This is a genomic window from Streptomyces sp. NPDC031049 (assembly GCF_055571015.1).
This window is the reverse complement of sequence record NZ_JBVIGC010000002.1, coordinates 1-115,343: the sequence shown is the minus strand read 5'-3', so window position 1 is coordinate 115,343 and position 115,343 is coordinate 1. Positions and strand designations below refer to the sequence as shown.

The 115,343-nt window shown below is 73.3% G+C and carries 83 protein-coding genes, 1 rRNA gene and 1 other RNA gene (1 of these 85 running past the window's edge); 34 read left to right on the top strand and 51 right to left on the bottom strand.

Translation table 11 applies throughout. The annotated features are described in order from the left end of the window. Positions 1-1,175 carry the 3' portion of a tetratricopeptide repeat protein gene (locus ACZ45Q_RS03960; RefSeq protein WP_468254511.1) on the top strand. The gene continues 241 nt to the left of window position 1, outside the view, so only the last 1,175 of its 1,416 coding nucleotides appear in the window; its start codon lies off the left edge, out of view; it ends in the stop codon at positions 1,173-1,175. 14 nt (positions 1,176-1,189) lie between these two features. On the opposite strand, the gene hppD is transcribed toward ACZ45Q_RS03960, so the two are convergent. Continuing rightward, on the bottom strand, positions 1,190-2,335 hold the full coding sequence (hppD, locus tag ACZ45Q_RS03955; RefSeq protein WP_468254508.1) for a 4-hydroxyphenylpyruvate dioxygenase: 1,146 nt from the start codon (positions 2,333-2,335) through the stop codon (positions 1,190-1,192). 125 nt (positions 2,336-2,460) lie between these two features. On the opposite strand from hppD, the gene ACZ45Q_RS03950 reads away from it, so the two are divergent. The 5 genes from ACZ45Q_RS03950 to ACZ45Q_RS03930 all read left to right on the top strand — a co-directional run bounded on the left by ACZ45Q_RS03950 (position 2,461) and on the right by ACZ45Q_RS03930 (position 6,862). Then, positions 2,461-2,937 carry an Lrp/AsnC family transcriptional regulator gene (locus ACZ45Q_RS03950; protein WP_468254506.1) on the top strand — a complete coding sequence of 159 codons (477 nt, stop codon included), beginning with the start codon at positions 2,461-2,463 and terminating at the stop codon, positions 2,935-2,937. Positions 2,938-2,963: 26 nt separating this feature from the next. Continuing rightward, positions 2,964-3,611: an ABC transporter permease gene (locus ACZ45Q_RS03945; RefSeq protein WP_468254503.1), complete on the top strand. Its 648-nt coding sequence runs from the start codon at positions 2,964-2,966 to the stop codon at positions 3,609-3,611. Between the two features lie 37 nt (positions 3,612-3,648). Continuing rightward, positions 3,649-4,899 (top strand): betaine/proline/choline family ABC transporter ATP-binding protein, encoded by a 1,251-nt coding sequence (locus ACZ45Q_RS03940; protein WP_468255302.1) that lies wholly within the window; start codon positions 3,649-3,651, stop codon positions 4,897-4,899. A gap of 164 nt (positions 4,900-5,063) precedes the next feature. Next, entirely contained in the window at positions 5,064-5,900 is an 837-nt protein-coding gene (locus tag ACZ45Q_RS03935) for an ABC transporter permease (RefSeq protein WP_468255299.1), read from the top strand. After that, a complete protein-coding gene (locus tag ACZ45Q_RS03930; RefSeq protein WP_468254501.1) occupies positions 5,897-6,862 on the top strand; it encodes a glycine betaine ABC transporter substrate-binding protein in 966 nt (321 codons plus the stop codon). Before ACZ45Q_RS03935 ends, ACZ45Q_RS03930 begins: the two co-directional genes overlap by 4 nt. A 21-nt stretch (positions 6,863-6,883) precedes the next feature. Here the strand turns inward: ACZ45Q_RS03930 and ACZ45Q_RS03925 are convergent, their stop codons facing one another. The 14 genes from ACZ45Q_RS03925 to ACZ45Q_RS03860 form a co-directional block, all read right to left on the bottom strand. Beyond that, the gene (locus tag ACZ45Q_RS03925; protein WP_468254500.1) at positions 6,884-7,663 is read right to left on the bottom strand and encodes a S16 family serine protease; all 780 of its coding nucleotides are present in this window, start codon (positions 7,661-7,663) and stop codon (positions 6,884-6,886) included. Between the two features lie 304 nt (positions 7,664-7,967). Next, the gene (locus tag ACZ45Q_RS03920; protein WP_468254498.1) at positions 7,968-8,609 is read right to left on the bottom strand and encodes an IclR family transcriptional regulator; all 642 of its coding nucleotides are present in this window, start codon (positions 8,607-8,609) and stop codon (positions 7,968-7,970) included. 364 nt (positions 8,610-8,973) lie between these two features. After that, positions 8,974-10,767, bottom strand: a complete 1,794-nt coding sequence (locus ACZ45Q_RS03915) for a DEAD/DEAH box helicase (protein WP_468254496.1) — start codon at positions 10,765-10,767, stop codon at positions 8,974-8,976. 144 nt (positions 10,768-10,911) lie between these two features. After that, positions 10,912-12,447, bottom strand: a complete 1,536-nt coding sequence (locus ACZ45Q_RS03910; RefSeq protein WP_468254493.1) for an MFS transporter — start codon at positions 12,445-12,447, stop codon at positions 10,912-10,914. Between the two features lie 72 nt (positions 12,448-12,519). Continuing rightward, positions 12,520-13,146, bottom strand: coding sequence for an SUKH-4 family immunity protein (locus ACZ45Q_RS03905; protein WP_468254491.1), 627 nt, complete (start codon positions 13,144-13,146; stop codon positions 12,520-12,522). Between the two features lie 133 nt (positions 13,147-13,279). Continuing rightward, positions 13,280-15,586, bottom strand: a complete 2,307-nt coding sequence (locus ACZ45Q_RS03900; protein ID WP_468254490.1) for a xanthine dehydrogenase family protein molybdopterin-binding subunit — start codon at positions 15,584-15,586, stop codon at positions 13,280-13,282. Then, the gene (locus tag ACZ45Q_RS03895; RefSeq protein WP_468254488.1) at positions 15,583-18,114 is read right to left on the bottom strand and encodes a 2Fe-2S iron-sulfur cluster-binding protein; all 2,532 of its coding nucleotides are present in this window, start codon (positions 18,112-18,114) and stop codon (positions 15,583-15,585) included. Before ACZ45Q_RS03895 ends, ACZ45Q_RS03900 begins: the two co-directional genes overlap by 4 nt. Further along, positions 18,111-19,004: an FAD binding domain-containing protein gene (locus ACZ45Q_RS03890; protein ID WP_468254485.1), complete on the bottom strand. Its 894-nt coding sequence runs from the start codon at positions 19,002-19,004 to the stop codon at positions 18,111-18,113. Before ACZ45Q_RS03890 ends, ACZ45Q_RS03895 begins: the two co-directional genes overlap by 4 nt. 288 nt (positions 19,005-19,292) lie before the next feature. Next, positions 19,293-20,921: a beta-N-acetylhexosaminidase gene (locus ACZ45Q_RS03885; protein WP_468254484.1), complete on the bottom strand. Its 1,629-nt coding sequence runs from the start codon at positions 20,919-20,921 to the stop codon at positions 19,293-19,295. A gap of 7 nt (positions 20,922-20,928) precedes the next feature. Beyond that, positions 20,929-21,774: a carbohydrate ABC transporter permease gene (locus ACZ45Q_RS03880; protein ID WP_468254483.1), complete on the bottom strand. Its 846-nt coding sequence runs from the start codon at positions 21,772-21,774 to the stop codon at positions 20,929-20,931. Further along, positions 21,771-22,781 (bottom strand): carbohydrate ABC transporter permease, encoded by a 1,011-nt coding sequence (locus ACZ45Q_RS03875; RefSeq protein ID WP_468254481.1) that lies wholly within the window; start codon positions 22,779-22,781, stop codon positions 21,771-21,773. The genes ACZ45Q_RS03880 and ACZ45Q_RS03875 overlap by 4 nt, the downstream gene beginning before the upstream one ends. Then, positions 22,778-24,073, bottom strand: coding sequence for an extracellular solute-binding protein (locus tag ACZ45Q_RS03870; protein ID WP_468254479.1), 1,296 nt, complete (start codon positions 24,071-24,073; stop codon positions 22,778-22,780). The genes ACZ45Q_RS03875 and ACZ45Q_RS03870 overlap by 4 nt, the downstream gene beginning before the upstream one ends. Positions 24,074-24,259: 186 nt before the next feature. Continuing rightward, a complete protein-coding gene (locus ACZ45Q_RS03865) occupies positions 24,260-24,544 on the bottom strand; it encodes a DUF3039 domain-containing protein (RefSeq protein WP_359202821.1) in 285 nt (94 codons plus the stop codon). 30 nt (positions 24,545-24,574) lie between these two features. Beyond that, the gene (locus ACZ45Q_RS03860; protein WP_468254475.1) at positions 24,575-25,147 is read right to left on the bottom strand and encodes a YqgE/AlgH family protein; all 573 of its coding nucleotides are present in this window, start codon (positions 25,145-25,147) and stop codon (positions 24,575-24,577) included. Positions 25,148-25,400: 253 nt separating this feature from the next. Here ACZ45Q_RS03860 and murA point away from each other — a divergent pair, with 253 nt between their 5' ends. Then, a complete protein-coding gene (murA, locus tag ACZ45Q_RS03855; RefSeq protein ID WP_468254474.1) occupies positions 25,401-26,747 on the top strand; it encodes a UDP-N-acetylglucosamine 1-carboxyvinyltransferase in 1,347 nt (448 codons plus the stop codon). A gap of 181 nt (positions 26,748-26,928) precedes the next feature. Here the strand turns inward: murA and ACZ45Q_RS03850 are convergent, their stop codons facing one another. The 12 genes from ACZ45Q_RS03850 to ACZ45Q_RS03795 all read right to left on the bottom strand — a co-directional run bounded on the left by ACZ45Q_RS03850 (position 26,929) and on the right by ACZ45Q_RS03795 (position 43,613). Further along, on the bottom strand, positions 26,929-27,210 hold the full coding sequence (locus tag ACZ45Q_RS03850) for an HU family DNA-binding protein (RefSeq protein WP_003990598.1): 282 nt from the start codon (positions 27,208-27,210) through the stop codon (positions 26,929-26,931). 332 nt (positions 27,211-27,542) lie between these two features. Then, positions 27,543-28,958: an NAD-dependent malic enzyme gene (locus ACZ45Q_RS03845; protein WP_468254472.1), complete on the bottom strand. Its 1,416-nt coding sequence runs from the start codon at positions 28,956-28,958 to the stop codon at positions 27,543-27,545. 438 nt (positions 28,959-29,396) lie between these two features. Next, the gene (locus ACZ45Q_RS03840) at positions 29,397-31,694 is read right to left on the bottom strand and encodes a HelD family protein (RefSeq protein WP_468254470.1); all 2,298 of its coding nucleotides are present in this window, start codon (positions 31,692-31,694) and stop codon (positions 29,397-29,399) included. A gap of 209 nt (positions 31,695-31,903) precedes the next feature. Further along, positions 31,904-32,695 (bottom strand): anti-sigma factor family protein, encoded by a 792-nt coding sequence (locus tag ACZ45Q_RS03835; RefSeq protein ID WP_468254469.1) that lies wholly within the window; start codon positions 32,693-32,695, stop codon positions 31,904-31,906. Positions 32,696-32,754: 59 nt separating this feature from the next. Next, a complete protein-coding gene (locus tag ACZ45Q_RS03830; RefSeq protein ID WP_468254466.1) occupies positions 32,755-33,339 on the bottom strand; it encodes a sigma-70 family RNA polymerase sigma factor in 585 nt (194 codons plus the stop codon). A gap of 197 nt (positions 33,340-33,536) precedes the next feature. Further along, positions 33,537-34,190: a CGNR zinc finger domain-containing protein gene (locus tag ACZ45Q_RS03825; RefSeq protein WP_468254464.1), complete on the bottom strand. Its 654-nt coding sequence runs from the start codon at positions 34,188-34,190 to the stop codon at positions 33,537-33,539. 103 nt (positions 34,191-34,293) lie between these two features. Beyond that, positions 34,294-35,448: a uroporphyrinogen-III synthase gene (locus ACZ45Q_RS03820; RefSeq protein ID WP_468254462.1), complete on the bottom strand. Its 1,155-nt coding sequence runs from the start codon at positions 35,446-35,448 to the stop codon at positions 34,294-34,296. Positions 35,449-35,569: 121 nt separating this feature from the next. Next, on the bottom strand, positions 35,570-36,955 hold the full coding sequence (locus tag ACZ45Q_RS03815; RefSeq protein WP_468254460.1) for a nitrate/nitrite transporter: 1,386 nt from the start codon (positions 36,953-36,955) through the stop codon (positions 35,570-35,572). Positions 36,956-37,098: 143 nt separating this feature from the next. Next, positions 37,099-38,511, bottom strand: a complete 1,413-nt coding sequence (locus ACZ45Q_RS03810) for an acyltransferase family protein (protein ID WP_468254458.1) — start codon at positions 38,509-38,511, stop codon at positions 37,099-37,101. Then, positions 38,508-40,712 (bottom strand): polysaccharide deacetylase family protein, encoded by a 2,205-nt coding sequence (locus ACZ45Q_RS03805; protein WP_468254455.1) that lies wholly within the window; start codon positions 40,710-40,712, stop codon positions 38,508-38,510. The genes ACZ45Q_RS03810 and ACZ45Q_RS03805 overlap by 4 nt, the downstream gene beginning before the upstream one ends. Then, positions 40,712-42,286 (bottom strand): DNA polymerase III subunit gamma/tau domain-containing protein, encoded by a 1,575-nt coding sequence (locus tag ACZ45Q_RS03800; protein ID WP_468254453.1) that lies wholly within the window; start codon positions 42,284-42,286, stop codon positions 40,712-40,714. Before ACZ45Q_RS03800 ends, ACZ45Q_RS03805 begins: the two co-directional genes overlap by 1 nt. A gap of 349 nt (positions 42,287-42,635) precedes the next feature. Next, on the bottom strand, positions 42,636-43,613 hold the full coding sequence (locus tag ACZ45Q_RS03795) for a LysR family transcriptional regulator (RefSeq protein ID WP_468254452.1): 978 nt from the start codon (positions 43,611-43,613) through the stop codon (positions 42,636-42,638). Positions 43,614-43,697: 84 nt separating this feature from the next. On the opposite strand from ACZ45Q_RS03795, the gene ACZ45Q_RS03790 reads away from it, so the two are divergent. Next, positions 43,698-45,038 (top strand): MFS transporter, encoded by a 1,341-nt coding sequence (locus ACZ45Q_RS03790; RefSeq protein ID WP_468254450.1) that lies wholly within the window; start codon positions 43,698-43,700, stop codon positions 45,036-45,038. A gap of 74 nt (positions 45,039-45,112) precedes the next feature. Further along, positions 45,113-46,105 carry a LacI family DNA-binding transcriptional regulator gene (locus ACZ45Q_RS03785; RefSeq protein WP_468254448.1) on the top strand — a complete coding sequence of 331 codons (993 nt, stop codon included), beginning with the start codon at positions 45,113-45,115 and terminating at the stop codon, positions 46,103-46,105. A 71-nt stretch (positions 46,106-46,176) separates the two neighbouring features. Here the strand turns inward: ACZ45Q_RS03785 and ssrA are convergent. The 5 genes from ssrA to ftsE form a co-directional block, all read right to left on the bottom strand. Then, positions 46,177-46,576, bottom strand: a transfer-messenger RNA (tmRNA) gene (gene ssrA, locus ACZ45Q_RS03780). A gap of 177 nt (positions 46,577-46,753) precedes the next feature. Next, on the bottom strand, positions 46,754-47,233 hold the full coding sequence (gene smpB, locus ACZ45Q_RS03775) for an SsrA-binding protein SmpB (protein ID WP_468254447.1): 480 nt from the start codon (positions 47,231-47,233) through the stop codon (positions 46,754-46,756). Positions 47,234-47,295: 62 nt separating this feature from the next. Further along, positions 47,296-48,468 carry a S41 family peptidase gene (locus tag ACZ45Q_RS03770; RefSeq protein WP_468254444.1) on the bottom strand — a complete coding sequence of 391 codons (1,173 nt, stop codon included), beginning with the start codon at positions 48,466-48,468 and terminating at the stop codon, positions 47,296-47,298. Between the two features lie 68 nt (positions 48,469-48,536). Next, entirely contained in the window at positions 48,537-49,454 is a 918-nt protein-coding gene (gene ftsX, locus ACZ45Q_RS03765) for a permease-like cell division protein FtsX (RefSeq protein WP_468254443.1), read from the bottom strand. 38 nt (positions 49,455-49,492) lie between these two features. Further along, the gene (gene ftsE, locus ACZ45Q_RS03760; RefSeq protein WP_468254440.1) at positions 49,493-50,182 is read right to left on the bottom strand and encodes a cell division ATP-binding protein FtsE; all 690 of its coding nucleotides are present in this window, start codon (positions 50,180-50,182) and stop codon (positions 49,493-49,495) included. Positions 50,183-50,435: 253 nt separating this feature from the next. On the opposite strand from ftsE, the gene ACZ45Q_RS03755 reads away from it, so the two are divergent. Beyond that, positions 50,436-50,630, top strand: coding sequence for a hypothetical protein (locus ACZ45Q_RS03755; RefSeq protein ID WP_468254438.1), 195 nt, complete (start codon positions 50,436-50,438; stop codon positions 50,628-50,630). A 74-nt stretch (positions 50,631-50,704) separates the two neighbouring features. On the opposite strand, the gene ACZ45Q_RS03750 is transcribed toward ACZ45Q_RS03755, so the two are convergent. The 4 genes from ACZ45Q_RS03750 to ACZ45Q_RS03735 all read right to left on the bottom strand — a co-directional run bounded on the left by ACZ45Q_RS03750 (position 50,705) and on the right by ACZ45Q_RS03735 (position 56,219). Then, positions 50,705-51,643, bottom strand: coding sequence for a hypothetical protein (locus ACZ45Q_RS03750; protein ID WP_468254436.1), 939 nt, complete (start codon positions 51,641-51,643; stop codon positions 50,705-50,707). 316 nt (positions 51,644-51,959) lie between these two features. After that, a complete protein-coding gene (prfB, locus tag ACZ45Q_RS03745) occupies positions 51,960-53,066 on the bottom strand; it encodes a peptide chain release factor 2 (protein WP_468254434.1) in 1,107 nt (368 codons plus the stop codon). A gap of 67 nt (positions 53,067-53,133) precedes the next feature. Then, positions 53,134-54,378, bottom strand: a complete 1,245-nt coding sequence (locus tag ACZ45Q_RS03740) for a serine/threonine-protein kinase (RefSeq protein WP_468254432.1) — start codon at positions 54,376-54,378, stop codon at positions 53,134-53,136. Between the two features lie 137 nt (positions 54,379-54,515). After that, positions 54,516-56,219 carry a serine/threonine-protein kinase gene (locus tag ACZ45Q_RS03735; RefSeq protein WP_468254430.1) on the bottom strand — a complete coding sequence of 568 codons (1,704 nt, stop codon included), beginning with the start codon at positions 56,217-56,219 and terminating at the stop codon, positions 54,516-54,518. A 394-nt stretch (positions 56,220-56,613) separates the two neighbouring features. Here ACZ45Q_RS03735 and ACZ45Q_RS03730 point away from each other — a divergent pair, with 394 nt between their 5' ends. The 9 genes from ACZ45Q_RS03730 to ACZ45Q_RS03690 all read left to right on the top strand — a co-directional run bounded on the left by ACZ45Q_RS03730 (position 56,614) and on the right by ACZ45Q_RS03690 (position 74,674). Further along, complete coding sequence (locus ACZ45Q_RS03730; RefSeq protein ID WP_468254428.1) at positions 56,614-60,849, top strand: FHA domain-containing protein; 4,236 nt, start codon at positions 56,614-56,616, stop codon at positions 60,847-60,849. Between the two features lie 186 nt (positions 60,850-61,035). Then, positions 61,036-62,430 carry an ABC transporter substrate-binding protein gene (locus ACZ45Q_RS03725; protein WP_468254426.1) on the top strand — a complete coding sequence of 465 codons (1,395 nt, stop codon included), beginning with the start codon at positions 61,036-61,038 and terminating at the stop codon, positions 62,428-62,430. 4 nt (positions 62,431-62,434) lie between these two features. Further along, complete coding sequence (locus ACZ45Q_RS03720; RefSeq protein ID WP_468254423.1) at positions 62,435-63,790, top strand: carbohydrate ABC transporter permease; 1,356 nt, start codon at positions 62,435-62,437, stop codon at positions 63,788-63,790. After that, positions 63,787-64,704 (top strand): carbohydrate ABC transporter permease, encoded by a 918-nt coding sequence (locus ACZ45Q_RS03715; RefSeq protein ID WP_468254421.1) that lies wholly within the window; start codon positions 63,787-63,789, stop codon positions 64,702-64,704. Before ACZ45Q_RS03720 ends, ACZ45Q_RS03715 begins: the two co-directional genes overlap by 4 nt. Positions 64,705-64,858: 154 nt before the next feature. Continuing rightward, complete coding sequence (locus ACZ45Q_RS03710) at positions 64,859-67,111, top strand: bifunctional glycosyltransferase/CDP-glycerol:glycerophosphate glycerophosphotransferase (RefSeq protein WP_468254419.1); 2,253 nt, start codon at positions 64,859-64,861, stop codon at positions 67,109-67,111. 204 nt (positions 67,112-67,315) lie between these two features. Continuing rightward, positions 67,316-69,523 carry a bifunctional glycosyltransferase/CDP-glycerol:glycerophosphate glycerophosphotransferase gene (locus ACZ45Q_RS03705; protein ID WP_468254418.1) on the top strand — a complete coding sequence of 736 codons (2,208 nt, stop codon included), beginning with the start codon at positions 67,316-67,318 and terminating at the stop codon, positions 69,521-69,523. Between the two features lie 6 nt (positions 69,524-69,529). Further along, positions 69,530-71,755, top strand: a complete 2,226-nt coding sequence (locus ACZ45Q_RS03700; protein WP_468254415.1) for a bifunctional glycosyltransferase/CDP-glycerol:glycerophosphate glycerophosphotransferase — start codon at positions 69,530-69,532, stop codon at positions 71,753-71,755. Further along, complete coding sequence (locus tag ACZ45Q_RS03695; RefSeq protein ID WP_468254413.1) at positions 71,752-73,026, top strand: hypothetical protein; 1,275 nt, start codon at positions 71,752-71,754, stop codon at positions 73,024-73,026. The genes ACZ45Q_RS03700 and ACZ45Q_RS03695 overlap by 4 nt, the downstream gene beginning before the upstream one ends. Before the next feature lie 73 nt (positions 73,027-73,099). Continuing rightward, positions 73,100-74,674, top strand: a complete 1,575-nt coding sequence (locus ACZ45Q_RS03690) for a hypothetical protein (protein ID WP_468254411.1) — start codon at positions 73,100-73,102, stop codon at positions 74,672-74,674. A gap of 47 nt (positions 74,675-74,721) precedes the next feature. Here ACZ45Q_RS03690 and ACZ45Q_RS03685 read toward each other — a convergent pair whose 3' ends face one another. Further along, positions 74,722-75,135 (bottom strand): organic hydroperoxide resistance protein, encoded by a 414-nt coding sequence (locus tag ACZ45Q_RS03685; RefSeq protein ID WP_468254408.1) that lies wholly within the window; start codon positions 75,133-75,135, stop codon positions 74,722-74,724. 131 nt (positions 75,136-75,266) lie between these two features. Between ACZ45Q_RS03685 and ACZ45Q_RS03680 the strand changes: the two genes are divergently transcribed. From ACZ45Q_RS03680 to galE, 3 genes are all read left to right on the top strand, one after another. Continuing rightward, complete coding sequence (locus ACZ45Q_RS03680; RefSeq protein WP_468254406.1) at positions 75,267-75,779, top strand: MarR family winged helix-turn-helix transcriptional regulator; 513 nt, start codon at positions 75,267-75,269, stop codon at positions 75,777-75,779. A gap of 140 nt (positions 75,780-75,919) precedes the next feature. After that, positions 75,920-77,533 (top strand): glycosyltransferase family 2 protein, encoded by a 1,614-nt coding sequence (locus tag ACZ45Q_RS03675; protein WP_468254404.1) that lies wholly within the window; start codon positions 75,920-75,922, stop codon positions 77,531-77,533. A gap of 43 nt (positions 77,534-77,576) precedes the next feature. Continuing rightward, complete coding sequence (galE, locus tag ACZ45Q_RS03670; RefSeq protein ID WP_468254402.1) at positions 77,577-78,557, top strand: UDP-glucose 4-epimerase GalE; 981 nt, start codon at positions 77,577-77,579, stop codon at positions 78,555-78,557. Positions 78,558-78,671: 114 nt separating this feature from the next. On the opposite strand, the gene ACZ45Q_RS03665 is transcribed toward galE, so the two are convergent. Next, on the bottom strand, positions 78,672-79,298 hold the full coding sequence (locus tag ACZ45Q_RS03665; RefSeq protein ID WP_468254399.1) for a TetR/AcrR family transcriptional regulator: 627 nt from the start codon (positions 79,296-79,298) through the stop codon (positions 78,672-78,674). Between the two features lie 274 nt (positions 79,299-79,572). Here ACZ45Q_RS03665 and ACZ45Q_RS03660 point away from each other — a divergent pair, with 274 nt between their 5' ends. The 4 genes from ACZ45Q_RS03660 (at position 79,573) to ACZ45Q_RS03645 (ending at position 85,408) form a co-directional block, all read left to right on the top strand. Then, positions 79,573-80,508, top strand: coding sequence for an ABC transporter permease (locus ACZ45Q_RS03660; RefSeq protein ID WP_468254397.1), 936 nt, complete (start codon positions 79,573-79,575; stop codon positions 80,506-80,508). Continuing rightward, positions 80,501-81,442 carry an ABC transporter ATP-binding protein gene (locus tag ACZ45Q_RS03655; RefSeq protein WP_468254396.1) on the top strand — a complete coding sequence of 314 codons (942 nt, stop codon included), beginning with the start codon at positions 80,501-80,503 and terminating at the stop codon, positions 81,440-81,442. Before ACZ45Q_RS03660 ends, ACZ45Q_RS03655 begins: the two co-directional genes overlap by 8 nt. Before the next feature lie 91 nt (positions 81,443-81,533). Continuing rightward, a complete protein-coding gene (locus ACZ45Q_RS03650) occupies positions 81,534-83,738 on the top strand; it encodes a CDP-glycerol glycerophosphotransferase family protein (protein ID WP_468254394.1) in 2,205 nt (734 codons plus the stop codon). Beyond that, positions 83,735-85,408 carry a glycosyltransferase family 2 protein gene (locus ACZ45Q_RS03645; RefSeq protein WP_468254391.1) on the top strand — a complete coding sequence of 558 codons (1,674 nt, stop codon included), beginning with the start codon at positions 83,735-83,737 and terminating at the stop codon, positions 85,406-85,408. The genes ACZ45Q_RS03650 and ACZ45Q_RS03645 overlap by 4 nt, the downstream gene beginning before the upstream one ends. On the opposite strand, the gene ACZ45Q_RS03640 is transcribed toward ACZ45Q_RS03645, so the two are convergent. The 4 genes from ACZ45Q_RS03640 to ACZ45Q_RS03625 all read right to left on the bottom strand — a co-directional run bounded on the left by ACZ45Q_RS03640 (position 85,405) and on the right by ACZ45Q_RS03625 (position 93,899). Next, the gene (locus ACZ45Q_RS03640) at positions 85,405-86,886 is read right to left on the bottom strand and encodes a hypothetical protein (RefSeq protein ID WP_468254390.1); all 1,482 of its coding nucleotides are present in this window, start codon (positions 86,884-86,886) and stop codon (positions 85,405-85,407) included. The genes ACZ45Q_RS03645 and ACZ45Q_RS03640 overlap by 4 nt on opposite strands. A 122-nt stretch (positions 86,887-87,008) precedes the next feature. Further along, the gene (locus ACZ45Q_RS03635) at positions 87,009-91,949 is read right to left on the bottom strand and encodes an NAD-glutamate dehydrogenase (protein ID WP_468254388.1); all 4,941 of its coding nucleotides are present in this window, start codon (positions 91,947-91,949) and stop codon (positions 87,009-87,011) included. 698 nt (positions 91,950-92,647) lie between these two features. Beyond that, positions 92,648-93,322: an HAD family hydrolase gene (locus ACZ45Q_RS03630; protein WP_468254385.1), complete on the bottom strand. Its 675-nt coding sequence runs from the start codon at positions 93,320-93,322 to the stop codon at positions 92,648-92,650. A 61-nt stretch (positions 93,323-93,383) separates the two neighbouring features. Next, positions 93,384-93,899, bottom strand: a complete 516-nt coding sequence (locus ACZ45Q_RS03625) for a DUF6912 family protein (RefSeq protein ID WP_468254383.1) — start codon at positions 93,897-93,899, stop codon at positions 93,384-93,386. Between the two features lie 294 nt (positions 93,900-94,193). Between ACZ45Q_RS03625 and ACZ45Q_RS03620 the strand changes: the two genes are divergently transcribed. Further along, positions 94,194-94,916: an Rv3235 family protein gene (locus ACZ45Q_RS03620; RefSeq protein ID WP_468254381.1), complete on the top strand. Its 723-nt coding sequence runs from the start codon at positions 94,194-94,196 to the stop codon at positions 94,914-94,916. A 183-nt stretch (positions 94,917-95,099) separates the two neighbouring features. Here ACZ45Q_RS03620 and secA read toward each other — a convergent pair whose 3' ends face one another. Further along, complete coding sequence (secA, locus tag ACZ45Q_RS03615) at positions 95,100-97,925, bottom strand: preprotein translocase subunit SecA (protein WP_468254378.1); 2,826 nt, start codon at positions 97,923-97,925, stop codon at positions 95,100-95,102. Between the two features lie 296 nt (positions 97,926-98,221). On the opposite strand from secA, the gene ACZ45Q_RS03610 reads away from it, so the two are divergent. Both ACZ45Q_RS03610 and ACZ45Q_RS03605 read left to right on the top strand, forming a co-directional pair. Continuing rightward, complete coding sequence (locus ACZ45Q_RS03610; protein WP_468254376.1) at positions 98,222-98,791, top strand: GNAT family N-acetyltransferase; 570 nt, start codon at positions 98,222-98,224, stop codon at positions 98,789-98,791. A gap of 66 nt (positions 98,792-98,857) precedes the next feature. Beyond that, the gene (locus tag ACZ45Q_RS03605; RefSeq protein ID WP_468254374.1) at positions 98,858-100,036 is read left to right on the top strand and encodes a winged helix-turn-helix domain-containing protein; all 1,179 of its coding nucleotides are present in this window, start codon (positions 98,858-98,860) and stop codon (positions 100,034-100,036) included. Positions 100,037-100,082: 46 nt separating this feature from the next. On the opposite strand, the gene ACZ45Q_RS03600 is transcribed toward ACZ45Q_RS03605, so the two are convergent. The 7 genes from ACZ45Q_RS03600 to mtnA all read right to left on the bottom strand — a co-directional run bounded on the left by ACZ45Q_RS03600 (position 100,083) and on the right by mtnA (position 109,185). Further along, complete coding sequence (locus tag ACZ45Q_RS03600; RefSeq protein WP_468254371.1) at positions 100,083-100,829, bottom strand: response regulator; 747 nt, start codon at positions 100,827-100,829, stop codon at positions 100,083-100,085. A gap of 219 nt (positions 100,830-101,048) precedes the next feature. Continuing rightward, positions 101,049-101,741, bottom strand: coding sequence for a ribosome hibernation-promoting factor, HPF/YfiA family (gene hpf / locus ACZ45Q_RS03595; protein WP_468254369.1), 693 nt, complete (start codon positions 101,739-101,741; stop codon positions 101,049-101,051). Between the two features lie 311 nt (positions 101,742-102,052). Continuing rightward, complete coding sequence (locus ACZ45Q_RS03590) at positions 102,053-103,039, bottom strand: ComF family protein (RefSeq protein ID WP_468254366.1); 987 nt, start codon at positions 103,037-103,039, stop codon at positions 102,053-102,055. 168 nt (positions 103,040-103,207) lie between these two features. Then, positions 103,208-105,058, bottom strand: coding sequence for an LpqB family beta-propeller domain-containing protein (locus tag ACZ45Q_RS03585; RefSeq protein ID WP_468254364.1), 1,851 nt, complete (start codon positions 105,056-105,058; stop codon positions 103,208-103,210). Next, positions 105,048-107,225, bottom strand: a complete 2,178-nt coding sequence (mtrB, locus tag ACZ45Q_RS03580; protein ID WP_468254361.1) for an MtrAB system histidine kinase MtrB — start codon at positions 107,223-107,225, stop codon at positions 105,048-105,050. Before mtrB ends, ACZ45Q_RS03585 begins: the two co-directional genes overlap by 11 nt. A gap of 1 nt (position 107,226) precedes the next feature. Further along, a complete protein-coding gene (gene mtrA, locus ACZ45Q_RS03575) occupies positions 107,227-107,916 on the bottom strand; it encodes a two-component system response regulator MtrA (protein WP_003975799.1) in 690 nt (229 codons plus the stop codon). Between the two features lie 126 nt (positions 107,917-108,042). Beyond that, a complete protein-coding gene (mtnA, locus tag ACZ45Q_RS03570; protein ID WP_468254359.1) occupies positions 108,043-109,185 on the bottom strand; it encodes an S-methyl-5-thioribose-1-phosphate isomerase in 1,143 nt (380 codons plus the stop codon). 140 nt (positions 109,186-109,325) lie between these two features. Between mtnA and ACZ45Q_RS03565 the strand changes: the two genes are divergently transcribed. Genes ACZ45Q_RS03565 through ACZ45Q_RS03545 form a run of 5 tightly spaced genes read left to right on the top strand, consistent with a single transcriptional unit; the run spans position 109,326 to position 114,984 of the window. Continuing rightward, a complete protein-coding gene (locus ACZ45Q_RS03565; protein WP_468254357.1) occupies positions 109,326-110,678 on the top strand; it encodes a DUF7847 domain-containing protein in 1,353 nt (450 codons plus the stop codon). 4 nt (positions 110,679-110,682) lie between these two features. Beyond that, positions 110,683-111,453, top strand: a complete 771-nt coding sequence (locus tag ACZ45Q_RS03560; RefSeq protein ID WP_468254354.1) for a DUF4129 domain-containing protein — start codon at positions 110,683-110,685, stop codon at positions 111,451-111,453. Further along, positions 111,450-112,685 carry a DUF4350 domain-containing protein gene (locus ACZ45Q_RS03555; protein WP_468254352.1) on the top strand — a complete coding sequence of 412 codons (1,236 nt, stop codon included), beginning with the start codon at positions 111,450-111,452 and terminating at the stop codon, positions 112,683-112,685. Before ACZ45Q_RS03560 ends, ACZ45Q_RS03555 begins: the two co-directional genes overlap by 4 nt. Then, positions 112,685-113,674, top strand: coding sequence for an AAA family ATPase (locus ACZ45Q_RS03550; RefSeq protein ID WP_468254351.1), 990 nt, complete (start codon positions 112,685-112,687; stop codon positions 113,672-113,674). Before ACZ45Q_RS03555 ends, ACZ45Q_RS03550 begins: the two co-directional genes overlap by 1 nt. After that, the gene (locus ACZ45Q_RS03545; RefSeq protein ID WP_468254348.1) at positions 113,674-114,984 is read left to right on the top strand and encodes a DUF58 domain-containing protein; all 1,311 of its coding nucleotides are present in this window, start codon (positions 113,674-113,676) and stop codon (positions 114,982-114,984) included. Before ACZ45Q_RS03550 ends, ACZ45Q_RS03545 begins: the two co-directional genes overlap by 1 nt. 90 nt (positions 114,985-115,074) lie before the next feature. Here ACZ45Q_RS03545 and rrf read toward each other — a convergent pair. Further along, positions 115,075-115,191: ribosomal RNA gene (gene rrf, locus ACZ45Q_RS03540) — 5S ribosomal RNA — on the bottom strand. Positions 115,192-115,343: the final 152 nt, after the last annotated feature.

Below are 115,343 nucleotides of genomic sequence, written 5' to 3'. Positions count from 1 at the left end.
AGGCGCGGGTGCGGCAGCGGCCCGCGGACGCGGCGTCGTGGGCGGTGCTCGGGGCCGCGTATCTGGAACAGGGGCGGCGCACGGCGGACGCGGGGCGCTATCCCCGGGCCGAGCGGGCGCTGCGCAAGGCGCTGAAGCTCCGGCCGCACGACGCCCGCGCGCTGGAGGGCCTGGCGGCGCTGGCGGTGGCGCGGCGGGACTTCCCCGCGGCGGAGAAGTGGGCTCGGGCCGCGCGCGAGGCGGCGCCGAAGCGGTGGACGGCGCAGGCGGTGCTGATCGACGCCCACACCGGGCTCGGGGACCACGAGGCCGTGGCGAAGGCGCTTCAGAGGATGACGGAGCTGGGCTCGGCACCGGCCGTCCGGGCGCGGGCGGCGGCCGTCTACCGGGACAAGGGCTGGCGGGAGGACGCGGCGGCGCAGATCTCCGACGCTGTCGCGGCGGCCCGGACGCCGGCCGAGCGGGCGGCGTATCTGGAGCAGGCCGGGCGGCTGGCGTTCGAACGGGGGGACCGGGAGGCGGCGCTGCGGCACTTCGAGGAGGCGCTGCGCACCGATCCCGACCTGCGGGCGGGGCAGGCCGGGCAGGCGCGGGCGCTGGCGGCGCTGGGCCGGACCTCGCAGGCGCTGGCGGCGTACCGGGCGGCGCTGGCCGAGCAGCCGCGCGCCGAGTGGGCGCTGGAGCTGGGCGAGCTGTACGAGTCGCTGGGGCTCGGGCAGGCCGCTCGGGTCCAGTACGACGTGGTGCGCGACCGGGTGCGCAGGGCGGCGGCGGCCGGGGTGGACGAGGATCTGGTGCTGGGGCGGTTCGAGGCCGACCACGGGGACGCCGGGGCGGCGGTGCGGCGGCTGCGGGCCGAGTGGGAGCGGCAGCCGGGGACCGAGGTGGCCGACGCCCTGGGGTGGGCGCTGTACCGGGCCGGGCGGTACGAGGAGGCGCTGCCCTACGCGACGCGGGCGACCGAGGGCGAGCAGGGCGGCGGGGTGCGCAGCGCGCTGTACGTGTTCCACCGGGGCATGATCGAGCGGAAGCTGGAGCGGTGGGGGCAGTCACGGCGGCATCTGAAGGAGGCGATGCGGATCAACCCGTACTTCTCGCCGCTGTGGGTGCCGGAGGCGGAGCGGGCGCTGAAGGCGCTGGGCGAGCCCCCCATGGGGGACCCGCCCACCTCGTAGCCGATCCCGGGCGATCAGAGGTTGCCGCGCTTCTCCTGTTCGCGCTCGATGGCCTCGAACAGGGCCTTGAAGTTGCCCTTGCCGAAGCCCATGGAGCCGTGCCGCTCGATGATCTCGAAGAAGACGGTCGGGCGGTCCTGGACCGGCTTGGTGAAGATCTGGAGCAGGTAGCCGTCCTCGTCGCGGTCGGCGAGGATCTTCAGCTCGCGCAGCGTCTCGACCGGCACCCGGGTGTCGCCGACCCACTCGCCGAGGGTGTCGTAGTAGGAGTCGGGCGTGTCCAGGAACTGCACGCCGGCTGCCCGCATCGTGCGGACGGTCTGCACGATGTCGTTGGTGTTCAGCGCGATGTGCTGGACGCCGGCGCCGCCGTAGAACTCCAGGTACTCGTCGATCTGGGACTTCTTCTTGGCGATGGCGGGCTCGTTGATCGGGAACTTGACCTTGAGCGTGCCGTCGGCGACGACCTTGGACATCAGCGCGCTGTACTCGGTGGCGATGTCGTCGCCCACGAACTCCTTCATGTTCGTGAAGCCCATGACCTTGTTGTAGAAGCCGACCCACTCGTTCATGCGGCCGAGTTCGACGTTGCCGACGCAGTGGTCGATGGCCTGGAAGGTGCGCTGGGCCGGCGGCTCGACCATCGGGGCGGCGGCGGTGTAGCCGGGCAGGTAGGGGCCGTCGTAGCCGGTGCGCTCCACCAGGGTGTGGCGGGTCTCGCCGTAGGTGGCGATGGCGGCGAGGACGACGGTGCCGTGCTCGTCCTTGACCTCGTACGGCTCGGCGATCGAGCGGGCGCCGTGCTCGACGGCGTAGGCGTGGGCGGCACGGGCGTCCGGGACCTCGATGGCCAGGTCGATGACGCCGTCGCCGTGCTCGGCCACGTGCCGGGCGAGGAAGCGGCCCCAGTCGGTGGCCGGCTTGATCACCGAGGTGAACACGAAACGGGCGGAGCCGTTCTCCAGCACGTAGCTCGCGGTCTCGCGGCTGCCGTTCTCCGGTCCGGAGTAGGCGACCAGCTGCATGCCGAAGGCGGTGGAGTAGTAGTGCGCCGCCTGCTTGGCGTTGCCCACGGCGAAGACGACCGCGTCCATTCCCTTGACCGGGAAGGGGTCGGCCTGCCGGGCGGTGTCGGGAGTGTGGTGTGTGGTCTGCGTCATAGCCGCAGGGTCTCCCGCCCACGCAAGGTGCGCAATAGTTTGCGTTTCCACTGGGCAATCTGCTCAGTGCGGGGCCCGTCGGGGCGGGCGTTCTGTACAGGATGACCAGCCGGAGGGGTGAGGGCGTGGGGATCGACCGACTGGACGGGCGGATCATCGGGCTGCTGGCGCGGGAACCGCGCATCGGGGTGCTGGAGATGTCCCGGCGGCTGGGCGTGGCCCGCGGCACGGTGCAGGCGCGGCTCGACCGGCTTCAGTCGAACGGAGTCATCCGCGGTTTCGGCCCGCAGGTCGATCCGGCGGCGCTCGGCTACCCGGTCACCGCGTTCGCCACGCTGGAGATCCGGCAGGGCCAAGGGGCCGACGTAAGGGCGCACTTGGCGGGTGTGCCGGAGGTGCTGGAGCTGCACACCACGACCGGCACCGGGGACATGCTGTGCCGTCTTGTGGCTCGCTCGAACGCCGATCTCCAGCGGGTGATCGACCGGGTTGTCGGTTTTGATGGCATCGTCCGGGCCGCGACGGCGATCGTGATGGAGAACCCGGTTCCGCTGCGGATCATCCCGCTGGTGGAGCAGGCGGCCGGAGACGGACGCGAGTGAGACCGGCCTCCCGGAGGTGAGCACGGGTGAACTTCTGGGAGTTCCTGGTCAGCCGCCACCAGCAGCTGCTCGCCGACGCCTACCAGCACGCCAGTGCCGTCTTCCAGTGCATGGTGGTGGCCACGGCCCTCGGGGTGCTGATCGGTGTCGTCACCTACCGCAGCGAGTGGGCCGGCAACCTGGCGACGCTCACCACGTCCACCATCCTGACCATTCCGTCGCTGGCCATGATCGGTCTGCTCATCCCGATCGTGGGCCTGGGCGTGCCGCCGACGGTGACCGCGCTGACGCTGTACGGGCTGCTGCCGATCGTGCGGAACTCCATCGTCGGGCTGCGCGGCGTCGACCCGGCGCTGGTGGACGCCGCCAAGGGCATCGGGATGTCCCGGACGGCCCGGCTGCTGCGGGTGGAGCTGCCGCTGGCCTGGCCGCCGATCCTCACCGGCATCCGGGTCTCCACACAGATGCTGATGGGCATCGCCGCGATCGCCGCGTACGCCTCCGGTCCCGGCCTCGGCAACGAGATCTTCCGCGGGATCGCCTCGCTGGGCAGCAAGAACGCGCTGAACCTGGTGCTCTCGGGGACGCTCGGGATCATCGTCCTCGCCCTGCTCTTCGACGCCGCGTACGTGCTGATCGGGCGGCTGACCATTCCGAGGGGGATCCGTGCCTGAGACGTCCGGGAACGCCGCCACCACGTCGGGTGCCGAAGTGGCCGCATCCGGTGCCCAGGTGGCCGCGTCGGGTGCCGCGATCGAGCTGCACCACCTCACCAAGCGCTACCCCGGCAATCCGCAGCCGGCCGTCGACAACGTGTCGATGGAGATCAGGGCCGGCGAGACCGTCGTCTTCGTCGGCCCGTCGGGCTGCGGGAAGTCCACCACCCTGAAGATGATCAACCGGCTGATCGAGCCGACCGGCGGGCGCATCCGCATCGGCGGCGAGGACGTCACCGACATGGACCCGGTGAAGCTGCGCCGCAAGGTCGGCTACGCCATCCAGGCCTCGGGCCTGTTCCCGCACATGACGGTCGCGCAGAACATCGCCCTGGTGCCGAAGATGATCGGCTGGTCCAAGTCGCGCGTCCGCTCCCGGGTGGAGGAGATGCTCGACCTGGTGGGTCTGGACCCGGGCGAGTTCCACGGCCGCTATCCGCGCCAGCTCTCCGGCGGCCAGCAGCAGCGGGTGGGCGTGGCACGGGCGCTGGCGGCCGATCCGCCGGTGCTGCTGATGGACGAGCCGTTCGGCGCGGTGGACCCGATCACCCGGGACCACCTCCAGGACGAGCTGATCCGGCTCCAGCACGAGCTGCACAAGACGATCGTCTTCGTCACCCACGACTTCGACGAGGCCATCAAGCTGGGCGACCGGATCGCGGTGCTGCGCGAGCGCTCCCACATCGCGCAGTTCGACACGCCCGAGGCCATCCTCACCAACCCGGCCGACGACTTCGTCTCCGGTTTCGTGGGGGCCGGGGCGGCGCTGAAGCGGCTGAACCTCACGCGGGTGCGGGAGGTGGAGATCACCGACTATCCGACGGTGACCGTCGACGACCCGCTCCAGCAGATCTTCAACCGGCTGCGGGACAGCGGCACCAACGAGATCCTGCTGCTGGACAAGCGACGGCGGCCCTACAAGTGGCTGCGGCGCGGCGACCTGATGCGGGCCAAGGGCTCGCTGGCCCGCGCGGGCACGCTGGTGCACGACACCGTGACCCGGGACGCGACGCTGCGGGACGCGCTGGAGGCGGTGCTGACCGACAACACCGGGCGGGTGGCGGTCACCGGGCGGCGCGGCGAGTACGAGGGTGTCGTCGACATGGAGACGCTGCTGAACTCGGTGCACGAGCTGCTGGAGGCGGACCGGCTGGACGCGCTGGCGCACCAGCACGACCTGGCGGAGGCCCGCGCCGATCAGACCCATGCCGAGCAGGAGGGCCACGGAGGGGAGGCGAAGGCGTGAGCGGCTTTTCCGGACGGCACCCGAAGGGCTCCGCCGGGCGCCCCTCGAAGGGCTCCCCGGGGCCCGGAGCGCCGGGCCCCGCCGGGCGCTCCCCCGGGCGTGCCTCCTGGCGCGCCTCCGGGCGCCGGGCGCGGCGGCCCGAGGACGAGCCGGAGGACGGCGAGCTGGGCCTCGGGGCGGGCGACGAGGACGCCGGGGGCACGGGAACGGACGAGGGCGAGGGCGCCCCCGCACCGGGGCCGCGGTCGCCGGCCGCGACGAAACGGCGGGTCACCTGGCAGAAGCTGACGTTCCTTCCGGCGCTGATCGTCGCGGTGCTGCTGGCCACGTGGCTGTGGTTCCGCCAGGCCGACCTGGACGCGCTCAGCCGCAACGCCCTGTCCGACGGCCGGGTCACCGAGGCGCTGTGGCAGCACGTGCAGCTGACGGTGATCTCCACGTTCTTCGTGCTGATCATCGCCATTCCGCTGGGCGTCCTGCTCACCCGCCGCATGTTCCGCAGGGCCACGCCGGTGGCGCTGGCGTTCGCCAACATGGGCCAGGCGACCCCGGCGATCGGTCTGCTGGCCCTGCTGGTGATCTGGCTGGGCATCGGCCGCCGGGCCGCCCTGATCGGCATCATCGTCTACGCCGTCCTGCCGGTGCTGTCGAACACCATCGCCGGGCTGAAGGCCAACGACCCGACGCTGCTGGAGGCGGCGCGCGGCATCGGCATGTCGCCGCTCGGCGTGCTGACCCGCGTCGAACTCCCGCTGGCCGTCCCGCTGATCCTGGCCGGTGTGCGCACCGCCCTCGTGCTCAACGTGGGCACGGCGACGCTGGCCGTCTTCGGCGGGGGCGGCGGCCTGGGCGTGCTGATCACCACCGGGATCACCAGCCAGCGGATGCCGGTGCTGATGCTGGGCTCGATCCTCACCGTCGCCCTCGCCCTGCTGGTGGACTGGCTGGCCTCGCTCGCCGAACTGCTGATGCGCCCGCGCGGGCTGGAGGTGGGGACATGAGAGCGCGTGTCTGGCTGCTGCTGGCCGCCCTGCTGGCCGCCGCCTCCGGCTGCGGTCTGACCAGCGGCTCCCCGATGGTCGACGACGTGGAGCCGGGCACCGTCGGCCGGGGCAGGCCGCTGGAGGGCGCGAAGCTCACCGTCGTCTCCAAGGAGTTCACCGAGCAGCTGATCCTGGGCGCGATCATGGGCATCGCCTTCCAGGCGGCCGGCGCCGAGGTGCTGGACCGCACCGGCATCCAGGGCTCCGTCGGCACCCGCGCGGCGGTGGAGAACGGCGACGCCGACGCCACGTACGAGTACACGGGCACCGCGTGGATCACCTACCTGGGGCACGGCAAGCCCATCCCGGGCGAGCGGGAGCAGTGGCGGGCGGTGCGCGAGGAGGACGCGGAGAACGGGCTGACCTGGCTGCCGCCGGCCCCGCTGAACAACACCTACGCGCTGGCGATGAACCAGGCCAACCACCGGCGGTACGGCACGAACACGCTGTCGGAGGTGGCCGCGCTGGCGGAGCGGGACCCGGGCGCGGTGACGCTGTGCGTCGAGGTGGAGTTCGCCAACCGGGCGGACGGGCTGCCGGGCATGGAGCGGACGTACGGGATGGACATCCCGGCGGACAACATCACGACGATGGACACCGGGATCATCTACACCCAGACCGCGAAGGGCGCCTGCACCTACGGCGAGGTGTTCACCACCGACGGGCGGATCAGGGCGATGAACCTGGTGGTGATGGAGGACGACAAGCACTTCTTCCCGAACTACAACGCGGCGCCCATGGTGCGGACCGCGACGCTGGAGAAGTGGCCCGCGATCGCGTCCGTGCTGGCGCCCGTGACGAAGGCGCTGACCAACGACGTGGCGCGGACGCTCAACGCGAAGGTGGACGTCGACGGGGAGGACGCGCACCAGGTGGCGCTGGACTGGATGATCGACAAGGGGTTCGTGAAGGAAGGCTGAGCCGGCCGCGGTGCCCGGGGTTCAGCAGGCGGGGACCTCGCCCCTGCCGCTCTCCAGGGCGCGCAGGGCGCCGACCGCGCCGTCGAGCGTCTCCACCGGGATCAGCCGCAGGCCCTTCGGCAGCTCCGCCCGGGCGTCGGCGCACTCGGCCTTCGGCACCAGGAACACCGTCGCCCCGTCCCGGCGGGCGGCCTGCGTCTTCAGCGGCACGCCGCCGACGGGGCCGACCTTGCCGCCGGGGGTGATGGTGCCGGTGCCGGCGACGATCCGGCCGCCGGTGAGGTCGCCGGTGTCCAGCTTGTCGACGATGCCGAGGGCGAACAGCAGCCCGGCGCTCGGTCCGCCGACGTCCGCGAGGCGCAGGGTGACGTCCACATCGGCGGCGTCGAGGCCGAGCTGGTCCAGGGCGGCCGTGGTCGCCGCGTCCTGGGACTCCTCCATCTGCTCCTCGTTGTACTGCTCGATCTCCCGTACGTCGTCGCCGCTCGGGTAGACCGCGTCGGTGGGCATGACCGCGCGGTCGGCGGCGAACCAGCCGTCGATCACGTCGCCCAGCCTGACGCGGGCGTCCGGGCCCGTCGCCTCGATGGTCGTCATCCGCAGCTGCCCGCTCGTCTCGTGCGTCGGCGCCCCCGAGACCGTGATCACCGGCGTGCCCCGGTTCTCGCCGAGCACGTTCGCCGTCAGCCCGGGCCGCGCCACGGAGAACGGCAGCGGCGCGAACACGGCGGTGGCGAGCAGCGCCACGACGGGGACGGCGCAGACGGCGAGGGCACGGGGGCGGGAGAGACGAGAGAGCACGGGGTCAATCTAACGTGGGGGTTTCGGCCGAGTGCCCCTGCGCCCCTCGGTGACGCACCCGACGCCGCCCCGGCAGCGAACCGGACGGCCCGGCACCGGCGCACCCGCCCCACCGCGACCACGCCGCGGCCGGCCCGTGGCGTGCCCGGGCCCGCCCGCGTCCACGCCCGAGTCCGCCCTGGCCGTGCCCGGACCCACCCGCGGCTGTGCCGGAGCCCGCCCGTGGCCGCGCCCGGCCCGCCCGCGACCGTGCCGCGCCCGTGGCCACGCCGGGCCCCGGCCGCGATGGCGGCGGGGTCCCCGGTCAGCGCAGCGCCTCGGCCACCTCGCGGGCCGCCTCGACCACGCGCGGTCCCACCCGTTCCGGCACCACGTCCGCCAGCATCACCACGCCGACGCTGCCCTCGACCCCGGACACCCCGAGCAGCGGCGCCGCCGCCCCGCAGGCCCCGGCCTCCAGCTCGCCGTGGGTCAGCGCGTAACCGGGGTCGTCGGGCTGCCGCAGCCGCGCGGACAGGATGGCCTTGCCCGCCGCCCCCCGCTCCAGCGGATGCCGGAACCCGGCCCGGTACGCCACGTGGTAGTCGGTCCAGGTCGGCTCGACCACGGCCACCGCCAGCGCCTCCGCGCCGTCCACCAGCGTCAGATGCGCCGTCGCACCGATGTCCTCGGCCAGCGACCGCAGCGCCGGCATCGCGGCCTCCCGGACCAGCGGGTGCACCTGGCGGCCCAGGCCCAGCACCCCGAGTCCGACCCGGGCACGGCCGCCCAGGTCACGGCGTACGAGCGCGTGCTGCTCCAGCGTGGCGAGCAACCGGTAGACGACGGTCCGGTTGACGCCCAGTTTGTGGGAGAGCTCGGTCACGGTGAGCCCGTGGTCGGTGTCGGCCAGCAGCTTGAGGACCCGTAGTCCTCTGTCGAGCGTCTGGGAAGTCTCCGCGGTCACGACGCCCACTCCTTCAGTGGTGAGGTCGGCGGCCCGTCGCGGCGGATGCGTCACCGAGTCCCGTCGGTGACGCGCTTCAGGCCGCCGATCGGCCGGCGGCCCGGCGGCGGACCGGACCTGAGTCGCTTCACGGCTGCGCTCCGCGGCGGCGTTGCCACGGGGCGTGTGCGTGCAGGGACAGTAGCGAGCCGGTTCGCTCAGCGGAAGGCTCCGTCCAGAATCCGGGCAGTGACCGGTAGGGACTACTGGCCTTTGTCCCGATACGTACGGCGCACGCCCGGGCCGCTCACGCCCGGAAACCGGAGCACGCCCCGGACACCGGCGCACGCCCGAGGCGGGCGCCGGCCCGTGGCGCCCGCGTGCCTCACTTCATCCGGGTCGCCCACTCCTGGACCTTGGCGATCCGCTGCCGCAGCTGCCCGGCCGTGGCCTCGGCGCTGGGCGGGCCGCCGCACACCCGGCGCAGCTCGGTGTGGATGACGCCGTGCGGCTTCCCGCTCTGGTGGACGTAGGCCCCGACCAGACTGTTCAGCTGCCGGCGCAGCTCCATCATCTCCTTGTGGGAGACGACCGGCCGCCGCTCGGCGGGCAGTTCCAGCAGGTCGGCCTCCTCGTCCGGCTTCTTCCGGCTGTGCGCGATCTGCCGTGCCTGCCGCTTCTGGAGCAGCAGCTGCACCTGGTCGGGCTCCAGGAGTCCGGGGATGCCGAGGTAGTCCTGCTCCTCCTCGCTTCCGGGGTGGGCCTGCATGCCGAACTCGGCGCCGTTGTACATGACCCGGTCGAAGACGGCGTCGGACTCCAGCGCCTCGAAGGGCAGCATGTCCTGCTCGCCGGTGTCCTCGTCCTGCTCCCGGTTGGCCTCCTCCATCTCCTTCTCGGACTCGGCGTACGGGTCCTCCTCCTCGCCGCCCTTCTTCGGCCGGTCGAGGACGTGGTCGCGCTCCTTCTCCATCTCGTTGGCGAAGGACAGCAGGTCGGGCACGGTCGGCAGGAACACCGACGCCGTCTCGCCCCGCCGCCGGGACCGTACGAAACGGCCGACGGCCTGGGCGAAGAACAGCGGCGTGGAGATCGTCGTGGCGTACACGCCGACCGCCAGCCGGGGCACGTCGACGCCCTCGGACACCATGCGCACGGCGACCATCCACCGGTCGGTGCCCGCGCTGAACTCGTCGATCCTCTTGGAGGCGCCGGCGTCGTCGGAGAGCACGACGGTGGCCTTGCTGCCGGTGATCTCGCGGATGAGCTTGGCGTAGGCGCGGGCGGAGTCCTGGTCGGAGGCGATGACGAGGGCACCGGCGTCCGGGATGGCCTTGCGGACCTCGGTGAGGCGCTGGTCGGCGGCGCGCAGCACGGCCGGCATCCACTCGCCGCGCGGGTCCAGCGCGGTGCGCCAGGCCTGGCTGATGGCGTCCTTGGTCATGGGCTCGCCGAGGCGCGCCTCGATCTCGTCGCCCGCCTTGGTGCGCCAGCGCATGTTGCCGCTGTAGGAGAGGAAGATGACCGGCCGCACGACGCCGTCGGCGAGCGCGGAGCCGTAGCCGTAGGTGTAGTCGGCCGCCGAGCGCCGGATGCCGTCGCCGCCCTCCTCGTAGGTGACGAACGGGATGGGGTTGGTGTCGGACCGGAACGGCGTACCGGTCAGCGCGAGGCGCCGGGTGGCCGGCTCGAAGGCCTCCAGGCAGGCCTCGCCCCAGGACTTGGAGTCGCCGGCGTGGTGGATCTCGTCGAGGATGACGAGGGTCTTGCGCTGCTCGGAGCGGTTGCGGTGGAGCATGGGACGCACGCCGACGCCCGCGTAGGTCACCGCGACGCCGTGGTACTCCCGGCCGAGCGGTCCGGCGCTGTACTCGGGGTCGAGCTTGATGCCTATGCGGGCCGCCGCCTCCGCCCACTGCTTCTTCAGGTGCTCGGTCGGTGCCACCACGGTCACCTGCTGCACGACGTGGTGGTGCAGCAGCCAGGACGCCAGCGTCAGCGCGAAGGTCGTCTTGCCGGCGCCGGGGGTGGCGACCGCCAGGAAGTCCCGGGGCTGCTCCTGGATGTACTTGTCCATCGCCCCTTGCTGCCAGGCCCGCAGCTTGCTGGCGGTGCCCCAGGGCGCGCGGCCGGGGAAGGCCGGGGACAGGTGGTGCGAGGAGCTGGCGGTGGTAGTCACGGTCTCCGAAGGGGGTAGAGCGGATCGGCCACGTATGACAACCGGGCCACCCTACCGGCGGCCCCGCCGGGCGGGCGCCGGTGCCGGGCCGGGTCCCCCACGGGTGGGACGGACGTCACAGCCGCCCCGCCGGCCGCGCCCGGCTCACCGGGCCCGCAGCCGGGTCGTCACCCACGCCCCCACCAGGGCCACCGCGGCCATCGGCAGGAACACCGCCAGGAAGGCCGCCGGGTGGGAGCCGGTGGCCTGCGTCGCGGCGTGGCTGACCGTGCCGCCGCCCAGGGCCGCGAAGGCGGCACCGCCGGTGGCCAGCAGGAGCACGTTGGACAGGCCGTCGGAGATCTGGAGGGCGGCGGAGTTGGTGCCGGCCTCCTCGGGGGCGGAGAGCTTCAGCAGCAGGACGCTGGTGGAGGAGATCACCAGGCCCATGCCGAAGCAGCCGAAGGCCCAGGCGACGGCCACCGTCCAGGCGGGCACCGCCGGCACCAGCACGCTCGGCGCGGTGGCGATCGCCGCCGCGACCAGGACCATGCCGAGGGTCATCAGCCGCTCCCGGTACGGCTCCACCCGCGCCCGGGACTGCACCCAGGAGCCCAGCGCCCAGGTCAGGCCGCCGGCCGCCAGGGAGAACCCGGCGAGCGTCGGGCTGAGCCCGCGCTGGGTGACGAGCATCAGCGGCACGAAGGACTCGGCGGCGATGAAGGAGCCCGCGGCGACGCCGCGCAGCAGCACGACGGAGGGCAGGCCGCGGGCGGCCCGGTAGGTGCCGCGGGGCAGCAGCCCGAGGACGGCCGGGACGAGCAGCGCCGCGCCCGCTGCGCCGGGGAGCAGGGAGAGCCAGCGCAGGTCCTGGGCGGCGTACTGGAGCAGTCCGGCGCCCAGGGAGATGCCGAGGGCGAGGCGGATGCGGCGGCGGTCGAAGGAAGCGGGCGGCTCCCCCGGGGCCGGGACCGACACCGGGCCGGCGGCGCGGCTGCGGATCTGCGGCAGGGCGAGCGCCAGCGGGAGCACCACCAGCACCGGTATGCCGAGGAAGACCCAGCGCCATCCGAGGTGTTCGGTCACCGCGCCGGAGGCCAGCGGGCCGACGATGGACGGGACGATCCAGCCGGCCGCGAACGCCGCCATGATCGCCGGGCGCAGCCGCTCCGGGTAGGCCCGCCCGACGACGACGTACAGCGCGACGATCACCAGCCCGCCGCCGAGCCCCTGCACGGCGCGGCCGAGGATGAACAGCCACATCGCGCCGGCCGTCCCCGACAGCAGCAGCCCCGCCGCGAAGCTCGCGATGCCCCACGTCAGCGGCGCCAGCGGGCCCCGCCGGTCCGACCACTGGCCGGAGAGCACCATCCCGAACAGGCTCGTCGTGAAGTACCCCGAGAACGCGAACGCGTACAGCGCCACCCCGTCCAGCTCGCGCGCCGCCACCGGCATCGCCGTACCGACCGCGGTCGCCTCGAAGGCGATCAGCACGACCACGGAGACGATGCCGATGCTCAGCGCCCGGTAGGCGCGGCTCAGCACCGTCTCGGCGGGCTCGGCGATGTCCGTACCGCCGACGGGCGCGCCGTCGAGGGCGGTGGACGGTACGGCGGATGCGGTGGCGCCGGCGGTGCCGGCGGTGCCGGCGGTGCCGGCGGTGCCGGCGGCCTCGGTGTCGCGGGGCTCAGGGGCGGTCATGGTCGCCAGAGTAAGGGGCGAACTCGCCGTTGACCCCTGTCGGGGGACGGGTCCGGGACCGGGACCTTGGTCCTACGACCGGCTCCGGGAACCGGCGCGGTGCAGGAGCCAGAGGGTGAAGGCCAGCGCGGAGACGTCCGGGGCCAGCGGGCGGCGGCCGTCGTCGGCCGGGTCACGGGTCAGGACCGCGCCGGTGGCGCCGTCGACGACCACGTCCTGGCCGTCGGCCAGCCGGCCCAGGCGTATCAGGCGGTCCGCCTGCCCGACGGCCGGGTCCCCGTAGTGCTCGGCGAGGGTGGGCAGGGCGATCTCCTCGGCGTCGAGGAGGAACGGGAAGGCGATCTCGGGCAGGCCCGTCTCGCGCAGGAAGCGACGGGTGGGTTCGTGGGTGAGACACGCGGGGAAGTCGATGTCCTCGAAGCGGATCACCCGGCCCCGGCCGAACTCCCGGTCCAGCAGCCGGGGCGGCAGCTCCAGGGCCGGTCCCGGCGGCGGGCCGCGGCCCGCCGCCAGGACCAGGCAGCCGATCAGCGCGGCCGTCCGCCAGAACAGCGGCACCTCGCAGCCCGCCGGTGTGCGCCGGGGCGCGCCGCGCGTCCAGGACGGGTCGTCCGGCGCCGACGCGGGACGGGCCGGTGTCAGCGGCGACGGCACCGGCGCCGCCGCCCGCGTCGTCGCACCGCTCGTGATCTCCCGCATGCCCCCGTGCATCGTCTCCCCCGCCTGTGTGCGTGTCCGTGCGCGGTGGGCACGGCAGCCGTCCCCACCGCTATGAACCCTACGCGCCACCACTGACAACGCCCCGCCGCCTGGGGCGGGTTCGGCGGCGGTGTCAGGCGCCGGTCACCACCGCGGCCTGCGGGCGGATCGGCAGGCGGTTCACCGGGCGTCCCGTGGCCGCGCGCACGGCGGAGGCGACGGCGGCCGGGGAGGCCACCACCGGCGCCGCGCTGACCGCCTTCGCCCCGAAGGGCGCGACCACGTCCCGCTCCTCGACGAGCCTGACGATCCGGATGTCCGGCGCGTCCAGGGCGGTCGGCAGGGCGTAGCCGGTCAGGTCCGGGTGGCGGACCAGGCCGCGCGGGCTGCGCAGGTTCTCGGTGAGCGCGATGCCCACGCCCTGGGTGACGCCGGCCTCGATCCGGGCGGTCAGCTGGGCCGGGTTCAGCACCCGCCCGACGTCCTGGGCGACGGCGAGTTCCACCACCCGCACGGACCCGATCTCGATGTCGACGTCCACGACCGCGCGGATCGCGCAGAAGGCCATGCCCACGAAGGCGTCGCCCTGCCCGGACTCGTTCAGCGGCTCGGTGGGGTGCGGGCGGCACTGCGCGGTGGCCCACAGCTCCTTGCCGTCCAGCGCCTCGGTGACCGTGGTCGACAGCACGCCGTCGTACGACGTGATCTTGCCGTCGGTGATCTGGAGCAGCTCCGTCGACATGCCGAACTTGTGGGCGAGCGGCTGGAGCAGCTGGGTGCGGACCATCTTCGCCGCGCGTTCCACCGCGCCGCCCGACACCCACGTGTGGCGGCCCCGGCAGCCGGGGCCGGCCGGGGGCTGGTCGGTGTCGACGGGCGCCACGTGCACCTCGTCCACCCCGAGCGTCTCCTGGACGATCTGCCGGGCCAGCGTGGAGAAGCCCTGGCCGGTCTCGACGGCCGCGCACAACACGGTCGCGACGCCGTTCTGCACCTTCACGGTGGCCGTGGAGACCTCGTCGGCGCCCTCCGCGCCGAGCATGTGCACCATGCCGATGCCGTAGCCCACGCCGCGGCGCACCGCGCCGGGTTCGCCCGCGCCCTCGGGTCCGCCGGGCAGCAGCCACTCCTCCTCGGGCGTGTCCTTGGGCAGCGGCGGCAGGGGGAAGTCGCGGACCGCCTGGAGGAGTTCGGCGACCGGGGCCGGGCAGGTCACCGTCTGGCCGGTGGGCAGCACGTCGCCGGTGGCCATGACGTTGCGCAGCCGCACCTCGGCCGGGTCGAGGCCCAGCTTCTTGGCGATCTTGTCCATCTGCGCCTCGTACGCGGCGCACACCTGCATGGCGCCCTCGCCGCGCACATGGCCCGAGGGCGGGTTGTTGGTGCGCACCGCCCAGCCCTCGATGAACGCGTTCGGCACGACGTAGGGGCCGCAGGCGAACGCCACGGCCGCGGCCAGGGCGTCGGAGGAGGTGTCGGCGTAGGCGCCCGCGTCGAGCAGGATCTGCGCCTCCACCTTCACCAGCCGGCCCTCGCCGTCCGCGTGGTGGCGGTAGCGCAGCAGGGTGGGGTGGCGGTGGGCGTGGCCGAGGAAGGACTCCTCGCGCGTGGCGGTCAGTTTCACCGGGCAGCCGGTCTTCAGAGCCAGCAGGCCCAGCGGCAGCTGGAAGCCCTGGTCCTCGCGGTCGGAGGTGGCTCCCGGCACCCCGGTGACCACGATCTTCACCCGTTCGGGCGACAGGCCGTAGCAGGCGGCGGCCGTGTCCCGGTCGGTGTGCGGGTCGGTGGAGGCCAGGTACAGCTCCACGCCGCCGTCGGGGCGCGGCACGGCGAGACCGGCCTCGGCGCCGATCGGTGCCGGGTCCGCGCGGCCGATGCGGTACAGGCCCTCGACGACGATCTCGCCGGCCGCCTCCGGGTCGCCGTGCCTCAGCGGGATGTGCCGGATCAGGTTGCCGTCGGGGTGCAGCGGCTCGGCCTCGAAGGCCTGCTCGGGGTCGGTGACCGGGTCCAGCACCTCGTACTCGACGATGACGGCGGCGGCGGCCATCCGCGCGGTGTCGGGGTGGTCGGCGGCGACGGCGGCGATGGGCTCGCCGTGGTGCCGTACGACCTCGGAGGCGAAGACGGGACGGTCGGCCCGCCCGCGTCCGTGCAGCGCCGCACCGGGCACGTCCTCGTGGGTGACGACCGCCCGCACGCCGGGCATCTCGCGGGCGTGGCCGGTGTCGATGGACACGATGCGCGCGTGCGGGTGCGGGGAGCGCAGCACGGCCGCCCACAGCAGGCCCTCGGCCCACAGGTCGGCGGCGTAGGGGAAGGTGCCCTCCGTCTTGGCGCGCGCGTCGGCGGGCGGCAGGGAGGCGCCGAGGCCGTGCGGGATCGGTTCGGGGGCGGGTGCTGCCTCCGCGGCCTCCGCGGTGGCTGCTTCGTTGCTCACGCGTGGCCTCCGTCCTGGCCGTACGGCGAGTCGCCGTGGGGGTGGTCGTGCGGCTGGTCGTACTGCGGGTCGTGCGGTCCCGGGGAGCCGGGAGCGTCGGACCGGTCGAACGCCGACCGGTGGACGCCGCCCGCGCCCGGACCCGCCTGGTGCGGGATGCGGGGCTCGCCGTCGCCGGCGCCGGGCGTGTCCTGGCCGTCCGCGGTGCCGGACGCGTCGGCCGCGGCGTGCGCCTCGCGCTCGGCGACGACCTCCTCGACGGCCCGCAGGACGCCACGGTAGCCCGAGCAGCGGCACAGGTTGCCGCACAGGGCCTGACGGGTCTCCAGGGAGGTCGGCGCCGGGTTGCCCTCCAGCAGGTCGTGCACGGTCATCGCCATGCCGGGCACGCAGAAGCCGCACTGCACCGCCCCGCACCGGGCCAGCGCCCGCTGCACGTCCGAGGGCTGTCCGTCGGCGGCCAGGCCCTCGACGGTACGGACCTCGCTGCCGGCCGCGGTCACCGCCGGGACCAGGCAGGAGGCGACGAGCCGTCCGTCGACCTGCACGTTGCAGGCGCCGCACTCGCCCTGTGAGCAGCCGTCCTTGGCGCCCGCGAGGCCGAGCCGCTCGCGCAGCACGTACAGCAGCGACTCCCCGATCCAGGCGTCGGTGACGGGCCGGTCCGTGCCGTTGACGCGGAGCACGTACGAGGCGAGGGGGTGCTCCTCGTGGTGCCCGGTGACGGCCGGGTCGGAGCCGTCGGGGGCGGACGCGGACACGGCGCCCTCCGGGCGGGACTCGGCGCCGGGTCCGCCCTCGGCGCCTGGCCGGGCCTCGGGGGTGAGTCCGCCCTCGGCGGCGGGCCGGGGCTCGGGGGTGGTCCGGGCGCCCGGGCCGGGCCGGGCGGCGGGGTCCGGGGTGTGCGCGGCACCGCGCGCGTGAGCGGTGCCGGGCCCGCGGTCCGCGCCGGGGCCGGAATCAGTCTCGGGGTCGGCCGCGGTCTCGGGGCCGGACCCGGCCCCGGAGCCGGACCCGGCCTCGGCACCGTGGCCGGCTTCGGCCGTCCCGTCGGTGCCGGGGGCACGGTCGGCGTCGGGGCCGTAGTCGGTGTCGGAGTCACGGCCGGCGTCGGGCTCACGGCCGGCGCCGGGGCCCTGGTCGACGTCGGCCTCACGGCCGGTGCCGTGGCCGTAGTCGGCATCGGGCCGACGGTCGGTGCCCGGGCGGTAGGCGGTGTCGGGCTCACCGCCGGGCCCGGGGCCGTAGTCGGCATCGGCCCCGCGACCGGCGTCACAGCCATGGTCCGCGTCGGCCCCACGACCGGCGTCGGGGCCGTGGTCGGTGGCGCGGCCGTGGTCGGCGTCGGAGCCATCGTCGGTGGCGGGCCGGTGGTCGGGGGCGGGGCCGGGCTCGGGCCCGGGTTCCGCCGGGGACCCGTCCTCGGGGCCGTCTCCGGAACCGCGCCCGGACACGGGCCGCGGGCCGGGTCCGTGACCGCCGTCGCCAAGGTGCCCGGCGTCGGGGCCGGGCCGAGGCGCGGGGTCGGCCCCGGAGTCCTGGGAGGCACCGGCGGCCGGCTCGGCGCCGGTCCGTCCCGCCCGCTCCTCCGGCCCGGACTCGGTCGTCTCGACCGGATGCGCCGCCTCCGCCCGTTCCCCGGTCCCGGGGCCGACGGAACCGACGGGTCCGGAACCCGGTCCGGCCGGGTCCGGGAACGACCCGGCCGACTGCCCGGCGGGGTCCTCGGCCGCCGCCTCGGCGCCCTCCCGCTCCCCCGCCGCATGCTCGGCGGGGTGCTCCGGCGCGGGCGGGGCGGAGCACGGCTGCCCCACCTCCTGGGTGGCCCAGGGCGCGGGGGCGCCGCCGGGCAGGGTGGCCGGGGCGGTGCCGCTCCACTGGTCGGCCAGCGAGGACGTGGTGAACTCGCCGGACTCGTCCGGCAGCTCGCCGCCGGCTACGGGGATGGACCACTGCCCGGTCACGTCGTGGCCGGGCGCGCCGCTCACGGCGGAGCCGTCGCCGGCCGTGTCCTCGGCGGCCGGGGCGGCCTGGGAGAAGTCCCAGTGTCCGGTGGCACCCTGCTGGTACGCGAACCCGTCGTCACCGCCGTAGTGCTGCCCGGCCGCGCCGTACGGGTCCTGCTGCCGGTAGGCGGCGCCGGCACCGTACGGGTCCTGCTCGTACGGGCCCGGCCCATACGGGCCGGGGGCCTGCGAGGCCGGCGCGTGCGGGTCCGGTGCCTGCGCGTCCGGGGCGTGCCACTGGGCGCCGTCGACCGGTGCGGACGGCATCGCCCAGGTGCCGGTGGCCGCCGGGTCGGTGCCGGTGGTGGCGGGGGTGACCGTTATCTGCGGGGGCGTGTAGCCGTGGCCGGGCGCGGCGAGCGGGCTCTCATGCGCGTCCAGCAGCGCGTCGACGCCGCCCTCGGGGAGCTGGACGAAGGCCGTGGCGCCGTCGTCGTAGTCGCCCTGGGGCAGCGGGTCCCAGCGTCCGCCGCCCTGGGCGGCGCCCTCCGGGTGCCGGTCTCCGTGCTGGTCGTCGGTCACGTCAGCGCCCTCCCCAGTGCTCGTCGGGCCAGCGCGGCGACGGTGCGCCGCAGATGCAGTACGGCGGGCGGAAGCTGTTGCGGGGAGCCGTCCTCGGCCGGGGCCGGGTCGGGGATGCAGGCCGCGGCGACGTACTCGCCGAAGGCCTGCACGGCCTCGGGCACGATCGCGCGGTTGTTGTCCCAGTCGATGAGCCCGCCGACCCACTGCTCGGCTTCCAGGGGCCGCAGCGGCATCGGCGCGATGGCGCCGACCGCGCACCGCACGCCGCGCCGGGCCGGGTCGAGCACCAGCGCCACCGAGGCGACCGCGCGGCCAGGCCCGGTCCGGCCGGTCGCCTTCAGGAAGACCTGCGGGGCGTGCAGCAGCGGCACGCGCACATAGCCGATGAGTTCGCCCGCGCGGAGCATCTCCATGCCGGCCAGCAGGTGGGACACCGGGATCTCCCGGCGGGCTCCGTCCGGGCCCGCGATGATCAGCGTCGCCTCCAGGGCGGCCAGCACCGGCAGCGCGTCACCCGTGGGGGCGGCCGAGGCGATGTTGCCGCCCAGGGTGCCCGCGTTGCGGATCTGCGGCGGTCCGGCCGCGCGGGCGGCGGCGGCGAGCGCCGGGATCAGGGCGGCGAAGTCGGGCCGGCCCATGCGCGCGTGCGTGAGGCCGGCGCCGAGCAGTGCGTGCCCGTCCTGGTACTGCCAGCCGCGGATCTCGCTGATCCGGCCGAGACCGACCAGGGCGGCGGGCCTGAGCTGACCGGAGTTGACGGCGGTCATCAGGTCGGTGCCGCCGGCCACGGGGACGGCCGCGGGCACGGCGGTGAGCGCCGCCACGGCCTCGTCCAGCGTCGTGGGCAGCGTGACGGCCTGCGCCGCCTGCGGTGCGTGCGTGCTCAAACCGGCTGCCCCTTCCCGCTGTCCCACCAGGTCCCGCCTGTGCTGCCGTACGGTACGTGCTGACAGGGCGGACGTGGCAACTCTGGCACATCTTCGCAGGGCCCGGACGCGGGGGTCCGCTAGGAGGTGTTCGCCCACCTCATCGGTGACATGGCCGGTTTTCGCACGCCATCCACACGGTTTGACGGTGCTGTGCGCATTGGCACTCTTCGGTGAAGATTGCGGCGGTCTTCGTGGAGTTGTTCGCAGGGCGGAGCCGGTCCTGCGCGTCCGGAGGCGGAGCCCGTCCTACGCGTCCGGCGGCGGGCCGTCGACCGGCCGGCCGAGCACCCCGGGGCGGCGCTGCCACGGCAGCGGCCCGGCGGGCGGCCGGTAGGCCACCCCGAGGGCGTCGAGCCGTCCGTAGTGCGCGGTCATCCGGCGTTCGAAGTCGGCGAAGTCCCGCTCCGCGGGCGGCGGCAGGGCACTCCACGCGACCTCGGCGAAGGCGGCGAGCCGGGGGAAGACCTGGTAGTCGACGCGCGAGGCGTTCTCCATCACCTCGGTCCACACGTTGGCCTGGGTGCCCAGGACGTGCCGGGCCTCCTGAGGCGTCAGCGCGGCCGGAACGGGCTCGAACCGGTAGACGTCCTCCAGGGTGCGCACGAACCCGATCGGCACCGGCTCGTCGGGACCCGCGTCCTGCCGGTGGTCGAGATACACGTGCTGCTCGGGGCACATGACGACGTCGTGCCCGGCCCGGGCCGCGGCGATCCCGCCGGCGTACCCGCGCCAGGACGACACGGCCGCCCCGTCGGCGAGGCCGCCCTCCAGGATCTCGTCCCAGCCGATGAGCCGGCGCCCGCGGTCGGCGAGCCAGCGGTCGAAGTGCCGGATGAACCAGGACTGGAGCTCGTCCTCGTCGGCCAGCCCGAGTTCCTGGATGCGCGCCTGCGCGGCGGGTGAGCGCCGCCACTGGTCCTTCGGGCATTCGTCGCCGCCGACGTGGACGAACTCCGAGGGGAAAAGGCCGAGGACTTCCTCGAACACCCCCTCGTAGAAACGCAGGGTGGTGTCGGTGGGCGCGAGGACGTTCGGCGAGACGCCCCAGGTGTCCCAGACGGACAGGGCGGCGGTGTCGACGACATCGGTGTTGCCGAGTTCCGGATAGGCGGCGATGGCGGCCTGCGAGTGTCCGGGCACGTCGATTTCGGGGACGACGGTGATGTGCCGTTCGGCGGCGTAGGCGACGATCTCCCGGATGTCGTCCTGGGTGTAGTGACCGCCGTGCGGCTTGTCCTCCCACAGCGGTGAGGCCCGGTGACCGAATTTGGTGCGGGCCCGCCAGGAACCGGTACGCGTCAGCTCCGGGTACCGCAGGATCTCGATGCGCCAGCCCTGATCGTCCGTCAGGTGGAAGTGGAGGACGTTGAGTTTGTGGGCGGCCATGAGATCCAGGTAGCGCAGGACGCCGTCCTTGGGCATGAAGTGCCGGGCGACGTCGAGCATCAGTCCGCGCCAGCGGAAGCGGGGCGTGTCCCGGATCTCGGTCGCCGCCAGCCGCCAGTGCCGGCCGGGCAGCGGAGCGCGCCGGAACGCGTCGGGGCCGAGCAGTTGCCGCAGGGTCTGGGCGCCCCAGAAGACGCCGGCCGGACCACCGCCGGCCAGGCGCACGCCGTCCGGTACGACGGTCAGGCGGTAGCCCTCGGCCTCCAGGCTCGCGTCCAGGCACAGGCGGACGGTGTCGCCCTCCCGCTCCCCGGGGGCCAGCGGCAGGCCGGTGGCCGCTCCGAGGGTGGCGCGCAGCCAGCGTTCCGTCCCCTCCGTGCCGGGCCGGGCCAGCACCCGGGTGCCGGGGCCCAGGGCGAAGAACCCGCCCTCGGGGCCGCCCCCGGGGGCCGCCGTCGACCACTTCGGCCGGGGAATCAGATGCGTCATGGCAGTCTCAGTCCTTCACCGCTCCGCCGAGGCCGGAGACGAGTCGTCGTTGCACGAGTACGAAGAAGACCAGCACCGGGATCGTCATCACCGTGGACGCCGCCATCACCCCGCCCCAGTCCGGGTCCTCCGGTTTGTAGAAGACCAGCAGCGCCATCGGCAGCGTGGACTGGGACGTGTCGCTGATGATGAAGGACTTGGCGAACAGGAAGTCGTTCCAGGCCGAGATGAAGGAGAACACACTGGTCGCCACCAGCCCCGGGAAGACGAGCGGGAAAAGGATCTGCCACAGGAATCGCGCCCGGCTCGCGCCGTCCAAGTAGGCGGCCTCCTCCAGGGCTGGTGGAACGGCTTTCACGAAGCCCCGCAGCATCCAGATCGCGAACGGCAGCGAGAAGGCGATGTGCGGCAGGATCAGTGAACCCAGCGTGTTCAGCTGGCCGAAGTCCCGCATGAGGAAGAACAGCGGGATCGTGAGCGCTTCCACGGGCACCATCTGGGCCACCAGGAACATGATCAGCAGGGTGGTCCGGAAGCGGAACCGGAAACGCGTCACGGCCGTCGCGGCGAGAAACGCGATCAGCGCGGAGGCGATCACGACGGTGCCCGCGACGAGCAGGCTGTTGAGAAAGTAGCGGCCGAATTCCTGCTGCTCGAAGACCCTTCGGAAGGAGTCGAGGGAGGGCGCCGACGTCCAGGGCCTGGGCTCGGTCGACTCGATCTCGCCGGCCGGCCGGAAGGCGCTGAGCACCATCCAGTACAGCGGGAAGGCGACCACGACGGCGGTCAGGAGCGCCACCGCCTCCGCCGCCGACCGCCACGGGCGGCGCACACGGACCCGAAGAAGATTCACCACTCCTCCCCCTGGCGGCGCAGCAGCCGCAGGTACACCAGCGTCACGGCGAGCAGGATCAGCAGCATGACGACGCCGATCGCGGAGCCGAGGCTGTACTGCGAGGACGCGAACGCCTTCTGGTAGGCGTACACGTTGAGGACGAGGTTCTGGCCGGCGATGCCGCCGCCGTTGGTCATGACGTAGATCTGGGTGAAGACCTTGAAGTCCCAGATGACCGACTGGATGGTGACGACCACCAGGATCGGCCGGAGCATGGGCGCGAGCACCGACCGCCAGATCCGCCACTGCGAGGCGCCGTCCAGCGCGGCGGCCTCCAGCACCTCCGTCGGCACGGCGCGGATGCCGGCGTAGACGGTGACCATCACGAACGGGAAGGAGCACCAGACCACTTCGAGCAGGACGAGGAGGAAGGCGCTGTAGCGCCCGTACGTCCACGAGTGGTCGCCGAGGCCCAGCAGCCGGTTCACGGGCCCGAAGTCGGGGTCGAACAGCAGCAGCCAGACCGTCGACCCGGTGACCGCCGGTGTCGCCCACGCCCCCAGCGCGGCCAGCATCAGCGCCAGCCGGGGCAGGGCGCGCACGCGGGTGAGCAGCACGGCGAGGGCGCACCCGACGGCCAGCGTCGAGACGACACAGGCGGCGGCGAAGACGACGGTGGCCAGGAGGACCTGCCAGAACTGCGGGTCGCCGAACAGCTCGGCGTAGTTGCCCAGCCCCCGGAAGCCGGTCGGCTGCCCGCCGCTGACCTGGGCCTGGGTGTACTCCAGGAGGGAGATCAGCCCCAGCTGGTAGATGGGATAGACGAGCAGCCCGCCGAGGACGACGAGCGCGGGGGCGAGATACAGCCAGGGCGTGGTGGCGCGGCGTGCGAAGGAGCGCGGGGCCGTGCGGGACGGGCGGCCGGCGCCGCGCGGGCGCGCCGGACCGCGGCTCACCCGCTTCCGCGCGCCCGCCGCGTCCACCGCGTCCACCGCGCCCGGCGAGCTGGTGGGCACCCCCGTCATCCGGCGGAACCGAAGGCGTCGTTCATCTTGCGGGCCGCGTCCGCGGAGGCCGCCGCCACGTCCTTCTTGCCGCTGACGATCTCCTGGAACATGGTCGGCAGCACCGCCGAGGAGTCGATCTGCGCCCAGGCGGGAGAGGCGGGCACGAACTTGGTGCCGGAGGCCAGCGTGTCGACGAACGGCTTCACGAACGGCTCCCGCGCCGCGGCCTGCCGCCGCACGTCGGAGAAGGTCGGCAGGAATCCCATCGCGTCGAACAGCTCCGCCTGCGTCCGCTTCGACGCCAGCCGCTTCATCAGGTCGACGGCGAGGCTGCGGTGGCCGGTGCTCTTGAGGACGCCGACGTTGTTGCCGCCGGCGAAGGCCGGGGCGGTCGAGCCGGGCTCGACGCCGGGCAGCGGGACGACGGCGTACTTCCCCTTGGCCTTCCCGGCCTCCACGGCCTGGCGGCTGAAGTCGCCGCCGATCGCCATGGCCGCCTTGCCCGAGGCGAACGCGGTGACGGTGTCGTTGCCGCCCATCCCGGCGCACTTGGCCGCGGGGCAGTTGTCGTCGCCGAAGAGGGAGGTGTACGCCTCGATGCCGGTGCGGGCGGCGGCGCCGTCGAGGGCGGAGGCGTACGAGGCGCCCTTGCCGGTGGCGAGTTCGCCGCCGTGGGCCCAGATGAAGGGCAGCGCGCCGTAGGTGTAGGCGCCGCCGACGGCGATGCCGTAGAGGCCGGGTTCGGCGGCGCGGATGCGCTTCGCCGTGGACGCCAGCTCCTGGAGGGTCCTCGGGGGCTTCAGTCCCAGCTCGTCGAAGACGTCGGTGCGGTAGTAGAGGGCGCGTACGCCGACGAAGAGCGGGGCGCCGTAGATCCGGTCGTCCACGGTGACCGACTGGCGGGCGGTCGGGTCGGTGTCCGCGGCCTCGTCCCAGGCGCCGAACTCCTCGGTGACGTCCAGGAGGCCGCCGTCGCGCACATAGCCGGCGGTGTCGGTGTTGCCGTACTCGATGACGTCGGGGGCGCTGCCGGGGTCGTTGAAGGCGGCCTTGATGCGCTGGGCGCGGGTCTCGACGGGGATGTACTCGACGGTGACCTCGGTGCCCTCGTGGGCCTTCTCGAAGCCGGCCAGGACCGCGTCGACGACCTCTTCCTTGGGCTTGTTGCTGACCTCCTGGAACAGCCAGACCCGCAGGGTGCCGGTCTTGTCGTCCTTGCCGGACGAGGTGTCGGAGGTCTGGGGCGCACAGGCGGTGACGAGGACGGTGGCGGCGGCCAGGAGCACGGCCGGCCGGAGGGAGAGCTTCATGGAGAGATCCTCCAGGCGTTGCAACATACGCAATGACGGTTTCGCTCTGCACAACTCCGAGGAGGCTAAGGACTCCATGAACATGTCCACAAGAGGTCTCCACCACTTCGTGACACACAAAGGCCCCCGGAGCGCGCGCGAACGCGCTCCGGGGGCCTCGCAGGTCTCGGCCGGGCGGGGCGGGGGCTACTTCTTGTCGCCGCCCTTGCCCTCGTCGCCGCCGGCGCTCATGGACTCGTAGATCTCCTTGCACATGGGGCACACCGGGTACTTCTTCGGGTCGCGGCCCGGCACCCAGACCTTGCCGCAGAGCGCCACGACGGGGGTGCCGTCGAGGGCGCTCGCCATGATCTTGTCCTTCTGGACGTAGTGGGCGAAGCGCTCGTGGTCGCCGTCGCCGTGGGACACCTGTGGCGTCGGCTCTACGAGGGTTCCCGTACCAGTCCCGCGCTCGGGCTCGAGAGTGCTCATAAGTGCCAAGGGTACTGAAGCTCACACACTTCAGTTGAGCGACGGGTCGTCCGGGTACGTCGCCACCATCGCCAGCTCGTTGCGCTGGCGGCGCAGCACTTCCCGCCAGAGCCGCTCGGGCGCCGGGGAGGAGACGTCACCGGGTTCGGACTCCACCACGTACCAGGCGCCGTCGGTCAGCTCGTCCTCCAGCTGGCCGGGGCCCCAGCCGGCGTACCCGGCGAAGATCCTGAGCGAGCCCACGGCGGAGGCCAGCAGCTCCGGCGGGGCCTCCAGGTCCACCAGGCCGATCGCGCCGTGCACCCGGCGCCACCCCAGCGGGGCGGTCTCACCGTCGGTGTCGCCGGGGACGACCGCGACGCCGAGGGCCGAGTCGAGGGAGACCGGGCCGCCCTGGAAGACGACGCCGGGCTCGCCGGCGAGATCCGCCCAGCCCTGGAGGATGTCGCCCACGCCGACCGGCGTCGGACGGTTGAGGACGACACCGAGGGAGCCCTCCTCGTCGTGGTCGAGGAGAAGCACCACCGCGCGGTCGAAGTTCGGGTCCGCCAGAGCGGGTGTGGCCACGAGCAGCCGCCCTGTGAGCGAGGACACCTCGGTCATGGCAGACATGATCCCGCATGTTGTCCGCCGATGGGGAGGCAATCGGGGCACGGGGGTGAGGGGCAGGTCAGGCGCACCGGTGCAGCCCACGCGCACGCGCGCCGGCCGTGACCGCACGTGCCCGCTACCCAACGGTTCGTGTTGTGACAGAGCTATGACGGACCAGCGCGGTCCGCGGGCTTACTGAAGGGGGGTGGAGGGCGATTACCCTTTCCCTCCTGGCCCCTGCCCAACCCCACGGAACGCGAGATTCATGACCGTCAACGGCGCTGATGACGTACTGCTTGTCCACGGCGGGACCCCGCTGGAGGGCGAGATCCGTGTCCGCGGTGCGAAGAACCTCGTACCGAAGGCCATGGTCGCCGCGCTGCTCGGCAGTGCACCGAGCCGGCTGCGCAACGTGCCGGACATCCGCGACGTGCGGGTCGTACGCGGACTGCTGCAACTGCACGGGGTGACGGTCCGTCCGGGTGAGGAACCGGGCGAGCTGGTGATGGACCCGACGCACGTCGAGTCCGCCAACGTGGCCGACATCGATGCCCACGCGGGTTCGAGCCGCATCCCGATCCTGTTCTGCGGGCCGCTGCTGCACCGCCTCGGGCACGCCTTCATCCCGGGCCTGGGCGGCTGCGACATCGGCGGCCGGCCCATCGACTTCCACTTCGACGTGCTGCGGCAGTTCGGCGCGACCATCGAGAAGCGGGCGGACGGGCAGTACCTGGAGGCCCCGCAGCGGCTGCGCGGCACGAAGATCCGGCTGCCGTACCCGTCCGTGGGCGCCACCGAGCAGGTGCTGCTGACGGCGGTGCTCGCGGAGGGCGTCACGGAGCTGTCCAACGCGGCCGTGGAGCCCGAGATCGAGGACCTGATCTGCGTCCTGCAGAAGATGGGCGCGATCATCGCGATGGACACCGACCGGACCATCCGCATCACGGGTGTGGACAAGCTCGGCGGCTACAACCACCGCGCCCTCCCGGACCGCCTGGAGGCCGCGTCCTGGGCGTCGGCGGCGCTGGCGACCGAGGGCAACATCTACGTCCGCGGCGCGCAGCAGCGGTCCATGATGACGTTCCTGAACACCTACCGGAAGGTGGGCGGCGCCTTCGAGATCGAGGACGAGGGCATCCGCTTCTGGCACCCGGGCGGGCAGCTGAAGTCCATCGCCCTGGAGACGGACGTCCACCCCGGTTTCCAGACCGACTGGCAGCAGCCGCTGGTGGTGGCGCTGACGCAGGCCACGGGGCTGTCCATCATCCACGAGACGGTCTACGAGTCCCGCCTCGGCTTCACCTCCGCGCTGAACCAGATGGGCGCCCACATCCAGCTCTACCGCGAGTGCCTCGGCGGCTCCCACTGCCGCTTCGGCCAGCGCAACTTCCTGCACTCCGCGGTCGTCTCCGGCCCGACCAAACTGGAGGGCGCCGACCTGGTCATCCCCGACCTGCGCGGCGGCTTCTCCTACCTCATCGCGGCCCTGGCCGCGCAGGGCACCTCCCGAGTGCACGGCATCGAGCTGATCAACCGGGGCTACGAGAACTTCATGGAGAAGCTCATGGAGCTGGGCGCGAAGGTCGAGCTGCCGGGCAAGGCACTCGGCTGACGGCGTCACGACGCCGATGGGGCGGTCACCCGAGTCCGGGTGACCGCCCCATCGGCGTTGTGACGTGCGCCCCGAAAGGGGCGCGGGGAACTGCGCGACACGCCACGGCGTCGCCGCGCCCGCCCACGGCCCGCAGGCCGCACGGCGGTCCGCGCAGTACCCGGCGCTCGACGCGGAGCGCTTACTTGCCCTTGGCGGCTTCCTTGAGCTTGCTGCCCGCGGAGACCTTCACGCTGTAGCCGGCCGGGATCTGGATCGGCTCGCCGGTCTGCGGGTTGCGGGCGGTGCGAGCGGCACGGTGGGTGCGCTCGAAGGTGAGGAAGCCGGGAATGGTGACCTTCTCGTCGCCCTTGGAGACGATGTCGCCGACGACGTCGGCGAACGCGGCCAGCACGGCGTCGGCGTCCTTGCGGGTCACCTCGGCGCGGTCGGCCAGCGCGGCCACCAGCTCACTGCGGTTCATGTTGTTACTCCCGTGTTCTTCTTGCCGTTGCGGCGTGCCACGCGGCCAAGCCGCATGATGGGCACGGCCAAGCCGATGCTGCCAGGGTCCCCGGTGAGGTCCCGGACCCGGGTCCGTCGTCAGACCCTCGCGCCCAGGGAGGCATCCTGCCTCCACCTGCGGCGGTAAAGCCAATCCGGCACCCCCAGGAGTCGTGAGAACACCCTTGGGAGTCACACGATGAGAGGGCCTGAGCCTGGCCGCCACATTAGAGGGCCGTCCGGGCCGGCCGGTTCCGCGACGCGCCGGTACGGCGGCCGTGAAGATCCTCACAGCCGCCGCGGCACCCGGTCCTAGGCCGTCGCGCCCGCCGCCTTCGCCGCCTCGCGGACCGCGCCGGCGACGGCACCGGCGACCTTGTCGTTGAAGACGCTGGGGACGATGTAGTTGGGGTTCAGCTCGTCCTCGGTCACCACGTCGGCCAGCGCCTGCGCGGCGGCCAGCATCATCTCGGTGTTGACCGTGCGGGACTGCGCGTCCAGCAGACCGCGGAAGACGCCCGGGAAGACCAGCACGTTGTTGATCTGGTTGGGGAAGTCGGAGCGGCCCGTGGCCACAACGGCCGCCGTCTGACGGGCGATTGCCGGGTCGACCTCGGGGTCGGGATTCGCGAGCGCGAAGACGATGGCGCCCTCCGCCATGGCGGCCACGTCCTCGCCGTCGAGGACGTTCGGGGCCGAGACGCCGATGAAGACGTCGGCGCCCTGCACCGCCTCCTTCAGCGTGCCGGTGAGGCCCTCGGGGTTGGTGTTGTCGGCGATCCAGCGCAGCGCCGACTCCGGGGCGGCGTCGACCAGGTCCTCGCGGCCGGCGTGCACCACGCCGTGGATGTCGGCCACCACGGCGTTCTTGACGCCGGCGGCGAGCAGCAGCTTGAGGATCGCCGTACCGGCCGCGCCGGCGCCGGACATGACGACGCGTACGTTCTCGATGCCCTTGTCGACCACGCGCAGGGCGTTGGTGAGGGCCGCGAGCACGACGATCGCGGTGCCGTGCTGGTCGTCGTGGAAGACGGGGATGTCCAGGGCCTCGCGCAGCCGGGCCTCGATCTCGAAGCAGCGGGGGGCGGAGATGTCCTCCAGGTTGATGCCGGCGAAGCCCGGGGCGATGGCCTTGACGATCTCCACGATCGCGTCGGTGTCCTGGGTGTCCAGGCAGATCGGCCAGGCGTCGATGCCGGCGAACCGCTTGAACAGGGCCGCCTTGCCCTCCATGACCGGCAGGGCGGCCTTCGGGCCGATGTTGCCCAGGCCCAGCACCGCCGAGCCGTCCGTCACGACCGCGACGGAGTTGCGCTTGATGGTCAGGCGGCGGGCGTCCTCGGGGTTCTCGGCGATGGCCATGCAGACGCGGGCCACGCCCGGGGTGTAGACCATGGAGAGGTCGTCACGGTTGCGGATGGGGTGCTTGGACGCCATCTCGATCTTGCCGCCGAGGTGCATGAGGAAGGTGCGGTCCGAGACCTTGCCCAGCGTGACGCCCTCGATGCCGCGCAGCTTCTCGACGATCTCGTCGGCGTGCGCGGTGGAGCTGGCCGCGATGGTGACGTCGATCCGGAGCCGCTCGTGGCCGGAGGCGGTGACGTCGAGGCCGGTCACCGAGCCTCCGGAGGACTCCACGGCGGTGGTGAGCTGCGAGACGGCGGTTCCGCCCGCGGGCACCTCCAGCCGGACCGTCATCGAGTAGGAGACGCTGGGCGCCGTTGCCATGGCCGACTTCCTCTGCTTTCACCGTATGGCTGTGTTGTGCCGTCCGATCGTCGCACCTACCGCCCAGTACGTGTTAGCCGCCCCGGATTGCGAACGTTTTGTTCGCGCACCGCACGGAGAGCGATGGCCGCCTTTCGGAAAACTACTTCCACCATACGAGAAGTTCCGGGTCGACGGAAGAGGGGTGGCGGAGGCGGACGGAGGGACGGCGGGCGCGGGAAAGAATGCTCCGGACAGGGGAATGGCCCTACGGCGATCGTTTGTTACCGTGGACGTGGCACCGGCCCGATCCAAGCCCCCGGGCCCAACCTTCGTCGCTTCGAGCGACCACTTGCCGCGAGGCGAGCATGGCGGGTCGGTGCCACTCGGACATCACGCGTGAGGCCCGCACCGACGACGGTGCGGGCCTCGGCGCTTCCGTGCCGGGTGATACGCGGCTCAGTCGCGCAGCAGGTCCGGCACCCCGGCCGCGTCCGGCTCGTCCCGCTCACCGGAGACCACCGTCAGCTGCTGGGTGGCCCGGGTCAGCGCCACGTACAGCACCCGCAGCCCGGCCGGCGACTCGTCCGCGATCTCGGCCGGCGAGACCACCACCGTCGCGTCGTACTCCAGCCCCTTGGCCTCCAGGCTGCCGAGCGCCACGGCCCGGTCGCCGAGCCCGTCCAGCCAGCGGCGGGCCTCCTCGCGGCGGTTCATCGCCACCACGACGCCGACCGTGCCGTCGACCCGGTCCAGCAGCCGCACGGTCTCCTCCCGGACGGTGCCGGCGAGCGACGCCCCGGCCACCGCGAAACGCGGCCGGACGCCCGTGGAGCGCACCGCCGACGGCGACTCGGAGCCCGGCATCGCCAGGGCGAGCACCTTGGCGGCCAGCTCGGCGATCTCGGCCGGGTTGCGGTAGTTCACGGTCAGCCGGAAGCGGCGCCGGGGCCGGCTGCCCAGGGCCTCGTCGCGGGCCTCGGCCGCCTCCTCGGGGTCGGACCAGGAGGACTGGGCCGGGTCGCCGACGATCGTCCAGGTGGCCTGCCGGCCGCGGCGGCCGACCATCCGCCACTGCATCGGCGTCAGGTCCTGGGCCTCGTCGACGATGACGTGGGCGTACTCGGTGCGCTCCTGCGCCAGGCGCTCGGCGCGCTCGCGCCGGCTCTCCTCGCGCTGCGGCATCAGCTCCTCCAGGCCGGTGAGCTGGTCCAGCGGGTCCAGCTCGCGCGGGCGGCGCGGGCGGGCCGGGGCGCCGAGGATGGCCTGGAGCTCGTCGAGCAGGGCGATGTCGTGCACGGAGTAGCCGTCGCGGCGCAGCGAGCGGGCGACGCGGCGCACCTCGCCGGGGTTGAGCACCCGGCGCGCGTAGCGGCCCAGCCGCCGTTCGTCGGCCATGGCCGCGAGCACCGCGGCCGGGGTCAGCTCCGGCCACCAGGCGTCCAGGAACGCGAGGAAGGAGTCCTCGGCCGAGACGTCCTCGTCGAAGGAGGCGCGCAGTTCGGCGGCCAGCTCCGGGTCGGTGTGCCGGGCCGCGGCGCCGGACCGCTCCCACAGGGCGTCCAGGAGCAGCTTGCGGGCGCGCGGGCGCAGCAGGTTGACGGGGGCGGTGCCGCCGAGGGCGGCGCGGCGGATGCCGGCCAGTTCCTCGGCCTCCAGTTCGAGCCGGCGGCCGAAGGCGACGACCCGCAGCCGCTGCGGCGAATCGTTCAGCTCCAGGGCTCCGCGGGCGGCCTTGCGCAGCACCTTGAGCATCCGGGCGGAGCCCTTGGCGCGGGCGGTGGCCGGTGAGTCGTGGAGCGTGGCTGCGGCGCCGTCGACGAGGGAGCCGATGGCCCGGATGGCGACCTGGCCCTCCTCGCCCAGCGAGGGCAGCACGCCCTCGGTGTACGCCACCAGCAGCGGGGTCGGGGAGACGATCAGGATGCCGCCCGCGTACCGGCGCCGGTCCTGGTAGAGCAGGTACGCCGCCCGGTGCAGGGCGACGGCGGTCTTGCCGGTGCCGGGGCCGCCCTCGACGTAGGTCACGGACGCGGCGGGGGCGCGGATCACCTGGTCCTGCTCGGCCTGGATGGAGGCGACGATGTCCCGCATGGTGTGGGTGCGGGCCCGGCCGAGGGCGGCCATCAGGGCGCCGTCGCCGATCACCGGCAGTTCCTCGCCGTCGAGGCGGGCCGTGATCTCGGGGCGCATCAGGTCGTCCTCGACGCCGAGCACGCGCCGCCCCTTGGAGCGGATGACCCGGCGCCGGACCACCCGGCCGGGGTCGACCGGCGTGGAGCGGTAGAAGGGCGCGGCGGCGGGCGCCCGCCAGTCGATGACCAGTGGGGCGTAGTCCGCGTCCAGGACGCCGATGCGGCCGATGTGCAGGGTCTCGGCGATGTCGGCGGTGTTGTCCGGCCGCACCGCGCCCTCGGCGGGCTCGACGGCCGTGTAGGCGCCGTCGGGGCCCTTCTTGCCGTCCTTGCCGGACAGCAGGTCGATCCGGCCGAAGAGGAAGTCCTCGAACTCGTTGTTCAGCCGGTTGAGGTGGATGCCGGCCCGGTAGACCTGGGCGTCGCGCTCGGCCAGCGCGCCGGGCGTGCCGACCTGGCCGCGCCGGACGGCGTCGTCCATGAGGAACTCGGCCTCGTGGATCTTCTCCTCCAGGCGGCGGTACACCCGGTCCAGGTGTTGCTGTTCCACGCTGATCTCTCGGTCGCGTACGGAGTCGTGAACCGAGCCGACCGCCGAGTCCTGTTGCGCCTGTGCGGCCACCGGGCCCCCTTCTGACGTGCTGGGCAGCCGTCAACCGTACGCGAAGGGGGGCACCGGAGGCTACGGCTCACCGCCCGTCGGGCGGCGGGGCGGGGCCGAACGGGCACCGGCTCCCCCGGCCGGACGCGCGGGAGCCGGCGCACCGGCGATGCTCACCGGCCGCCGCTCTGCCGAGCACCCGGCTGTGGGACCGGACCCGCCGGCCCGGCCTACGCGTCGACCTCCACCAGCTTCTGGCCGTCGAAGGTCATGACCTCGAAGTGATCGATCTGGTTGGGCTCGAAGGCGGCGCCGCCGTGCACGTAGAGCGGCTTCTTGGCCTGCTCGGTGGTGGCGTTCGGGATGCCGTAGCCCCAGTCCGGGACCGACCAGGAGGTGACCGTCTCGCGTTCGCCGTTCTTGCCCACGGCGATCAGGGAGCACTTCTCGGGGCCCTTGACGTTCTTCAGCTCCAGGACCGCGTGGGTGCCCCAGGCCTTCTTCTCCAGCGCGACGGTCGCGCTGACCTGGGTGGCCGGGTCGGTGGCGCTGACCCGGTCGGGCATCGCGGCGAAGGCGGACGCGGCGGGTCCCGCCTCCGGGGCGGCCTCGGTCGTACGCCCCGCGCCACCGCCACCGCCGCCGTCGTCGCCGGTCGTCGCCACCGCCGCGAAGGGACCGCCGATGATCAGCGCGGCGGCCGTGCCCACCAGGTAGAGGTTGCGGCGCTTCTTGCGGGCGCGGCGCTCGGCGACCTCGTCGACGAGTTTCTCCGACAGCCGCGGGCTGGGCCTGGCCGACAGCGACTCGGCGATCGCGGGCGTCCCGGCGCCCGGCAGGTCGGCGAGGGCGGCCAGCATCGGCTCCATCCCGGCCAGTTCGTCGAGTTGCTGGGCGCACCACTCGCAGCCGGCGAGATGCGCCTCGAACGCGGTCGCCTCGGCATCGTCGAGGATGCCGAGGGCGTAGGCGCCGACGGTCTCGTGTTCGTTCGGCACCGGTGCTCCCTGCGTGGGGCTCATGGGTCCAGAGTTACCCGTGTCACCCGGGCGGTATCCATCGAAGCCCCCGTATCCGCTCGTCACGCCGTCACCCCCCGCTCCTCCAGTGCCAGCTTCATCGAGCGCAGGGCGTAGAACACCCGCGAGCGCACGGTGCCGCTGGGTATGCCCAGTGTCTCGGCCGCCTCATTGACGGTACGCCCCTTGAAGTACGTCTCGACGAGGACCTCCCGGTGGGCCGGGGTCAGGTCGTCGAGCGCGTCCGACAGCGTCATCAGCCACAGCGCCTTGTCGATCTCGTCCTCCGCGGGGATGACCTCCAGCGGCGACGGATCGACCTCCTGCGGCCGGGCCTGCCGGCTGCGGTGGCCGTCGATGACGATGCGCCGGGCGACCGTCACCAGCCAGGGGCGTACCGAACCGGTCGCCCGATTGAGCTGACCGGCGTTCTTCCAGGCACGGATGAGCGTCTCCTGCACGACGTCCTCGGCGCGCTGCCGGTCCCCCGCGACCAGACGCAGCACGTACGCCAGCAGCGGGCCGGCGTGCTCCCGGTACAGCGCACGCATCAGCTCCTCGTCGGGTTCCGAGGGCTGGGAGGACATGCGATGTCGGGCCCTCGCTCCACGTTCCTTGGCCACGACGGGATCCTTGCGCACGCCCACCTCCGATGTCCGGGGGTTCCCCCGAGTCGGTCGCTCGCCCATCCGGTACGGACGCCGGGCGCCGGGTGTTCAAAGGGAGGTGACAGTTTTCTCCGGGGGGCGTGACGAGAGGGACATGGCGCCACAATCCCCCCGCATTCTCTTCACCCTTCGGCCGTCCCGCCCGACCGCCTTGCCCGCCCCCCGGGCGGGCGGCCCTAGGCGCGGGTGAGGGCGGCGCGGCGGCGGTGGCGGGCGACGCGTTCGCGGTTGCCGCAGACCTCGCTGGAGCACCAGCGCCGGCGGCGGCCGCGGGAGGTGTCCAGGTAGACGATCGGGCAGTTGTCGCCCTCGCACTGGCGCAGGGCGGCGCGTGCCACGGGGTCGGTGAGCAGTTCCACGGCGTCCCGGGCGACGGCGGCCAGCAGGGCGGCGCACTCCGGGGGACCGGTCAACTCCCGCACCAGGTCGCCGTCTTCGCCGCGCACGGCGCGCGGGGCGGGGGGCGCGGCACGGGCCAGGTCGTTGACGCGGGCGAGGGCGGGGTCGTGGGGGCGGGCGGGCGCGAGGTCGCGGGGCCCGGTGCCGGGGGCCGGACGGGCGCCGGAGGCCGGACGGGCGCCGGAGGCAGGGCGGGTGCGCACCAACGCGGCGGTGTGGGCGCGCAGTTCGCGGAAGGCGGCCAGCCAGGAGGCGTCGGCGTGGGCCAGCGGGGTGCCCGGCGGGACCAGTCCGCCGGCGGTGATCCAGGCCCGCAGCACCGCGACGGAGGTGAGCCGCTCGGCCGGGTGGCTGGTGGTGAGGAGGTCCAGGCAGATCCGCCCGGTGTCGAACCGCAGGTCGTACGGGGACGTGGCCGTACCCAGTGCCATGTGCCTGTCACCGCCTAGGGTTTCCCCAGCAGGAAGCAGAGAGCGCTGCCTTCCACAGTGCCTGTCCGCCCCGCGCTCCGGAACCCCTCACACCGGCGACGGGTCAGGCCCCGTCGGCGTACTTGGTGTCGGCGGCCGGGTCCAGGGCGAGGCGGTAGCCGCGCTTGACCACCGTCTGGATCAGCTTCGGCGTGCCCAGGGCGGTGCGCAGCCGGGCCATCGCCGTCTCCACCGCGTGCTCGTCGCGGCCGGCACCCGGCAGGGCGCGCAGCAGCTCCGCGCGGGACACCACCCAGCCGGGGCGGCGGGCCAGCGCCCGCAGCAGGGACATCCCGGCGGGCGGTACGGGCCGCAGCTCGCCGTCGACCAGCACCGCGTGCCCGCGGATCGCGACCCGGTGCCCGGCGAGCGGGAGGGTGCGCGTGCGGGCCGGGAGTTCCTGGCACAGCAGCTGCACGAGCGGGCCGAGCCGGAAGCGCTGGGGCTGGACGGTGTCGATCCCGCGCGCCTGCAACGGCAGCGCGGTGACCGGCCCGACGCAGGCCGGCAGGACGTCGTGGCCGAGGGCGGCGAGCAGCTCGGGCAGCAGTCCGCGTTCCTCGGCGCGGGTGAGCAGGGAGGCGGCGGCGGGGGCGCTGGTGAAGGTCACGGCGTCCAGGCCGCGCGAGACGGCGGCGTCCAGGAGCCGGTCGACGGGACCGAGGTCCTCCGGCGGCAGCCACCGGTAGACGGGCACGCCGACCACCTCGGCGCCGCCCGCCCGCAGTGCCTCGACGAATCCGGGCAGCGGCTCGCCGTGCAGCTGGACGGCGACCCGGCGGCCGTCGACGCCCTCGGCCAGCAGCCGGTCCAGCACCTCGGCCAGGGACTCGGAGGACGGCGACCACTGCTCGGTCAGCCCGGCGGCCCGCACCGCGCCCTTCACCTTGGGGCCGCGGGCCAGCAGTTCCACCGTGCGCAGCCGGTCGAGCAGCGCCTCGCCCAGGCCCCAGCCGTCGGCGGCCTCGACCCAGCCCCGGAAGCCGATGGCGGTGGTGGCGACCACCACGTCGGGCACCTGGTCGATGATCTCCTTGGTCGCGGCGAGCAGTTCGCCGTCGTCGGCGAGCGGCACGATCCGCAGGGCGGGGGCGTGCAGGACGGCGGCGCCGCGCCGCTGGAGCAGGGCCCCCAGTTCGTCGGCCCGGCGGGCGGCCGTCACCCCCACGGTGAAGCCGGCCAGCGGGCCGTGGTCCGGTCGCTGCTGTTCGTCGTCCATGGCACTCGCCCCTGATCGTTCACATTCACGCGTCGTTCACACCCACGTGCCGAACGAGCCTGTCAACGGCTCATGACAGGCTCGGTTCGGACACATGTCACCAGTGTTACGTCCCTCGTGGTCACACGTCGGCGTAGCTGAACTGCGGTTTCGCCTCCGCGGCGACACCCCGCTCCGGTGTTCCGGGGGCCGTGCGGCGAAGGTATACGGCCCAGGTGACGGCGAAGCAGGCGGCGTAGAAGGCGAGGAAGGCGACGAAGGCGCCGGTGCCGGAGCCGTAGGAGAGGAAGGACTGCCGGAAGGCGAGGTTGATCGCGACGCCGCCGAGTCCGCCCACGGCGCCGATGAGCCCCATGGAGGCACCGGAGAGCCGTCGCCCGTAGGAGGCGGCCTCCTCCCCGCTCAGCCCCATGGCACGGGCCTTGGCCTGGTAGATGCCGGGGATCATCTTGAACGTCGAGCCGTTTCCGAGCCCGCTGAGCACGAACAGGACGACGAAGGCGACGACGAACAGCGCGAGCGACCTCTGCATGCTGGCCACGATCAGTACGGCGGTGGCGGCGCCCATCGCGACGTAGTTCCACAGCGTGATCCGCGCCCCGCCGTACCGGTCGGCGAGCCGGCCGCCGACGGGCCGGATGAGCGAGCCGAGCAGCGGACCGATGAAGGTGACGTAGGCGGCCTGCATCGGGGTCCGCCCGAACTGGCCGGTCAGCACCTGGCCGAAGGCGAAGCTGTAGCCGATGAACGATCCGAAGGTGCCGACGTAGAGGAAGGACATGATCCAGGTGTGGCGGTCCCGGGCGGCGTCCTTGGCGGCGCCGGTGTCGTTCTTCACCGACGCGATGTTGTCCATGTACAGCGCGGAGAGCGTGGCGGCGACGACGATCAGCGGGATGTAGATGCCGAGCAGCACCCGCGGTCCGCCGCTCGCGCCGATGATGGCGAGGGCGGCCAGCTGGATGACGGGTACGCCGATGTTGCCGCCGCCCGCGTTGAGGCCGAGCGCCCAGCCCTTCTTCCGCAGCGGGAAGAAGGCGTTGATGTTGGTCATGGAGGAGGCGAAGTTGCCGCCGCCGATGCCGGCCAGCAGGCCGACGAGCAGGAAGGTCGAGTAGGAGGTCCCGGGCTCCATCACCACGAAGGCGGCGACGGTGGGGATCAGCAGCAGACTCGCCGAGATGATCGTCCAGTTGCGGCCGCCGAAGATGGCGACGGCGAAGGTGTACGGGACGCGGACGACGGCTCCGACGAGGGTGACCACGGACGTCAGCAGGAACTTGTCGGCCGGGGTGAGCCCGTACTCGGGACCCATGAAGAGGACGAGCACGGACCACATGGTCCACACCGAGAATCCGATGTGCTCGGACAGCACGGAGAAGAACAGGTTCCGGTTGGCGACCTTCTCGCCGGTCTCCCTCCAGAACGTCTCGTCCTCCGGGTCCCAGTGCTCGATCCACCGGCCACCCCGGTGGCGGGATGCGGGAGCTGTCCCAGGGCCTGTCATGACGCCTCCACGTACTCCGGAACTGGAGTTCCGAAGGTAGGGAGCACGCGTTTCCGGCCTGTGCCTGTGAGTGACCGGAAGGGAACGTTGCTCTCACCCTCCGGGGAGGCCGGGTGAGAGGTGCGCGCCGCCGGGTCAGGCGGTCACCTTCTGCGTGGCCGCTTGGTGCCCGTGCCGTTGGGCCACAGGCGGGGGCTTCGCTTGGCGGCGAGGTCCTCCAGCCAGCCGACCGCGGCGATCGCCAGGCCGATCAGGGGCCAGATCAGGAAGAACATCCACAGCGTGTAGGTGGAGCTGAGGGCGTCCACGGCGCGCTCGGTCTGCATGAAGGGCAGCTTGAAGGCCAGGTCGATGAGCGGGATCGTGGCCATGATCAGCATGTTGTGCCACAGGTAGATGGTGACCGCCCGGTTGTTGGAGAGGGTCACCAGCCGGTCCCAGCGCTTGAGCCGGCCGGGGAGTTCCTGCCAGGACGGGGAGTACTGGAGGAGGATCACGACGAAGCCGAAGGACCAGGTGGCCTGGGCCAGCGGGATGTCGTTCAGGTCCCAGCCGTCGGGGCCCAGGTGGTTCGAGGCCCACCACAGGCCGAACGCCATGATCAGTGCCGCGAGCGAGACGGAGACGTAGCGCGGGATCTGCTTGAGCAGGCCTTCCTGGTGCGCGAAGCCCAGTACCCAGCAGCCGCCGTAGACCGCGAAGTCGGTCACCGCGTTGCCGGTCTCACCGGGGATCGAGACCAGGCCCGTGCCGACGATCGCCGTCAGGCCCAGCGGGGCGAGCAGCGTCGGCCAGGGGGCCCGCCGGAACGCCCACAGGAGAAGGGGCGAGGCGATCACGAACCAGAGGTAGGCGCGGAGGTACCACAGGGGGCCCGCGGCCTGGACCGCCCAGGTGTCCTCCAGCAGGCCCGACGGGGAGCCCACGTGCCAGGGGAAGGGCGGGGCGCCGATGGGCACCAGGTAGTTGACGAGGCCGAGCAGTCCCCAGGCGTCGCCGTGGTCCGGGTCGTCGGCCGGGTTCCAGCCGCCCGCGAAGAGCAGCGTCAGCACCACGGCGCTGAAGGCCCACATCGGCGGCAGCAGGCGACGGACACGGCTCTTGATCACGCTCAGCGCGGAGCGGTTGAGCGAGCGCGCCATCAGGGAGCCCGCCAGCGCGAACATCACGCCCATGGAGGGGAACAGCACCGTCAGCCAGGCCCAGCCGAACAGGTGGTAGACGACGACGCGGACCAGCGCGAGGGAGCGCAGCAGGTCCAGGTAGCGGTCCCGGCCCGGTTTGGCGGGGGCGGGGGCGGAGGCTGAGGTGGCAGGGGCCGCGGGGGCCGCCGGTTCCGCGGTGCGCTGCTGGGGGACGCCGTACGAGGGCTCGTACAGGGATTCGTACGGGGCCTGCGGGGTTTCGTACGGGGCCTGCGGGCTCTCGTGCGGGGCCTGCGGGCTCTCGTACGTCCCGTACGGGCTCTGCGGGGTTCCGTACGAAGTCTGCGGGACGCCGTACGGAGAGTTCGGCTCCGGGTTCGTGCCCATGCCGGTCGGGTGTCCGTGGGTCATGCCACCGGCCTCCGGTCATCGCTGCCGCGCGTGCGCTGCCGCGGCATCGCGGGGGCACCGCCGGGCGCCTCGACGACGCCGGTGCGGCGCAGTTTCTGCCAGCGCAGCCGGCCGCCGGTGAGCGCGGTGATCCAGGACTGGAGCAGCACGACGTACATGAGCTGGCGGTAGAGGATCTGCTGCAACGGCAGCGAGATCAGATGGGTCATGCGTTCGCGGTCCAGACGGAAGGCGTACGCGGCGCAGACCGCCTGGATCGCCAGGACGCCCAGCCAGGCCACGATGGTCTTCTCGGTCGGGCCGAAGACGATCCCGTAGAGCAGGAAGATGTCGATCAGCGGTGCCAGCAGCGGGGCCAGGACCATGAAGAGCGAGACGAAGGGCAGGCCCACCCGGCCGAAGCGGCCCGAGGGGCCCTTCTCGATCAGCGACCGGCGGTGCTTCCAGATCGCCTGCATCGTGCCGTACGACCAGCGGTAGCGCTGGGACCACAGCTGCTGGACGGTCTCCGGCGCCTCGGTCCAGGCGCGGGCGTTCTCGGCGTAGACCACGCGCCAGCCGTCCCGGTGCAGCGCCATGGTGACGTCGGTGTCCTCGGCGAGCGTGTCGTCGCTCATGCCGCCGACCCGCTGAAGCGCCGAGCGCCGGAACGCGCCGACGGCGCCCGGGATGGTCGGCATGCAGCGCAGGACGTCGTACATCCGGCGGTCCAGGTTGAAGCCCATCACGTACTCGATGTGCTGCCAGGCGCCGATGAGGCTGTCCTTGTTGCCGACCTTGGCGTTGCCGGCCACCGCGCCGACGTTCGGGTCGCCGAAGGGCTGGACGAGTTCGCGGACGGTGGACGGCTCGAAGACCGTGTCGCCGTCCATCATGACCACGATGTCGTGGCGGGCGTTGGCCAGACCCCGGTTGAGCGCGGCCGGTTTGCCGGCGTTGAGCTGCCGGATGACGCGGACGTTGGGCAGGCCCATCGCCTCGACGATGCGGGCCGTGCCGTCGGTCGAGCCGTCGTCGACGACGAGGATCTCGATGGGATGGTCACTGGCCATCAGCGAACGGACGGTGTTCTCGATGCACTTGGCCTCGTTGTACGCCGGCACCAGCACCGACACCGGTTCGGTGACCGGCGGCCCCCAGCGGAAGCCGCGGCGGCGCACCCGGCGGGCGTGGATGCCGGAGAGGACGAGCATCAGCAGGAAACGCCCGATGACCAGGAAGCCGATGACCGCGAGGCCGGCCACCAGGCCGTCGGTGATGTGCTCGGACGCCTGGACCAGGACGATCCACGCCTTGGCCTTCCACAGGTCGGCGCCGGTGACCCGGCTGTGCGCGCTGGGCGCGTCCAGGGCCTCGGTGAGGTTGTCGAACTCGTAGCCCCGCTTCTTCAGGTCGGGCAGGAACCGGTCCAGGGCGGCGACGGTCTGGCTGCGGTCGCCGCCGGAGTCGTGCATCAGGACGATGGCGCCCTCGTCGCCCTTGGGCGTGGCCCGGCGGATGATCTCGTCGACGCCGGGGCGCTGCCAGTCCTCGCTGTCGGTGTTGTTGACGACCGTGATGTAGCCGCGGGAGCCGATGTACTCGGTGACCGGCCAGGACTTGTTGTCCATGGCGTCGGCGAAGGAGGAGTACGGCGGACGGAACAGGGAGGTGCGGATGCCGGCGGCGCCGGTGATGGCGAGCTGGTTCTGCGACAGCTCCCAGTCGATGCGCTCCTTGGACTGGTAGGAGAGGTCGGGGTGGTTGAAGGTGTGCAGGCCGATCTCGTGCCCCTCGTCCACCATCCGCTCGACCAGCTCCGGGTAGCGCGAGGCCATGGTGCCGGTGACGAAGAAGACGGCGTGGGCGTCGTGCTTCTTCAGCACGTCCAGCACCTTCGGGGTCCAGGTCGGGTCCGGGCCGTCGTCGAAGGTGAGGACGAGGCGGTGGTCCGGGACGCTCAGGCTCTCGGTGCGCCCGCCGCGGGTGTCGATGACCGGGCCGCCCTCCAGGATCTCCTTCGGGACCTGGTCGGTGGCGGCGGGGGGCTGGACGCGGTGGTCGGCGAGGATCTCGCTGTGCACGTAGCCGCGCAGCATGAGCATCGCCATCAGGGCGGCGAGGACGAGCACGGGCAGCAGCAGGCGCAGGGGCAGACGGCGCCGCGGGGAGCCGCCACGGGCTCCGGTCGCGGCCCGGTGACGGCGGGTGCGGGATGCCATCAGAGGGTGTACTCCGGGGACGGGGAGGAGGAGGTGTGTGCGCCGGGGGGCGCCGCGGCGAGCGGGGACGGGCCGGAGGCGTTGTTGACGGCCGTGCCGGTTCCGGGGTCGTCGCCGGTGCCCGCGGAGTCGCCGCCGCCGGTGGTCGGGGACGGGTCGGGCGAGGGTTCGCCGCCGCTGTCCGGGGGCGTCGGGTCGGCCGGGCCGGGGTCCGGGGGTGCCGGGGAGCCGCCCGGGTCCGGGGCGGTCGCGCCACCGCCACCGCCTGGCCTGGTCGTGCTCCGGGTCGCGGTCGGCTCGGGGTCGGCCGCGCCGGCGGACGGTCCGGGATCGGCGGAGGTGCCGGCGGCGGGCGCCTCGGCACCGGCGCCGGGAGTCGCGGTGCCGTCGGGCGACGGCGTGGTGCCGGGGGCGGTGCCGCCGGTGGAGGCGGAGGGCTCGGCGGAGTCCTTGGGCAGCGGGGTGGTGTCGACCTGGCCCGCCGGCTTGCCCTCCTGCTGGCCCGGCACGGGCAGCCAGGGCGCGTTGGAGTTGCCGGACATCAGCGTGGCGGCCATGACGATCGCGTAGACGGCGCAGGCGATGCCGACGGCGATGCCGAGGCGGCGGAACCGGCGGCTGCGGCGGCCGGAGGCGTCGACGAAGACGGGGCCCTCGGAGCCCTCGGGGGACTGGGGCGTGCCGCCCTCGGCCCGGCGCAGCAGCCCGTCCCCGAGTTGGACGGCGTCCAGTTGGACCGTCACCTCGTGCGGGTCGTGGGTGTGTCCGCCACCGGGCGGCGCCGCGGTGTCCGCGGTGTCCAGGAGGTCCGGGGTGCCGGGGGCGTCGGCCCAGGGGTCGCGGGTCTCCGCGGCGCCGGGAGCATCGGCCCACGGGTCGCGCAGGGGGGCGGTGGCGGGGCCGGGCTCGGGGAACTCGGGGAAGGCGCGGGTGGCGGCCACCGACGGGAGGACGTCCGTCACGTCGTCGGCCGGGCCGCCGGGCCGGTACCGCCGTACCGGACGCGTCGGGTCCGCGCCGGGAGTACCGGTACGGCCGGTTGCCGGCGGGGCGGTGGGCGTACGGGGGGTGGCCGCACGGCCGGTGCCCGGGCGGTGGGCGTCCATGCCGTGCGGGCTGGTGCGGTCGGCGTTCATGCCGTGCGGGCTGGTGCGGTCGGCGTTCATGCCGTGCGTGCCGGTGCGGTCGGCGTTCATGCCGTGCGTGCCGGTGCGGTCGGCGTTCATGCCGTGCGTGCCGGTGCGGTCGGCGCCTGTTCGGCCCATGCCAGGACGGCTCGGGCCTATGCGGTCGGTGCCCATGCCATCCCCGCCGGTGCGGTCGGCGTCCGATCCGCGCGGGCTGGTGCGGTCGGCGCCTGTTCGGCCCATGCCTGGGCGGCCGAGACCTATGCGGTCGTTGCCCATGCGGTCGGCGTCCATGCCGCCCGCGCCTGTACCGCTGCCGCCCGCGCCCGGGCGGCGCGTGCCGTCGGCGCCCGGAGGGGCGGTGCGGCCCGTGCCCGTGCGGTCCGCGCGGCCCGCGCCTGCGGGTTCGGCGTCCGCTCGGTGCGGGCCCATGGGGTTCTGGTCCATTCGGGAACTCGGCATCCGGTTCGGGGCGGCGTTCGGACCGGGCCCGCGGGTGCCGGTGCGGGGCTCGGGGAACGCCAGGGTCTCGGGAGAGGTGTGCGTCACGCGCCGGTCCGGCTCCGTCCCAGGAAGCTCGTGGGACGTGAAGTCGCCCTCGGACCACTCGGGTTGGGCGTCTTTTTGCCACTTCTTCACGCGTACGCACTTCCCCCCACGGGACAGTTCCGGGTGCGCATACGACTCCGAGCACCCGTCGACCGAACCGGCCCCCACCAGGTTCGAGCGCCCCCTGTACCACACCGTGCTCAGGCCAAGAATGTAGCGCACGCGGAGGACATGTGGTTGCCCGGTGTCAGTTGTGGACGCACATCACAGCCGCGTCGCTGTCCGGAATCCACCCTTCTACGGGCCGCCGGAGCCATCCGTTTTCGGCCGCGAGCTGGGCCGCTGCCCCACGGAGCGCGTCCAGGGCCGGATGCACCAGCCCTTTTCGCCACACGAGTGACACGGGCGACAGCGGCACCGGATCGACCAGGGGACGCACCACGGTGCGGGGCATGGCCGGAAAGTCCACGACGGCGAGGACCGGCACGCGCTCCCTCTCCATGATCCTCTGGAACTCCTCGTCGCCCACGGCCAGCGGAACGGGTGACGCGACCTCGATGCCGCGTCCCTCGAACAGGCGATGCGCGAGGTCGGTCCACTCCGGCGTCCGCGGATTGCCGGCCCCGGCGTACACGGTCTCCCCGGCCAGCGCGGCGAGCGGCACCTCGGGCCGCCCGGCCAGCGGGTGGTCCTCGGGCAGCACGACCGCCATGGGCTCGTACCGGACGGGCTGGTGGGCGAGCCCCGCCCGCAGCGCCGGCGCCAGCCCCGCGAACCGCCCGAACGACGCGTCGAGGCGCCCGGCGAGCACCTCGGCGGCGGCGTGCGCGAGGCCGCTCTCGTAGCGGGCCATGAGTTCCTGGTCGGGGACGAGCCGGCGGGCCCGGCGCAGGACCTCGCGCCCGGTGGCCAGGCCCGGCGAGTTGAGGTCCACCAGCAGAGGCCGGGCCTGCCCGAACGCGGCCAGCAGGTCGTCCTGCGCCTGGAGCACCCGCCGGGCGTACGGCAGCAGCCGCTCGCCGTCGGCCGTGAGCGTCACCTGCCGGGTGCTGCGGACGAACAGCTCGGCGCCCAACTCCCGCTCCAGCCGCCGTACGTCCCGGCTGAGCGCCTGCTGGGCGACGTACAGCCGGGCGGCGGCCCGGGTGAAGTGCAGGTCCTCGGCGACGGCCACGAAGGCGCGCAGCAGCCGGGGTTCCAGGTGGCCGGGGACGGAGGAGGGCATCCCGTGAATCTACAACGAGGGTGCGTCAATCGGTACGGAGAAGGTGTTGGACCCCGTGATCGGCTGCGAGAGACCGTGGTCGCCATGCCGCAACCGACCGGACATCCCCCTTCCCGCCGGCCCGTTCTGCCGGCCCTGACCGCCGACACCCTCGTCGTCGCCGACCTAGGCCCCCGCGCCCGGCCCCCGCACGGCGACCGGCCGCACCGAAGCCGCCGTCCCGCGCCGCGCCGGCCGCCGGGACCGTACCGCCGGCTCCTCGCCGTGCCCGGCGCCCGGGCGTTCACGGCCGGGAACCTCATCGCCCGGCTCCCCATGGGCATGTTCAGCGTGAGCGCCGTCGTGATGATCGCCGCCACGCGGGACTCCTACGCCCTGGCCGGCGCCGTCACCGCGACCGGGCTCGCGGCGACCGCCCTGGTCGCGCCGTGGACCGCGCGGCTCGTCGACCGCCACGGCCAGGCCCGGGTGGCCGTACCGGCCACGGTGTTCGCCGTCCTCGGCTCGCTCGCCCTGGTGCTGTGCGTGCGCCACGGCGCCCCCGACTGGACCCTGTTCGCCGCGTACGCCGCCACCGCCACCACGCCCAACACCGGCGGCATGGCCCGCGCCCGCTGGGCCCACCTGCTGAAAGGCGACGCGGACGCGCTGCACACCGCGAACTCCTTCGAGCAGGCCACCGACGAACTGTGCTTCATGCTGGGCCCGGTGCTGGCGGCCCTGCTGTGCGGGACGTTGTTCCCGGAGGCGGGCACGCTGGCCGGGGCGGCCCTGCTGCTGACGGGCATGCTGCTGTTCACCGCCCAGCGCGCCACCGAACCGCCGGCCCGGCCCCGCCCGCACGGCCGGGCCCCGCTGCGGGCGCCCGGCATCCCGCCGCTGCTCGTGGTCTGCCTGGCCCTGGGCGGGGTGTTCGGCGCGATGGAGGTCGTCACCATCGCGTTCGCGGACGCACAGGGACATCGCACCGCGGCCGGTGTGGTGCTGGCGCTCCAGGCGGCCGGTTCGTGCGCCGCGGGGCTGCTGTACGGCGCGTGGAAGCCTGCCGGGCCCCCCGAGTCCCGTCTGCCGTGGTGTGTCGCCGCGATGGCGGGGCTGCTGACCCTGCCGCTGTTCGCGGCGGTGCTCAGCGGCTCCCTGCCGCTCCTCGCGGGCACCCTGCTGCTCGCCGGGATGGCGACTGCCCCGGCGATGGTCACCACCATGACGCTGGTCCAGCGCCGGACCCCCGAGGGGCGCCTCAACGAGGGCATGACCCTGGCGGTGACGGGCCTGCTGGGGGGCATCGCCTGCGGCAGCGCGGCCGGGGGCTGGACGGTGGAGCACGTTTCGGCCACGGCCGGGTACGGGGTTCCGGTCACGGCCGCCGCCGTGGCGCTGCTGCTGGCCCTGCTGCCGTCCCCCCGGTCCCGCCGGACCCATTGACGCCCCGGCGTCGCGCCCTTACCTTCCTGCGTCGAAGCGCTTCGACGGCGTCGACACCCAGAGGGGCCGGGCGGATGGCCAGGATCACCGACGTGGCGCGGCGGGCCGGCGTCTCCCCGAGCACGGTCTCGTACGCGCTCAGCGGCAAGCGCCCGATCTCCGAGGCGACCCGGCGCCGCGTCGAGGCGGCCGTCCGCGAGCTGGGTTACCGTCCGCCCGGCGGCGGCCGGTCCAGGGTGCTGGCGCTGCTGCTGCCCCTGCGTGCCGGGATCGACGTGCCCGTGGTGACGCGGTTCGCGGTGTCCGTGGTGAGCGCGGCCCGCGCCCACGACCACGACGTCCTGCTGATCACCGGGGAGGACGGCGAGGAGGGGCTGCGCAGGCTGATGGAGCCGGGCACGGCGGACGCGGTGATCGTGATGGACGTCGAGCTGCACGACTCCCGGCTGCCGCTGCTGCGCAGGCTCGGCCGGCCGAGCGTGCTGATCGGCGTACCCGCCGAGGCGGACGGTCTGACCTGCGTCGATCTGGACTTCCGGGCCGCCGGGGAGCTGTGCGTGGACCATCTGGCCGGGCTCGGGCACCGGGTGGTGGCGCTGGTCGGCTCGCCGCCGGAGGTGTACGTGCGGCAGACCGCGTTCGCGCACCGCGTGGTCCGCGGCTTCACCGCCGCCGCCGACCGCGCCGGCCTGGTGTCGTCCGTGCACCCCTGGCCCGCCGGGCGGGACGGGGCCCGGGGGGCGGCCGAGCTGCTGCTCGCCCGGCACCCGGCGCCGACCGGCGTGGTCGTGCACAACGAGCCCCTGCTGGGACCGCTGGTCGACGCCCTGGAGCGGCTCGGGGTCCGCGTGCCCGGGGACATGTCGGTCACGGCCATCTGCCCGGACGAGGTGGCCGCCGCGGCCCGGGTCCCGGTCACCTCGGTCCGGGTGCCGGCCGCCGAGGCGGGTGCCCGTGCGGTGGCCCTGCTGATGAGCGGGCTGTCCGGCGCTCCGGCCGCGGCCACCACGCTGCTCACGCCCCGCCTGACGGTCCGCGCCAGCACGGCGCCACCGCCGGGCTCCTGAACACGGCCGCGCTCCTGAACACGACGAAGGGCCCGGCAACTGTCGCTGCCGGGCCCTTCGCCACATGGAGATCGTGGAGATGGCGGGAATCGAACCCGCGTCCAACGGTGCGGAACCAGGGCTTCTCCGTGTGCAGTCCGCTTCGCTTTTCTCGGCCCCGGAGATCACGCGGACAAGTCTCCGACGGGCTCAGTCACTGTTTGGTTTTCCTCTACACCCCGTGACCGGGTCTAGAGGTGGAGTTCCCTAGCTGATGCCAGGATCCGGGTCGGGAACAGCCCCGGGCTGACACTCCCGTATAGGAGGCTCGCTCTGCTACCTGAGATCAGGCAGCGAGGGCGAAGGCCTGCTGGGAGGAATCGCGCTTGGTGTTGGCGATTATTTTTTTCGGCCTGTGGTTTACGAGATCATGGCCGCTTCCTCGACACGCTTCCCCTGCTTCGACAGCCGCTGTCGAAACCGATCATCCCCATGTTGATTTTTCAAACCCCCTGTTGGGGGTCTCGGCGCACCGCGTGCGGTGCAGATGCCATCGTACGTGACCAACGCACGTCCGTGCCAGCGTATTCCCCGGGGTCACCCGGGCGTGGCAGCGGGTTCAACCACGTACCGCGGCCGGACATTCCCGGCCCCGGGCGGTGATCCGCCTCACGCCCGCTGCTTGCGCCGGATCGCCGAGATCGCCCGCTCCGCCTCGCGCCGGTCCTGCTTCTCGCGGAGCGTCTGCCGCTTGTCGTACTCCTTCTTGCCGCGCGCGAGCGCGATCTCGACCTTGGCCCGGCCGTCCTTGAAGTACAGGGCGAGCGGCACGATGGTGTGCCCGGTCTCCTGGGACTTCGACTCCAGCTTGTCGATCTCCGAGCGGTGCAGCAGCAGCTTCCGCTTGCGGCGGGCGCTGTGGTTGGTCCAGGTGCCCTGGCTGTACTCCGGCACGTGCACGTTGTGCAGCCAGGCCTCGTGCCCGTCCATGTGGATGAAGCCGTCGGCGAGCGAGGCCCGCCCCTGGCGCAGTGACTTCACCTCGGTCCCGGTGAGGACCAGACCGGCCTCGTAGGTGTCGAGGATGTGGTAGTCGTGCCGCGCCTTCTTGTTCTGCGCGATCAGCTTGCGCCCTTTTTCCTTAGCCATAGTGCCGCCCATTTTCGCACTAGGGAGGGGGTCCGCGGGAAGCCGATTAACGAGGCGCGGCGCTACCGGCCCAGGCCGCTGAGCACGGTCTCCGCGCGGCGCAGGCCGTCGGGGTCGGAGGCGTCGAGCTCCAGGTCGGGGGTGAGGCCCGTGCCGTCGACCCCGCGGCCGGCGGGGGTGCGGTAGTGGCCGACGGTCAGTTCGGCGACCGAGCCGTCGGGCAGCGTGCTCGGCATCTGCACCGAGCCCTTGCCGAAGGTGCGGGAGCCCACGACGACCGCACGGCCGCGGTCCTGGAGGGCGCCGGTGAGCAGCTCGGCCGCGCTCATCGTCCCGCCGTCGACGAACGCGACCAGGGGTCTGGCGGTGTCGCCGCCGGGTTCGGCGTGCAGGGAGCGCTGCTCGCCGTCCACGTCGTAGGTGGCGACGAGGCCGCCGTCGAGGAAGGCGGATGCGGCGGTGACGGCCTCGGCGACCAGTCCGCCGGAGTTGCCGCGCAGGTCCAGCACGATCCCGGCGCCGTCGGGTGCCTGCCGTACGGCGGTGCGCACCTGCTCGCCGACACCCTTGGTGAAGGAGGCGACCTTGACGACGGTCGCACCGCTGGCCAGCCTGCGCACGGTGACGGGCTGCGTGGTCAGCTCGGCGCGGCGCACGGTCTCGGTCCACGCGCGCGTGCCGCGCTCCAGGCCTAGCCGGACGGTGCTGCCGGCGGGCGCGTCGGTGGCGTCGCCGCGCAGCAGGGCGACGACCTCGGTGACGGGCCGTCCGTCGACCTTCTCGCCGTCGACGCTGCGCAGCCGGTCGCCCTCCCGGATCCCGGCGTCGGCGGCGGGCGAGCCGGGCCATACCTTCGTCACCTCGATACGGCCGCCGTGCTCGCGCCGCGCGGACAGACCGACGCCGGTGTAGCGGCCGTCGAGGGCCTCGGTCAACTCCCGGTACTCGCCGCGGGAGTAGACGGCGCCCCAGCGGTCGCCGCTGCGGCTCACGGCCCGTTCGGCCGCCTCGACCGGGGACTTGCCGTCCGCCATCGCCTCGGCCGCGGCACGGGCCACGTCCGCGTGGCGCCCGGCGGGGGCGGCCTGCCGGGACGCGTCGGAGGCCGGCTCCGCGTCGGCCGCGGGCAGTGAGCCGGTGGCCGCGCCGGCCACCAGGACACTGGCGAACACCAACGTCAGGGCGGCCCCGTGGCGCATGCGGCGGGGCTGACAGAACAGGTCACGACCTGACATGCCGGTGAGTCTAGGACAAGCGAAGAGGGCCGCACGGTCGCTTGTCCGTACGGCCCTCTTGGCATGTGTCACACCTTCAGGTACTTGCGCAGCGCGAAGAACGCGGCCAACGCGGGCATCAGGAGGCTGGTGGCGAGGATGAGCGGCAGCTTCGTCAGGACGGCGTCCCAGCCGATGAAGTTGATGAGGTTCAGTTTCTCCGACAGCGCCAGGCCGTGGTCGATGATGAAGTAGCGGGCGGTCACCAGGAATCCGCAGGCGACCAGGCCGCCGATGAGTCCGGCGACCGCCGCCTCGGCGATGAACGGCGCCTGGATGTAGAAGCCGGAGGCGCCGACCAGGCGCATGATGCCGGTCTCGCGCCGCCGGCTGAACGCCGAGACGCGCACGGTGTTGACGATCAGCATCAGCGCGACGACGAGCATCAGCGCCATGATCGCCCGCGCCGCCCAGTTCATGCCGTTGAGCAGCGCGAAGAGGTTGTCGAGGATGCCCTTCTGGTCCTGCACCGACTGCACGCCGTCCCGCCCGTCGAAGGCGGTGGCGATGACCTGGTACTTCTCCGGGTCGGTCAGCTTGATGCGGTACGACTCCTGCATCTGGTCCGGCGTGAGGGAGCTGGCCAGCGGCGAGTCGCCGAACTGCTCCTTGTAGTGCTTGTACGCCTCGTCCTGCGACTCGTACGTCACCGTGTCGACGACCGACATCTCCTTGAGGTCGGCCTGGATCTGCTTCTTCTGGTCCTCGGTGACCGCGCCCTTGGCGCAGTTCGGGTCGGACTCGGCGTCGCTCTTGTTGCAGAGGAAGATCGAGACGTTGACCTTGTCGTACCAGTAGCCCTTCATGGTGCTGACCTGGTCGCTCATCAGGAGCGACCCGCCGAACAGGGCCAGCGACAGGGCGACGGAGACGATGACGGCGAACGTCATCGTCAGGTTGCGGCGGAGACCGACGCCGATCTCCGACAGGACGAACTGGGCGCGCATGGCGTCTGGTTATGCCTTTCCGTGCATCTGGTGCGGTCTCAGTGCTGGTAGCCGTAGACGCCGCGTGCCTGGTCGCGGACGAGGCGGCCCTTCTCCAGCTCGATGACGCGCTTGCGCATCTGGTCCACGATGTTCTGGTCGTGGGTGGCCATGACCACGGTGGTGCCCGTGCGGTTGATGCGGTCCAGCAGCTTCATGATCCCGACGGAGGTCTGCGGGTCGAGGTTGCCGGTGGGCTCGTCGGCGATCAGCAGCTTGGGCCGGTTGACGAAGGCCCGCGCGATGGCGACGCGCTGCTGCTCACCGCCGGACAGCTCGCCCGGCATGCGGTCCTCCTTGCCGCCGAGTCCGACCAGGTCGAGGACCTGGGGGACGGACTTGCGGATCTCGCCGCGCGACTTGCCGATGACCTCCTGCGCGAAGGCGACGTTCTCGCCGACCGTCTTGTTCGGCAGCAGGCGGAAGTCCTGGAACACCGTCCCCAGCTGGCGCCGCATGTGCGGCACCTTCCAGTTGGACAGGCGGGCCAGGTCCTTGCCCAGGACGTGCACCTGTCCGTGGCTGGCCCGCTCCTCGCGGAGGATCAGCCGCAGGAAGGTGGACTTTCCGGAGCCGGAGGACCCCACGAGGAAGACGAACTCGCCCTTCTCGACCTCCAGGGACACGTCCCTGAGGGCTGGGCGGTTCTGCTTGGGGTAGGCCTTGGAGACGTTGTCGAATCGGATCACGGATGCACCACGGGTCGCCGGGGGTAGATGTGCGTGACCATACGCGAAGTGGGTATGGGACCGCAGTCACCGGTCGGGGTTGCGCGCTGGTTGCGCGTTTTGTCCATACCTCGGCAGCGGGGAGAAGGTGCGCAGCGACGCGCGGAACCTGGCACAGTGGAATGAGGAACGTTCGCGGCGCCGTGGGCGTTGGGTACGTGAACATGTGACGACAGGGACCAGTACACCGGTGCGGTGCAAGGAGGGCGAGCGCATGACGTACGACCGGTTGGTGTGCGCGAACTGCGCGGCGCCCGTGAGCGAGGGCCGGTGCCCGGTGTGCCGGGCCAACCGCGAGCGGTTGCAGCAGGAGAACTTCTTCGCGGGGCTGAACCCGACGGCGCTGATCGCGCTGCTGGCGGTGCTGATCGCGGCGCTGGCGCTGCTGGCGGCCCACCAGACCGCCTGACGCGGGCACGGACACACGCAGGGGCCCGGAGCGCTGTGCGCTCCGGGCCCCTCGCCGTGTTCGTGCGGCTACGCTCAGGCAGCCGCGCCGCGGCCGGCCATCACGCGCGGCAGCACGCGAAAGCCGATGCCGCCGGCGATCATCGTCGCGGCGCCGATCACCAGGAACGTCATCTCCTGGGCACCGGTCTCGGCCAGCTCCTCGCCGCTGCCCTGGGCGGAGGCGTCGGAGGCCGGGGCGTCCGTGCCGGTGTCGGTCAGGGCGGAGGAGCCCTCCTCCTGCGGGACGGTGTTGTTGCCGTCGGGGTCGGTGTTGTCCCCACCGCCGACGGAACCACCGTCACCACCGGTCACACCGCCGTTGCCGCCGGTCGCACCGTTGCCACCCGTGGCCCCGCCGTTGCCACCGGTGTTGCCACCGTTGCCGCCGCCGTTGCCGCCGGACGCACCGCCGGAGGAGTCGTCGCCACCGGACGCACCACCGGAGGAGTCGTCACCACCGGACGCACCACCGGAGGAGTCGTCACCACCGGACGCACCACCGGAGGAGTCATCGCCACCGGACGCACCACCGGAGGAGTCATCGCCACCGGACGCACCACCGGAGGAGTCGTCACCGCCGATGCCGCCACCGATCAGACCGCCGATGGAGTCGTCACCACCGGACCCACCACCGGTCGAGTCGTCGCCGCCCGAGGCTCCGCCGGAGGAGTCGTCACCACCGGACGCACCACCGGAGGAGTCATCGCCACCGGACGCACCGCCGGAGGAGTCGTCACCGCCGGACCCACCACCGGTCGTGTCGTCGTCGCAGTCCGGGCCGGTACCGATGTCACAGGGGTCGGGCTCGTCGGCCTGGATGCCCACGCCGACCTGGGCGCCCTCGTCACCGAGACTCGCGCCCGCGCCGACACCGATGGCGGACGCCGCGCCCGCGGCGGTCAGGGAGGCGCCGGCGGCGATCACCGCGCCCGCGGCTATGCGCGCGACACGGATCCGCGTCTTCTTCGTCATGTAGTTGCTACCCCCAGTAGCCGAATAGTCAGTGAGGCGGCGCTCGGGGCCGTGATCGACGGGGGCAGCTCGACATGAAGGTCAAATCCCCCGGTTCACATGCGCCCCGGAAATACGCATGCCGCGCCTCACCCTTCCGATTTTTCACAGCAACGTCAAGGTCGTTGCGTACGCGATGTCCAGGTACAGGGCGTATGCCGGAAACGTAAGGCCGTGAGTGTGCTGTAAAACCCGGACATCACCGACAGACAAAAGGCAACTGCCGCCCCGAAGGCGGCAGTTGCCTTGTCGACAAAGCGGTGTTTCCGCAGGCCGGCTACTTCTCCTGCTGCTTGCGCCAGCGAATCCCGGCCTCCAGGAAGCCGTCGATCTCACCGTTGAACACGGCCTCGGGGTTGCCGACTTCGTGCTCGGTCCGCAGGTCCTTGACCATCTGGTACGGGTGCAGCACGTAGGACCGCATCTGGTTGCCCCACGAGTTGCCGCCGTCGCCCTTGAGGGCGTCCATCTTGGCCTGCTCCTCCTGGCGGCGCCGCTCCAGCAGCTTGGCCTGGAGAACGTTCATCGCCGTGGCGCGGTTCTGGATCTGGGAGCGCTCGTTCTGGCAGGAGACGACGATGCCGGTCGGGATGTGCGTGATGCGCACCGCGGAGTCGGTGGTGTTCACGCCCTGGCCACCCGGGCCGGAGGAGCGGTAGACGTCGATGCGCAGGTCGGACTCGTCGATGTCGACGTGGTCGGACTGCTCGACGACGGGGAGCACCTCGACGCCCGCGAAGGAGGTCTGGCGGCGGCCCTGGTTGTCGAAGGGCGAGATGCGCACCAGGCGGTGCGTGCCCTGCTCGACGGAGAGGGTGCCGTAGGCGTACGGCGCCTGGACGGCGAAGGTGGTCGACTTGATGCCGGCCTCCTCCGCGTACGACGTCTCGTAGATCTCCGTCTTGTAGCCGCGCTGCTCCGCCCAGCGCAGGTACATGCGCTGGAGCTTCTCGGCGAAGTCGGCCGCGTCGACGCCGCCGGCCTCGGCGCGGATGTTGACGACCGCCTCACGGGCGTCGTACTCACCGCTGAGGAGCGTGCGGACCTCCATCTCGTCCAGCGCCTTGCGGACGGCCGTGAGCTCGGACTCGGCCTCGGCGCGGGTGTCCGGGTCGTCCTCCTCCTCGGCCATCTCGAAGAGCACGGCGAGATCGTCGATCCGGCCGCGCAGCGCCTCGGCCTTCCTGACCTCGGCCTGGAGGTGGGAGAGCCGGCTGGTGATCTTCTGCGCCTCGTCCGGGTTGTCCCACAGGGACGGCGCGGCCGCCTGCTCCTCGAGCACGGCGATGTCTGCCCTCATCTTGTCGAGGTCCAGAACGGCCTCGATCGACTCCATGGTCGAGGAGAGGGACTTGAGCTCTTCGGATACATCGACGACTGCCACGCATCCAGCGTAACGGCTCTGCCAAGCGGTCCACGCCGGGTGCGGGCGAGCGGGCGGGTGCGCCGCCTCACGGTGCCGCGGGGGCGGAGTTCTTCGTGTCCTGCGGCTGGGGGCCCGGGTCGTCACCCGACGTGGCCAGCCAGGTACCGGCGCCGACCGCGGCGACCAGGGCGAGGGCCCCGGCGCCGAGCGCCGCCCGGCGGCGGCGGGTCGCGGCCCGGTTGCGGGCCGAGCCGGGGCGCGGGGCGCCGCTCGCGCGCGGGGCGCGGGCGGTGCCGCGGGCGCCGCCCGCCAGTTCGTCGGGCGCCGGCACCCGCATGGAGGTGTGCGTGTCGCGGTTGGAGCCGGCGGGCTTGGCACCGGGCACGAGCGGCACCGCCCCGCGGCGGCGTACGGGCTCGCCGCGGCCCGCGGACGGCTCCTCCTGGGCGTCGGGGGCCTCGTCCGGCTGCTCGGCGCCCGGCTCGTCCACCTCCAGCGGCGGCATCCCGGCCAGCAGGGGCAGCAGCTCACGCAGCCGGGCGGCCAGCTCGGAGGCGCGCAGCCGGGAGGCCGGGGCCTTGGCCAGGCACTGCACGAGGAGCTGCCACAGCTCGTCCGGGATGCCCGGGAGCGGGACGACGGTCTCGGTGACGTGGCGGCGCAGGACGGCGCCGGGGTGGCCGCCGCCGAACGGGGTGAAGCCCGCCAGCAGCTCGTACAGGACGGTGGCGAGCGCGTAGATGTCGACGGACGCGCGCGGGGGCAGGCCCTCGACGATCTCCGGGGCCAGGTAGTCCGGCGTGCCGATGATCTTCGTGGCGCGGGTGCGGCGCGGCGTGTCGATGAGCTTGGCCACGCCGAAGTCGGTCAGCAGGGCGCGGTGCGAGGCGCCCGGGCCGAGCGGGCCCTGCATGTCCAGCAGCACGTTCTCCGGCTTGACGTCGCGGTGGACGACCCCGGCGGCGTGCGCGGCGGCCAGCCCGTCGGCGACGTCGGCGGTGATCGCCACCGCGGCCTCGGGCGCGAGCCGGCGCTCACGGTCGAGCCGGGTGCGCAGGTCGGTGCCCCGGACCAGGTCCATGACCAGGGCGAGGTCGTTGCCGTCGACGACCAGGTCGCGCACGGAGACGACGTTCGGGTGCTCCAGGCCGAGCAGGGCGGTGCGCTCCTGTACGAAGCGGCCGACGAGTTCCTGGTCGGACGCGAGGTCCTCGCGGAGCAGCTTGATCGCAACGGGACCCTCCGGTCCCTCGCCCAGCCACACCGTGCCGGCGCTGCCCCGCCCGAGGATCTGGTGGGCGGTGTACCGGCTGCCGATCTTCCGTGCCAAGACTGCTCCTACCGACGCGTGTTGTCGCTAAAACTACGCGCCCGAGGAGCCGGCCTTCACCGAGGCGGCGGAAATCACCCGCGGGATGTCGACAAATCCCCAACCTGGTCGCCGCCGGGCCGGGTGCCGGTACCGCCTCAGGAACCGCCGCCGCTGCCGCCCAGGTCCTGGACCCAGGAGGAGAAATCGCCGATCCAGGTGGTGATCTGGTCCCAGTAGCCCTTGCCGGTGCCGATCCAGTCCTGGAGCGGGCTCAGCTCCCAGACCAGCCAGCCGGCCACGAAGAGGACGACGAGCGTGAACAGGCAGCCCTTCAGGCAGCCCAGGCCGGGGATCCGCATGGGATTGGCGCTGCGCTGCCGCGGCGGCCGGGGCTCGCGCCGGGGGCGCTGCGGCTCGGGCGTGGGCGCCGGGGCGTACCGCTGCGGCTGGTGCTGCGGGGGCTGCTGGGGCTGTTGCTGGGGCTGGGGGGTGGCGTAGCGCTGCGGCCGGCCCTGCGGCGGGTGGCCGTATCCCTGGGGCCCGCCCTGCGGGGGCTGCTGCGGTTGCTGCGGCCGGGCGACCTGGCGCTGCGGGCGGCGGCGCAGCGGGTCCTGGGAGGGGTCGAGGTACTGGACCTGCGTCTGCTCGTTGCGGTCGCGGGCGGCGCGGAGCTGGTTCTGCCAGGGGTGCGGATCCTCGGGGCCCCCGCCCTGGCCCTGGCCGTGCTGACCGTGCTGTCCGGGCTGTCCCGGCGGGACCGGGGGCATCACGGCGGTCGGGTCGGCCGCGCCGCGGTTCGGCAGGACGGAGGTGGGGTCGGCCGCGCCGGCCGGGCCGCCGGTGTGCGGCAGGACGCTGGTCGCGGCGTTCGGGTCGTACGCCCCCGCGCCCTGGGGCAGCACCTGCGTCGGGTCGGCGGCGCCGGGCGTGCCGGGCACCTGGGCGGGCGCCGGGTCCGGTGCGAGGAGCGCGCCGACGCCCTCCGCGGCGGCGATCTGCGCGGTGGTCGCGTGCACGCCGATGCCCTCGGCGACGGTGCGCAGGCCGCGGGCGAGGTTCTCGGCGGCGGGACGCTCGTCGGGGTTCTTGCGCAGGCAGCGCTCGATGACCGTCCACAGCGGGCCGGGGACCGTGGAGGGGCGGCGCGGCTCGGAGCTGAGGTGCTGGTGGAGGACTTCCAGGGCGGAGCCGCCGGAGAACGGCGGACGGCCGGTGACCAGCTCGTACAGCAGGATGCCGGCGCCGTAGACGTCGACGGCGGAGGTCTGCGGGCGGCCCTCGGCGGACTCCGGCGCCACGTACGCGGGCGTGCCGACGAACTCGTGGGTGCGGGTCAGGCCGGGCGAGTCGGCGAGGCGCGCGATGCCGAAGTCGGTGAGCATCGGGTGCATCTCGCCGCCGTCCTGCTTCAGCAGCACGTTGGCCGGCTTCAGGTCGCGGTGCACGACGCCGTCGGCGTGGCTGGCGGCGAGCGCGTCGGCGATCTGCGCGGTCAGCAGCGCGGCGGCGACGGGCGTGAACGGCCCGTTCTCGCGGAGGTAGCGGTGCAGGTCGGGACCGTCGACGAGGTCCATGACGAGCGCCAGCAGATCGCCCTCCACGACCAGGTCGCGGACCCGGACGATGTTCGGGTGGGTCAGCCGGAGCAGCACGGACCGCTCCCGCAGGAAGCGCATCACGACGTCGGCGTCGTTCGCGAGCTCCTCCTTGAGGACCTTGATCGCGACGGTCTCGCCGGGCTGTCCGGGCACGGCCGCCTCGGCGCCCGCGGTCTCACGCTGGCGGGCTCGCCAGACGGTCCCCGTGGCGCCGCGTCCGAGCGGCTCCTCGAGGAGGTACTTGCTGCCTACCGGCCGCACGTCATGCGCTCCCTGTTGCTTGCTGGCGTTTCCGACCCACTGTAATGCCGCCGTGCGCGGCACCGGGCTGTCGTCGTGGTGTGACCCGTCCCCGGGCCCGGGGGGCGATCTTCAGGACACCCGCCGGGAGACGCGCCCCGTGCGCCGCCCGTTCCGCTTCCGGCGCGTGTTCGAAGGAAAGACGCTCGACCCGGTCCGTTGGTTGCCGGGCTCGGACGTGACCGATCTCAAGCGGCGCTCAAACGATCACCCGGGCGGCACTGGTCAGGCACTTTTACGGGCACAGCCGACCAATCAAGATCATTTGACGGCGGGCGGCGGGCGAGCTGTCAGTGGCAGGTGCGAGGATGCCTCCAGTACTGGCCGACGTGTTCGTGTGGCGGTGGGGGAAGTGATGCAGATCCGGCTGACCGTCGAGGACCCGCTGCGCCGGTCCACCGCAGCGGCCCCGGACCGTGCCGCGAGCTGCGACGTGCTGGTCACCGCGCCCGCCGGAACGGCCCTCGCGGCGGTCGCCTCGGCCCTGGCCTCGGCCCTCCCGGGCGGCGACGCCTCCGCTTCCGGTTCCGTGGTGCTCTACGCGGGCACCAGGCGGCTCGACGCCCAGCGCTGCACCCTGGGCGAGCCCCCGCTGACCGACGGTGCCGTGCTGTCGCTGGGCGCCCCGGGCGAGCCGGAGCCCCATCCGGAGGTGGACGAGGCCCCGGCCCAGCTCCATGTGGTCGCCGGCCCCGACGCGGGCGGTGTCCACCTGCTGCACGGCGGCCAGATCCGGCTCGGCCGCTCCGCCGACGCCGACGTCGCCCTCGACGACCCGGACGTCTCCCGGTTCCACTGCGCGGTGACCGTCGCCGCCGACGGCCGCGTCACCGTCGCCGACCTCGGCTCGACCAACGGCACCACGCTGGACGGCGCCCCGGTCGGCGACCGCCCCGTCGGCTTCGCGCCGGGCGCCCTGCTCCGGATCGGCGAGTCGGCGCTGCGGCTGATGCCGGGCCGGGCGGCGGAGCGGGTGGTGACGACGCCGGACGGCGAGGGCCACGTACGGGTGGCCGTGCCGGCGGAGGCGGGCGGGGTTCGCGTGACCGTCCCCGGGGACGAGGGACGCGGGGGCGTCGCGGCCGAGGGGCTGCGCGGGGGTTCGGGTTCGGCGGCACCGGGTGGTGGAGGCCCGGCGGTGCAGGGGGCTGGTGGCCCGGCGGTGCAGGGGGCTGGAGGGTCTGAGGCGGAGAGGGGTGGTGGTCCGGCGGCTGAGGGGGCCTGTGCGCACTCCTACGGCGCCGCGGGCTGGGGCGCCTCCGATGCCTCGCCCGGTGCCCGCGGCCACGGCGCTTACGGGGCGCCGACCGTGCCGGGGCAGGCCGGCGCCCCGTCGATCGAGACCCACGGCGAGCCCCACGGCGGGACCCACCCGCCGGCCTCCGCGTCGCGCGCCGGGGACCGCCCGTCCGTTCCCGGGGCCGACACCGACGCCACGCACGCCGGGCGCCGGCCCGAGGCGGACGCCCAGGAGCCGGCCGTGGGGAACCACACCAACCACACCGCCGGGCGCAAGGGCACCCCGGTGCGGGGCACCGACGCGCCTCAGGGCGTCCGCAGGCGCGGCGGCCTCACGGCGTGGGCGCGACGGCTGACCGGCGGACGCGGCGAGCCGGGCACGGCCAGGCGTCCGTCGTACGACACGGAGCCGGCCGACGGCCCGGTGACCGGGACTCCGGTGCCCGCGCCTGCGGTGCCGGAGCGGTGGCCGGACCCGGCCGCGCTGCTGCTGACGGCGCTGGGTCCCGGCTCCCGGCTGTGGGAACGCGGGCCCGGACACCCCGAGGCGCTCACGGTGCGGCTGGGCACGGCCGACCGGGTCGCGCCGGGCGGTTCGACGCCGCTGCCCGCGGTGCCGGTGACCGCCGGTCTGCGCGAGGCCGGTGCGCTCGGGCTGGCGGGCCCCCGTGAGCGTCTCTCCGGGCTGGCCCGTTCGGTGCTGGCCCAGCTCGCCGCGCTGCACTCCCCCGACGTGCTGGAGATCGTGCTGATCAGCGCGGACCGCTCCCGTCCGGTGCAGGAGCGCACCGCCGAGTGGTCGTGGTCGGGCTGGCTGCCGCATCTGCGTCCCGGGCACGGTCAGGACTGCCGGCTCCTGCTCGCCCACGACCGTGAGCAGGCCTCGGCGCGCGTCCAGGAACTCGTCCGCCGTCTGGAGGACCACCTGGCCGACGCCCGCGCGGGCAGGGCCCGTCCGACGGCACTCGTCGGCGACGGAGCGGGAGGGCCCGCCTCCGGGCAGCCGACGGCGGGAGCGCCCTCGCCCGGGGGACCGGCGTCCGCGTTCCCCGGCTCGGCGGCACCCACTGCGCCGGCCTCCGCCGACCCGTCGGCACGACCGTCGGGCGCGACCTCCGCGGCGCACGGTTCCCTGTCGCCGGCCTCGGGGGGAGAGACTCCCGGGTCCCCGGCCTCCGGGTCCCCGGCCGACGGGACGCCGGCATCCGGAGCCCTGATCTCCGGGACCCCTTCCTCCGGCACCACGGCATCCGGCGCCACGTCCGCCGGGGCCCCCGGCGCCACGGCCCCCCGCCTCCCCGGCCCCTCCGCCCCGCCCGTCGCGGAGCCCGGCTCCCCGGTTCCCGGCGCGCCCGCCCCCGCCGAGTCCTCACCGTCGGCCGCACCGGCCCCCTCCGCCGCCGGCTTCCCCGACGCCGCAGGCTCCCCCTCCCCCACCGGCGTCCCCGCGCAGCCCACGGCCGTCGCGCACGGCGTGGCCGACGCACCGGCCGGCGAGTGCCCGGCCCCGCGGACTGCGGCGGGGGACGCGGCCGCCGGCACCGTCCGGCGGCCCTCCTGGGCGAGGGAGGACGGGGAGGCCGACGAACCGGCGGGCTTCCCGGGGCCGTACACGGTGGTCGTCGTGGACGGCGACCCCGGCGGCGCCGACGTCCGCGAGGCGGTGGCCCGGCTGGCGCTGGAGGGCCCGCGGGCCGGGATCCACGTGGTGTGCCTCGCCGAGACGTCCGCCGCCTCCCCCGCCTCCCCGGTGACGGAGACGTACGAGGCGGCCTGCGCGGTCTCGCCGGTGTTCCGGGAGTGCGGTGCCGTCGCCCTGCTCAGCGGCGACGTGGCCACGGCCCTGCGGCTGCTCCGCGTCGCGCGTGCCGGCGTCCCCGGGACCGGGCCCGACGCCGCGCGGCCGGGCCCGGTGGGCCACGGCACCCTCGGCACGGTGGACGCCGTCTCCCTGCCGTGGGCCGAGCGGTTCGCGCGGGCGCTGGCCCCGCTGCGCCCCGAGGGCACCGGCGGCCGGCGGCACCCGCGCGTGTCCGCACCGCTGCCCCGGGCGGCGCGGCTCCTCGACGAACTGGGCCTCGCCCGGGCCACCCCGGCGTCCCTGATGGCGCGATGGGCGGACGCGGCGGACGACACCACCGCGCTCGGCGGCCGGGCGCAGGGCGTGCTGGGCGCCGGACCGCGCGGCCCGGTCACCGTGGACCTCGCGGCCGAGGGACCGCACCTGCTGATCGAGGGACCGCCGGGCAGCGGACGTACGGAGCTGCTGCGGGCGCTCGTCGCCTCCCTGGCCTCGGCCGAGCGGCCCGACCGGCTGGGCATCGTCCTGATCGAGGGCCGGGACGGCGTGGGCACCGGCGGCTCCGGGGGGACGTCCGGCGAGGGCCTGAGTGGTTGCACGGACGTTCCGCACGTCACGACCCACCTGACCGCCAACGACCCGGTGCGCATGCGGGAGTTCGCCCAGTCGCTGAGCGCCGAGCTGAAGCGCCGTGCCGAGCTGCTCGGCCGCTCCGCCTTCACGGAGTGGCACACCGGGCGCGAGATCTCCGGCCGGTTGATCGCCCAGCGCACGGCGGGCTCCGGCACCGGCACCGGCACCGGCACCGGCACCAGTGCAGGCACGAGTACAGGCACAGGTGCGGGCACCACCCCCCGCCCCGGACCCGGAGCGGGCGCCACCGAACCGGCCGGACCCGTCACCCCCTCCCGTCCCGCCCCGGCGACCCCGCCCTCCGGCTCCGTCCCGGCCCAGGGCGCCGCGGACGTGGAGGCTCCGCCCAGTGCGACGCTGCGGCTGCGGCCGGGCGCCTCCCGTCGGCGGACGCAGGCCGCGCCGCCGCTGCCCCGGCTCGTCGTGGTCGTCGACGACCTCGACGCCCTGGTCACGCCCGCCCTCGGTTCCCCGGGGCGGCCCGCGGCGGGTTCCGTGATGCGGGCGTTGGAGGCCGTGGCCCGCGAGGGCGAGCGGCTCGGCGTCCACCTGATCGCGGCGACCGCATCCGGCGGCCGTACGGCGCAGACGGAGCCGGCGCGCCGGGCCACGCTGCGCGTCACCCTGGACGCACCGGTGCCCGGTCCGGACGAACCGGCGCCGGGACGCGGCCGGCTCACCCTCCCGGACGGCCGGGTCGTACCGCTTCAGGCCGGGCGCGTCACCGGGCGCATCCCCCGCACGGCGACCCTGCGCCCGACGGTCGTCCCGCTGGAGTGGCAGCGCATGGGCGACCCGCCCACCCGCCGCCCCGTGCGGGAGCTGGGCAACGGCCCCACGGACCTGGCACTGCTGGCGAGCGCGCTGGAGCGCGCGGCCCGCGAGGTCTCGGCCGCCGAGGTCCCGTCCCTCCTCTGACAGCGCCCCGCACCCCCCGCCCGCCCCCTCCCTCGGCGCCCGCCCTGACCCCCGGTCACGAGGGGGTCACGATCCCCCGGTTGACAAGGGACGCGCTCTTGCCGCCCCCGACCCCCCGGGCGTACACCAGACCGCACGGGACAGCGCCGAACGTTCGACGGACGATGCACGAAGAACGGGGCAGTGATGCGCACGAGCAGCACCATCGGGACACGCAGGACCGTCAGGAAGACCACGAGAGCCGCGACAGCCCTCGCCGCCGCGCTGGCACTCTCGCTCACCGCGTGCGGCGGTGACGACGACGGCGGCGACAAGGGCGACGGCGGCCAGGGCGGCGCCGACCGGCAGACCGAGAGCGCGGTCACCCTGCCCAAGCTGGACGGCGAGACGCTCGAGGTCGCCGCCGTGTGGACCGGCGCCGAGCAGGAGAACTTCAAGAAGGTCCTCGCGGAGTTCGAGAAGCGCACCGGCGCCAAGGTGACCTTCGTTCCCGCCCAGGACCCGATCATCAACTTCCTCGGCTCGAAGATCGCGGGCGGCGCCCCGCCGGACGTGGCGATGCTGCCGCAGCCCGGCGCCATCAAGCAGGCCGTGGACAAGGGCTGGGCCAAACCGCTGGGCGCCGAGGCGCTCAAGGAGCTGGGCGAGAACTACTCACAGGGCTGGCAGGACATCGGCAAGGTCGACGGCAAGCAGTACGGCGTCTACTACAAGGCCGCCAACAAGTCGCTGATCTGGTACAACGCGCAGGTCTTCGAGAACGCGGGCGTCGGCGAGCCGACGACGTGGGACGAACTGCTCACCACCGCGCAGACGGTCTACGACTCCGGCGTCACCCCGTTCTCCGTGGGCGGCGCGGACGGCTGGACCCTGACCGACTGGTTCGAGAACGTCTATCTCTCGCAGGCGGGCCCGGAGAAGTACGACCAGCTGGCCAAGCACGAGATCAAATGGACCGACCCGTCGGTGAAGGAGGCGCTGACCACCCTCGCCGAGATCTGGGGCAAGCAGGACTACATCGCGGGCGGCGCGTCGGGAGCGTTGCAGACGGAGTTCCCCGCCTCGGTGACGCAGACCTTCACCGGCGGTGCCCAGCCGAAGGCCGGCATGGTCTTCGAGGGCGACTTCGTGCAGGTGAACATCGCCGAGACGGACGCGCAGGTCGGGCAGGACGCCAAGGCGTTCCCGTTCCCGGCGGTCGGTGACACCGCGCCGGTGGTCTCCGGCGGCGACGCGGCCGTGATCCTGGAGGACTCGAAGGCGGCGCAGGCGCTGGCCACCTGGCTGGCCTCCCCGGACGCGGCGACGATACAGGCGAAGCTGGGCGGCTACCTGTCGCCGAACAAGAACGTGGACGCCTCCGCGTACCCCAACGACGTGCAGCGCGGGATCGCCGAGGCGCTGATCGAGGCCGGCGACGACTTCCGCTTCGACATGTCCGACCAGGCCCCGCAGGCCTTCGGCGGCACGCCCGGCAAGGGCGAGTGGAAGGCGCTCCAGGACTTCCTGAAGAACCCGAAGGACGTGGCGGGCGCTCAGCGGAAGCTGGAGGCCGACGCGGCCGCCGCCTACGGGAACTGAGGCGATGGCACCGGCTGCCGCGGAGGGTGTCGCCAAGACCGTGGTGACGCCCTCCGCTCCCCGTCCGCGCAAGAGCGTGACCGGCACCCGCAAGGCCGTGGCGGCCCTGTTCCTGCTGCCCGCCCTGGTGCTGCTCGGCGCGCTCGTGGTCTACCCGATCGGGTACTCGGTCGTCCGCAGCTTCTACGACCAGTCCGGCGACTCGTTCGCCGGACTCGACAACTACCAGGCCCTGTTCACCGACGACGGCATCCGTACGGCGCTGAAGAACAACATCGTCTGGGTGGTGTTCGCGCCGACGGTGGCCACCGCGCTCGGTCTGATCTTCGCCGTCCTCACCGAACGGGTGCGCTGGGGCACGGCGTTCAAGCTGGTCGTCTTCATGCCGATGGCGATCTCGATGCTGGCGGCCGGCATCATCTTCCGGCTGGTCTACGACCAGGACCCGGACAAGGGCGTCGCCAACGCGGTGTGGGTCGGCGTGCACGACACGTTCGCGCAGTCGTCGGCGTTCCCCAAAGCCCACCCGGGCCGGGAATCGCCGCTGGAACCGGCCGGCGGCGGCGCGTTCGTCACCAGAGAGCCGGTCCGGGCCGGCGAGGCGGTGGCGCTGCCGCTGGTCGGCGTCGCCCCCGACCTGATGCCGGACGACGCGAAGACGGCCGCGGCGCCGAAGGCCGAGCCGGGCAAGGTCACCGGCACGACCTGGCAGGACTTCACCCGGGGCAAGGGCGTCGGACAGCTCAACGGTGTCGACGGCGGCGAACTGGGCTATGCCGGCATGCGGATCGAGGCGGTGAAGGACGGCCGGGTCGTGGCGTCGACGACGGCCGCCGCCGACGGCACGTTCACGCTGCCCGCCGCGGCCGACGGGGCGCTGCTGCGACTGCCCGGGGACAACTTCGAGGAACCGTACAACGGCCTGAACTGGCTCGGGCCGTCGCTGGTGACGCCCGCGATCATCGGGGCGTACGTGTGGATGTGGGCGGGCTTCGCGATGGTGCTGATCGCGGCGGGGCTGGCGGGCGTGCCCCGGGAGCTGCTGGAGGCCGCGCGGGTCGACGGGGCCAACGAGTGGCAGGTCTTCAGACGGGTCACGGTGCCGCTGCTGGCGCCGGTGCTCGCGGTGGTGGTCGTCACCCTGATGATCAACGTGCTGAAGATCTTCGACCTGGTGTTCATCATCGCGCCGGGCTCCTCGCAGGACGACGCGAACGTGCTCGCGCTGGAGCTGTACCGCAAGGGCTTCGCGGCGGACCAGCCGGGCGTCGCCAGCGCGATCGCGGTGTTCCTGCTGCTGCTGGTGATCCCGGTGATGTGGTTCAACATCCGTAGGCTGCGGCGGGAGGTCAGGCGATGACCGCGGACGCGGGTTCTCTCACCAAGGCGGAGCCGAGGCCGCCGGCCGCCCCCGCCGAGCCGAAGCGGTCGCTGGGCTCCCGGCTCGCCGAGGGGGTCAGCGGCGGCCTGGTGCGGGTGTTCCTGATCGTGGTCGGCCTGTTCTGGCTGGTCCCGACGATCGGCCTGCTGCTGTCCTCGCTGCGCACCCCGCGGGACATGGCGGGCAGCGGCTGGTGGGAGGTGCTCACCGAGCCCTCCCGGCTCACCTTCGAAAGCTACGACGAGCTGCTCGCCAACGGCGACATCACCGACTCCCTGGTCAACACCGTGCTGATCACCGTCCCGGCGACGGTCCTGGTCGTCGTCATCGGCTCGCTGGCGGGCTACGCGTTCGCCTGGATGGAGTTCCCGGGCCGCGACTGGTGGTTCCTCGGCGTGGTCGGGCTGCTGGTGGTGCCGGTGCAGGTGGCGCTCATCCCGATCGCCGAACTGTTCGGCACCGTCGGCCTGTTCGGGTCGATGCTGGGCGTGATCCTGTTCCACGTCGGCTTCGGTCTGCCGTTCGCGGTGTTCCTGCTGCGGAACTTCTTCGCGGAGATCCCGCGCGAGCTGCTGGAGGCCGCCCGCCTCGACGGCGCGGGCGAACTGCGGCTGTTCGCCCGGGTGGTGATGCCGCTGGGCGGGCCGGCCATCGCCAGCCTGGGCATCTTCCAGTTCCTGTGGGTGTGGAACGACATGCTCGTCGCGCTGATCTTCTCGGACTCCGGGAGCCAGCCGATCACGGTCGCCCTCCAGACGCAGGTACGGCAGTTCGGCAACAACATCGACGTGCTGGCGCCCGGCGCGTTCATCTCCATGGTGATCCCGCTGGCCGTGTTCTTCGCGTTCCAGCGGCAGTTCGTGTCCGGCGTGATGGCGGGCGCCGTGAAATAGCCGCGCACGCAACGGGCTTGGGGGCGGACCGGCGGCAACCGGTTCGCCCCCTTTCGTGCCCGTGCGGGTCCCCCGAATGCCGTAGGCGGCGTAACCAAGTCACTCCGCCGGCCGTTCCCGGGCCGAACGCCCGCGCCGACCCATGGATGTCCCCGTGCCCCGGTTCAGTGTCATCGTCCCCGCGTACCAGGTTCAGGCGTATCTGCACGAGTGCCTGGATTCGGTGCTGGCGCAGTCGTACACCGACTTCGAACTGATCGCGGTCGACGACTGCTCGCCGGACGCCTGCGGCGCGATCATCGACGAGTACGCGGCCCGCGACGCGCGCGTCCGTGCGGTGCACCTGCCCGAGAACGCCGGCCTGGGCGCGGCCCGCAACGCCGGGATGGAGCGGGCGAGCGGCGACTACCTGGTCTTCCTGGACGGCGACGACACCCTCACCCCCGACGCGCTGCGGGCGATCGCCGACCGGCTGAAGGAGACCGACGAGCCGGACGTGCTCGTCTACGACTACGCCCGGACGTACTGGACGGGCGAGGCGGTGCGCAACCAGGCCGCCGCCCTGCTCACCGAGGACGGCCCGGCACCGTTCCCGCTGACGGACCGGCCGGGGCTGCTGCACCTGCTGATGGTCGCCTGGAACAAGGCCTGCCGCCGGGAGTTCGTCGAGCGCGCCGGCCTCGCCTTCCCGCCGGGCTTCTACGAGGACACGCCGTGGACCTACCCGCTGCTGATGACGGCGGAGTCCATCGCCACCCTGGACCGGGTCTGCGTGCACTACCGGCAGCGCCGGCGGGGCAGCATCCTGGGCACGCCCAGCGAGCGGCACTTCGACGTCTTCGACCAGTACGACCGGGTGTTCGCGTTCCTGGAGTCGGACCCGGAGCTGGAGCGCTGGCGGCCGGTGCTCTTCCGCCGCATGGTCGACCACCTGGCGACGGTGTACTCCCGGCCCGACCGCCTGCCGCGCCGGGCCCGCGCCGCGTTCCTGCGCCGGGCCCGCGCCCACTACCGCCGCCACCGGGTCCCCGGCGCCGCCGTCACCCCCCGGACCCGCGTGCACCTGACGCTGGTCCGGCTGGGCCTGTACCGCACGTACCGGACCGTGCGGCTGGCGGCGGCCCTGGCCCGCGGCGTCCGCAAGCACCTCGCGGGGCTGCTGCGCACCGTGCGCGGCGCCGCGCTGCGCCTGCACTACCGCGTGCAGCGGCTGCTGCCGGTCCGCGCCGACCGCGCCCTCTTCGCCTCCCACGGCGGACTGGGCCACGGCTGCAACCCGGGCGCCCTGGAGCAGGCGTTCCGCACGTTCGTCCCGCACATCCGCACCGCGTGGGCCGCCGCGCCGGCGCACCAGCACACCGTGCCGCCCGGTCCGCGCCGGGTGGTTCCCGGCACCGCCGCGTACTTCACGGAGCTGGCCCGCGCCAAGTACCTGGTGCACAACACCGAGTTCGACCCGCGGCTGGTCAAGCGCCGCGGACAGGTGCTGATCCAGACCCTGCACGGCACGCCGCTGACCCGCACCGGCCTCGATCTCCAGGAGCGCCCGGCCGCGGCCCGCGGGACGGACTTCGCCCGGATGCTGCGCGGCGTCGACACCTGGGACTACGTCGTCACCGCCAACCGTCACTCCACCCTGACCTGCGAGCGGGTCTTCCCCGGCGGCTACACCACGCTGGAGGTGGGCCAGCCGCGCACCGACGCCCTGCACACGGCCACCGCGGCCGACGTGGCCCGGCTGCGCGAGCTGCTCGGCGTCCCCGACGGCGCGGTCGCGATCCTGTACGCGCCCGCGCACCGCGGCTACCGCCGCGCCCAGCGCCCCGGCCTGGACCTCGAGCGGGTGCTGCGCCGCCTCGGCCCGCGTTTCGTGGTGCTGTCCCGTGTCCCGCACGTCCGGCACGCGGGCACCTCCGGGCGGCTGATCGACGTCAGCGGCCATCCGAGCGTCCAGACGCTGTGCCTGGCCTCGGACGCGCTGGTGACCGACTACGCGCCGCTGATGTTCGACTACGCGGGTCTGGACCGGCCGATCGTGCTGCACGCCGACGAGACCGAGGCGTTCGAGGCGGTCCACGGCACCTGTCTGGACCTGCGCGCGTTCCCGCCCGGCGCCGTGGCGCGCGGCGAGGACGAGCTGATCGGCATCTTCGCCGACGGCCACTGGCGCGGCTCGCGCTCCGCGCAGCTCAGGTCGGCGTTCCGCGAGCGGTTCTGCCCGTACGACGACGGACACGCCGCCGAGCGGGTCGTGCGCCGCGTGGTGCTGAACGAGAGCGGCCGGCCGCCGGTCGTCCCGCTCGGCGAGCGCCGCCCGGCCCCCTCCGCGGCGTCGGCGCTGCCGCGCTCGCCGCTGGCGTCCGTTCCGCAACCGGGCGGCCCGCAGCCCGTCACCCCGAGCCGCTGACCGCCGTTTCCCACAGGGAGGCCACATGCTCCGCAGCTCCTCGCGGCCCACCCCGACCCGGCCGCCCGCCCGACGGCCGACGGGAGGGCCGGGTCGCCGCCTCGGCTGAGGCGCCCCGCGGCACGGGGCCCACGGCAGTCCAGCGGCACGGGGCCCACGGCAGCACCAGGTGGGCCCGCAGCAGAAGACGACAGAAAGAACAGAATGCCCCGCTTCAGCATCATCGTCCCGTCCCATGGGGTCGCGGGCCGGCTGTCCCAGGCGCTGGACTCGGTCCTCGCCCAGTCCTTCGGCGACTTCGAGCTGATCCCGGTGTGCCAGACGCCGGACTGCTCCGCGGCGGACGTCGCCGCCGTCATCGCCGAGCGGGACTCGCGGGTGGCGCCCGTGCACTCGCCGCCGTCGGACGGCCTGGCCGGGGCGCGCAACGCGGGGATGGCGGCGGCGACCGGCACCTACCTGCTGTTCCTCGACGGCGACGACGTCCTCGTACCGGGCGCCCTGGCGGCGCTGGACGCACGGCTGGCCGGGACCGGCGACGACGTCGACGTGCTGTACTTCGAGCACGAGCGCACCCCCTGGTGGGAGGGCGAGCCAGGCAACCCGGCCGCACCGCTGCTCGCGGGCGCCCCGAAGGGGTCCTTCCCGCCGGAGCGGGCCCCGCACCTGACCGGCGTACGGCTGCCGGCGTGGAGCGCCGCCTACCGCCGCGCGTTCCTCACCGAGCGGGGCCTGCGCTTCCCCGCCGGGCACTTCACCGACGTCGGCTTCGGCGGCCTGGTCGCGGTCGGCGCGGCCCGCATGGCGGTGCTGCGCGCCGTCGTCGTACGGCACCGGGCGCGACGGCAGGGCAGCCGGCTGAACCTGCCCGGCGCGCACCACGGCGACCTGCTGGACCAGGCCGAGCTGGTGCTGACGCACGCCGCCGGGGCGGACCTGCCGGACGAGCGGCGCCGGGCGCTGTTCGAGCACCTCTTCGCGGCGGTCCTGAGGACGGCCGCGCATCCGCGCCGACTGCCGCCCCGGCACCGCCGCGCCTTCTTCCGCCGGGCGAGCGCGCTGTACCGGCGCCACCGCCCCGCCGGCTTCCGGCCGCCGGGCGGCAGCCTCGGGGTGCAGCACCGGCTGCTGGCGGCCGGCTCGTACGCGGCGTTCCGGGCGCTGCGCGGCACCAACCGGGCCGCCGGCCGGGTGCTGCGGGCGCTGCCCCGCCCGGAGGGCCTGCGCACCCGGCTGCACTACCGGCGCCACCTGCGCCGCCCCCTGGACGCGCACCTCGCCGTGTACTGCGCCTACTGGGGCCGCGGCTACGCCTGCAACCCGGCCGCGATCCACGCCAAGGCCCGCGAACTCGCCCCGCACATCCGCTCGGTGTTCCTGGTCGAGGCGGACCAGGCGCACACCATGCCCGAGGGCGTCGACCACGCCGTCATCGGCAGCCGGCGCTACTGGGAGGTGCTGGCCCGCGCCAAGTACCTGATCAACAACGCCAACTTCGCGGAGGGCGTGGTCAAGCGCCCCGGCAGCGTGCACCTCCAGACGCAGCACGGCACGCCGCTGAAGACGATGGGCGTCGACCAGTCGACGTACCCGGTGGTGGCGGCGGCCACCGGCAGCTTCGCCAAGCTGCTGGGCCGGGTGGACCGCTGGGACTACAACCTCTCCTCCAACTCCCACTCCACCCGCATGTGGGAGCGCGCCTTCCCGGGCTCCTACGAGCAGCTGGAGTACGGCTATCCGCGCAATGACGTGTACTACACGGCGACCGCCGAGGACGTGGCCCGGATCCGGCGCGAGCTGGGCGTTCCGGACGGGAAGACGGCCGTGCTGTACGCGCCGACGCACCGTGACCACGAGACCGGCTTCGGCGCGGGCCCCCTCGACCTGGAGGCGTTCTGCGAGGCGGCCGGCGAGGACGTGGTGGTGCTGCTGCGCGCCCACTACTTCTACGACCGGGGCGTGGCACGGAGCGCCGGCCGGGTCATCGACGTGACCGCGCACCGCTCCGCGGAGGACGTCTGTCTGGCCGCCGACGCGCTGGTCACGGACTACTCGTCGATCATGTTCGACTACGCCAACCTGGACCGGCCCATCGTGGTGTACGCCGACGACTGGGAGGTCTACCGGGAGACCCGGGGCGTGTACTTCGACCTGATGGCGGCGCCGCCCGGCCCGGTGGCGCGCACCCCGGAGGAGCTGGCGAAGGTCTTCGCCGACGGCTCGTACGCGGGGCCGGAGTCGGCGGCGCTGCGGGCGGCGTTCCGGGAGCGGTTCTGCGAGTTCGACGACGGCCGGGCCGCCGAGCGCGTCGTGCGCCGGGTGCTGCTCGGCGAGCCGCCGGAGGAGATCCCGCCCGTGGCCCCGCTCGCGGAGCGCGTCCCGGCCCCCGCCGCCACCCTCGTTAGGAGCTGACCGGAAGTGCCCCGCTTCAGCGTCATCGTCCCCTGCTTCAAGGTGCAGGGGTTCCTCGCCGAATGCCTCGACTCGGTTCTCGGGCAGTGCTACCGCGACATCGAGGTGATCGCCGTGGACGACTGCTCGCCGGACGGCTGCGGCGCGATCCTCGACGACTACGCCGCCCGCGACGACCGGGTGCGCGTGCTGCACCTGCCGGAGAACGCCGGCCTCGGCCGCGCCCGCAACGCCGGGATGCCGCACGCCACCGGCGACTACCTGTTCTTCCTGGACAGCGACGACACCCTCACCCCGGGCGCGCTGCGGGCGATGGCCGACCGGCTGGCGGAGGCGGACGACCCGGACGTGCTGGTCTTCGACTACGCGCGGACCTACTGGTGGGGCGGCACCCGCCGCAACGTCCTGGCGCGGGTGCTCACCGAGGCCGGGGAGGGCACGTTCACCGCCGCCGAGCACCCGGAGATCCTCGATCTGCTGATGGTGGTGTGGAACAAGGTCTACCGGCGCGACTTCGTCGAGCGGGAGGGCTTCGTCTTCCCGCCCGGCTACTACGAGGACACGCCGTGGACGTTCCCGGTGCTGCTCAGCGCCGGGCGGATCGCCGTGCTGGACCGGATCTGCCTGAACTACCGGCAGCGGCGGCAGGGCAGCATCCTGTCCACCACCAGCCGCAAGCACTTCGACATCCACCGGCAGTACGAGCGGGTCTTCGCCTTCGTCGACGCCCGCCCGGAGCTGGCCGGCTGGCGCCCCTTCCTGCACGCCAAGATGGGCGAGCACTGCCTGGACATCCTCGCCAAGCCCGACCGGCTGCCCCCGTCCGACAAGGCCGAGTTCTTCCGCCGCACCGCGGAGATGTTCCGCGCGCACAAACCGCAGGGGGCGGCGGTCCCGCCGGAGCTGCGGGTGCTGGAGCGGGGCTACGCCGCCTACCAGGTCCGCCGCCAGGCGGGCCGGGCCGGGCGGGAGCTGGGGCGGCGGACCCGGCAGGCGCGCGGTGCGGCGGCCGGACGGCTGGGCCGGCTCCGGTCGGCGGTGCACGCCCGCCGACCGCTGGACCCGGGCCTCGCGGTGTACTCGGCGTTCTCGCACCGGGGCGTGCTCGGCGACCCGGCGGCGATCTACCGCAAGGCCCGGGAGATCGCCCCGGAGCTGCGCGGGGTGTGGGTGGTGCGGGACGAGGAGACGGCCCGGGCGCTGCCCCCGGACACCGAGCACGTGATCCTCGGCAGCGCCGCCTACCGCCGGGTGACGGAGCGGGCCGCGTTCTTCGTCAACAACGTCAACTGGCCCGGTGCCGTGCCCAAGCGGCCGGGCAGCGTGCACATCCACACCCACCAGGGCACCCCGCTGAAGTTCATGGGCGCCGACCTGCTCGGCAAGCCCGGCGCCCGCTTCCAGACGGACGTGCCGGCGATGCTGCGCCGCGCCGACCGCTGGGACTACAGCCTGGTCGCCAACCGGCACTCCGAGCTGGTCTGGGAGCGGGCCTACCCCTGCCACTTCGCCTCGGTGCGCAGCGGCAGCCCCCGCAACGACGCCCTGGTCACCGCGGCGGCGGACGACGGTGCCGCCTTCCGGTTCCGGTACGGCATCCCGGAGGACCACACGGTGGTGCTGTACGCGCCGACCCGCCGGGACTACCGCCGGGGCGGGCACGTCGACCGGTTCGACCCGGCGCGTCTCGCGCGGGACCTCGGCGAGGGGCACACGCTGGTGGTCCGGCTGCATCCGTCGCTGGCCGCCGGGCACGCGCGCGGGCTGGGCCTGGCGGAGCTGCACCGGCGCGGGGTGCTGGTCGACGCCACGGACGAGCCGCACGTCGAGGAGGTGATGCTCGCCGCGGACGCGCTGGTCACCGACTACTCCGCCCTGATGTTCGACTACGCCAACCTGGACCGGCCGATCGTGGTCCACGCCGACGACTGGGGCGCGTTCGCGGCCAGCCGCGGCGCCTACTTCGACATCACCGCCGAGGCGCCGGGCCATGTGGCCCGGTCCTACCGGGAGCTGGCGTGGCTGTTCACGTCGGGGGCGTGGCGGGACGAGGAGGCGGCGCGGCTGCGGGCGGCCTTCCGGGAGCGGTTCTGCGAGTTCGACGACGGGCGGGCGGCCGAGCGGGTGGTGCGCACGCTGATGCTGGGCGAGGAGATGCCCGCGCCGTCCGCGACGGTCCCGGGCGCCCGTTCCGTCGCCCCCGCCGGCCGCGACGCGCTGGCCTCGTCATGAGCCCGCGCCGCTGGGTACTGGTGCTGGCCGCGGTGTTCGCCGTGCTCCAGCTGGCGAACGTCACCGGACGGGACACCCCCGACACCAAGAACTACCTGTCGTACGCGCTGAGCCTGACCGGTGAGACCAAGCGGGAGGCCGCGGCGGCCACCATCGACCACTTCTGCCTCAGCGGCGCGTCGACGGCGCGCCGGAACCAGAGCGTGGACGTGGTGCACTTCCACCGGGCCGACCCCACCGACCGGGTGATGAGCGAGTGCCACCGGGAGCAGTGGCGGCTGGTCGACACCCGGCTCGCGGCCGGGCAGACCGCCGGGCACACGGTGCCGTTCATGCCGGAGCGCTTCCAGCGCATCTTCGAGGTGCGGCCCGGCTACCCGGTGTTCCTGGTGCCGTTCGTCACCGTGCTCGGGGTGACGTGGGGGGTGTGGGCGGCGAGCGTGGTCATCGCCGCGGCGGGCGGGGTGCTGGCCTTCCTGGTCCTGCGCACCCTGTCGGTGCCGGTGCCGCTCGCGCTGACCGGGCAGGCGCTGTACTACGTCCTGCCGTGCGGGACGACCGCCATGCGTCCGATGACCGAGGGTCTGATGATGGCGCTGACGCTGGCGGCGGTGTGGGGCTGCGCGCTGGTGCTCGAGGGTCGGCGGGTGCGGGCCGGGGTCGGGCTGGTGGCCGGTTCGCTGGTGCTGCTGTTCACGGTCAAGCACTCCCAGTCGCTGTTCCTCGGCGGCTGTATGGCGCTCGCGGGCGCGGCGCTCGCCGTGCGGCGGCGCCGACGGGGGCGGCCGGCGGGCCGGGGCGTCCTGGCGGTGGCGGGGGTGGGGCTGGCGGCGGCGGCCGGCACGCTGCTGATGGCGCGGCTGCTGCACTACCCGACGATGACGGACAGCGTGCAGGACCTGCTCACCGGCCACTTCTCCCGGCCGGACCGGGAGCGGCCGTGGCGGGAGTTCGTGCAGTTGCAGGGCAACTTCTGGCTGGAGTGGCTGCGCCGGCAGCTGTGGGAGCCGCTGTTCGTGGCCGCGCTGGCCGCCGGGGCCTGGGGCGCGCTGCGCCGCCCGGCGTTCGGCGGCTTCCTGGCCGCGGCGGCGTTCACCGGGTTCCTCACCCAGGCCGGTCACCCGGACATCAACATCTGGGGCGAGCGGCTGATCGTGCTGGCGTGGCTGCTGCCGGTGGTGGGGCTGCCGCTGCTGCTGGAGCCGGTGGTCCGCGCCGGCCGGGTGGCGCTGCCGGCGCAGGGGCACGTCGATTATCACTCGATCAGGTGATCTGACGTCATGCCGTTGATCCGCCCGGGAACATACGGCAAATGCCCCGAAAGTACTTCTTTCCGACAAATCTGTGAGCGCCGGAGTCCTCGACCGGCGGACCGTGCGCGGCGCGACGGCGCTGCGCGGCGGCCGTGGGTGGCGTCCCACGCCGTACCAGGTCGTCGGTCTGCTGTTCTGGCTGGTGATGACGCTGGCGTACTGGGCGGTGCCGCTGTGCTGCGACGCCGGGCAGCACGCGGCCGTCGTCGAGCGCCTCAAGGCCGACCTCCTCCATCCCCGCCACCCGATGGCCGACCTGCCGGGCGCGGGCAGCGCCTACTACTCGCCGTACGCGCTGGCGCAGGGCGTGTTCGCCCGGCTGACGGGACTGGGCGGCTGGGAGGTGGTGCGGCTCGCCGGGCCGCTGAACCTGCTGGTCCTGCTGACCGGCATCGGGCGCCTGGTGCGGGTGCTGACGCCCCGGCCGTGGGCGCCGGTCCTGGCGCTGGCGGCGATGACGCTGCTGTGGGGCACCGAGCGGGCGTGGTGGAGCGGCTACCTCGGGCTGATGTCGATGACCGGCAACCTCGGCTACCCGTCGGCGTTCGCGATCGGGCTGACGTTCTGGGCGTGGGCGCTGACCGCGGAGCGGGCCCGGGACGTGCGCCGGGTGCGCTACGTCGGGCCGAGCGGCCTGCGCGGCTTCGCGGGCTACGCCGGACTCGGCGTGCTGTACGGGCTGATCCTGCTGGTGCACCCCATCACGTCGGTGGCGGCGGCGCTGGGCGCGGTGGCGTTCGTCGCCGGCACGCAGCGCGGGTGGCGCGGGGCGGTCGCCGGACGCTGGGCGCTGACCGCCTCGGTGGCGGGGGTAACGGCCGCGGCCTGGCCGTACTTCGACGTGTTCGCCCTGGCCGGGGACGACAGCGTCGACGGCATGCACCGGGTGCTGTACCTGAATCTGCCGGGGCAGTTCTGGCTGGCGCTGCTCGGGCTGCCGGCGCTGTGGCTGCGCGGGCGGCGCTCGGCCCGGGACCCACTGGTGCTGCTGTTCGCCCTGGACTGCCTGGTGGTGGCGTACGGCTGGGTCAGCGGCCACTACACCTACGGCCGGATCCTCGGGCTCACCCTGGTGCCGCTTCAGTTCGCGCTGGCGGTGGAGCTGGCGGCGCCCCGCCCCTGGCGGCCGTGGCGGCGGCTGCTGGGCGGGGCGGCGGCCGCGGGCGCCTGTCTGGGCTTCCTCACCGTGCACGCGGGGGCCGTGGTGCCGCGCGCCCTGGACCCGGTCGGTTTCGAGCAGCCGCCCCACTGGCCGACGTACGCCTGGGCGGCGCGCCACATCGCCCCCGGCGAGGCGGTCATCACCGACGGGTACTACGCCGTCCACGCGATCGCCGGGTACGGCCCCGATCTGGCCGCGCCCGCCTGGCCGGACCCGTCCCTGGACGAGCGGGAGCGGCGGCGGCGCGTGGCCGACGTCGAGGCGTATCTCGCGCCCGGCTCGACCCGCGCCGAGCGCGCCGCCATCGTACGCCGCTACGACGTGCGCTGGCTGCTGCTGACGCGCTGGCAGCCGGTGCCCGAGGAGGCGGTGGTGGTGGCCTGGAGCGAGCGGACCGGCGAGGTGCTGGCCCGGGTGGGCGCACCCGGGACGCCTGCTCGATGACGAGGCCGCCCGCGGCGCCTGCTCCATGACGACGTCGCCCGGGACGCCTACTCGATGACGAGGTCGACGGGGATGTTGCCGCGGGTGGCGTTGGAGTACGGGCACACCTGGTGGGCCTGCTCGACCAGCTTGCGGCCGGTCGCCTCGTCCACACCCTCGGGCAGCTCGACCCGGAGGGTGACGGCGAGCCCGAAGCCCTCGCCCTGCTTGCCGATGCCGACCTCGGCGGTCACCGCGGCGTCGGCGACGTCGACCTTCGCCTGCCGGCCGACGAGGCCGAGGGCGCTGGCGAAACAGGCGGAGTAACCGGCGGCGAACAGCTGCTCCGGGTTGGTGCCCCGACCGTTGCCGCCCATCTCCGCCGGGATGCCGAGCTGGAGGTCGAGGGTGCCGTCGGAGCTGACGGCACGGCCCTCGCGCCCGTGGGTGGCGGTGGCGACGGCGGTGTAGAGCGCGTTCATGGAGGCCCTCCGTGAGGGAACGGGGCCGGTCCGGTCGTCCGGAGCGGCCTGGTGACTGCCTGACCCCCCTGAGTAGAGCACACAATTAAATTGCGCACAACCAAGTTGGGCGCATCGACTACCCTGGAGGCATGACCACGCCCGCAGCCGACTGGCTCCGCCTCGACCGGCAGATCTGCTTCTCCCTGAACGCCGCCTCCCGCGCCTTCGGCGGCGTCTACCGGGTACTCCTGAAGGACCTCGGGCTCACCTACCCGCAGTACTTGGTGATGCTGGTGCTGTGGGAGCACGGCGAACTGCCGGTCAAGCGGCTCGGCGAACAGCTGCGGCTCGACTCCGGCACGCTGTCGCCACTGCTCAAACGACTGGAGGCGGCGGGCCTGGTGCGCCGGGAGCGCAGCGCCCGCGACGAGCGGTCGGTGCGGGTGCGGCCCACCGAGGAGGGGGTCGCGCTGCGCGAGCGGGCACTGGAGGTGCCGCGCCGGATCGCCGCCGCGACCGGGTTCGGCCTCGACGAGATCGAGGACCTGCGCTCCCGCCTCGACCGGCTCACGACCGCCCTGGACACGGCAGTCCTGGACACGGCAATCCTGGACGCAGCGACCCCGACCGGACCGCGTCCCGCGCCGGCCGACCGGCAGTAGCCGCCGCGGGGACCCGAGCCCGAGGGCGGGACTCCGGAGACCGGGGGCGGGCCACGGGCCGGAGACCGGGGACCGGGGCCTACGCCGGATGTCCGATTACGGGCATCCATATGACTTTCGTACGGCTTACGATCCTTGCGATGAGACGTACACCCCGAGTCAATCCGCGCGCCCCGGTCGGCGTGGTCGTCATCGGGTACCAGGACGCGGCCCACGTGGCGGACGCCGTGCGCTCCGCGCTGGCGCAGGGCACCGCCGTCCGGCAGGTCGTCGCCGTGGACGACGGCTCGACCGACGGCAGCGCCGAGCTGCTCGCCCGCATGGCCGAGGCGGAACCCCGCCTGACGGTGATCCGCCGCACGGCCAACAGCGGCGGCTGCGGCACTCCGCGCAACACCGGGCTGGACGCGGTCACGACGCCGTACGTGATGTTCCTGGACAGCGACGACGTCCTGGCCCCCGGCGGGGTGGAGGCGCTGCTCACAGCGGCGACCACGGGGCGCGCGGAGGTCGCGAGCGGGCTGTGCGTGCGCCGGGAGCTGCCGTCGGGACGCGAGGTGCCGTGGCAGCCGGCGCTCTACGGGACGCGCACCGTCGTCGACCATCCCGCGCAGTGCCCCCGCCTCGTGCACGACGCCCTGTGCGTCAACAAGCTCTACCGCACCGACTTCCTGCGGGAACACGCCATCCGCTTCCCCGACGGCCGCTTCCCCTACGAGGACATCGTCTTCGCCGCGCGCGTCCTGGCCGCCGGTCCGCGCGTCGCCCTCGTCCCGGACCGGGTCTACCTGTGGCACGTGCGCCGGTCCGCCGAGCGGCTGTCCATCTCGCTGGACCGCGGCGGCCTCGGCAACTGGCGGGCACGCACGCACGCGTGCCGCACGGCCCACGACATCCTGCTCGCCGCCGGGCAGAAGGAGCTGGCGCGGGCGGCGCGCGCCCGGTTCCTCGACCACGAGCTGCGCCTGTACCTGCACGAGCTGGGTCTGCGGGACACGCGCTACCGGCGCACCTGGTGGGCACGGACCCGGGAGTGCCTCGCGGAGTACGACGCGGCGGACTGGGCGCGCTCACCGGCCGCCCCGGGCAGCCTGCTCGGGCAGGTCGTGCTGGCCTGCCCGGAGCCGCGCGACCTGCCGCGCCTGCGGGACCTGGCGGCCCGCCCGGCCCGGCTGCTCCCGCCCTACGCACGCGACGCCGACGGCACACCGGTCTGGTCGGACGACCTGCCCGAGGTGTCCCTGGAAGCCCTGCTGGCCGTTCCGGTGGGCGAGCTGCCGCTGGCCGTCGACGCGGAACTGCGCCCCCGCGCGCGCGGCACCCTGCTGCGGCTGCGCCTGCACGAGCTGTACGGGCGCGTCGCGGAGGCGGGCCCGCTGGAGGCGGAGGTGGAGTGGCGTCACCGGGACGACGGGCACACGGCCGCGTGCCGCACGGTGCCTCTCGTGCCGGCGCCGGACGGCTGGTGGGCGGCGGCGCCGGTGGACCTGGCCGCGCTGGCGGCGCCCGGCGCGAGCACCTGGGACCTGTACCTGCGCGTCCGCTTCCGGGACGGCGCGTGTTGTGAGGTGACGGCGCACGCGCGCGGCGGGCCGGGACTGCTGCGCCGTCGCGCCGTGCCGAGCGCCCGGCGCGGCCTGCTCCTGGTCCAGCCGTACGCCACGCACTCCGGCGCACTGGCCCTGCGGACGGCGTCCGGCCCACGCGGGATCGCGGGCGTGGTGCGCGGCAGGGCCCGGCGCCTGCTTCACTGAGAGGCGACCACTGAGGGGCAACGGAACGAGGGGACGGCCGCACATGACCTGGCTGATCACCGGCGGCGCCGGCTACATCGGAGCGCATGTCGTACGGGCGATGACCGAGGCGGGCGAGCGGGCGGTGGTCTACGACGACCTGTCCAGCGGGATCGCCGAGCGGGTGCCCGACGGCGTGCCGCTGGTCGTGGGCTCGATCCTGGACGGCGAGCGGGTCCGCCGGGCCCTCGCCGACCACGACGTCGTCGGCGTCGTCCACCTCGCGGCGAAGAAGCAGGTCGGCGAGTCGGTGGACCTGCCGCTGCACTACTACCGGGAGAACGTCGAAGGGCTGCGCGTGCTGCTGGAGGCGGTGACGGACGCGGAGGTGCCGTCCTTCGTCTTCTCGTCCTCGGCGGCGGTCTACGGCATGACCGACGTGGACCTGGTCACGGAGGAGACCCCCTGCGCGCCCATGTCGCCCTACGGCGAGACCAAGCTCGCGGGCGAGTGGCTGGTCCGGGCCACGGGCCGGGCGACGGGCCTGTCCACGGCGTCCCTGCGCTACTTCAACGTGGCCGGCGCGGCCGCCCCCGAGCTCGCCGACACCGGCGTCTTCAACCTGATCCCGATGGTCTTCGAGAAGCTCACCGAGGGCCAGGCCCCGCGGATCTTCGGCGACGACTACCCGACCCCGGACGGCACCTGCGTGCGGGACTACATCCACGTGGTGGACCTGGCCGAGGCCCATGTGGCGGCGGCCCGCGCGCTCCAGGCGTCCCCGGGCCGGGACCTCACCCTCAACATCGGCCGGGGCGAGGGCGTCTCCGTCCGCGAGATGATCGACCTCATCAACGCCGTCACCGGCTACGACCGCCCCCCGACGGTCACGGTGCGCCGCCCCGGCGACCCGGCCCGCGTGGTGGCCTCGTCCGACCGCGCCGCCACCGAGCTGGACTGGAAGGCCAAGTACGACGTCCAGGACATGATCACGTCGGCGTGGGCGGGCTGGGTCCGCCTGCACCCGGAGGCTCCCCGGGGCTGACCCGGCCGACCCGGCTCCGGGTGACGCCCCAGGGGCTCGGGGAACTGCGCGACCAGCCCCCGCCTGTCGCCACCCGAAGAACAACCGACTGCCTTCCTCAAGGGCGCCCCCGCGTCACAGCGCCTTCAGCGCCGCCGCCGTCGCCCGCGTCAGCAGGTCCAGATAGCCGGGCGGCAGCCCCCCGCCGCGGATCACCACCGAACGCCAGTAGAGCGGACCCGAGATCAGATCCAGGGCCAGTTCGTCGTCGAACCCGGAGCGGAGCTCCCCGCGCTGCTCCGCCGCCGCCAGGATCTTGCTGGCGACGCCCTCCTGCCCCTCCCGCAGCGCCTTCCGCAGGGCCTCGGCGATGTCCGGGTTGCGGGCCGCCTCCGCCTGGAGGTCGGGGATGATCTGCGAGGCCACCGGATGGCGCAGGGCGCGCGCCGTCACCTCGTACAGCAGCCGCAGGTCGCTCTCCAGCGCGCCCGTGTCCGGCGTGGGCAGGCCCCGCACCGCCAGCGCCGAGACGATGTCGAGCACCAGGTGCAGCTTGGAGCGCCAGCGCCGGTACACCGCCGTCTTGCCCACGCCGGCACGGCGGGCGATCCCCTCGATGGACATCCGCGCATAGCCGACGGCCGCGAGTTCCTCGAAGACGGCCGCCCGGATGGCCTCCGTCACGTCCTGCCGGAGCACGGCCGCTCCGGCGGGGGCCCGGCGCCGCGGGCGCGGCTGGGAAGCGTCGGCGTTCGTCGTCATGCGGCCCAAGCATAGGGGCGGTGGCGTTACGACGAAACGGTTGCGTCCCGACGTACATGGGATCTACGCTCACGTTGCGACGATACGGTGCCGTCCCGACGTGGGTCGGGTCTGCGCTCGCGATGCGACGATACGGTCCCGTCCCGACGCATGCCGCGAGCCCACGCCCACGTCGCGACGTCACGGTGCCGTCCCGGCGCAGGCGCCGTGCACCCCCCGCCCCGCCGCCCGTCGCCCCGCCCCTCGCCCACCCCCCGAGCCGAAAGCAGCGGATGTGAGCCAGGTACTCCACACACCGCCCCCCACTCCCGCCCCGCCGCAGCCCGCGGCACCGGCCCGCGAGGACCTCGCCGCGCTCGCCGCCCGGCACGGCCTCTCGGTCAGCGGCGCCCGCCCCTCGCTGCCCCGGTACGTCCGCCGCCTGTGGGCGCGCCGCCACTTCATCGGCGCCTTCGCCACCGCCAAGCTCACCGCCCAGTACAGCCAGGCGAAGCTGGGCCAGGTCTGGCAGGTGATGACCCCGCTGCTCAACGCGGCGGTGTACTACCTGATCTTCGGCGTGCTGATGCAGACCAGCCGGGGCGTCGCGGACTACGTCCCGTTCCTGGTCACGGGCGTGTTCGTGTGGACGTTCACGCAGAGCTCGCTCATGGCGGGCACCCGGGCCATATCCGGCAACCTCGGCCTGGTCCGCGCCCTGCACTTCCCGCGCGCCGCGCTGCCCGTCTCCTTCTGCCTCCAGCAGCTCCAGCAGCTGCTGTTCTCCATGGGCGCGCTGGTGGTCATCCTGCTCGCCTTCGGCGTGCCGCCCGCCGCGTCCTGGGTGCTGGCGATCCCGGCCCTGGTGCTCCAGTTCCTCTTCAACGCGGGCGCGTCGATGGTCCTGGCCCGCCTGGGGTCCAAGATCCCCGACCTGTCCCAGCTGATGCCGTTCCTGCTGCGCACGTGGATGTACGCCTCGGGCGTGATGTACAGCATCCCCCACATGGCGGGCGCGCACAGCGGCCTGCCGTCCTGGGTGGCCCCGGTCCTCCAGGCCAACCCCGCCGCCGTCTACATCGACCTGATGCGCTTCGCCCTGATCGACAGCTTCGACGCGAGCCGGCTCCCCGACCACGTGTGGCTGCTCGCGGGGGGCTGGGCGCTGCTCGCCGGCGTCGGCGGGTTCATCTACTTCTGGAAGGCTGAGGAGACCTACGGCCGTGGCTGACAACGGATACGGGAAGACCGGCGAGCGGCCCCCCACCGTCATCGCCGACGGTGTCGACATCGTCTACCGGGTCAACGGCACCGGCGCGGGACGCGGCTCGGCGACCGCGGCGCTCCACCGCATGCTGCGCCGCGGGAAGGCCGAGAAGGCGGCGGGCGTGCGCCGGGTGCACGCGGTGAAGAACGTGTCCTTCGTCGCGTACCGGGGGGAGGCGATCGGACTGATCGGCACCAACGGCTCCGGGAAGTCGACCCTGCTCAAGGCGGTCGCGGGACTGCTGCCGGTGGAGAACGGCCGGATCTACACCGACGGCCAGCCCTCCCTGCTCGGCGTCAACGCGGCCCTGATGAACGACCTCACCGGCGAGCGCAACGTGCACCTCGGCGGTCTGGCCATGGGCATGTCCCGGGAGCAGGTCAAGACGCGCTACCAGGAGATCGTCGACTTCTCCGGCATCAACGACAAGGGCGACTTCATCACCCTGCCGATGCGCACGTACTCCTCCGGCATGGCCGCCCGGCTGCGGTTCTCCATCGCCGCCGCCAAGGACCACGACGTCCTCCTCATCGACGAGGCGCTGGCCACCGGCGACCGGTCCTTCCAGAAGCGCTCCGAGGCCCGCATCCGCGAGCTGCGCAAGCACGCGGGCACGGTGTTCCTGGTGAGCCACAGCAACAAGTCCATCCGCGACACCTGCGACCGCGTGCTGTGGCTGGAGCGCGGCGAACTGCGCATGGACGGGCCGACGGAGGAGGTCCTCAAGGAGTACGAGGCCTTCACGGGCGGCCCCGACCGGGCACCGAAGCCCAAGCCCAAGCCCAGACCCAAGCCCGAACCGAAGCCGGCGCCCCAGCCCACGCCGAGCGCGGACCAGGAGACCACGCCCGCCTCGCCCCCGGCCGCGCCCCGCCCCGACGTCACCCTTCCCTCGTGAGGCGCAGCCGCGGTTAACCCTTTCGCCCGATCGGTGCCACTATGGCCGGACAGGCCACGGCCCGGTGCGATGAGGTGAGGAGTCCACCGCGATGTCCGAGACACCCGAACTCAGCGTCGTCGTCCACGGACCCAACGCGCAGGACCACCTCACCTCCCTCCTCGACTCCCTGGCCGCCCATCCCCTCCCCGGCACCGAGGTGATCGTCGCCGCGGTCGGCGACTGGGCCCGGGAGACGGCCGAGCGGCACGCACCGGACTTCCGGGTGCTGCCCCTGCCGGAGGGCGCCGGCGACGCGGCGGCCCGTACGGCGGGGGCGGCGCACGCCTCCGGCCGCTGGCTGCACTTCGTCCGCGCCAAGGACGGACTGCCCCCGGGCGCCCCGCACACCCTCGCCGAGCACACCGCCGCCCTCCCGGACACGGTGGACGTCCTCCTCGTCGACCACGTCCGCAGCACCTGGCGCGCCTCGGCCCTGCCCTCCCCGGACGGCCCGCTGCTCGCCCGCGCGGGCGGCGCCGACCTCGCCCTGGACGACATGGCGCGCCTGCTGCGGGTGACCCCGCTGCTCGGCAACCGCGTGATACGCGCCGGCTTCTGGCGGGCGCACGAACGCCGCCTGACCACCGACGACGAGGCCTTCGCCGCCCAGTCCGCCCTCCTGCTCGCCGACCGCCTCGCCTGCCTGCCGCACCCGGCGTACGAGGACCGCCGGCTGCGCGCCGAGAGCCTCCCGCCGACCGCCCCCGAACAGCACCACGCCCTGATCGACCGCTACGAGATGCTGCTCGGCCTGGCCCACGACCGGCCGGCCGCGCGGTCCGTCCTGTACGACCTCATGGTCCGCGACTGCCTGCGCACGTTCGTCCGCGCCCCGATGCCCGAACCCGTCGCCCGGGAGTTCTTCCGCCGTGCCTCGCTGGCCGCCGTCCGCCACCGGCCGGACGCCCACCGGCGCCCCGGCGGCCTGGAGGGCGTGCGCCGGTCGCTGCTGGAGGACGGCGCCTACACCCGGTACCGCGCCTTCCAGACGGCCAACCGCACGCGCCGCACCCTCCGCAGGACCCTGAGGCGGACCAGGCACCAGGCCGGCACCCGGCTGCGCGACCTCCAGTACCGCAGGGCGCTCGCCGGGCCGGCCGACCCGGAGCTGGCGGTCTTCTCCGCGTACTGGAACCGCGGCGTGGCGTGCAATCCGGCCGCGATCGCCGCCAAGCTCGGCGAACTCGCCCCGCACATCCGCCCGGTGTGGGTGGTGGGCGCCGAGAACGCGTCCCTGCTGCCGCCCGGCACCGACCACGTCGTCCCCGGCACCCGCCGCTACTGGGAGGTGCTGGCCCGCGCCAGGTACCTGGTCAACAACGTCAACTTCCCCAACGCCGTGGTCAAACGCCCCGGCGCCATCCACCTCCAGACCCACCACGGCACCCCGCTCAAACGCATGGGCCTGGACCAGATGCCCTACCCCGCCGCCGCCCGCGGCCTGGACTTCGCCGCGCTGCTGGAACGCGTCGACAAGTGGGACTTCAGCGTCTCCGCCAACAGCCACTCCACGCGCATGTGGCAGCGCGCGTACCCCTCCCGCTGGGTCTCCCTGGACCACGGCTATCCGCGCAACGACGTCTACTACACGGCCGGTGCGCCCGAGGTGCGCGCGGTCCGCGAGCGCCTCGGCATCGCGCCCGGCCGCCGGGCCGTGCTGTACGCGCCGACGCACCGCGACTACGAGGCCGGCTGGACGCCGCGCCTGGACCTGGCCGCGCTGGCCGACCGGCTCGGCGAGGAAACGGTCCTGCTGGTGCGCGGCCACTACTTCTACGAGGGCGCCGCCTCCCCGCTGACCGGCCTGCGCCGCACCGGCCGGATCGTGGACGTCTCCGCCTACGACCCCGTGGAGGAACTCTGCCTGGCGGCCGACGCGCTGGTCACCGACTACTCGTCGATCATGTTCGACTACGCCAACCTCGACCGCCCGATCGTGATCCACGCCGACGACTGGGAGACGTACCGCACCACCCGCGGCGTCTACTTCGACCTCATGGCCGAGGCTCCGGGCCCGGTGGCCCGCACCCAGGAGGAGCTGACGGAGATCCTCACCACGGACGCCTGGCGGGACGAGCGCGCGACGAAGGCACGGGCCGCCTTCCGGCGCCGGTTCTGCGAGTACGACGACGGACGCGCCGCCGAGCGCGTCGTACGCCGGGTCTTCCTGGGCCAGGACGAGCGGTCCCTGCCGCCGGTGCTGCCGCTGGAGGAACGCACCCCGGCCCCGAGTCCCGAGGAGGCCTGCGCATGACCACCGGCACGCCCGACGTCACCGTCACGGTCATCGTCTACAACGACGCCGAACGCCTCCCGCGCGCCGTCGACTCGGTCCGCCGCCAGACGCACGCGAACATCGAGATCATCATCAGCGACGACCACTCCACGGACGACACCCCCCGGGTGGCGCGCCGGCTGGCGGCCGAGGACCCCCGGATCGTCCACCTGCGGCTGGAGGAGAACAGCGGCGGGTGCAGCGCCCCGCGCAACCGTGCTCTGGAGATCGCCACGGCGCCGTACCTGATGTTCCTCGACAGCGACGACGAACTCCCCGAACGCGCTGTCGAGTCGCTGCTCGCCGCCCACCGCGAACGCGACCTCGACTTCGCGATGGGCGCGGTGCGGCGGATCCGGGTGGACAACGGCCGCCGCTCGACCTGGATGCCGCACCTGGTCGCGGAGCGCCGCACGCTGGACGGCGTCGAGGCCGATCCGCGGCTGTTCTTCGAGCACCTGTCGACGAGCAAGATGTACGCCCGCGCCTTCCTCGACCGGCACGACCTGCGCTTCCCCGAGGGCATCCACTACGAGGACCAGCTCTTCACGGCGCAGGCGTACTGCCTGGCCAAGACGTTCACGATCGTCCCCGACCCGGTCTACCACTGGTACGTGGCCCCCTACGCCGCGGCCGGCAGCGCCTCCATATCCAACCAGCGCGACAGGCTGTCCAACGTCCGCGACCGCGTCCACGTCCAGCGGCTCATCGACGCCTTCCTCGCCGAGAGCGGGCACGAGGGGCTGCGGGAGGACAAGGACTTCAAGTTCCTCAAGCACGACTTCCGCATGTACGCCGGTGATCTGCCCTACCGCGACGAGGAGTGGCTGGCCGGTTTCGCGGACATCGTCACCCCCTACCTCGGCACGCTCTCCCCCGGCGCCTACGCCCGGCTGCCGCGCGCCGAGCGGGTCGTCCTCCAACTGGTGCGCGACCGGCGGCTGTCCGACGCCCGGACCGCGGCCCGCGGCCTGGGCCACGGGGTCGCGCCGCGCCGGGTGACGGCCGAGGCGGAGACGGGGCGGACGTACTGGGGCGAGGAGGTCCCGGCGTCAGAGGAGGCCCGCCGCGAGCTGGACGTCACGGACCTGGGGCTGGACACCCGCCCGTTCTTCGCGGCGCAGTTCCGGCACGAGATCACCTCCGTGTCCCGGGCCCACGGTGCCTCGGTGGACCTGACCGTCCGCACCTACGACCCGGCGCTGCGGCTCCCGGTCGGCCCGCAACGCGCCACGCTGCTGCTGAGCCCCGGCCGGCACCGGATGGCGGTGCCCTTCCGCCTGTCCCCGGTCCGCCCCGGCGTCTTCGAGGGCCGCGTCCGCCTGGACCTGACGGCGGCCCGGCTGCCGTTCCACGGCTTCGACGGCGTACGCCACCCGGTGCTCCGCCTGCGCCACCAGTCCCAGTCCCACTCGGGCGTCCTGCTGGCCCCCCTGTCCTTCCCGTCCCTCACCGCCCGCGTCCCCTACCGCGCGGGCACCGCCCCCCACCAGGTGACGGTGGAACCGGAGGGCCACAACCCGGGCCGTCTCCAGATCCGCTGGCAGCCGGTGGGGACGACCGCGCGGCTGACCAGGCCGCTGGCACGACGCCTGGCCCGGCCAGGAGTGCGGCGGGCGGCCCGCCTGGCGGCCGGTGTGCTGCGCTAGCCGGCCCGCACGGCAGGCATCACCTCGTACAGCACCTGCCCGTCCGGCCCCCGCGCCACGGCCCGCACCCCCTCCGTCCCCCGCAGCCCCGGCCCCCGGTCCACCACCCACCGCACCCCGTACTCCCGGAGAACGCCCCGCCGCACGCTCTCGGCAGTCCCCTCCGCGAAGAACCGCCGCACCGCCTCCCTCCGCGCCCCCTCGTCCGCGAGGAAGAAGTCGGGATACCCCGGCGCCACGGTGTACGCCCCGTACGCCGGGATCTGCCGCGACGGCATCGGCACCCGCGCCATGACCACGTCCCCGTACCCCACCCACGGAGTGATCCAGTGGTAGCCCGCCCACGGCCGCCGGTACTTCTCCGCCACCGCCGCCGGCAGCACCCCCCGGTCGACCACGTACCCCACCGTCCCCGCCTGCGCCCACGCCCCCACGGCCAGCGCCCCGGCGAGCACAGCCGCCCACCCGGCCCGCACCGCCCGCCGCCCCGCCCCGGCCACCTCCAGCGCCGCCGCGAGCTGCGCCGGGATCAGCGCGGCGGGCAGCGCCCGGCCCCATGACCAGTGCCCGGTCACCCCGCCCGCCACGACGACCAGCGCCCCCAGCGCACAGAACAGCACCAGCACGTCCCACCGGTCCCGCCGCCACCGCGGCACCAGCGCCGCCAGCCCCACCAGCACCAGCCAGTACCGCCCGGCCAGGTCCCGGTACAGCGGCCGGTGCACCCCCTCCAGCCCGTCCCCGGCACCGAGCAGCGCGAAGAAGTCGTAGTACGGCCACGCCCACAGCACCACCACACCGAGCACCGCCCCGGCCGCGAGCCGCGCCCACACCACCCGCCGGCGTCCGCCGCGCGTCGCGAGAACCACGGCGAGGGCGCCCAGCGAGGCGACGACCCCGGAGAACTGGTGGCACAGCAGAACCACCGCCCACAGCACCCCGAGCCCCGCCCACGTCCCCCACCCGGCCGGCTCCGCCGCGCGCAGCGCCCGGGTCAGCCACGCCCAGAGGTGGAAGGCGAGCCCGAGCGCGAGCACGCTCGGGTACGCCACCGTCAGCGCAAGGGAGTTCAGGCCGAGGAAGCCGCTCCAGGCCATGGGCGTGGTCCCCCACAGCAGCAGCAGGCACAGCAGGGCCGACGGGGGCGCGGCCCGGTGGGCGCTCAGCGTGCGGACGTAGGCCCACACCCCCGTCACCAGGACACCGAGGGCGACCAGCGCGCCGATCCGCAGGACGACGAAGACCGACGGGTCGCCGATCCGCGCCAGCAGGCCCAGCAGGACCATCCACGGCGAGTAGTAGGGGCTCGGGGTGTCCGCGTCGACCAGCGGGTTGCCGGGGTCGGTGAGGCTGTGCCGCAGCCGGTCGACGGTCGCCGCGTGCAGCCCGAGGTCACCTGCCCACGGGAGCCGGACGACGACCAGGAGCAGCAGGAGGAGGACCAGTGCGGCGGCCAGTCGGGGGAGACGCTCAGTCACCCACCCAACTTATCCGCGATTGTCCGAATAGTGAGGTGCCCGAACAGTAAGGCGCCCCGGACCGTCACCGGCCGGGGCGCCCTCGCACTCACCGCGTCACCGCGGCGTCCGCGCTCACCGCGTCACGAGTGCGTCCGCAGCAGGGTGCGCATCGTCCGCATCGCCACCGACAGGTTCGCCAGGTCGAACGCCTCCGAGCCCTGGATCTCCTCCAGCGTGGTGCGGGCCCGGCCCAGGATCGCCGCGTTCTTCTGCTCCCAGACCGTGAACCGCTCCTGCGGAGTCGCCGAGCCGTTGCCCGCCGCCAGGACGTCCGCCGTGAGGGCCGCGTGCGCCGCGTACAGGTCCTCGCGGATCGCCGCGCGGGCCATCGACTTCCAGCGGTCGGTGCGGGGCAGGTCGCTGATGCGGTCCATCAGCTGGGTGATGGACAGCCGGTCGGCGAGGTCGTAGTAGACCTCGGCGACCTCCAGCGGCTCCTTGCCCATGCGGTCGGCCACCGACACGATGTCGAGCGTCGGGAAGGCGGAGGAGAACCCGGCCACCCGCGTGGCCACGTCGTCCGGTACACCGGCCGCGGACAGCTCGTCGTAGATCTTCTGGTACCACTCCGCGTCCGCGCCGCGCAGCAGCTTGGGCAGCTGGGACCAGACCTGCTCGACCCGCTCGGCGAAGAAGTCGACCGTCTCGGCGAGCTGGAGCGGCTGCGGCCGGTTGTTGAGCAGCCAGCGCGTGCCGCGCTCGACCAGTCGGCGCGAGTGCAGCCGGATCCGGGTCTGCACGGCGGCGTCGACCTTGTTGTCCAGCGCCTCCACCGCGTCCCACACCGGCGAGGACCGGAAGATGGCGCGGGCCGCGGTCTGCGCCCGCACGATCTCCTCCAGCGACGCGCCGGTCTCCTCGCGCAGCCGGTGCAGATACGTCGTACCGCCCGTGTTGACCGTGTCGTTGACCAGCACCGTCGTGGTGATCTCACGGCGCAGCGGGTGGCTCTCGATGCGGTCGAGGAACTGCTCGCGCAGCGCCGTCGGGAAGTAGGCGTGCAGCAGGCCCTTGAGGTACGGATCGTCGGGCAGCGAGGTGTGCAGCAGCTCCTCGGCGACCGTGATCTTCGTGTACGCCAGCAGCACCGCCGTCTCCGGGCCGGTCAGGCCGTGCCCGGCGGACAGCCGCTCGCGGATCTGGCGGTCGGTGGGCAGGAACTCCAGCGCCCGGTTCAGATGGCCCTCGCGCACCAGGTGCTTCATGAAGCGCTGCTGGGCGTGGAGCATGTCGCTGGACTGGGCGAGCGCGTTGGCGATGGCCGTGTTCTGCGCGTAGTTGTTGCGCAGCACCAGCCGGCCGACCTCGTCGGTCATCTCGGCGAGCAGCTTGTTGCGCTGCTTGACCGTCATGTCGCCGTCCGCGACCAGCCCGTTGAGCAGGATCTTGATGTTCACCTCGTGGTCGGAGGTGTCCACGCCCGCGCTGTTGTCGATGGCGTCGGTGTTGATCCGTCCGCCGTGCAGCGCGAACTCGATCCGGCCGAGCTGGGTCAGGCCCAGGTTGCCGCCCTCGCCGACCACCCGCACGCGCAGGTCGGCGCCGTCGACGCGGATGGCGTCGTTGGCCTTGTCGCCGACGTCGGCGTGCGACTCGGTGGAGGCCTTGACGTACGTGCCGATGCCGCCGTTCCACAGCAGGTCGACCGGCGCCTTGAGGATCGCCCGCATCAGGTCCGCGGGGGTCATCTTGGTGACCTTCTCCTCGATGCCGAGGGCCTCGCGGACGTGGGCGTTGACCGGGATCGCCTTGGCCGTGCGCGGGAAGATCCCGCCGCCGGGCGACAGCAGCCCGGTGTCGTAGTCCTCCCAGGAGCTGCGGGGCAGCTCGAACAGGCGGCGCCGCTCGGCGTAGGAGACGGCCGCGTCGGGGGTCGGGTCGAGGAAGATGTGCCGGTGGTCGAAGGCCGCGACCAGGCGGATGTGCTCGCTGAGCAGCATGCCGTTGCCGAACACGTCACCGGACATGTCGCCGATGCCGACGACCGTGAAGTCCTCGCTCTGGGTGTCCACGCCCAGTTCCCGGAAGTGCCGCTTGACGGACTCCCAGGCGCCGCGGGCGGTGATGCCCATGCCCTTGTGGTCGTAGCCGGCCGAGCCGCCGGAGGCGAAGGCGTCGCCGAGCCAGAAGTTGTAGCTCTCGGCGACCTCGTTGGCGATGTCCGAGAACGTCGCGGTGCCCTTGTCGGCGGCGACGACCAGGTAGGTGTCGTCCTCGTCGTGCCGGACCACGTCGGCCGGGGGCACGACCTCGCCGGCCACCATGTTGTCGGTGATGTCCAGCAGCGCCGAGATGAACGTCTTGTAGCTGGCGATGCCCTCGGCCATCCACGCGTCGCGGTCGACGCTCGGGTCCGGGAGCTGCTTGGCGACGAAGCCGCCCTTGGCGCCGACCGGGACGATGACGGTGTTCTTCACCATCTGCGCCTTGACCAGGCCGAGGATCTCGGTGCGGAAGTCCTCGCGCCGGTCGGACCAGCGCAGACCGCCGCGCGCGACCTTGCCGAAGCGCAGGTGCACGCCCTCCACCCGCGGGGAGTACACCCAGATCTCGAACGCCGGGCGCGGCGCGGGCAGGTCCGGGATGGCCTGCGGGTCGAACTTCATGGAGACGTACTCGTGCGGCCTGCCGCCGGCCGCCTCCTGGAAGAAGTTGGTGCGCAGGGTCGCCTTGATGACGGTGAGGAACGAGCGCAGGATGCGGTCCTCGTCGAGCGACGCCACCTGGTCGAGGGCCGCCTCGAGCTCCTCGAGGAGGGCGTCGACGATCTCGTGCCCGGCGCGCTGGCGGTCCGGGGACAGCCGCGCCTCGAACAGCGAGACCAGCAGCCGGGTGGTGTGGACGTTGTTGCGGAGGGTGTCCTCCATGTAGTCCTGGCTGAACGTGGAGCCCGCCTGCCGCAGATACTTGGCGTACGCCCGCAGCACCATCGCCTGCCGCCAGGTCAGCCCGGCGCTGAGCACGAGGGCGTTGAAGCCGTCGTTCTCCGCCTGGCCGGTCCAGGTCGCGGCGAAGGCGTCCTGGAAGCGCTCGCGGGCGTCGTCGCCGAGGTAGTCGGCGGCGCCGGCCGTGGCCTTGGGCATGCGCAGGCCGAAGTCGTAGATCCAGGCCGTGCTGCGGTCCGAGCACTTCAGCTCGTAGGGCCGCTCGTCGGTGACCTCCACGCCGAGCCGGCTGAGCACCGGCAGGACCTGCGAGAGGGAGACCGAGCCGCCCTTCTGGTAGATCTTGAAGCGGCGCTCCTCGGGCGCGGCCCCGACCGGCTCGTACAGGCTGAGCGCGAACGTCCGGTCGGCGTCGAGGCGTTCCAGGTGGCCCAGGTCGGCGACGGCGGAACGGGGGCCGTGGTCGGCCTTGTAGCCCTCGGGGAAGGCGCTGCCGTAGCGGCGCAGCAGCTCCGCGGTGTGCTCCTCGCCGAACTCGGCGTGCAGCGCCTCCGCGAACCCGTCGGCCCAGGAGCGGGCGGCCTCGACGAGACGGGCCTCGATGCGCTCCTTGTCCAGGTCGGACAGGTGCGGCAGCTCGGTGCCCGGCGGCACGCGGACGACGAAGTGCAGCCGGGAGAGGATCGACTCGGTGTTCCAGGCGGTGAAGTCGACGCTGACGCCGCCGAGTTCCTCCTTGAGGATGTCGATGATCCGCAGCCGGACACCGGTGGTGTAGCGGTCCCGGGGGAGGTAGACGAGGGCGGAGTAGTAGCGGCCGTACTCGTCCTGGCGCAGGTAGAGCCTGAGGCGGCGGCGCTCCTGGAGGTAGAGCACGGAGGTGACGATGGACTGGAGTTCACCGACCGGCGTCTGGAACAGTTCGTCGCGCGGGTAGGTCTCGAGGATCTGGAGCAGGTCCCGGCCGTCGTGGCTGTTGGGCGAGAATCCGGCCCGCTCCAGCACCTCGGCGACCTTGCGCCGGATGACGGGGACCCGGCGGACGGACTCGGTGTAGGCGGCGGAGGAGAACAGGCCGAGGAAGCGCCGCTCACCGACGACGTTGCCGTCGGCGTCGAACTTCTTCACGCCGATGTAGTCCAGGTACGACGGCCGGTGCACCGTCGCCCGGCTGTTGGCCTTGGTCAGCACCAGCAGCTTGTGCTCGCGCGCCTTGGCGCGGGCGTCGGCGGGCAGCCGCTCGAAGGACGGGCTGACCGGGTGGTCGTCGGCCGCGTGGTGCTGCGGGTCGGAGCGCAGGATGCCCAGGCCGGTGCCGGCGACGGCGGCGAGGGAGTCGTCGCCGCGCAGCTGGTACTCGCGGTAGCCGAGGAAGGTGAAGTGGTCGTCGGCCAGCCAGCGCAGCAGCTCGCGGGCCTCCTCCACTTCCTGCCCGTTCAGGTCGTCGGGGGCGGGCTCGTCGGGCAGGCCGTCGGCCAGGCGGACGGCGGCGTCCCGCATCTTGCCCCAGTCCTCGACGGCCTCGCGGACGTCGGACAGGACGCGCAGCAGATCGGCGGTGATCTGCTTGAGGTCGGCGCGGTCGGTCTCCCGGTCGATCTCGACGTGGATCCACGACTCCACGTGCGCGTCGTGCGGCAGGTCGCCGGCGGGCGGGGTGGCGAGCACCTCGATCAGCTTGCCGGTGACGTCGCGGCGCACCACGAACTGCGGGTGGATCACGACGTGGATGCCGCGTCCCTGCCGGGTCAGCTCGTTGGTCACGGAGTCGACGAGGAAGGGCATGTCGTCCGTGACCACCTCCACGACGGAGTGGCTGCACGTCCAGCCGTTCTCCTCCACCGTCGGGGTGTGCACGCGCACGTTGGCCGTGCCCTGGGGGCGGTTCTCGGCCAGTCGGTAGTGCGAGACGGCGGCCCCGAAGACGTCGACCGGGTCCCGGTCGGTGAGGTCCTCCGGAGCGGTGTGCCGGTAGTAGCGCTGGAGGAACGCGAGCACGGACTCGCGGTCCGGGGTGTCCGGAGCGGCCTCGTCCGCCGTCCCGGTCGAGAGGTGCCCCCCGACCGGGCTGTTCTCAGCTACCCGGGCAGCCCTTTCGAGCAGCTCGGCCTTTGCTTCGTCCAGCTTGGTCTGCATTGTCCTCTGGCTCCTGTCGCGCGCCGTTGCGTGACGTTGAAGGAAGTACGGTCTCCTGCCTCACGGCGTCACGCCCGGACACGGGGTTTCCGGTCCGCTCAGACGCTATGCCGCGAGGTGAGACGAGCGGGGGCACATCAGCCGTTCTCGACACGCCCGCCGGATGTGACGCCGCTCCGTGCGGCGCCGTCCGGGGGGTGCTCGGCGTCCCCGGGGTGTTCGATGCCCTCGATGCCCCGTCCCGCCCGCGAAGACCAGCGACCGCCGCCCGGTCACGGATGTGTTCCGTGCTCACCGGGCGCAGGGCGGAGGCACCGGTGCCCCCGCGAGCTATCGCGCTGATCACGCCATAAGGCTATCGCTCTTCACAGGGGGCCCGTCATGAGCCGTATGTGTACAAAACCGGGACCGGAACTTTGACGTTCTGCACAGAGACGCACCCCCGCTTGGGCTGCGTGAGGCTGCCCGCAGCTGCGGGCAGTCGTGCCTCCCCCAGTGCCCGAACGGCCTGGGAGGTGCCCCCAGGGCGATGGGGGTGCCTCCCGCTCGAGCGAAGCCGAGAGTGGGGGAGGGTGGGCGCTGGGGGTACCCCCTCTGGGGGAGGCACCCCGTCACGCCGGGCTGCGAAACACGTGGGTCACTGCAACCCCGGCCACCTCAACAACACCGGCAACACAGACGCCCCGAAACCGTTACCGTCACGCCGCCAACCGCTCCGCCACCTCCACGGCCTCCGCCAACGAATCCACCACCGGCACCCCGACCCCCTCAAGACTGGCCCGACTGTGCGACCCCCCGGTGTACAGCACAGCCCGCGCCCCCACATGCCGAGCCGCCACCGCGTCGTCCGCGGCATCCCCGATCACCACGGTCCGCGCCGGCTCCACACCCGACAACGCCGCGAGATGCCGCACCATGTGCTCGGCCTTGCTCCCCCCGGAGGGCCCGGTCCGCCCGTCGACCCGCACGAAGTGCGCGTCGATCCCGAACCCGCGGACCAACGGCACCAGCTCCTCGTGCCCGTACATGCTGAGGATCGACTGACTGCGCCCCGCCGCCCGCCACCCCGCGAGCAGTTCGGCCACACCCTCGGCGAGCCCGCACCGCACCCGGTGCTCGCTGTAGTGCCGGTGGAAGGTCTCGTCCATGAGCTCCCACTCGGCGTCCGTGGGCAGCCGCCCCAGCAGCCGCTCGTAGAACTTGGGCACCGGCACGCAGTACATCGCCCGGTACTGCTCCAGCGTCAGCGGCTCCAGCCCCAGCTCGGCGAAGGCCGCGTTCGTCGCCCCGATGATCGCGTCGTTGTCATGGAACAGCGTGCCGTTCCAGTCCCAGACGATGTGCGCCCCTGTCAGCCCTGTCTGCATCCCCATGCCCAAGAACGTACCCGCCGCCACTGACAGCCACAGCGGCGCGGGCCGCGAGGAGCCGGGCTCAGCCCTCGCCCCCGAGCAGGTTCGGGATCTCCTGCGTCGCGTACCACAGCAGCTCGTGGTCCTCGGCCCCGTCCACCACGAACTGGGCGTCGTCGTCCCCGCCGTCCGCCGCCGCGAGCGCCTCGACCGCGGCGGCGACGTCCGCCTCGGCGTCGGCGGAGTCGACGTGCACGGACGCCGCCTTGGCCAGCGGTACGTCCGCGGTGACCCGCACCTCGCCGAGCGCGGCCGGATCGAGCCCCCGGCCGGGATCGGCGCTCGCCACACCGTCGGGGACGTCGGCGGCCACCACGACCCGGCGCCGCGCGGCGCCGGCGTCCGCCGCCAGCAGCCGCAGGGAGGCCACCGCGGCCCGGTTCAACGCGGCGTACTCCAGCTCCTCGACGTCCTCCGAGAGGTACCACTCGCGCAACGCGGGCGTGACGGCGTACGCCACGAACGGCGCGGCGCCCAGCTCACCCGTCCGGTGCGCCTCGGCGAGACCGGGCAGGGTCAGGGGGACGTAGACGCGCATGCTGGCCGCTTTCGTGGTCGGGCTCGGCTGTGAACGGGCTCTCAGGATACGCGGGGGTGTCCCCTTTCGAGTTCCCGCCCGTGACGCCGAAGGCGTCCACCCGCGGCCACGCATTCACCCTCCACGGCCGCCGACTCAGGCCTCCGTCCACGACGGCTCCACCCGGATAGGTGAATCCTCCCGCCCCTCGACGCGGCAGGCCATGTCCTTGCCGCCGCCGCCCTCCTCCCCGTAACAAGATCCCCGACCACAAGTTACTGCCCGGTATCTCCCGGGCTTCCGAACGGGGACCCCATGCACAAGGTCATGTCCAGCGCCCAGCGCCGCTCCACCGCCGGTCCGGCCGCGACGAGGCCGCCCACGACGCCCGCGGCACCTCCCCGCGGCCCCGGCGCCGGCGCCCCGCGCAGCACCGCGGCAGGCGGCCGTCCGCCCGCGGGCCCGTCCGCACAGCGCTCGCGCTCCCGCACCCGCCCCGCGGACAACCGCCCGCCGACCGGCCCGACCCGCCGCCCGCCCACCACCCGCACGACCGCCCCGACCACCACACCCCGGAACGCCACCACCCCGACGACCACGGCCGCCCGGAACCCCGCCACCCCGACCACCGCGGCGGCCCGGAACCCCGCCACCCCGGTCGTCCCCACCCAGACCCCCCGGCGCCCGGTACCCCCTCCCCAGCCCCGCCCCACCGACGTCTTCGCCGAGCGGCTGCTGGCCGTGCTCTGCGGACGCCGCCCGGTGCACTCGATGCTCCGCCACACCGTCGGCCGCGCCTACGACGAGCTGGCCTGGCTCGCCGAACGCGGTGCCCTGCGCACCCACGGCCCCCAGCCCGTCGTCCACGACATCGGCTACTTCGCCCCGCGCCCCGGCGCCCTGGAGGTCTTCGCCAGGATCGGCGCGGGCGGCAGGCTGCGCGCGATGGCCTTCCGCCTGGAACGCGGCGCGGACCTGCGCTGGCGCTGCTCGGCCGTGGAACTGGGCGGCCCGCGCATGCCACGCGACGACGACTGAGCACCACCCCACCGGACGACTGGACGCCCACCGCACCGGACGCCCGCCCGAGCGAGAGGGCACCGACCCGCACAAGCAAACGGCGGGGCCGGGCCACCCATGAGGTGACCCGGCCCCACCCGGTCTCAGCCGGGCCTCAGCCCGCCCTGCCGCCGAGGTGCCGCAGACACCCGGCAGCCGCCGTCACTTCTTGCGGCGCCGCCCGCCCTTGGCCTGCTTGCGGCGCTCCGCGCGCGTGAGCCCGTCGGCCGGGGAGCGCACGGGCTCGCCGTCCTCGCTGACGTCGCGCTCGATGACACCGCCCTCGCCGTCCACGGTGGGTGCGGTCAGATGGAGGTTGCGCCGCTGCGGGGCGTCGAGGCCCTTGGCCCGGATCTCCGGGCGCGCCGTCGCCTGCGCCGGCACCGCGTCCTGGGGGGCACCCTTCTCCAGCGACGGGGCGGGCTTGGCGTCCTCGACCGGGACCTCCTCGACCTGCTGCTCGACCTGCACCTCCAGGTTGAACAGGTAGCCGACGGACTCCTCCTTGATGCCCTCCATCATCGCGGTGAACATGTCGAAGCCCTCACGCTGGTACTCGACCAGCGGGTCCTTCTGCGCCATCGCGCGCAGGCCGATGCCCTCCTGGAGGTAGTCCATCTCGTAGAGGTGCTCGCGCCACTTGCGGTCCAGCACCGACAGCACGACCCGGCGCTCCAGCTCCCGCATGATCTCGGAGCCGAGCTGCTTCTCACGCGCCTCGTACTGCTCGTGGATGTCGTCCTTGATGGACTCGGCGATGTACTCGGCGGTCAGACCGGCCCGGTCGCCGGCCGCCTCCTCCAGCTCCTCGACGGTGACCTTCACCGGGTAGAGCTGCTTGAAGGCGCCCCACAGCCGGTCCAGGTCCCAGTCCTCGGGGAAGCCCTCGGCGGTCTCGGCCTGCACATAGGCGTCGATCGTGTCGTCCATGAAGTGCTGGATCTGCTCGTGCAGGTCCTCGCCCTCCAGGACGCGGCGCCGCTCGCCGTAGATGACCTCGCGCTGCCGGTTGAGGACCTCGTCGTACTTCAAGACGTTCTTACGGGTCTCGAAGTTCTGCTGCTCGACCTGCGACTGGGCGGACGCGATCGCGCGCGTGACCATCTTGTTCTCGATCGGCACGTCGTCCGGGACGTTCGCCATCGACATCACGCGCTCGACCATCTGGGCCTTGAACAGCCGCATCAGGTCGTCGCCGAGCGAGAGGTAGAACCGGGACTCGCCGGGGTCGCCCTGACGGCCGGAACGACCGCGCAGCTGGTTGTCGATCCGGCGCGACTCGTGCCGCTCGGTGCCGAGAACGTAGAGGCCGCCGAGCTTCTCGACCTCCTCCTTCTCGGCCTTGACCGCCTCCTCGGCGCGCTTGAGCGCGTCGGGCAGCGCCGCGGCCCACTCCTCGATGTGCTCCTCCGGGTCGAGGCCGCGCTGGCGCAGCTCCGCCTCGGCGAGGTCCTCGGGGTTGCCGCCGAGCTTGATGTCCGTACCACGGCCGGCCATGTTGGTGGCCACCGTCACGGAGCCCTTGCGGCCGGCCTGCGCGACGATCGTCGCCTCCCGGTCGTGCTGCTTGGCGTTGAGCACCTCGTGCTGGATGCCGCGCTTGCTGAGCTGCTGCGAGAGGTACTCGGACTTCTCGACCGAGGTGGTGCCGACCAGGATCGGCTGGCCCTTCTCGTGCTTCTCGGCGATGTCGTCGACGACCGCCTCGAACTTGGCGACCTCGGTGCGGTAGATCAGGTCGGACTGGTCCTTGCGGACCATCGGCCGGTTGGTCGGGATCGGGACCACGCCGAGCTTGTAGATCTGGTGGAACTCGGCGGCCTCGGTCATCGCCGTACCGGTCATGCCGGAGAGCTTGTTGTAGAGGCGGAAGAAGTTCTGGAGGGTGATGGTGGCGAGCGTCTGGTTCTCGTCCTTGATGTCCACCCCTTCCTTCGCCTCGATCGCCTGGTGCATGCCCTCGTTGTAGCGGCGGCCGGCGAGGATACGGCCGGTGTGCTCGTCGACGATCATGACTTCGCCGTCGATGACGACGTAGTCCTTGTCCTTCTTGAACAGCTCCTTGGCCTTGATGGCGTTGTTCAGGTAGCCCACCAGCGGCGTGTTCACCGACTCGTAGAGGTTGTCGATGCCCAGCCAGTCCTCGACCTTGGCGACGCCGGACTCGTGGATGGCGACCGTGCGCTTCTTCTCGTCGACGTCGTAGTCGCCGGTCTCCTCGATGCCCTTCAGCGGCTGGCCGGCCTCGCCGCGCTTGAGGCGCTTGACCAGCTTGGCGAAGTCGCCGTACCACTTGGTGGCCTGGTCGGCGGGGCCGGAGATGATCAGCGGCGTACGGGCCTCGTCGATGAGGATGGAGTCGACCTCGTCGACGATGGCGAAGTTGTGGCCACGCTGGACGAGTTCGTCCTTGGACCACGCCATGTTGTCGCGCAGGTAGTCGAAGCCGAACTCGTTGTTCGTGCCGTAGGTGATGTCGCAGCCGTACATCTCGCGGCGCTGGGCCGGCGTCATGTTGGCCAGGATGCAGCCGACGTCCAGCCCCAGGAACTTGTGGACGCGGCCCATCATCTCGGAGTCGCGCTCGGCCAGGTAGTCGTTGACCGTGACGATGTGCACGCCGTCGCCCGACAGGGCGTTGAGATAGGCGGGCAGGGTGCCGACGAGCGTCTTGCCCTCACCGGTCTTCATCTCGGCCACATACCCCATGTGGAGGGCGGCGCCGCCCATCAGCTGCACGTCGTAGTGCCGCTGGCCGAGGACGCGCTTGGCGGCCTCGCGGACGGTGGCGAACGCCTCGGGCAGCAGGTCGTCCAGGCTCTCACCGTCGGCGTAGCGCTGCTTGTACTCATCGGTGAGGGCCCGCAGCTCGGCGTCGGAGAGGTCGACGAAGTCCTCTTCGATGGAGTTGACCTGGTCCGCGATGCGGTGCAGCTTGCGCAGGATCTTGCCTTCGCCTGCACGCATGATCTTCGAGAGGACGGACACGGGGGTTGGTCTCCTTGCCGGTCGGGCCTGGGACGGTCGGTTTTCCGCTTCTTGACGTGACTGAGCAACGGCCATCGTAAGCGAGGACCCGGCCGCCCCGGGAGGCCTGCTGTCGCGGCGACGGTCCGCTGCTGCTTTTTGCTTCCAGTCTGCTCCAGACTGCTGTCAATGAGGACAACGTCCACGGCCCGTGGATGGTGCCGCGTCCGGCCGCCGAATTGCGCGAAACGTGATCATGCGAGCACGTTCGGCGAAAGATTTGGCATCCGGTGCGGGCCGCCCAGCAGAATCGGCCGATGGAACCCGTCACGCTCACCACCGACCGCCTGGTCCTGCGCACGGTCGGCCCGCAGGACACCGACGCGGTGTACGCCGCCTGCCAGGACCCCGCCATCCAGCGCTGGACCACGATCCCCTCGCCCTACCACCCCGAGCACGCGCGTGGCTTCACGGAGCAGATGGTCCCCGACGGCTGGGCGAGCGGCACCATGTTCACCTTCGGTGTCTTCCTGCCCGGTGGCGATCTGGTGGGCATGCTCGGCCTGACGATGCTCTCCCTGGGCGTCGCGGAGATCGGCTTCTGGGCCGCCGCGGAGCACCGCGGCAACGGCTACGTCACCGAGGCCGCCGAGGCCGCCTGCCGCTGGGCGTTCACCGAGCTGAAGATCGACCGCGTGGAGTGGCGCGCCGAGACCGGCAACACGGCCTCCCGCGCGGTCGCGGAACGCGCCGGCTTCACCCTGGAGGGCACCCTGCGCGCGGGCATCAACAACAAGGGCACCCGCCGCGACTGCTGGATCGGCTCCCTGCTCCCCTCGGACCTCTCCCTCCCCTCGACGGCCCCCTATGTGCCGGCCCCCTCCTAGCCACGGCCGGCCGTCCCTCCCCATCGCCCACCCCGCTGTCAGTGCCACCCTCTATCGTGCGGACGTATGACGACCCTCCCGCGCCCCGCCACGGAGCTCTCGGCCGCCGACGCCCGCCGCATCGCCCTCCGCGCGCAGGGCCTCCTCGGCGCCCCCGACCGCCGTGCCGGCGTCCGCGGCATACTCCGCCACCTCGGCGCGGTCCAGCTGGACACCATCTCCGTCCTCGCCCGCTCGCACGAACTCGTCCCCTACGCCCGCCTGGGCGCGGTCGGCCGCAGAACGGTGGAGGACGCCTACTGGAAGGACACCCACGCCTTCGAGTACTGGTCCCACGCCGCCTGCATCCTCCCCATCGAGGAGTGGCCCCACTTCGCCTTCCGCCGCCGCGCCTACCGCGACCGCCCGCACTGGAACCACGAGCTGCCCGACGGCGTCTACGACCAGGTCGTCAAGCAGCTCCGCGCGGAAGGCCCCCTGACGGCCACCGAGCTGGGCGGGGCGAAGCGGACCAGCGAGTGGTGGGACTGGTCCGGCACGAAGGTCGCCGTCGAGCGCGCGCTGATGTACGGCGAGGTGGTCTGCGTGGAGCGGCGCGGCTGGAAGCGGGTCTACGACCTGGCCGAACGCGCGATCCCGGCCGACCTGCTCCACGACGAGCTGGACGACTCCGAGTGCCTGCGCCGTCTGGTCCGTCTGGCCGGCCAGTCCCTGGGCGTCGGCACGCGCGCGGACATCGCGGACTACCACCGCCTCAAGGCCGAGCAGGTCGACGCGGTGATCGCCGACTCGGGCCTGGTCCCGGTGACGGTCGCGGGCTGGGGCGGCAAGCCGGCCTGGGCCGACCCCGCGGCCCTGGAGACCCCTCCGCGAGGCCGCCACCGCACCACGCTGCTGTCCCCCTTCGACTCCCTGATCTGGGAGCGGGCACGCACCGAGCGGATCTTCGGCTTCACCCACCGCCTGGAGGCCTACGTCCCCAGGCAGAAGCGGGTGCACGGCTACTTCGCGATGCCCGTCCTCGCCGGTGGCCGGCTCGTCGGCCGCGTCGACCCGGCCCGTCAGGGGCGCACGCTGGTGGCCAAGCAGGTCACGCTGGACGGCCCGAAGGCGGTCCCGGCGACGGCCCAGGCCCTGGCCGAGGCCGCGAGCTGGGTCGACTGCACCGACGTACGCGTGGAACGGATCGACGATCCGGCGCTGCACGAGCCGCTCACCCGGGAGCTGAGCCGCATACTCGGCTGACCGGCCGACCGGTTGAGCCGGCCCACTGGCGGACCGGCCGGCCGGTTCAGCGGATCTCGAGGATCTTCTCCCGCATCGCGTAGACCACGGCCTCCATCCGGGAGTGCAGCTGGAGCTTCTCCAGGATGTTGCGCACGTGGTTCTTCACGGTGTTCTCGGAGATGAACAGTTCCTTGGCGATGTCCCGGTTGTTCATGCCCGTCGCGACGAGCTTGAGGACTTCCAGTTCGCGGTCCGTGAGCCGCGGCGCGGGCACGAGCCGGCGTTCGTCGGTCCGCTGGATCATCGACTTGAACTCGGTGAGCAGCTTCGACGCCATGGAGGGGCTGATCTGCGACTGCCCGTCGGCCACCGCACGGATGGCGGTGGCCACCTCGTCCGTGGAGATCTCCTTGAGCAGATAGCCGGTGGCGCCCGCCTTGATCGCGTCGTAGAGGTCGGCCTCCTCGTCGCTGATCGTCAGCATGATGATCTTCGCGCTGGGAGCCACCTCCTTGATGGAGGTGCAGGCCTCGATACCGCCACGCCTGGGCATCCGCACGTCCATCAGCACGATGTCCGGCAGCAGGTCGGCCGCCTTCTCCACGGCCTCGGCGCCGTCGCCCGCCTCCCCGACGACCTGGATGTCCTCCTCGGCCGCGAGCACGATCTCCAGACCACGGCGGAACAGGGCGTGGTCGTCCACGACCAGGACTCTGATCGGCTCCTTGCGTGGAGCGCCCGCGTCCGGGCCCATGCCGCCGACGCCGTCGTCGGCGTCGTCGTCCCGCATCGGTCCGAAGCTGTCCGCCATCGTTCCTCCCCCTGACGGCTGTGGCCTGCCTGTGCTCCTGAGCCATCGCCAACCCAAGGCAACGACCCAACGGTTGGGCCGCTGCGGCCATGATTCCATGCCCGGGCGACACCGGGGTGACGGAGCGGTGCGCGAAGGGGTCGCACACCGTCGCACACCGGTGCCCCTGGGGGCGCACACGCGCTCCAGGGGCACCGCCTCTGCTGTCGGCCGGCCCGGTCAGCCGCCGAGCGCACCGCCCGCCTCGGCCGAGTGCGCCTGGGTCACCATCGTGTCCGTCTGGAGGTGGATCACGCCGTAGTCGTACGCGTGCCGCCGGTAGACGACACTCGGCTCCTTGGTCTCGGAGTCGATGAACAGGTAGAAGTCGTGCCCCACCAGCTCCATCTCGTAGAGAGCCTGGTCGAGGGTCATCGGCGCGGCCGAGTGGGTCTTCTCGCGGACGACGAGCGGCCCGTCGCCCTGCACCTCCAGCGAACCGATCTTCTTCGTCGGCACGCTTTCCTGCTCCTCCTGGGGAGCGACGCCTCCGGTCCCGTTGAGCGTCGCCGCGCCCGGGACGTGGTGGGGGACCTCGGCTGCCGAGATCCGGCGTGCGCCGCGTCGCGAGAAGCGCTTGTCGTGCTGCTTGCGCAGCCGGGCTTCGAGTTTCTCCGCCGCCAGGTCGAGCGCCGCGTACGGATCGCTCGCCGCAGCCTCCGCCCGGATCACCGGCCCGCGCGAGCGGAGCGTGATCTCCACTCGGTCACTGCGGTCGGCCTGTCGGGGGTTGGGCTCCTTGGACACCTCGACGTCGAGGCTGATCACCTTGCCATCGAGCTTCTGGATCTTCTCCAGCTTCAGCTTCTCGGCCACGTGCTTCCGGAACCGCTCGGGCACCTCGGTCTTGCGGCCCTTGACGACGATGTCCACGCAGAACTCCGTTCCCGGATCGCCCCGCTTCGGTGGCGGAGCATCTCCCTTTCGCACCAGGCTCCGGTGAGCCCCGGAACCTCGGACTCGGTGACTTCCACCTCCTCCCCCGTGGGCGAGTTCTCCACTCCACCGGCACGGGTGATGGGAAAAACCCGCTGCACGGCATTCGGATACAAGAGGTGTGGCCTGCGGCTTTCCCTCACAACCGAACATATCTCGCCCGGGCGGAAGTCGTCACCCTCTACCGCGGCGTACCTCCGTTCAGGTGAATTGGGCCTCTTATTACCTGGAACGTTGCAAGATCTCGATCAGTTCCGGTTTATTTCAAAAGCATCTGGAGATGCGGCCACCACGGCAGCGCCGATCACGACCGTCATGTCGTGGATCATGTCGCCGCCGCTCTTCGCGTCCGCCGTTCCGCGCCCGCCCGGCGCCCGGTCGACCCTCGCTTCCGTTGTCGCGGCCTTCCGTTCTTCTCTGCCTTCCCATGCTGCTCGCGGATACACGGGCAGCACCCCCGTTCTGTACGTACCACCCCCCGTCTCCGCCTCAGGCGACGTGCCGTTCTCCCCGACCGCCGCCCGCACCGCCCGGGCCGCCTCCGCCAGGGAAGCCCCGGTCGTCATGAGGTCGTCGACGAGCACGACCGGACCGGCGTCGCGGAGCAGCCCGCCACCGCCCGCGGCCACGGTCAGCGCCCCGGCCACGTTGTCCAGCCGCTGCCGGGCGTCGAGCCCCGACTGGTCGGCCACGGGGCGTCGTTGCCGCAGCACGGCGAGCACCCGGGCAGGGGTCCCCGCCCGCCGCAGCTCGCCCGCGGCCGCGAGCGCGATCCGCCGCGCCGGATCATGCCCCCGGGCCCGCACGGCCCGCCGCGCGGACGGCACCGGCACCAGCACCAGCGGAGCCCTCCGCGACGGCCCGGGCGCCGGCCCCGGACCCCGCACGGTTCCGCACCCGCCACCCGACGGCACCCCGCACGGCCCGCCGGGCGGCGACGCCGCCGCCAGCCCGGCCCGTACCGCCCCGGCCAGGGCGGCACCGAGCGGACCCGCCAGTGCCAGCGCGCCGCGCTCCTTGTGGGCCAGGAGCACGGCCCGCACCTCGTCCGCGTACCGGGCCGAGGCGTGCACCACCGGCAGCCCGGGCGGCTCCGGCGCCGGTCGCACCCGCCGCGGCGCGGCCCCGCTGAGCACGGCACGGCACCGTGCGCAGAGCACGGTGCGCGCCCTGCCGCAGCCTCCGCAGTCGGCCGGAAGCACCAGGTCGGTGAGGTCCTGCCACCACCCCCGCATGTCCACCACTGTGCCGCCGCGGCCCTCTCACGACCACCCCTGTGGACAACGCCCTGTGGACAACTCCGGCCGTCGGCCGACGGACGTCCCCCACACGAGCGCACACCCTCCGGCGGCGGCCGGGTCAGCGAGCACGGCGAACACCCCGGAGGGCTCGCTGCGCCCGGGTCACCCCGGATAGACCGGTGCCGTCCCCTCCGTGACCTTCTGCCACTGCATCCCGGTCGGCAGCCGGACGATCCCGTTCTCCGAGTCCTTGGAGTACGCCACCAGCGGCAGCCGCTCGTCCTCGGACGCGGCGATCTCCTGCACCCCGGTCAGCGCCGCGGGCACCGCGGCCTCCGGCGTGGAGCCGTCGACCTGGACGTAGCCGATCTGCTGCACACCCCCGCGCTCGCGGCCGACCACCACCAGGCGGCTGTCGCCCGCCCAGGACATGGCCCTGACCTCTTCCAACCCAGGGGTGGCGGAGCGCAGTTCGAGAACCGCCGGCTGTTCGCCGCCCTTCTCGCCGCGCTCGATCCGGCCGATGAGCAGCGAACGGTCGCCGTCCTTCTCCACGATGAGCGCGATCCGCACCCCGTCGGCGGCCACCCGCACGGCCTCGATCCGACCGTCGAGCTGCGGGACCCGCACCTCCACCGGATCGCCGGCGCCCTGACGCAGCATCAGCAGGCGTGGTTCGTCCGGGTTGCGGTCGGCGATCCACAGGTCGCCGTGCGTGTCCCAGCTGGGCGGGGTGAGCCGGTCCTGCTCGGTCCTGCCCCGGCTGAGCAGCACCGGCTCGCCGAGCGAACCACCCGACACCAGCGACCCGACGTACAGCGTCCTGCCGTCGAGCCCGACCCCGGCCGCGGTGTGCTCGTCGCGCGACACCGCCACCGACCGCAGGGCCGTCTGCCCCTCGCCCAGCGCGCCCGGGGCGGGGCTCGGGTGCAGCCTGGTGGAGTCGCTGCTGGAGGGGATCCGCACCAGGCGGTGCTCGTCGTCCAGGAAGTACAGGAAGTCCGGGTGCTGCGCCGAGCCGCGCGCGGCGACCGCCGCGGCCTGGTCGCCGGTGAGCGAGCACAGCGAGTCGCCGCCCGCCCGCAGCTCGACCTTCTCCACCGCCGGGGTCAGGCTCTGCACGGTGTACAGCAGCTGGGCCGCCATCTCCTTGCACTTGTCCGCGCCGACCCGGGCGGCCCTGTCGTTCAGCGGCACCGTCACCTTGCTGCTGTCGTCGGGGACCAGCGGTGTCGCCCCCTTCGCCAGCGCCGTGCCCGTGGGGAAGCTCGACCGGACGACCGGGCCCAGCAGGCTCGACGGACCGGCGAAGAGGGAACGCACGACCTGCGTCATCGGTTCCACCCGCCGCCGGACGTACACCGGGTCGGCGACGGCCGCGGGCTGCCCGCCCGTGCCGGCCCGGTCCTCCGCCGGGGTGTCGGAGGCGAGGTAGTACTTGTTGACGGACAGGTAGTTGCGCTGGAAGTCGGACTGCCCCATGACGACACCCTGCGGCAGCGCGTCGATGCGCCACTGCCCGCTCTTGGCGTCCCGGACCAGGTGCACCGACTCCCGGTACTGCCCCTCGGCGGGCGTGTACGAGCGTTGCGCGTCCACCGTGGCCACCTTGAGGCCGGTCAGGGTGAGCGAGTACTCGCGCGTGTCGTCGCGGAGCACCGAGGGACCCGACGCCGGGCCCGGGCCGCCCGCGAGCACGGTCGTGGACCGCTCCGGCCGCCAGGTCTTCGCCGCCGCGCCCGTCAGATACTTGCGCGCGATCTCGTAATTGGGATCGTCGCTGGTCAGCGCCTCCAGAAAGCCCTGCACGATCTCCGTCGGCGAGCCGTCCTCCGGCGGCGGCATGGCGAACACCCGCACCTGCGCGTCCTGCCTGGGCGTCGACTCCACGCCCCGCAGGTCCCCGCTGTCGGGCATGGACGCGCAGCCCGCCAGCAGGACGACGCCGCAGGTCCCGTACACCACCGCGCGCACCGGTCGGCGCCGGCCGCCCCCCTCGCGGTCAGCGCCCACGAGATGCCTCCCCTTGCCTGTTCGACTCCTCCGGCCCGGTGCCGCCCCGGCGGTCCCGGGCCTCCCTCGCGGACTGCGCCTCCGCCACGGACTGAGTCTCCGCCGCCGACTGCGCCCCCGCCATGGACTGCGCCTCCGCCGCGGACGGGGCTCCCGTCGCCGACGGAGCGTCCTGCGCGCGGGCGCCCGACACGGGCCGCGGCACCACGCGCGCGCCGTTGCCGGGCAGTGCCGTCGGGTCGGCGGACACGGCGGCACCCCTCGGCGGTATCGGGTCCCGGTTCCTGGCCCCGGGCACCTGCCCGGCCGTCGCCTGCGCCGGGACGACGGCGCCCTTGTCCGCGCCCTGTTCCCGCGCGCCCTTGTCCCCGGCGCCCGACGGGCCGGCGTCGTCCAGTCCGCGGTTGCGCCGCGAGTCGGCGGGCTCCAGCGGTATCGGCGAACCCCGCAGCGGTTCGTCCGCCGTCCTGGGCAGTGTCAGCCGGAACTGCGACCCCCCGCCGGGCTCGCCCCACGCCTGGAGCCAGCCTCCGTGCAGCCGCGCGTCCTCCAGGGCGATCGACAGCCCCAGTCCCGTACCGCCCGTGGTACGCGCGCGTGCCGGGTCGGCCCGCCAGAACCGGCTGAAGACCCGTGTCGCCTCGCCGGGCTTGAGCCCGACGCCGTAGTCCCGCACCGCGACCGCGACCGCGCCGCCGGCGGCGGCGAGCCGGACGACGACGTCCCGGCCCTCGCCGTGCTCGACCGCGTTGACGACGAGGTTGCGCAGCACCCGCTCCACCCGCCGGGCGTCGGCCTCGGCGACGACGGGCTGCTGGTCGCCGACGACGCGTATGCGCGTGCCCTTGCGCTCGGCGAGCGGCTCCGCGCCGCTGACGACACGGTGGACGACGTCCCTGAGGTCTATCGGCTCCGCCTCCAGCGCCGCCGCGCCCGCGTCGAAGCGGCTGATCTCCAGCAGGTCGGCCAGGAGCGTCTCGAACCGGTCCAGCTGGTCGGCGAGCAGCTCGGCCGAGCGCGCGGTGACCGGGTCGAAGTCCACCCGCGCGTCATGGATGACGTCGGCCGCCATCCGCACGGTGGTCAGCGGGGTCCGCAGCTCGTGCGACACGTCGGAGACGAACCGCCGCTGCATCCGGGACAGGTCCTCCAGCTGGTTGATCTTCAGCTGGAGGTTCTGCGCCATCTTGTTGAAGGCCTCGCCGAGCCGTGCGATGTCGTCCTCGCCGGTGACCTTCATCCGTTCCTGCAACCGCCCCGCGGACAGCCGCTCGGCGATGCTCGCCGCCATCCGCACCGGCGTGACGACCTGCCGCACCACCAGCCAGGCGATGGCCCCGAGCAGGACGACGACGAACAGCCCCGCCGTCGCCAGGGTGCCCTTCACCAGGCTCAGCGACTTCTCCTCCTGCGTCAGCGGGAAGAGGTAGTACAGCTGGTACGGGTCGCCGTTGGGGTCGTTGACCTGCTTGCCGATGACCAGCGCGGGCTGGGAGGCCTCGCTGGAGTTGTAGATGACGCGGGTGTAGCTCTGCGCCGCCGACGGATTGCTGTCGATCCGCTCGCGCAGCGCCTCGGGCACGCTGGCCGCCGGGTCGACCAGGCCGGAGGCGCGCGGACCGCGTCCGGCGCCGCCGTCGCCGCCCGCCGGGAGCGTCACCACCTCGAAGGCGCCCTGACCACCGCTGGAGAGCGACTTCACCAGTTCGCTCATCCACTGGATGACGTTCTGCGAGGGACGGGCGTCCGTGGGGGCACCGCCCTCGTCGCCGACGTTCGCCGCCGCCTCCTCGGCCCGCTGCTTGGCCACCGAGAAACCGCCGGTGGCCTGGCTCTGCGACGCCTTGACCTTGGCGTCCAGCAGGCCGTTGCGGACCTGCCCGATGACGACGAAGCCCAGCAGCAGCACCACGCCCAGGGACATCAGCAGCGTGGTGACGACGACCTTGAGCTGGATGTTGCGCCGCCACAGCCGCATCACGGGCAGCAGCGGCCGGCGCACCCAGCGCATGAACAGCCGCAGGACCGGGCTGCCCTGCACGCCACCGTGCAGCAGCCCGCCTTCCAGCAGGCGCCCGAAGCGGGAGCCCGCGGGCTTCCGGCCGACAGGCCGCCCGGCGCGGGCCCCGGGCCGGCCGGGAGCCGAAGCGGCGCTGTCCCCGGACATGTCAGCTCGGCCCGGCCTTGTATCCGACACCACGGACGGTCACCACGATCTCCGGCTTCTCCGGGTCCTTCTCGACCTTGGAGCGCAGCCGCTGCACATGCACGTTCACCAGCCGCGTGTCCGCCGCGTGCCGGTAGCCCCAGACCTGCTCGAGCAGCACCTCGCGCGTGAACACCTGCCACGGCTTGCGGGCCAGCGCGACCAGCAGGTCGAACTCCAGCGGCGTCAGCGCGATCGACTGCCCGTCCCGCTTCACGGAGTGACCGGCCACGTCGATCACCAGGTCGCCGATGGCGAGCTGCTCGGGCGCCGGCTCCTCCGACCTCCTGAGCCGCGCCCGGATCCGGGCGACCAGCTCCTTCGGCTTGAACGGCTTGACGATGTAGTCGTCGGCACCCGACTCCAGTCCGACCACGACGTCCACGGTGTCGCTCTTGGCCGTCAGCATCACGATCGGCACCCCGGACTCCGCCCTGATCAGGCGGCACACCTCGATGCCGTCCCGTCCGGGCAGCATCAGGTCCAGCAGCACCAGATCGGGCTTGGTCTCACGGAAGGCGGCCAGCGCCTTGTCGCCGTCGGCTACGAAAGACGGCTCAAAACCCTCACCACGCAGCACGATGCCGAGCATCTCGGCCAGTGCGGTGTCGTCGTCGACGACAAGGACTCGTCCCTTCATAAACGACATCATCCCATTCTCATAACGGTGGCGAAGGCGCAGGTGAGGCAGCTCACTGCGTGGTGACGATAGTCGTACGCGGCCGTCACTGTCTGCCCCCGCCCCCCGGCGGCCGGCGGCCCGGGCACCGCGACCGGCTCAGCGGGACGCCGCCCGGCCCGGCCCGGCGCACAGCTCCGCGAGCCCCTCGGCCGTCACCGGCGAGACGACACCCTCCTCGGTGACGATGGCCGTCACCAGCTCCGGCGGGGTCACGTCGAACGCCGGGTTGTACGCCTGGGTCCCCAGCGGCGCCATCGGGATCCCGCCCGCCGTGCCCGCCACCGGCACCTGGGGCGCCGTCACCTCGGTCACCTCGTACCCGGGGCGCTGCTCGACCTCGATGGACGCCCCGTCGGGCGTCTCCAGGTCCACCGTCGTCACCGGCGCCACGACGACGAACGGCACGTGGTGGTAGCGCGCGAGCACCGCCAGCGGATAGGTCCCCACCTTGTTCGCCACCGACCCGTCGGCCGCGATCCGGTCGGCCCCGACCAGCACCGCGTCGACCTCACCGGCGGCGAACAGCGAGCCCGCCGCGTTGTCGGTGAGCAAGGTGTACGCCATGTCGTTGCGGGCCGCCTCGTACGCCGTCAGCCGGGCGCCCTGCAACAGCGGACGGGTCTCGTCCACCCACAGGCGCCGCAGCCGCCCCTCCCGGTGCGCCGCGAGCGCCACCGCGAACGCCGTGCCCTCCCCGCCGGAGACCAGCGCCCCGCTGTTGCAGTGGGTGAGGATGCGGTGCCCGCCGGCCGGCAGCAGCTCGTCCAGCAGCGCCAGCCCGTGCCCGGCCATGCGGGCACTGGCCTTGGCGTCCTCGCGGTGCAGCGCCCGCGCCGCGCTCAGCGCCGCGTCGGCGGCCTGCCGTGCGCTGCCGCCCTCGGCGAGCACGGCCCGGTGCGCGGACCGCGCCCGGTGCACCCCGAGGGCGAGGTTCACCGCGGTGGGCCGGGCACCCGCCAGCGCGCCGGCGGCCTCGTCCACGTCGAAGCCCCGTACGGCGGCGAGCGCGACGCCGTACGCGCCCGCGATGCCGAGCAGCGGCGCCCCGCGCACCGCGAGTGAGCGGATCGCCTCCACCAGGGCGGACGCGTCCGTGCAGACCAGCTCGACCTCCTCGGCCGGCAGTCTCGTCTGGTCCAGCAGGACCAGCACAGGGCCTTCGGGGGGTTCCTCCCAGCGAATGGCCGGGATGTCGGTCGGCCGCTTGTCCTCGCCGCTGTGCGCGTACTGATCAGCCATGCGGTCAGTCTGCCCCCTGCCGGGCGGACAATTGAAGGTGCGCAGCCCGTACCGTGGCTGGTCCCCGCCCGACCGCTCCATGGCACGATGGCTGCCAACCCGCCGCCGCGACCGCGGACGCGCACCGTGAAGGAGCGACGATGAACGACACTCCGGGCTGGGCCTCGCCCGGATCCTCCCCGTCCGACGGGCGGCAGTCCGGCACGCCCGGCCCCGCCGAGCCCGCCGACCGCCCCGCGGCCGACCCGGGCGCCCAGCCGAGCGCGCAGCCGGCGGAGCAGCCCGGCACGGATCCGACGGGCCCCGGCACGAAGTGGTCCAAGGAGCAGCCGCCACCCGGCCAGTGGTCCGCGCCCACGGGGCCGGGCCAGGCCCCGCCTCCGCCGCCCCCCGGCCCGGGCTGGGGCACCCCGCCCCCCGGGGGCCCCGGCGGCCCGGCCGGCGGATGGGGCGGGCACGGCGGCCCCGGAGGATACGGCGGCTGGGGCGGCCCCCCGCCCGCGGCCAAGCCCGGCGTGATCCCCCTGCGCCCGCTCGGCGTCGGCGAGATCCTCGACGGCGCGGTCTCCACCATGCGCACCTACTGGCGCACGGTCCTCGGCATCTCCCTGACCGTCGCGGTCGTCATAGAGATCATCGTCGTCCTGCTCCAGGGCCTGGTCCTCGACACCAGCACGGACGCCCTCAACGACCCGAGCGCCACCCTGAGCGAACTCGGCGACGCCATGGCCGACGCCATGATCAGCTCGGGTGCCCTCTTCGTGATCACCCTGATCGGCACGGTCGTGGCGACCGCCCTGCTGACCACCGTCACCAGCCGCGCGGTGCTCGGCAGGCCGGTCACGACCCGTGAGGCCTGGCGGGACGCCCGCCCGCAGGTCATGAAGCTGTTCGGCCTGATCGTCCTGCTGCTGCTCATCGCCGCCGGCATCATCACCGTGGGCGCCCTGCCCGGCCTGCTCGTGGCCGTCACCGCTGGCGGGGACGCGGCGGTGGCCCTCACCGTGCTCGGCATCATCGGCGCAGGCGTCGTGGCCCTGTGGCTCATGGTCCGCTTCTCCCTGGCCTCGCCCGCGCTGATGCTGGAGAAGCAGGGCATCGTGAAGGCGATGAGCCGCTCCGTCAAGCTGGTACGCGGCTCCTGGTGGCGGATCTTCGGCATTCAGCTGCTCGCCACGCTCATCGCGAACGTCATCGCGTCGATCATCGTCATCCCGTTCGCCTTCATCGCCGCGGCGGTCGACGGCGACAGCATGAGCGGTTTCCTCAACGGCACCGGCGACGTCGGCTGGACGTTCCTCGTGATCAGCGGCATCGGCTCGGTGATCGGCTCCATGATCACGTTCCCGGTCACCGCCGGCGTCACCGTGCTCCTCTACATCGACCAGCGCATCCGCCGCGAGGCCCTCGACCTCGAACTCGCCCGCGCCGCCGGCGTCCAGGGCTACGCCCCCGGCACCTCCGGCGCGCCCGGCGCCACCCCGGGGAGCTGATGCGGTGAGCATGCCGGGGGGAGTTCTCACCGAGGCGCTGCCGGGCGCCGCCGTACGGGCTGTGCTGCGCACCGGCGACGCCGTGGTCCTCGCAGTGCCCGCCTCGGACGACGAGCCGCCGCTGACCGTCCCGCGCGACCCCGCGCGGGAGGCGGCCCGGCGCGAGTTGTCCAAGCGCATGTACCACCAGGACGACCCCAGCTGGTTCGAACGCGCGCTCGACACCTTCTGGGACTGGGTCGACGAGCTGTTCCGCACCGCCTCGTCCGCGGCCCCGGGAGGCACGCTCGGCCTGATCGTGATCATCGTCGCCGTCCTGGCGGTCCTGGGCGCCCTCTGGTGGCGCCTCGGCACCCCCCGCCGCCGGCCCGTCTCTTCCCCCGCGGTCTTCGACGACCGCCCGCGCAGCGCCGCCGAACACCGCTCGGCCGCCGGCGCGCACGCCGCCCAGGGCCACTGGAACCAGGCCGTCCAGGAACGCATGCGGGCCATCGTCCGCGCCCTGGAGGAACGCGCCCTCCTCGACGTCCGCCCCGGCCGCACCGCCGACGAAGCGGCTGTCGAGGCCGGCCGCGCCCTGCCCGGCCACGGCGACGCCCTGCGCGCCGCCGCCCGCGACTTCGACGACGTCACGTACGGCGGCCGGTCGGCGACCGAGCAGACGTACGCCCGCATCGCCGACCTCGACCGCCGGCTGGAACGCAGCAGACCGCAGCTGACCGACAGCACCGCCCGCACCACGGACCAGCACGCCCGCCAGGGAGCCGCCGGATGACGACCGAGGCCGCCCTCCCGTCCACCTCGGCCGCGCCCTCCGCCCGCCAGGTGTGGACCCGCGCGCGAGGCATCACCCTCGCCCTGGTCCTGCTGCTCGCCGGGGCCGTCGCGATCGCCGTCGTCCGCTCCGACGCCCGGCACGGCGAACTCGACCCCCGCTCCGCCGACCCCCGGGGCAGCCGCGCCGTCGCCGAACTCCTCGCCGACCGGGGTGTGACCACCCGCTTCGTGACCACCCTCGCCGAGGCCCGCGCGGCGGCCGGCCCGGACACCACCCTCCTGGTCGCCGTCCCCGACCGCCTGACGGAACGCCAGCAGACCGACCTGCACTCGGCCACCACCCGCTCCGGCGGCCGCACCGTCCTGGTCGCCCCCGGCGGCCCGGCCGTCGAACGCCTCGTCCCCGGCGTCACCGCCGACCCCGCCATCAGCGGCGAGTCGACACTGTCCCCCCACTGCGCCCTGCCCGCGGCCCGCCGCGCCGGCACCGCCGACACCGGCGGACTGCGCTACACCACCACCCTCGACGCCGACCACTGCTACCCCAGCCGACGCCTGGCCACCCTGCTGCGCATCCCCGACATCGACGAAGGCACGACCGGGGCACCCGACGGGGCGGCCGAAGGCGACACGATCGTCCTCGGCGCGCCCGACGTCCTCCACAACGACCGCCTCGACGACCACGGCAACGCCTCGCTCGCCCTGCAACTGCTCGGCTCCCGCCAGCATCTGGTCTGGTACCTCCCCTCGCTCTCCGACAGCACCGCCACGCCGGAAGAGGAACGCGACTTCTTCGACCTGCTCCCCTCCGGCTGGCTGTGGGGCACACTCCAGCTCTTCATCGCCGCGGCCCTGGCCGCCCTGTGGAGGGCACGCCGGCTCGGCCCCCTCGTGCCCGAGAAACTCCCCGTGGCGATCCGCGCCTCCGAGACCGTCGAAGGCCGCGCCCGCCTCTACCGCAAGGCCGACGCCCGCGACCGCGCGGCCGACGCTCTTCGCTCCACCACCCGCACCCGCCTCGCCCCCCTCGTGGGCATCCCCGTCTCCCAGGCGCACACGCCCGAGACCCTGCTCCCCGCCCTCTCCGCCCACCTGCGCGGCGAACACGGCACGCACGACGGACAGTCGCCGCACGCCCTCCTCTTCGGCCCGCCGCCAGGCGACGACGCGGCCCTCATCTCCCTCGCCGACCAACTCGACGCCCTCGAAAGAGAGGTACGCCGTCCATGATGGACCCGACCACTGACAACGCCGGGCAGACCGGGGACCCGCGCGACACCCGCGCCTCCCTGGAGACCCTGCGCGCCGAGATCGCCAAGGCCGTGGTCGGCCAGGACCCCGCCGTGACCGGCCTCGTCGTCGCCCTGCTCTGCCGCGGCCACGTCCTGCTCGAAGGCGTCCCCGGCGTCGCCAAGACCCTCCTGGTCCGGGCCCTCGCCTCGGCCCTCGACCTGGACACCAAGCGCGTCCAGTTCACCCCCGACCTGATGCCGAGCGACGTGACCGGCTCCCTGGTCTACGACGCCCGCACGTCCGAGTTCTCCTTCCAGCCCGGCCCGGTCTTCACCAATCTGCTCCTCGCCGACGAGATCAACCGGACCCCGCCGAAAACCCAGTCGTCCCTCCTGGAGGCGATGGAGGAACGCCAGGTCACGGTCGACGGCACACCCCGCGCCCTCCCCGAGCCCTTCCTCGTCGCCGCGACCCAGAACCCGGTCGAGTACGAGGGCACCTACCCCCTCCCGGAAGCCCAGCTGGACCGCTTCCTGCTCAAGCTCACCATCCCGCTGCCCTCCCGGCAGGACGAGATCGACGTCCTCACCCGGCACGCCTCGGGCTTCAACCCGCGCGACCTGCGCGCCGCCGGCGTACGCCCCGTCGCGAACGCCGCCGACCTCGAGGCGGCCCGCGCCGCCGTCGCCACGACCACGGTCTCCCCGGAGATCACGGCCTACGTCGTCGACATCTGCCGGGCCACCCGCGAGTCGCCCTCCCTCACCCTGGGCGTCAGCCCGCGCGGCGCCACCGCCCTGCTGTCGACCGCACGCGCGTGGGCCTGGCTGACCGGCCGCGACTACGTCACCCCGGACGACGTCAAGGCCCTCGCGCTGCCCACCCTCCGCCACCGCGTCCAGCTCCGCCCGGAGGCCGAGATGGAGGGCGTGACGGCGGACTCGGTGATCAACGCGATCCTCACCCACGTCCCCGTCCCCCGCTGATGGCACTCACCGGACGCGCCGCCCTCCTCGCGGCTCTCGGCTCCCTCCCCGTCGGCATCTGGGAACCCAGCTGGACGGGCATCCTCGCCGTCAACGCCCCGCTGGCCGTGGCCTGTGCCTGCGACTACGCCCTGGCAGCCCCCGTACGGCGCCTGGGCCTGTCCCGCTCCGGCGACACCTCCGTGCGGCTGGGCGAGTCGGCGGACGTGACCCTCACGCTCACCAATCCCTCCGGCCGCCCGCTGCGCGCCCGCCTGCGCGACGCCTGGCCCCCCAGCAGCTGGCAGCCGGGCACGGAGACGGCCTCGTCCCGGCACCGTCTGACGATCCCGGCGGGCGAACGCCGCCGCATCACCACGCGGCTGCGGCCGACCCGTCGCGGCGACCACCAGGCCGACCGCGTCACGATCCGCTCGTACGGCCCGCTCGGCCTGTTCTCCCGGCAGGGCACCCATCGAGCCCCTTGGACGGTCCGCGTCCTGCCTCCGTTCACCAGCCGCAAGCACCTGCCCTCCAAGCTGGCCCGCCTGCGTGAGCTGGACGGCCGCACCAGCGTGCTGACCCGCGGCGAGGGCACGGAGTTCGACAGCCTGCGCGAGTACGTCCCCGGCGACGACACCCGCTCCATCGACTGGCGCGCCACGGCCCGGCAGAACACGGTCGCCGTACGCACCTGGCGGCCCGAGCGCGACCGTCACATCCTGCTCGTCCTCGACACCGGCCGCACCTCGGCGGGCCGGGTGGGAGACGCGCCGCGCCTGGATGCCTCGATGGACGCCGCACTCCTGCTGGCCGCCCTGGCCTCCCGCGCCGGAGACCGCGTGGATCTCCTCGCCTACGACCGCCGGGTACGCACCCGTGTGCAGGGCCGCTCGGCGAGCGACGTCCTGCCGGCCCTGGTCAACGCCATGGCGGTACTGGAACCGGAGCTGGTGGAAACCGACGCACGGGGCCTGACGGCAACCGCCCTTCGCGCGGCACCCCGCCGGTCGCTGATCGTGCTGCTCACCACGCTGGACGCGGCGCCCGTCGAGGAGGGCCTGCTTCCCGTCCTCGGCCGGCTCACCCAGCGGCACACGATCCTGCTGGCCTCCGTGGCCGACCCGCACGTCGCCCGCATGGCCGAGGCCCGCGGCAGCACGGACGCCGTCTACGAGGCCGCGGCAGCGGCAAAGGCCCAGTCCGAGCGGGAGCGTACCGCGGAACAACTCCGCCGCCACGGCGTGACCGTCGTCGACGCGACACCGGAGGAACTGGCGCCGGCACTGTCGGACGCCTATCTGGCACTGAAGGCCGCGGGCCGCCTGTGAGGGAGGAATACGGGGCTACGGCCCCACCGTGCCCTTAAACGCAGAAAGGCCCCGCACCGAATGGTGCGGGGCCTTCCCCAATCAAGAATTGTTCGGCGGCGTCCTACTCTCCCACAGGGTCCCCCCTGCAGTACCATCGGCGCTGTAAGGCTTAGCTTCCGGGTTCGGAATGTAACCGGGCGTTTCCCCTACGCTATGACCACCGAAACACTATGAAACAGACAACCAGCACGCCCCGTGACCTGGGACGGGTTGTTCATGGTTTCAGAACCAACACAGTGGACGCGAGCCTCTATGGACAAGCCCTCGGCCTATTAGTACCGGTCAACTCCACACGTTACCGTGCTTCCATATCCGGC

What these genes read in the sequence shown, in the direction of transcription:
- hppD (WP_468254508.1), bottom strand. Translation starts at nt 2,335, where the DNA reads ATGACGCAGACCACACACCACACTCCCGACACCGCCCGGCAGGCCGAC.
- ACZ45Q_RS03930 (WP_468254501.1), top strand. Translation starts at nt 5,897, where the DNA reads ATGAGAGCGCGTGTCTGGCTGCTGCTGGCCGCCCTGCTGGCCGCCGCC.
- ACZ45Q_RS03910 (WP_468254493.1), bottom strand. Translation starts at nt 12,447, where the DNA reads ATGACCGCCCCTGAGCCCCGCGACACCGAGGCCGCCGGCACCGCCGGC.
- ACZ45Q_RS03905 (WP_468254491.1), bottom strand. Translation starts at nt 13,146, where the DNA reads ATGCGGGAGATCACGAGCGGTGCGACGACGCGGGCGGCGGCGCCGGTG.
- ACZ45Q_RS03885 (WP_468254484.1), bottom strand. Translation starts at nt 20,921, where the DNA reads ATGACGCATCTGATTCCCCGGCCGAAGTGGTCGACGGCGGCCCCCGGG.
- ACZ45Q_RS03875 (WP_468254481.1), bottom strand. Translation starts at nt 22,781, where the DNA reads ATGACGGGGGTGCCCACCAGCTCGCCGGGCGCGGTGGACGCGGTGGAC.
- ACZ45Q_RS03870 (WP_468254479.1), bottom strand. Translation starts at nt 24,073, where the DNA reads ATGAAGCTCTCCCTCCGGCCGGCCGTGCTCCTGGCCGCCGCCACCGTC.
- ACZ45Q_RS03865 (WP_359202821.1), bottom strand. Translation starts at nt 24,544, where the DNA reads ATGAGCACTCTCGAGCCCGAGCGCGGGACTGGTACGGGAACCCTCGTA.
- ACZ45Q_RS03860 (WP_468254475.1), bottom strand. Translation starts at nt 25,147, where the DNA reads ATGACCGAGGTGTCCTCGCTCACAGGGCGGCTGCTCGTGGCCACACCC.
- murA (WP_468254474.1), top strand. Translation starts at nt 25,401, where the DNA reads ATGACCGTCAACGGCGCTGATGACGTACTGCTTGTCCACGGCGGGACC.
- ACZ45Q_RS03850 (WP_003990598.1), bottom strand. Translation starts at nt 27,210, where the DNA reads ATGAACCGCAGTGAGCTGGTGGCCGCGCTGGCCGACCGCGCCGAGGTG.
- ACZ45Q_RS03845 (WP_468254472.1), bottom strand. Translation starts at nt 28,958, where the DNA reads ATGGCAACGGCGCCCAGCGTCTCCTACTCGATGACGGTCCGGCTGGAG.
- ACZ45Q_RS03835 (WP_468254469.1), bottom strand. Translation starts at nt 32,695, where the DNA reads ATGAGCCCCACGCAGGGAGCACCGGTGCCGAACGAACACGAGACCGTC.
- ACZ45Q_RS03825 (WP_468254464.1), bottom strand. Translation starts at nt 34,190, where the DNA reads ATGGCACTGGGTACGGCCACGTCCCCGTACGACCTGCGGTTCGACACC.
- ACZ45Q_RS03820 (WP_468254462.1), bottom strand. Translation starts at nt 35,448, where the DNA reads ATGGACGACGAACAGCAGCGACCGGACCACGGCCCGCTGGCCGGCTTC.
- ACZ45Q_RS03815 (WP_468254460.1), bottom strand. Translation starts at nt 36,955, where the DNA reads ATGACAGGCCCTGGGACAGCTCCCGCATCCCGCCACCGGGGTGGCCGG.
- ACZ45Q_RS03810 (WP_468254458.1), bottom strand. Translation starts at nt 38,511, where the DNA reads ATGACCCACGGACACCCGACCGGCATGGGCACGAACCCGGAGCCGAAC.
- ACZ45Q_RS03805 (WP_468254455.1), bottom strand. Translation starts at nt 40,712, where the DNA reads ATGGCATCCCGCACCCGCCGTCACCGGGCCGCGACCGGAGCCCGTGGC.
- ACZ45Q_RS03800 (WP_468254453.1), bottom strand. Translation starts at nt 42,286, where the DNA reads ATGGACCAGAACCCCATGGGCCCGCACCGAGCGGACGCCGAACCCGCA.
- ACZ45Q_RS03795 (WP_468254452.1), bottom strand. Translation starts at nt 43,613, where the DNA reads ATGCCCTCCTCCGTCCCCGGCCACCTGGAACCCCGGCTGCTGCGCGCC.
- ACZ45Q_RS03790 (WP_468254450.1), top strand. Translation starts at nt 43,698, where the DNA reads ATGCCGCAACCGACCGGACATCCCCCTTCCCGCCGGCCCGTTCTGCCG.
- ACZ45Q_RS03785 (WP_468254448.1), top strand. Translation starts at nt 45,113, where the DNA reads ATGGCCAGGATCACCGACGTGGCGCGGCGGGCCGGCGTCTCCCCGAGC.
- smpB (WP_468254447.1), bottom strand. Translation starts at nt 47,233, where the DNA reads ATGGCTAAGGAAAAAGGGCGCAAGCTGATCGCGCAGAACAAGAAGGCG.
- ACZ45Q_RS03770 (WP_468254444.1), bottom strand. Translation starts at nt 48,468, where the DNA reads ATGTCAGGTCGTGACCTGTTCTGTCAGCCCCGCCGCATGCGCCACGGG.
- ftsX (WP_468254443.1), bottom strand. Translation starts at nt 49,454, where the DNA reads ATGCGCGCCCAGTTCGTCCTGTCGGAGATCGGCGTCGGTCTCCGCCGC.
- ACZ45Q_RS03755 (WP_468254438.1), top strand. Translation starts at nt 50,436, where the DNA reads ATGACGTACGACCGGTTGGTGTGCGCGAACTGCGCGGCGCCCGTGAGC.
- ACZ45Q_RS03750 (WP_468254436.1), bottom strand. Translation starts at nt 51,643, where the DNA reads ATGACGAAGAAGACGCGGATCCGTGTCGCGCGCATAGCCGCGGGCGCG.
- ACZ45Q_RS03730 (WP_468254428.1), top strand. Translation starts at nt 56,614, where the DNA reads ATGCAGATCCGGCTGACCGTCGAGGACCCGCTGCGCCGGTCCACCGCA.
- ACZ45Q_RS03725 (WP_468254426.1), top strand. Translation starts at nt 61,036, where the DNA reads ATGCGCACGAGCAGCACCATCGGGACACGCAGGACCGTCAGGAAGACC.
- ACZ45Q_RS03720 (WP_468254423.1), top strand. Translation starts at nt 62,435, where the DNA reads ATGGCACCGGCTGCCGCGGAGGGTGTCGCCAAGACCGTGGTGACGCCC.
- ACZ45Q_RS03715 (WP_468254421.1), top strand. Translation starts at nt 63,787, where the DNA reads ATGACCGCGGACGCGGGTTCTCTCACCAAGGCGGAGCCGAGGCCGCCG.
- ACZ45Q_RS03705 (WP_468254418.1), top strand. Translation starts at nt 67,316, where the DNA reads ATGCCCCGCTTCAGCATCATCGTCCCGTCCCATGGGGTCGCGGGCCGG.
- ACZ45Q_RS03695 (WP_468254413.1), top strand. Translation starts at nt 71,752, where the DNA reads ATGAGCCCGCGCCGCTGGGTACTGGTGCTGGCCGCGGTGTTCGCCGTG.
- ACZ45Q_RS03685 (WP_468254408.1), bottom strand. Translation starts at nt 75,135, where the DNA reads ATGAACGCGCTCTACACCGCCGTCGCCACCGCCACCCACGGGCGCGAG.
- ACZ45Q_RS03680 (WP_468254406.1), top strand. Translation starts at nt 75,267, where the DNA reads ATGACCACGCCCGCAGCCGACTGGCTCCGCCTCGACCGGCAGATCTGC.
- ACZ45Q_RS03675 (WP_468254404.1), top strand. Translation starts at nt 75,920, where the DNA reads ATGAGACGTACACCCCGAGTCAATCCGCGCGCCCCGGTCGGCGTGGTC.
- galE (WP_468254402.1), top strand. Translation starts at nt 77,577, where the DNA reads ATGACCTGGCTGATCACCGGCGGCGCCGGCTACATCGGAGCGCATGTC.
- ACZ45Q_RS03665 (WP_468254399.1), bottom strand. Translation starts at nt 79,298, where the DNA reads ATGACGACGAACGCCGACGCTTCCCAGCCGCGCCCGCGGCGCCGGGCC.
- ACZ45Q_RS03650 (WP_468254394.1), top strand. Translation starts at nt 81,534, where the DNA reads ATGTCCGAGACACCCGAACTCAGCGTCGTCGTCCACGGACCCAACGCG.
- ACZ45Q_RS03645 (WP_468254391.1), top strand. Translation starts at nt 83,735, where the DNA reads ATGACCACCGGCACGCCCGACGTCACCGTCACGGTCATCGTCTACAAC.
- ACZ45Q_RS03635 (WP_468254388.1), bottom strand. Translation starts at nt 91,949, where the DNA reads ATGCAGACCAAGCTGGACGAAGCAAAGGCCGAGCTGCTCGAAAGGGCT.
- ACZ45Q_RS03630 (WP_468254385.1), bottom strand. Translation starts at nt 93,322, where the DNA reads ATGGGGATGCAGACAGGGCTGACAGGGGCGCACATCGTCTGGGACTGG.
- ACZ45Q_RS03625 (WP_468254383.1), bottom strand. Translation starts at nt 93,899, where the DNA reads ATGCGCGTCTACGTCCCCCTGACCCTGCCCGGTCTCGCCGAGGCGCAC.
- ACZ45Q_RS03620 (WP_468254381.1), top strand. Translation starts at nt 94,194, where the DNA reads ATGCACAAGGTCATGTCCAGCGCCCAGCGCCGCTCCACCGCCGGTCCG.
- ACZ45Q_RS03610 (WP_468254376.1), top strand. Translation starts at nt 98,222, where the DNA reads ATGGAACCCGTCACGCTCACCACCGACCGCCTGGTCCTGCGCACGGTC.
- ACZ45Q_RS03605 (WP_468254374.1), top strand. Translation starts at nt 98,858, where the DNA reads ATGACGACCCTCCCGCGCCCCGCCACGGAGCTCTCGGCCGCCGACGCC.
- ACZ45Q_RS03600 (WP_468254371.1), bottom strand. Translation starts at nt 100,829, where the DNA reads ATGGCGGACAGCTTCGGACCGATGCGGGACGACGACGCCGACGACGGC.
- ACZ45Q_RS03590 (WP_468254366.1), bottom strand. Translation starts at nt 103,039, where the DNA reads ATGCGGGGGTGGTGGCAGGACCTCACCGACCTGGTGCTTCCGGCCGAC.
- mtrB (WP_468254361.1), bottom strand. Translation starts at nt 107,225, where the DNA reads ATGTCCGGGGACAGCGCCGCTTCGGCTCCCGGCCGGCCCGGGGCCCGC.
- mtrA (WP_003975799.1), bottom strand. Translation starts at nt 107,916, where the DNA reads ATGATGTCGTTTATGAAGGGACGAGTCCTTGTCGTCGACGACGACACC.
- mtnA (WP_468254359.1), bottom strand. Translation starts at nt 109,185, where the DNA reads ATGGCTGATCAGTACGCGCACAGCGGCGAGGACAAGCGGCCGACCGAC.
- ACZ45Q_RS03565 (WP_468254357.1), top strand. Translation starts at nt 109,326, where the DNA reads ATGAACGACACTCCGGGCTGGGCCTCGCCCGGATCCTCCCCGTCCGAC.
- ACZ45Q_RS03555 (WP_468254352.1), top strand. Translation starts at nt 111,450, where the DNA reads ATGACGACCGAGGCCGCCCTCCCGTCCACCTCGGCCGCGCCCTCCGCC.
- ACZ45Q_RS03550 (WP_468254351.1), top strand. Translation starts at nt 112,685, where the DNA reads ATGGACCCGACCACTGACAACGCCGGGCAGACCGGGGACCCGCGCGAC.
- ACZ45Q_RS03545 (WP_468254348.1), top strand. Translation starts at nt 113,674, where the DNA reads ATGGCACTCACCGGACGCGCCGCCCTCCTCGCGGCTCTCGGCTCCCTC.